This window comes from Streptococcus merionis DSM 19192, assembly GCF_000380085.1.
Classification (GTDB): domain Bacteria; phylum Bacillota; class Bacilli; order Lactobacillales; family Streptococcaceae; genus Streptococcus; species Streptococcus merionis.
In genome coordinates, this window is sequence record NZ_KB904550.1 from 1 (window position 1) to 115,343 (window position 115,343).

Sequence of the window (115,343 nt, forward strand, 5' to 3'; positions counted from 1 at the left end):
TCGGGATATTGTTGAACAAATTGTTCCAACTTTTCCAGCGGTATTTTGAATGGTTTACGCTTACGGGGTTGACATTCTAAGCTATTCAACTCTCTGAGTTGTTTTTCCCAGAGATAGAGGGTATTGGGACTAATTCCAAATAACTTACTCGTTTCCTTTTTGGTATGTCCTTCCTGAACGTAAGCAATGACGCGTTTTCTAAAATCTAATTCGTATGTCATAAAATCAGTATATCATATACTATCTAAAATCTAAAGAAGTATAAAACATCATCAGCATGATTTTCAACTACTAGGAAATTGCTTAACTCCCAATTATTGGACGAGTCTGGCTTTTTTTATGTAGTATTTAAAATTTTCCATCACTAGCTCCTCATCTATAAATCCATCATATTGATTTAATCATCAACTCATAGGAAAAATTAGTTGAATCCTATGACAATTTTTGGATTCTAGTTTACAATCTATCCATAGAGATAATCTCATCAGCCATTTCCCAAATAGTTGGATTATGGGTTGCGACAATGATAAGTCTATTTTCATTCCTCAAGGATAGGAGAATGGCCATAATAGCCTTGGCAGTTTCAGGGTCGATCGAGGCAGTGGGTTCATCTGCTAAAATAAAAGGAGGATTCTTTAAGATGACCTTGGCCAAGGCAACACGTTGGGATTCACCACCAGATAGTTCGAAGATTCTCTTGTCCAAATTCAAATAGGATAATCCAACACGATTCAAAGCTTCTTCTTCTTTTTGTTGTTGTTCACGCTTACTCAATTTTTGACCAATCAGCCCCAGCTTTAGATTTTCTTTTATGGTTTGACTTTCTATTAAACCAAAATTTTGAAAAAGGTAACCTAGTTCATGACGGAAGAACTCGCTGGATTTGAACTGATTTAAGTTTTTATTGCGGAAAAAGATATTGCCATCATAAGTTTCAAGTTTAGCCATCATATTCATGAGGGTGGTTTTTCCACTTCCACTTGAGCCGATGAGCGCATAAACCTTTCCAGCCTCAAAAGTCATCGAGAGATCTGAGAATAAGAAACGCTCGCCAAACTGTTTACTCACTTTTTCTAATCGAATCATCTTAGGCTCCTTTCAAAATAAGCGTGGACATCTTATTTTCCTTGTGCATCTGAAAATGTAACTGTAAAATCGCGTTTCCAATAAATAACAATAGTACCAAGAATGCTATCAATATATCCGTAGCTAGGAAAATACTGACAAGAAAACCAAGGAAGAAAACGAACAGTTGGGCTAAGAGATACTTTTTATGAATCTCCCAAAAACGAAGACCACTTATGCGCTTAATGAAGATATCACGTCTAAATTCCTCAAAGTAGAGTTGATTCATGGTGTTAAACATCAGTATAGAAGTCAGTGTACCTAATATAGCTCCTGCCGCCATTGTCCACATTTCTCTTTTGAGATTATCCAATAACGTTTGATGGATCTGGTAAGCCGGTTTTAGCTCTGCTACCCAATTCTCAATACCATATTTCTCGATAAGGGCTTGAGCATTCTTCAAATTTTCAAAAAAGAAAAAGTTGCTCACCGATTGCTCCCAAAAGGAGAAAGATTGCTCCCCCGTTGATTGAGGTGTTAGCACAACAATGATCGGATCTCTTAGAAGCTGCTGGTAAGAGATAGGTGTTGTATTATAGACAAATCGGTCATGACCAGATTCCAGATAAGATACAGTAGCAACCATTTCCTGACGGGTATCCTGACTAGACATACGATGGCTGATATCCTCTTCAAAAATGTTCTTATAGTGACTTTCCTCTGAGCGAAGATGCTCTGGTAGAAGAAGGACAAATTCTCCTGTAGCCAAATGAGCCACTTTTTCCTCAATCTCAGGAGCAACGGCAATTTGTTGCTGTTTCAAATATTGAGGTGTAACAATCAACACATTACCCTGTGGACTATAGTCTTGCCACTCAGTAGATGTTGAAAAATTTTTCGAAGAGCTTACTCCATTTTGCCAAGCCCTATCAGCTAGATTATGTTGAGATAATAAACCGCCCTGCTCTGAAACTGCCTGTCCAACGAGATTGAACCATACTTTCTGTTCCCTAGCAAGTTCTTCTTGACCTTGTCTACGGTCTGCCCCACCACGAGCCATAGATAGAGCAACCAAGTTACTTTCTTGGCGCCAGGCTTCTCGCCCCTGTTCTTGCTGTTGCCAAGCTTTGGAATAAATAGAGGTTCGGCTAACACCAATCGAAACGATAATGACAGCTAACAATTGACCGATTAAAATCAGACTGATGATCCCTCGAACAGGAACTTGACCTTTAATGACCTGCATTAAAGGAACTTTTTTAATCCCAATCGCAAATAGTCCAGCAAAAAATAAAGTGATGAGGAGAAGACAGAGATTATAAACAACCAATCCAGTTCCGATAGTCTGATATGTTACCAAAGGAAACGATACAAACTGTTTCAAAACAACTGCAAAGAGAAAACCTACAATCAAGCCTATCGCTGTATGGATGATATCTTGAGAGAGGGGTCTCAAAAAAATTTTCCACCGGTTTTCACCAGATATTAGACGGATACCTGCGGTTCGTAAGTTTAGGATTTGACTAATCAAACTAAGCGCTCCAAAAGTTAACAGAAAAATTAACAAAGCAAGAAATTGAAACCCGGGGGTAAATACAAGAGCTAGGATTTTGAGACTGGAAGGCTTCATCACAAATGGTTTAGTCAACCCTACACGACTAAGCTCTTCTTTTAGTCGCTCTACGCTTAATTTACCACGAAAGATAAAATAATTAGTAACTAAACTACCATTGGCAGCAGCTTCGAGTGATTTTTCAGAAAGATTTTCAGGTAATTCTCCCTGCCCAAAAACCGTATAAGAAAAAGCAGGTTTCCCCTCGGAGTCAGGATCCTGATGCTGAAGGGCAATGAGACTGTCTGTTTCCTCCGCTAATTTTGATAGACTATCTGCAACCTTGTCAAAGGTAGCTTCGGGGGAAGAACTAAATATAGAGATGTTAGGATAATAGTGTGAAACATATGTATCCTCCCAAATGGTATGTACCCATACGAAAAAGAGAGTGACCAATAAATTAGATAGAACAACAAAACTTCTCTTCATAAGTAGTCCTCTTTCTAGAAAAAGGGCAGGAGTAATCCTGCCCCCTAAAAGGTTAATGCGCTACTAAAATTGTTAGCATCACACGCAATGTAGAATACATTTTACCACCCCGCATCAAAGTTAACATGTTCTCCAAAATTTGTGTTTATGAAGGCATGTGCAGCACTACGTGCACCTGCATAAACAGTGCGTTCATTTGCTCTTCCGGTGCTTCCAACATAAGACCAGTGATAATTAGTGGCATGATAATAATTAGAGAATGCTCCCCAGTTATCTGGATCATGATGACCGCCGTAATTCCACTCACCGCCACGGTGAGAAACAGCTAAGACAGGAAGAGCTACAGAAAACATTAAAATAGTAAGAGCTGTTGCGATTACTGTTCTAATTTTTAACATGAGGTTACTCCTTATTTAAATTATAGCCTAAAGTACATTAAAACAACATTTGGTGTATCAGTCTGAATATAGTTTCCTGATTTTTCACTCCTTTCCACAGACTGATATACTTTTTTTACTTACAAAATTTTTCAAACAATCATTTTATCAATTGAAACACCCCAAAGGGGTTTATAAAATGACTGAAAACAGGCAGACTAGAATCATACAAATTAGTTTACTAAGCCTCAATTGTCATTAAACATGGCAATGTTCTATCTGCTACAATAATTATACTAAACACCAATATTATATAATTCCCCTGGATCAAAACCTAAAGGAGTTGGCGTTGGTGTCCCTGATGGCTTAGGGATTATAATCAATAAACCTACTAATAAAATAGCTATTATAAACTTTTTAGTTGCTTTCTTCATTTCTTGCAACCCCTTTCATATTTCTTGATTATATTCTATCATGCATAATATTATTTGTCAACCATTTTTATAAATATTTTATTATTTTATTATTTTATTGCAAAAAGTCATAACCACCTGTGAAAACGGGTGGCTTGTACACCGGCTGTAAGCCGTTTTCCTCCAGCGACGCCTAAAGACGCTCGCTGAACTTCGTTCAGGTTAGTGCTTTTATTACTTGACTAATGCCCGTAACAACGGGTTTTTATCGTGTTCTGAATCCGCCATCTGAAAACGGATCTTCATATTCTTTAACACTCAACCTATCGAGTGCAATGTCGTCTTTCTCCTGCTCGCGAATGTCCTTCGCAACAGTTTTTTCGTTTAATCCGACTGTACTGACGTAGTAACCCCTTGCCCAAAATTTTCGATTTCCATACTTATACTTTAGATTTGCATGTTTATCGAAAATCATCAAGGCACTTTTGCTTTTCAAATATCCCATAAAATCGGAAATCGAAAGTTTTGGTGGAATAAGAACAAGCATATGAACATGATCTGGCATCATGTGTCCCTCAATGATTTCAACGCCTTTATATTTGCATAGATGACGGAAAATTTCAATCAAGTCTTGTCTTATTTTGTAGTAGATAGATTTTCTGCGATACTTAGGGGTGAAAACTATATGATATTTGCACATCCATTTAGTATGTGATAAACTGTAACTGGTTTTAGCCATTCTTTTTCCTCCTTATCTAACCTGAACAATGAGATTATATCAGGAAAAAGAAATGGAAGCCCAAAGCCTTGTCACGCCATAATATAAAAACTCAGTAAGAACTGAGTTGTCTATAATTACTATGCTGGGAATGTTTCATTGATAAAACGCTCAAGCTCCAATGCCATCTTATCATTACGTTCAAGTTGGTAGACATGTTGTGCCGTTACAAAGTACTGTTTAACGACATCTTTATGAGCAAAATCTTCACTAACATTTCCAAGCAAACAGTAGAGATTAGCTAAACAATAAAAACTATTATTCTTGAGGCAAATATCAATTGTCTCAAGGGTTTCGCTTATAGCTGTCTCCGTTTGATGATTCAGCCATAAATAACGACAAAAGTTATACCGACATTTAATCAATATTTCAAGTTCATCAATTGTCCGAACTTTAACACTCTTAAAAAGATTAGTCATATGATTATAAACTTCTTCAAATTTTGAGCGCTCATCTGTTTGAAAATAAAAGTGTAATAAACTGTTTGAAATATTCAAGTATTCCCAGTCATATTCGCTGTATTTTGATAAAATACTTTCAAGTTTTTTGATGGCTTCACTCTGCTTATGATCGTGATTAAATAGCACAACAGCCTCGATCCATTGAAGGTACAACTGATCGGAAAGTGGAAGTTTTACAGTCTTGGCGGCTTCTAGCTCATAAATATATTTTAGTGACTTGTAGTCCCGTAAATCTAAGAATTTCTTAGACACAGCACGAAACTGAGTCAGATAGTCAGATTCAACATGAATATTCTCATCAAAAAAGTAATCCATTGTTACGTTCAACTTTTTCGCAAGGGCGTATATTAAATCTACTCCTGGACTATAGTCAGCATCACGCTCAATTTTACTAATCTGAGCTTGTTCACAAATGCCTGCTGCCAATTCGACCTGAGACAAATTCAGTTCCTTTCTCCTACTACGCATTCGGCTCGCCAATAATTTACCCATATGTTCCTTCTCTATTCTATGTAATATTTATCTTTATATTGAAAATTATAACATTCTGACTTTTGTTTTTCAATTATTTGAATTTTATCAATTCATTACAAAGACACTGGAACACGAAAAATCCCTACAACCAGTTGACAGAGTTTCTCTTTATTTTATAAATTAAGTATAAGCTGAGACAGACAGTTGTAATCACAAAAGCATGTAACCGCTGAAGACTACGTATAAGTATTAATCTCAAGTAATCTGACCTAACCTTCTTCATCTCACCGTCTCTACTTGCCAGGTTTTCCAACCGTGAAAGCGGATGGCGCCTTGTTGGTCTGTGCGGTAGGTGGTGATGTTTCTCTCATCGAATCGCGCGACTGTTTCTGGGTGCGGATGTTTGTAGCGGTTATTTTTTCCAGCAGAGAAAAGGCCAATCTGAGGCTTGATATGATCCAGAAATTCTGGATACGAAGACCCTTTACTGCCGTGGTGTCCAGCTTTGAGGACATCAACCCTGAGATTAGGATAGGCCTTAATCAAATCTAGCTCTCCATGCTCCAAGTCACCTGTAAAGAGAAATCTGGTCTGGAGCAGTTGCCCATAAAGGACTATCGAATCATTATTGCCACCATCACCAATTTCTCTAGGGTAGAGCACCTCTAGGTAGCTATCGCAGATAGGAATCTGATCGCCCACCTTGGTCACATGAACAGGAACACCAAGACTTTCTAACGTTTTGACAAAGTCTGCCTTAGTCAAGCTACCTGATGACACCCAGATTTGACCAATGTCAAAGTTTTTGGCTACCGGCAGCAAATCACCGATATGGTCCGTGTCGGTATGGGTCAGAACAAGGGTATCGATTTTGCTTACGCCGCGGCTTTTTAGATAAGGAATCAGCGTACGCTCTGCATTGCTGTCAGACTGAGCTTGCTGCCATGCTTCCTTGCCACTGAAGCTTACCTTACCGCCAACATCAATAAGCACATTGCGACCTTTCATATCTCTCAGGAAAATGCTGTCGCCTTGGCCAATGTCAACCACAGTCACTTCATTGGTCAGCGGGCACTTAGTGATGAGAAAAAGTCCGATAATCAGAACTCCAAGGCCGACTCTGGCCTTTTTATGCTGCCAAAAATCATAGAGCAGACCAAGGCTAATCAATAAGAAAACCAAAACCAGTAGACTGGGCTTGCCAAAGACGAGCGGTCGGCTAGCTAAACCTGCTACCCACCGAATAATGCCCTCCAAACCGACAAATAAACTATTGAGCTCTGCTATTTTCCATAAAGGGGAAAGCAAAAAGACCAAGCTCAGCAAAGGTAAGAAGAGGACATCAAAGAGCAGAGAAAAGGCAAAGGTTAGTAGGATTGAGAGGGGCTGGAAGGTAGCGAAGTACCAGATGAGGACGGGGAGGATAGCAAGTGAGAGGGCAAAAGCCTCAGATAGTGCGCGCTTGATGCCTGTCAGATGCTCAAAGTCCTGCATGGTCAGGATAAAGGCATAGCCAAAACTGAGAACCCCACCCGCTGTTAGTAAAAAATTAGGCATGAGGACAAAGCTGATAAGGACGGTTAAGCCAAGGTTATTAAGTCCTGAAAACCCTTGATTAGCCAAGTTTTTCTGAATCAGACTACGAATGACCGAGGCCGAAAAACCAGTCATACCAGCATAAAACAAGGAAAAAGGGAGTTGCAGCCAATCCACCGTTTCCTGAGTTAGACCCAAACGGAGCAATAGCCAGCGAAACTTATCCACAAAGAAGCCAACCTGCATGCCAGACAGGGCAAAGAGGTGAATAATGCCAAGACCGGAATAAAGATCTCCCATCTGATCAAAATCCTTATCCAAATGGCCAAAAAGCAGGCCTGACATGTAATGGCGCATGGGATTGGGAAACTGCTGATGAATATAGACTAGAGCACTGCGACGCCACTTGGAAAGAAGGTCAAAGACATTCCAAGAGTGAACTGGTACAATCTCAGAAATAGTCTTGACCTGCACCGTCTTGTAAATCCCTTGGGTTTCCAGATAGGCTTGGTAGTCAAAACCGTTGAAATTGCGCTGACTCTCAGCTTCTGACACTTCTGCTTCTACCGTCAAGCGGACTGGCTGAGATAGCTTTTGAAAGAAGGCCTGTTCTTCTTGCGTTTTGAGTTTGTAAAAAAACTGATAGGTCTGACCAGCTTCCTTAGCTCTAAACGATAGACGATCCCCATTGACAGCGATGCTGTCTGGGATCATCTGCAATTGGCTAATGCTTTCAGGCGCAGAATGATTGGCCTGAGCGGCCAGATAGCGCTGAGCAACAAAAAAGAAGCCAAAGGGAACTAAAATCATCAAGCTAGCCTGAATCACTGCTCTGCTATGTTTCCAAAAAAGCCGCCAGCATAAAAAGCCCAGCAAAAACAAGGTGATAGGACTGGGAAAGCGCAGGGTGTAGAAAAGTACAATAAGCATCAAGGCTAGTTGGATGGGTGGGAGAGCTGTCGTTCTAATCCACCGTAACATAGGCTCTCAAATTCTCCATGGTTTTGTCGCCGATACCTGAGACATTGTTGAGATCGTCAATGGTTTTGAAGCCGCCATTGGCTTCGCGGTAATCGATGATGTCCTGAGCGCGCTTGGCACCGATACCTGAGATGGTCTGGAGTTCAGCTAGGGTGGCAGTATTGATATTGACTAGGTCGTTACCAGATTGAGAAGTGCTTGAAGTTCCTGTTGCTGCTGAGCTTTGGACGACGCTGACTTCCTCGCCCTGCTTGGCTACGTAGACGACTGCTTCGTCGCTCAATTTCTGTGCCAGATTAATGGATTTACTGTCTGCCTCCTCGCTCAAACCTCCTGCTTCTGCCACAGCATCCGCTAGACGACTACCCGCTTCCAGCTTGTATAGGCCGGGCTTTTGGACTGCCCCTTTGACATCAACCATGATAGTCTTGGATTCTTCTTCCTCTTTTGATGGCAATGGTGTTTCCTCAGCAGATGAGTCGCTTGTGCTATTGACTTGGCTTGCTAAGGCAGTAACTGAGGGTACCTGCTCAGCTTGAGTTGGTTGATTAAACAAGACAAAAGCTGCTCCAATCATCAGCCCTAGACCTGCTAGAGCTGCTGTAATCTTATTTTCCTTGACAATTTCTAACATCTTATCCAACATAAAAAATCTCCTTTACTCTTAATTCGTAAAGAAGATTCATTTTTAGTCAAATTTTTGGTGTTTTGCAGGATTCCAGATAAAGCTGGAAAAGAGACTGAAAATCGCAGTAAACAAAAGCCAAACAACAGCCAGTAGAGCCGCTGGAATCCAAAGCAACCACATGAGAGGATTAGGTTTTTTATTGTCGTGAACAGGAACCATCTCCGCATCCAATGCGTCAAAGGAGGCCTGAATACGGCGGGAAACTTCTGCAATTCCCTCATCGTTCATCCGCTTAATATCGGAAATGTCAATGGGTTCACCAAAGTTCATATCCACGCGCTCACGTTTCAAAAGTCCCTTGAAGGTTGTTGGCCCAACATAGACAGCAGGCTGAATCTTGACCTTGGCCATCTTAGCAATGACAGCCACTCCACCTTTTACATCAGTCGAGTGACGACTTCCTGACGGAAACATCAACAAGGACTTGTTTGTCTTTTTGAGAGCATTGATAGGATAGCGGATGGCGTCTGTGCTGGGCTTGTCACGGTCTACAGGAAAAGCACCGCACATCCGAATCCACCAGGCAAAGATACGGTTGGTGAAGAGCTCTTTCTTGGCCATGACGACAAACTGCTTGGGCCGTACCGCATAAGCCATGAAAACCGGATCCCAAAATGTTCGATGGGGAGCGACGTAAACATAGTTCACATCATTGGGCAACAACCTTTCTTTATTATGGTAATGAATGTTGCCGTTGACAATCCAAAGTAAGAAGGACACCAAGGTCCGTAGATAAGCATAAAACACAGTTAACTCCTTTTGACCACTCGCTAGGGAGCAGCATTTGTCAGATCTTGTGTTATAATTATATCATGACAAACTCGATTTTAAAAGATGGAGAGCGGATTGATCAGCTCTTTTCGACTGATGTTAAAATTATCCAGAACAAGGCGGTGTTTAGTTACTCAGTGGACAGCGTTCTTTTGTCGCGTTTTCCCAAGTTTCCCAAGGAGGGCTTGATTGTTGATCTTTGCTCAGGTAACGGTGCTGTGGGGCTTTTTGCCTCCACAGCTACTAAGGCCAAGATCGTCGAGATAGAACTGCAAGACCGCTTGGCCGATATGGCCCAGCGCTCAATCATACTAAACAACTTAGAAGATCAGATCACCATGGTCAAGGACGATCTGGCTCACTTGCTAGACCATGTCCCGCGAGGGAAGGTAGACCTGATCCTCTGCAATCCACCCTATTTTAAAGTGACCGAAACGTCTAGGAAAAATGCCAGCGAGCACTACCTCTTGGCACGACACGAAATCGCAACGAATCTGGCGGAGATCTGTAAGGTTTCCCAGCAGGCTCTCAAATCGAATGGCCGGCTAGCCATGGTTCACAGGCCTGATCGGCTTATTGAGATTATCGAAACCATGACCCGCTTTCACCTTGCCCCTAAACGTCTGCAGCTGGTCTATCCCAAGCTAGGCAAGGAGGCTAATATGGTCTTGATTGAGGCTATTAAGGATGGCTCGACTGAAGGACTCAAGTTTTTACCGGCTCTCATTGTCCATAATGAAGATGGCAGCTATACCGAGGAGGTCTTTGAGATTTACCATGGAAGCTAAAATTGCCTATATGTATGTGCTTCGGTGTGCGGACGGATCGCTCTATACTGGCTACACGACTGATTTAGACAAGAGAGTGGCTACTCACAATGCTGGCAAAGGTGCTAAATACACGCGCACAAGATTGCCAGTCACGCTCTTTTACTGGGAAGCATTTGACAGTAAAGAGGCTGCTATGTCGGCTGAGGCTCTCTTCAAGCGTCGTTCTCGTCAGTCAAAACTTAACTACATCAACAAGCATGGTCATTGATGTTCGTTTTTATCGAACATTTTTAGGTTTTGTTCAAAAAACAGTTCCCATTTAACTCTTTTTTCTTTATAATAAGCAGTATCATTCTAAAAAAGAGGTATCAAATGACAGATAATACTGCTTCGCTTGAAAATCAGCCGCAGATGAAATACGGCATTGACGAAAAACCACCGCTCGGTGTATCGATTATTCTTGCTCTCCAACACATCTTGGCAGCTTTCGCAGGGATTATCGCTGTCCCACTTGTTGTCGGCAGCGCCCTTGACATGGGTGTGCAGGAAACTTCCTTGATGGTTGGTGCAACCATTTTCGCTTCTGGCCTAACGACTATCATCCAGTCTCGTGGGCTTGGTCCAATTGGTTCTCGCGTTTCAGGGATGATGGGGACTGACTTTACCTTTGTTAATCCATCGATTAGTGTCGGTGCTAAGTTTGGTGTGGCAGGTATTGTTGCTGCAACCATCACGGGCTCTTTCGTAGAAATCGTTCTTAGCCGCTTTATCAAGCCCCTCATGAAATTTTTCCCGCCGCTTATCACAGGTATTGTGGTTGCTTTAATTGGTATTACCTTGCTTCCCGTCAGCATTGACTGGGCTGCTGGGGGAAATGGGGCTGCTGATTACGGTTCTATCCGCAATCTAGCTGTCGCTTTTACGATCATGCTCTTCACGCTCTTTCTCAACCATTTCGGAAAGGGCATGTGGAGTACCGCTTCAGTCTTCATCGGTATGGTGTTTGGTTATCTGGTGTGCATCCCTCTCGGTATGGTTGACCTATCAGCTGTGGCAGATGCAGCTTGGATTGAAATCCCAAATGTTCTGCGTTACGGCTTTAAATTCGACTTGGCGTCAACCCTTTCTTTCGTACCAGCTTATATTGTGTCAACTATCGGTACTGTGGGTATCATGATGGCCATTGGCGAAGCCTCTAACGTCAAAGTTTCCAGCGATCGCGCTGCTGCTGGTGTCCTCGCTGACGGTGTTGGCTCGATGATTTCTGGGATTTTCGGTGCTGGTCCAAACACTGCCTTCTCGCAAAACGTTGGCCTCATCGCTCTTACCAAAGTAGCCAGTCGTCATGTGATGATTATTGCAGGTTTGATTTTGACGATCCTCGGTGTTTTTCCAAAGCTCAGCGCTTTGATTTCTGTCATGCCTCAGCCCGTGCTTGGTGGTGTTGGTGTGATTATGTTTGGCTTAGTTGCTGCTCAAGGTCTTAAAACCCTGTCTTCTGTCACTCTGGGCGATCGTGAACTACTCATTATCTCTGTGGCCTTTGCCCTTGGTATTGGTGTGACTGTCCGCCCCGAAATCCTGCAAGGTCTGCCGTCTGCTTTTCAGATGATCCTATCGTCAGGAATTTCCACGGGTACCCTTGCGGCCTTGATTTTAAATATTGTCTTAAAACCTAAAAACACGTAAAAGAGAAATAACCTTAGTAAAATTCTTGGGCTAAATATCTTTTCAATACCTAAGCTAGCTTCCCGACAAAAGCTACTGAGAACAGCAAATCACCTTTAAGATTAGCCCTTTTGCTGTAACTAATAGATTGTTAAACTGAGGCTGGGACAAAAGTAGTTCCAACCTCCTGTATTTTTAGATTTACTAACAAGACGCAGTGGTTGGGAGTAAGACTTGTTGGCCATGCCAACTTAGTCTTACCCCAGCAGCGGTTCGCTGTCTCCAATCGTTTGCTTACTAACTGAACACGGCCTAAAAAGCTAGATGTCACGGTATACTGTCTTATTACCTTATCGTCGTAGACGTCTGGTTTTTCTTCGATTTCATCTGTGAAAACCCTAGTCGTCCTGACGGGGGTGCGTCTACGTCATCATAGATGACTGACTTACCGCCATTTTTCAACGCTTTTCTTAACGGCCTTTGTATCTTGTAGTGCGCAACTCTTGGACAGCTATCGCATAGGTGGAACATCTGGTTTGTCTTCAACAAACCAGTGTTACCACCGTAACTGTGCGGAGGTGGGATAGAAATTATCCAGTGGATGATTTCTACCTGAGCCTTGAAATAAGAGAGCGAAGAAAATCGAATTTCTGCGAAATTTCCGATTTTTGTCCCACTCTCAGTTTCCGCGCTTTAGAAAAGGAGAAAAACATGAGCGCCCTCAAAGAACGCATTCTCAAGGACGGCAAAGTCTTCCCAAACAACGTCCTCAAAGTGGATTCCTTTATGAACCACCAGATTGATCCGTCCATCATTCGTGAAATTGCTCGAGAATTTTACGAGATTTTCAAGGATGCTGGTATCACTAAAATTTTCACCATTGAGGCTTCTGGTATCGCACCAGCTATTGCAACCGCAGAGCTTTTTGATGTGCCTATGCTCTTTGCCAAAAAAACGCAGCCTTCAACTCTGGCCAATCAAGAACGCTACGAGACTGATGTTCACAGTTACACCAAGAATGTGACCAGTCGGGTCATCATTTCCAAGCAGTATTTAAATGCTGACGATGTGGTTTTAATCGTTGATGATTTCTTGGCTAATGGCGAAGCTGCGCTAGGCTTGATTGATCTAGTCGAGCAGGCTGGCGCTATCGTAGCAGGTATTGGCATCTGTATCGAAAAATCCTTCCAAGATGGTCGTACCAAGCTAGATGCAAAAGGCTTCAAAGTCCATTCCGTCTGTCGCATCGCATCACTTGACAACGAAAAAGTAACTTTCTTAGAAGACTAAATAGACAAATCCGCCACAGTAACCTATGGCGGATTTTTTAGAGTCTTGTTCACTTTAACTGAAAAGCCTGTCCTACGAGAATATACTTGACTGAATCAAGAGTAGGGCAGCTTCGTTTCAGAAAGACATGCTAGATAGCACTATGATCTTGAGATAGTATTATCCTCATCTTTTTTCAAACTACTATATAACAGTCTCACTTATCAGATGATACTTCACTTTTGAAAAATCGCGTCCCACCCCATTTTGTTTACTAACTGTATCCCAAAAAAACTAACGATGAATAGCAGAAAAATAATAATTACAAACTTATACCTACAGATTGAAGAACAACCTATTTTCAATCTTTTTATATAGTTAGATATATAAGATTCTTATCTAAATACGAGTATCAGCATTCAGATTTATTCATATATGCATAAATAGTATTATCTGTATTTTTAGTGATACTATACTTAGTAAGGCATGTTGAAATTAGGACAACCAATAATATAAATGAAGGGGTGAATATATGACTATAAAACAAGACTTTCTTATTATTGCCTGATATATATTTTTGATGTAGGTAGCTGAGTGAACTTTCTGCAAAATATTCAAAAGATTATAGGCAAAATTTGATAAAAATTTTTCTCATATTAAATTCTGCATTCATACTGCAAAATCTATATTTAGGAGGACAAAATGTTTAACTTTTTCAAAAAAATAAAGCCTTTACCCAACTTGCAAGTATTAATTTAATATCAAAGATTGGAGATAAGCTTTTTTATACAGCAATGCTAACGATAGCAACTTCTCTACCAAATGGGAGCATAGCTGTTATGGTCGTATCAGCTTCGGAAACTCTTCCTATTCTAATTAGTTTATTTCTCGGTGTAATTGCTGATCGACAGGAGCAAAAACTCAGGCAACTAATTGGAAGTTCTTTTTTTAGGACAATTATGTACATTGGGATAGGGTTAGTTTTTAGATATCCTCCAACCTTGATTTTAGTTATATTTGCTTCTTTTCTTAACCTACTATCTGATATTAGTGGTAATTATTCAACGGCATTGTTCACACCTTTTACCAAAACACTAATTAGGCCTGAGGATATGGAAGAGGCACAAGGAATTGTCAGCACAGGTACACAATTAGTTACAGTTTTAGCAACTTTTGTTGGGGCATCACTTTTAACCTTCTATTCCGAAAGTTCGTTGGCAATGATAAATGCCTTTATTTTCCTCATTGTTACTCTATTTTATTGGTTAATTAAACCTTCTCTCAAAGAACAAGAAGCTAAAATAAAGATTTCCAAACAAAGCAAAACATTTTTAACCGTTAAAAATAATTTGAGTTCTTTTTTATCTGATCATATATTGCTAAACAATCTTATTCAATTAGCAATGCTTAATGGTTTTTTTGGTGGTTTAACTCCCTTATTTGCCCTGTTCATTAAAGAAAATAACGAACTCAATTTTTTAAGTAATCCTGTAAAAATTTCTCTATTATCGGGAATTATTACCATATCTATGGTTCTTGGAAATAGTTTAACGGCAAAGATTTTTAGAAAATATTCCATTTTTTATATCAATATCTGGTCTGATATAATGATTCTTTTAGTAGGAGCTGGTTTTATTTTTAATAATATTTGGATTATTTTTTTAGCTAACAGCTGTCTTGCCTTTTTATTAGGAATTGTAACTCCGAGGTTTTCAGCAGATGTGGTCAACCGTTATCCCGTAGAAAGAATTGGTGGTGTTGTCACAAGTGTTAATGCTATTTTGGTAATAGTGCCTCCATTGACAAGTCTCGTATTTCCAATGCTATCAACGATCAGTATGTCCCTTGCTTATTTCTGCTTTATTGCTTATGCCTTATTATTACTATTTATCAGCTTATTGCTATCAAAAAAGGACACTTGAATGTGAATAAAATCAAGTGTCCTTTTTATTTTGAGTTAAGTTAGCAATATTGTCTTGGAGAAATTCTGCAACATCTTCATGTCCTAGTTTTTTAATGTCCTCAATGTAATTTTCTAAATCCATAACAGTAATATTTTTTCCTTCTTGATAACTTAAAACCTTTTTTAAAAAAATAAGAACAGTCCTTGTAAACATATCCTGATAAGTTACAATACTCTCCAAATGATTTACAAAATAATGAGTATAGTAAGTATTATTTCTCTCTAATAGCTCAAATATAAGGTTTAGCAGAACCAACTGAGTTCTATGCTTATTATTTGGAATTGAAAGATAAATGGAATCTCTTTCTGTAAATGCCTTACCAAGAAATATGAGATCACTATTCGACAGTATTTGCAAAGTATTACCAAAAATATATAGTTCATACTCTGTCCACTCCTCAATACTATAAAGATACGTTGTGATAAACTCTTTATCACTATCTGAGATAATATTTTCCGAATTCAAGTCATGAATGGCGCAACTTATAACAAGTTTATTAAGTCTATTATAAATATCATAAGTTTCATGATTATCACCATATATGGTTAGAAGTGTTTTTAATTTTTCAATATCCTTGCTAGAATGATATTTAGAAATCAACTTAGCTTGCTTAAAAAAGGAGCTATCTTCGTATTGATGATAGGCATGTTCAAATTCAGCTAAACTCATATGTATAGCAGATATAGCAACTAATAATTTATCTGCAGAAAGCATTGTTTGACCGTTTTCAAATCTGGATAACTGTGCTTGGGATAATTTATCGTTAATGACATCTTTCATTTTCAATCCTCTAGCCATTCGTAATTCTCTATAAAGCTCTCCTAATTGAAATGAGTTTAATTTTGTCAAAGCAATACCCCTTTTTACGTATCTTATTTATCATTTAATCTAGCAAAAAAGATGACAAATGAAAAATAGTTATCATCTATTTATTTATTAGCTAAACCTCAGCTTTTGTCGCAAAGACACAATTTCTTTCAAAATATAACGATAATAAAAACCGGATAAATCACGAAAAGACTTGTCTGTACCCCTGATAAACTACCTAAGCCGAGGACTTTAAGGATTGGAGTAGGTAGCCACGATAGCTTCTCTCCATCCTCAAAAGCATGTAAGCGTTGAGGATTAGGCTCAAAAATCATGTTTTTGGAAAAAATAATGTTTCAGAGAGTGGGACAGACTCTCAATTCTATTCTAAGGTTGAGATACTTTTGCCCAAGCTATCCGCGTCATAACTTCCAAGCCTGTCTGGCGATATACTTGTAGAGTCCTGAGTAGCGGCCACGGTAGTCTTTCTTCCAAGGTTTATCTCGCCCGCAAAAATGCAGGAAAACGGTGTGTTCAATGACCCAGTCTAAATCCCATTCACGATTGCTATTTATGAGATAAAGGACGCTGTATCTGGCATCGTAATTAAAAATTTCCTCTGGAATCAAGACCGTCTGATGGCCATAGAGGCCATTGAGCACGTCCTGATCAGGCAGAAAAAGAACTGCCCGATGTTTGTCAATATAATCAAAGATAGCCTGTCGGCTAACCTTTTGGCGAATGGCCCTCAAGTTCATCAACAGGACGCCAGAATTAAAGTAAAACCCTGCGTCTTGATTTTTGAGACGGCGCTTATTGATAAAATCCATGACTTCATTATCCTCAACATGACTGGCAGCAGCATAAAGCTTTCCAGTCAGGTCTAGTTCATAAAGAGACATCATATCGTTAAGGCAGAGGATATCCGCATCCAGATAGAGAATTTTATCCAGATGGTCTGGCAACATCTCATGCGCCAAGAGCCGGTAATAAATGGTCTTTGGATACCGATCTGTCGTCGGCGCTTTGGCGAATAAACCATCATCCACCACGATTGGGTAATAGGACACACCCAGCTTGTGGCAAAAAGCTAAGATCTCATCGTTATTTGCAAGCAACTGGGGCTGGAGGACGTAGATATCCAAGTCCTTGCAACTGGTGTTCTGGACAATGGAATAAAGCGTGACCTTGAATTGGTCGACATAGCCATCATCAATGGAAAATAAGAGGTTTACTGGCATAGCATCTCCTAAGAATGAGTATTTTCTGGAACCATTACGCTGATAGCGCTTGGCAGCACTTCGAGACTGATCGGGAGGTATTGGCTTTTATCCCCATCCACTCGAGTACGCGCTTTTTGACTTTTTCGGTGCTTGTACTGGCTGATTTGAAGCCTCGATGTCCTAAAATGTTTAATATCCGAGTGTTTGGCAAAATCGCCTCGAACAAAGCTAGGAAGGTACCTGAGAACGCGCCAAAAACGAAAATCAGACATGAGATAGATGCTCATGAGACCATCATCAGGCTTTGCGTCTCGATCAAAATTCACCTGACCAGCAACCGAACTGGTCATCGTAATCAGCAAAAGCTTGGTCTTTACTTTTAGCTCTGTCCCCTCTGTCAGTAAAGTCAGGTAGTAATTACGATTACGGCGAATGATTTTGAAGGCATTTTTCAGAAAGGCTAGGGCGCCAAACTGACGCTTTTCCTCTTGCTTGACATCAACTGCAATATCCGCCAAAATGCCAAGTGTCAGGCTGGAAATCATGTACTCGTCATTGACTTGGGCTAGATCAATGGCTTTTGGTTTACCTTCTAGGAGATTTTTAATAGCAGCTGACCGCTCCCGCGGAATTTGCAGAGCTTTAGCAAAGTTATTAACCGTCCCAGCCGGGATGATTCCTAAAACGGCTGTCCCACCACCCTCATAAATTCCAGCAGCAATCTTGTTGATAGTACCGTCTCCACCCATGGTAACAATCAGATCCACACCAGCCTGGGTCGCGTACTTGGCCATGTCAAAAGCATGCTGAGCAGACTCTGTCCCAATCAAGGAAACCTTATCCTCCGTCAGACCCTTGCTATGCAAATAATCCTGAACTTCAGCAATTAGGCTCTGTTTATCTCCGTCACCTGACTGAGGATTGTATAAAATCGCCACGGTTTGCATACTTGGCTCCTCTCCTTCAATGGCTATCCGATTTGTTTTTGCAAGCTATCGACCTCATGATACTAAGGTGCTATGATATTGACATCTTGTAACCAATGTCAATAGATATCGGTTCCTTCTATATTTAAAAGTATAGCATACTTCCTTTGAAACAAGAGGTTTTTAGTTTTAAGCAGAAGAAAAGAGAGTGAAACAAAAGCCACGATTTCATTGAAATTGACTATCCTCACTCTTTGATTTCTAAATTCGGACTAAAATAATCCACTGGTTTATTTGACTCTCATTCCGCAAGGTTGGGAGTAAGACTTGTTGACTATGTAAACTCAGTCTTACTCTCCGCACAGGTCATTGGGCATTTTAGCCCCAATGAACTATTGCTGATTAGGAATGGTGATTCATCAGCATTGTATAGGCCAGTCAACTACTGCGTTAAACTGATTAAACTATAAAAGAAACGAGACTGGGACAAAAGCAATCTCAGATTCGCTTATTTTTCTAATTTCCTTGCAAGACGCAGTGGTTGGGAGGGAGACTTGTTGGCTATGCCAACTTAGTCTTACCCCTGCAAAGATCATTAGGTGCTTTAGCGCCAATGAGCCACTGCTGAGTGGGCTCTAATACGTTGATAAATCAACTTTTAGAGCCCTACTCAATGGTTCGCTGTTTCCAATCGTTTGCTTACAACGTGCGCAACTCTTGGACAGCTATCGCATAGGTGGAACATCTGGTTTGTCTTCAACAAGCCAGTGTTGCCACCGTAACTGTGCGGAGGTGGGATAGAAATTATCCAGTGGATGATTTCTACCTGAGCCTTGAAATAGGAAAGCGAAGCAAATCGAATTTCTACGAAATTTCCGATTTTTGTCCCACTCTCCATCATGTTTATCTTTCACCCTTGTTACGAATAACAAATCCTGTTGATTTTTCGTTTGAGGTGTTGGTCGGTTTTTTGTGGTCTTTGCGGTAACGCTTTTCTCTATCAAAACGGTTGTCTTTACCATTTTTGAAATCCCCTCGGCGGCCACCGTCACGACGATCCCTACGACCTCTGCGATCGCCACGATATCCTCCATCGCGCTGACGACCACCTTTACCACGGCCACCTTTGCCACCAAAGCCATTTCCTGACGGCTTAAATGGCAGTGGTTTTTCACGCGCAATGTCAACCTTAGGCTGGTGTTCAGGATCTTGAACCGTCAAGGTCAGGATATACATAGCTAGCTCTTCTGGTGAAAACTCTGCTGCCAACTCGCGCGCATCCTTACCGAATTTTTTAAAGTTGGCACGAATGCTATCATCCGCAAAATCACGCTCTATACGCTTGAGAGCTACCTTTTTCTTGGCCTGAAAGGCTTCTTCAGCAGTTGCTGGCTTCATTCCTGACATACGCTTTTTGGTCAAGTTCTCGATGATAGATAGGTAGCCCATTTCATTTGGTGAGACAAAGGTGAAAGACTGGCCTGACTTGCCTGCACGACCTGTGCGGCCAATACGATGCACATAGCTTTCTGGATCTTGCGGAATGTCGTAGTTGTAGACATGGGTCACGCCAGAAATATCTAGACCACGCGCGGCAACATCTGTCGCAACAAGAATATCAATGTTGCCATTTTTAAAGTCACGTAGGACACGAAGACGCTTGTTTTGATCAAGATCACCGTGAATACCTTCTGCACGGAAGCCACGGATTTTAAGACCGCGGGTTAATTCATCAACGCGACGCTTGGTACGACCAAAGACGATCGACAACTCTGGCTGATCGACATCCATAAGACGCGTCATGGTATCAAACTTCTCATCCTCACGGACACGAAGGTAATACTGATCAACCAAGTCTGTCGTCAATTCCTTAGCAGCAATTTTGACATGCTCAGGTTGCTTCATAAACTTGATCCCGATTTGCTTGATCGGCTCTGGCATGGTTGCAGAAAAGAGAAGGGTTTGGCGCTCAACAGGTGTGCGCTCAATGATGGCTTCAATATCTTCTAGAAAGCCCATGTTGAGCATTTCATCAGCCTCATCAAGGATAAGGGTTTCAACACCTTTGAGATTGAGCGCCTTACGCTTGAGAAGGTCAAGAAGACGACCAGGTGTACCGACAACCACATGTGCCCCTGATTTGAGAGCCTTGATTTGTTTGTCAATGCTAGATCCGCCGTAAACCGAACGCACCTTCACACCCTTGGCACGGCCAAAACGGAAGAGTTCTTCCTGACTTTGCACAGCCAATTCACGGGTCGGTGCGATGACAAGCGCCTGTACCAGCGGATTGTTGGTATCAATTTTGTTAAGGGTCGGCAGACCAAAGGCTGCTGTTTTACCTGTACCTGTTTGGGCTTGGCCAATCACATCTTTGCCTTCAAGAGCCAAAGGAATAGTCTGCTCTTGAATCGGTGATGGCTCTGTAAAGCCTGCTTTTTCGACTTCAGACAAAATTTCTTTTGCCAAATTTAATTCTGTAAATTTCAATGTGTTCTTCTTTCTAATATTGAAGACAAGGTCTTCTGACAAGACAGTGCGAAGCTGCCTTATAGGGCTTAATCGTATTGCAGAATTGCAACTTATCAATTATACCACAAAATCAGGTGTAATACCTGATTTTGCTCTACTCTTTTAAAAATTGAATACGTCCTAGGAACAATCATCTAAGACAGATCAATATCCCCGCTCTGACTTTGCAGCAACAAGATAGCCTTGGCATTAGGAACCATATGCTCAGCGTAATTGTCACGGACTGTCTGTATATTTTTCAGACGCTTGCCATCAATCTCTCCGAAACTGGTATTCGCTGTTAAGTTAATCTGGCTAAGTTGCTCACTTAAACCCTTACATTCGATATCACCTGATTGCGTAGTGACAGTAATCGTTCCAGCATAAGATGGATTTGACAAACTCACATCACCCGAAACAATGGTGATTTGACTAGAATTGAGACTGCCCTGAACCAAATCCACATCACCAGACGCCGTTGCCAATTGCGAGTGTTCTACCAATGTTTGCGTTAACTCAAGATCACCAGAACCTGTATTGAGCTTCGAGCGCTCCAAACGACAATTATCAAGTTCAATATCTCCCGACCCTGTATTGAAAGTTGTTTGGTGTAGCTGACATTCCTTCAAGGAAATATCCCCAGATCCAGTAGATAGCTCGCCTTGTTGAGTGACAATTTGATCTAACTCAATATCTCCTGAACCCACCTGAACATGAATCGATGTCAAAGAGATCTTATTAAGGATTAAATCCCCGCATCCTAATGAAACAGCAGCTTTCGTAAAAACAATCCCAGCAGGAACTTTGATCACTAAGGTACTCAGTGCAGTGTTACGTGAATTCCAATTTCCCCAAAGACTAATGCGATTTTCCTGATGTGTTTGATGTTCTAATGAATAAACCCTTAAACAATCATCAACCACCTCATAGCTAAAGGGAAGCGGGTGATCAGCCCTCGTTTTGAAATAGGAAATGCTGAAAGTCTCATCCAAAGATGGCACTATCAGTACATCAAGTTCGCTGAGAGCTAGATCCAACTGGTCAAAGGCAGGTAAGTTTTTTTCGACATGATTACGCTGTTTGTCCTGACTTTTTCTCTCTTTAGTCAAGGGTGTTGGCGGCGCGCTTGACGTTTTTTTCTTCGCCCCTACTGAATCTTCCAATAATTGATCGAGAATGTCTGCTGCAGCTTCCTGAGGCGAACCCAAGCTCACCATAAGCTCCGCTTCTCCATCTATTCCCGCCTCGTCAAATAACTCGGTGAAATAGGCCATAACCTCGTCAAAGTCCGTCTGAGGTAATTTGTTTAGATAAAGGGCTAATTCCTGTAAAAAATCCTGTCTGCTCATAGGTCACTCCTATTCTAAAATATCTGAGTCGTCATTCAGGGAAATATTTGAACTTTGTGTCCTAACCCTAATCTCTGCTAATGGATTGGTAGGATTGTGTGACAAGCTCTCACTCGATTCTTCTTCAGAATCCTCCCAAGCATCATCAATATAGGTATCGTTGTGTAAAATGCCACCATCTCTTGCTTTCAAATCAAGTTGGTACTGCTCCTTATCTTTAAAATCCGCAAATGTCACTGGAGCATCCACACTATCTACCGTAATTTTCCCACGGAAAGTCCCCTTAGAAAAATCAATTGACCCTCCCTGATTGGTTATTTCAAGATTTTCAACCTTGCCATCCATACCAATATAACTATCTGTCCCTGATATATTGAAATTTTTAATACTATTGTCCTTACTATCAATCTCTGAATCAGAAGCCAGCATCTCTCCAGACTCTATCTGAGTCTTCTCCATATCTAAAGACGAATCATGAATTGCCAATTGAGCCTTGTTAACCTGAAGGTTGACCAAACTGGTCAATACATCGTAGCTATCGATATTAAGATTATCTGCCTTAAGCTGGCGCATAAAAAGATGGCCATCCACGATTTTTACAGTTAAATCTTTAAGCTGAGTACCTTTAGGAATGGTGATAATGACCTTGTCTCTATTATAGTCACGCTCACTTGCCAAATAGCTAAAGAAACGAATCATATCTGTCGTTGATTGTGTCTTAGAGGCAGAATTTCTAGCATCGGTGACTTTTAAGGTCTGGGTCTTGCTGTCTTCCTCAAAGACAAAGCGTTCTTTGCCCATCTTTTGATAATAGCTGACCTCAACCTTATCCACATTTCCAGTTTGAATCTCAAAAATTGCACTTGAAAGGTCAACATCAATAGTTGACACTTCTGACATTTTCAGTTGGTACTTGTATTGTCTATCCTGTTCCTCTTGATAGATGTTTCGTGCATCCTGCACCCCGCCAGCTAACGCGCCTGCCCCCAGAAAGAGAACACCTGTGACCAGACTTCCTGCTGCCAGAATGGCAACTCTTTTCTCCCATTTACCCATTTTTCTTCACCTTTCTATACACTTTTTTAGCAATCATGACTAACCATTTGCCAAATAATTTGGTTATCATATAGGTTCCGATAAAAAGCAAGAGACCCAAGCCAAGGCTAATCAAAGTCCCACCAATGTTGAATAGCAGGATTCCGATAGTCTGAAAATGCACGATACTCTCCCACAAGAAAGCGATACAGACCGCAATCAAGCTGAATGCGACGGTATAAAGTGCAAAGAGCATGCTAAAGACAAAGATGACCGCTGTTAAAATGACCGTAAAAATCGTAATCATAAGCGGAAAGCCGATCGGTGCTGCCAGAATGGCGACTACCGCAAACCAAACCAGACTGATCTTGTCTCGAGAGCTTTCTGCTGCACCCCATTTTTTGTCCAAAAGGTCTCCTGTAATATCCGCCGCAGCCTCTCTTGGTGAACCTAAGCTCGCTATCAGCTCCGCTTCTCCGTCTGACCCTGCCTCGTCAAATAATTCAGTGAAATAGGCCATAACCTCGTCAAAGTCTGTCTTGGGCAACCGTTTGAGGTAATTAGCCAGATCCTCCAAATAAATCTCTCGTGTCATAATCGTAATCTCCCTTCAATAATGTCAGATAAAGTGTCTGTGTGCTTGGCCCACTCTTCCTTGAGATAGACCAATTGTTCGCGCCCAAGCGCGGTAACCGAATAATATTTGCGTTGTCTGCCTTGATGCTCCTGCTTATAGGTCGTCACAAAGCCCGCCTGCTCCATCTTCTTCAAAATCGGATAGAGAGTGGATTCCTTGATACTAGCTACTAGCTTAATCGTCTGGCTAATCTCATAGCCATAGGAATCCTGTTGCTCAATGATTGCTAAAACCAGAAATTCAATCAAAGTCGATGATACTGGAAAATACATCTTACCTCCTTATTAAGATATGAGGGCGTGTAAAAAGCGACTGAAAAATAGGAAATCTGACGAAGAGTGTCCTCACTCTAGGAAGATTTATCTTTTTTCCGAGCTTTTAGCCCGAATTCAATTCTAAGATACAAAGCCCGTGAAAAAATCCGTTGAAAAATGAGAAAACAGACGACAAGTCTCTGGACTTGAGGAGGTTTTCGAATTTTATCGAGGATTTTAGGCCGAATTCAGTTTATTAAGATACAAAGCCTGTATTCAAATAACTGTATTCAAATAAAATGTTCAAACTCATTACTGAGTTTTGTGAGAAGAATCAGCGTAAATAGTAAGACACCAATCACTGGAAGACTACTTGCAAATCCTGAAACATGCGCTAAGCCATACCCCGTTGACCATAACATATAACTCGTCAATCCCCAAATCACTAGATTCAAGACAGTCGAAACAATGAAAATCAGCAAAGTATGACTCAGCGCTTCCCAAACCTTTATCAGCACTAACTGTTTTTTTGATACACCTAGCACGCGTAGCTGTTCTGTATAATGCCCTTCCTGATAAGATGCTAAAATGGTCATCGCAATCACATTAGCAAAGACGATAACTAAAGGAGCACCAAGATAGATAACGATGGATACTTTCATCTCTAGATCAGCATCTTCTTGGAAAAGGACAAAAATATTTTGAGACAATATTTGAAAGCCGGTTAAGAGGGTAAGGCCTACTAACATGGAACTATTCAAAGACTTGAGATACACTTTTTCGTGTTGCAGTGTATGATTGGCAACTAAGGAGGCATAAAATCGATTCATCACCTGAGATAAGGCTCTCAGCAAAAAAAGCTGCACTCCTGGCGTCAACAGATAGCATATCCCAACCTGAACAAGTAGTAATAAAAAGACAAATTGAGCCTTGTCTAAAAGGGATTTCCCAATAACAACTCCCCAGATAGTCGCAACCCAAACTAGGATAAGAAAGCTCTTTGAAACTATGGCCCACACCTTTGATAGCCACCGTTTCCAAGCTCTTGGCTCTGTCATTTGCCGATAGCTATAGTAAAGGCCAGCCAAAAAAGCTAGACTGGTAACCAAAAGCAATGTTCCTAAAAAAGCTCTAAAGTCAGCTGTTATCTGAATTTCGGGAAGCAAATCCTTTCCAAAAAAATACTGGAGAAAATCATAATATCGACCTGTCAGAGGCACAGAAAGCAAATAACCGACCAGTGCTGAGAGACCTGCAATGAGACTCAGTTGACCTGCAATCAAGAAAGATAATTGTAAACGGCTCGTGCCAAGAACCTTCCAACGTTCAAAATCCTCTGAAAGAATTGCCATTAAAAACCGAATCAGATTGGAGACAATGAGAAACAGACTAAGCCCGCCGAAAAAGATTGGAAAAAGAAAAATTGGTGTTGGATCTAGCTTATGCTCAAAAACTAAATGATAAGTTTGAATGCTGAACACACCGTTGAGAGAAAGCCCAATAATAAGCCCAGCAACCAGAAAGACTGGAATCGTTCCTAGCCACTGCTTCTGATAATAATGATATTGGTAATAAATCAATCGTATCATGTTAGTCTCTTTCTACTATTTCAGAATTTGATAAAGCTGATCACCTGTTGGTTGTTTCAATTCAAATTGAATCTGTCCATCCTGCAAAATCAAGGCTCTATCCGTCTGAGCAGCTAACGCCATATCATGCGTCACCATTACGATACACCTTCCTTGGTCTGCTAGATCTTTGAGTTTTTCAAATATAACATTTTGGGAGGGACTATCCAAAGCACCTGTTGGCTCGTCTGCAAAGATAATAGGATTTCCTGCTAAAATTGTTCTTGCAATAGCTACTTTTTGCTGTTCACCACCAGACAAGGTAGCTATCGGCGCTGCTAAATCAGCTTTAAAGTGCATGTCATCAAGAACCATCTTAACTTCCTCTTTTCTGACTTTCTTACCAGATAATTTTAGAGGAAGAATGATATTTTCAAAAACAGGTAAGGCTGCCAGCAGGTTATAATGTTGAAAGATAAAACCAATCTGCTCACGTCGAAGCTTGGACAGGCGAGCATCAGATAGACGATAGGGGTTTTTGTCTGCTAACAAAACTGTTCCTGAACTCGGCTCTAAAAGGCTCGATAGACACTTTAGCAAAGTGGTTTTTCCAGAACCACTCCGGCCCAAAATACTAATAAACTCGCCAGTGTTGGCTGTCAAAGAAATTTCTGTTAAGACTTCAACCGTTTCTTGACCATCTAAGCAAAATTGCTTGGAAATCTTGTTTGCCTCTAAAAGTCTTACCATCTTCCTAACTCCTTTCTGTTTCAATTTCTTTGATATGTAAATATTTTATATATAAATTTTATACCTATTGAAAGGATTTGTCAAGTAAATATATAAAATTTTTACATATTATTTTAAAATCTAAAAAAAAAAAGCCAGACATTGCAGGAACCACTGAAAAAATCAAGTGTGTTCATCTGCAAATACAGGCTTCCAAAAATGAAAAAGCAAACGAACAGCCCCTTTTAAAGGTTAAGGGGATTCACTCGTTTGCTTTTTGCTATTAAGTTTTGTCAATCGTTACTTGTCCAGTGCTTAGCTTGGATAGACAAGTTCTTTAATCTTTGCACCAATTATCTCATTGGTTTGCCAATTTTCATCTTCCTACGCCATTCTGGCGCCAATCCATCATCAGCCCAATACTCATCCATAGCAATAATCAAATTATTCTCAAGATGGATAAAGCTGATCACATGAAAAGATATACTATTATCCATCGGAAACACACGACAAGCTAAAATAATAGTATTTTCGCTTTTCTCGATTCGTTCTATTTCCCCGCACCAATTTCCTGGATAGTCACAATTTGCTCTTATGTAGTCATCTAAAGTGAAAAGCTCATTCGTGCAATGCCATTTTATAACAGCACTTTTATGAAAATACGTTCTAAGCTCTTCTTCGTTTTGAGCTAAAACTGCTTTAAAAAATCGATTGATATCCATGTCATCATCACCTCAAAAGCAATTGACTGTTTGTCCAGTTATTTTCGTCTTCGTTGACGGCGTACCTTACGGCCACGTTTTTCAATAAGAAAGATGAGGAACCCAACCACTAAGATAGCTGCCAAAAGCCCTAGGAAAAGTTGGAGAAAGCTGCCACTGTTCTGCGATTCTTGTGCTTTATCTGTATCCGTTGTCTTAGCCTTGCGTCCAAAGCTGAAGAGCCCTGATTTTTTAGCAGAGACCGCTTGCTGCTCTGCGACAAGTGGGGATACCTTTGATAAGCCATTTGAAACTGTCACCTTGTTATCGGCATAGACTAACTCAGCCTTGCCACCTGCTGGTACTGTCCCGTAGATCGGCTGGTCAACAGTCACTTTTTGCCCAGACGCATCTATCTTACCTGCTGGCGCGATTTGTTCATAATCATAGTCTGCAAATCCTTTTTCCAAAAGAGCATTTAAGAAAGGATGACGGTAAAATTCGCCATTTTGGTCAGACCAATCCCCGACTCCCATCAGCACGGCAATGACTTCCTGATCACCACGTTTGGCGGTTGCTGTGATATTAAAGCCTGCACTCGGACTAGAACCAGTCTTAAGCCCCGTCACACCTTCGAGGGCGTACTTGCCATTAGGAAGAGAATAATTATAAGACTTAAAGCTTTCTTCATAAGGCGTTCCTTTTTTAATCGTAACGTAAGAATCGCCCGTGTAATTTAGAATGTTAGGGAATTTGTTGACAAAGTTATACGTCAAAATAGCCCAATCACGAACCGTTGTTTCGTTAGGAGCATAGATATCATGTCTTTGCGGTGCATAATATCCCTGAAAAGCACGCGCTACCGCTCCTGTCGCATTGTTAATCGTCGTATTTGTCATACCAAGCTCAGCTGCTTTGGCATTCATCAAATCAATAAAAGCATCTGGATCGGATTCGACTAGATTGGCCAACATCAGCGTTGCTGCATTTGATGAGGGGACGATAGTTGCAATAATCAACTCTGCAACGGTATAGTCAACACCAGCTACAATCTTGTTATTGCTGATTTCATAAAGGCGAGCAATCGCTTGATCATTAGCTGTCGCTGTCACCACTGTCTCAGGACTAAATTTCCCTTGTTCCATGGCTTCAAAAACCAAGTATAGGGCCAACATTTTAGACATGGAGGCCGGGTCACGCCGAGCATCAATATTGTCTTCCCAGAGAATATCACCTGATTTGGCATCGATGACAATAGACGCTTTTGGCTGATTACTCTCCAATGCTTCAGTATAACCAGCTGCATGGGTAATATCAATCAGCGAATTCGCCACAACTAAATTTGGTTGCAGGATAAACAGTAGGGACACTAAGAAACTAAAAATTTTTTTCTTCACAAAAACTCTCCTCAAACATCATTCCTTTCTAGTGTACCATAGAATATTAACCAATACCAGCCGAACCCTAAAAAATCCGAGAAAAATCTCGGACCATCATTTCTATTCTTGTCATGAAGCGATTGCTGCTTTGTAAAGTTCATCTATCTTATTCTCCAAAAACTTTACTTTTTGGAATACGGGAAATTTCCTAGAGGATTAACTAGATATTTCCTCAAAAAATATCGTTGTTCTGAAATACCATCGTCAAACATTACTAACAATGATTATTTTGCTGCTTTGTATAGCTCATCTACTTTGTTCCAGTTGATGATTTCAAAGAAAGCCTTGATGTAGTTCGGACGGACGTTGCGGTAGTTGAGGTAATAAGCATGTTCCCAAACATCCAAGCCCAAAATTGGTTTCAAGCCATCCATGATTGGCGTGTCCTGGTTTGGCGTTGAAATGACTTCCAGTTTCCCTTCTTTATTAACCACTAACCAAGCCCAACCTGAACCAAATCGCGTGGTTGCGGCTGCTGTGAATGTTTCTTTAAACGCGTCAAATGAGCCAAAAGTCGCATCAATATCAGCAGCTAACTCTTCGGAGATTTCAGTTTTCTCTGGCGAAAGCAATTCCCAGAAAAGAGCGTGATTGAGATGACCACCACCGTTATTGATCAATGCTTGACGGATATCTGCCGGAATGGACGCGACATCTGACAAGAGTTTTTCAAGATCTTCACCAATTTCAGGGTGTTTTTCAAGAGCTGCATTAGCATTAGCAACGTAGGCCGCATGGTGCTTGTCGTGGTGAAGGGTCATCGTTTCCGCATCAATATGTGGCTCCAAAGCGTCGTAAGCGTAAGGAAGGTCTGGTAGTATAATTGCCATAATCGTGTCCTCTTTTCATTATTATAGGTACTTTCATAGTAGCTTTTTTTGGAAACATTTTCAAATAATTTGTTCCGTTTTTCATGACGCGATTTTGAGTAAGGCAATTTCAAAAAGGTAAGCTTTGTCATTGAGGCCTGTCTTGATTTGGTAATCTGTCTCAATCAAGGTCAATAGAGCTTTTTGTAACTTAGACATCGGTAGATGACGACTGTCTCTGAGGGCGTACTTGACCTGATAAGGATTCACCTTACGCCCTAAGACATCAGACAATAACGATACCATCTGGGTTTCCGTCTTACCCTGATCTTGCAAAATCTTGACTTGCACAAACAGTCGTAACTGATTGAGCATAATAGCAATCAGCTTGATCTCATCCTCACCTTGTAATGTGAGATCCTTGACCAACTGGCGGGCCATTTCCATCTGCCCTTTTAGAGCCGTCTGGGTTAGGTCAAAAATATTATCCTGCAAGCTTTTTGGAATCACTACTTCGATATCCTCAAGCGTGATTTGTCCTGGTCCCTTGTAAGCCATCAAGAGAGCAAGGTTTTGCCCGATTTGGCTAAAATCAAAGTTAGACTTTACCAGTAGCCTCTCAAAACTAGAGGACTCCATGGTAAAGCCCATCTTCTGCAAAGCTTTATGATAATAAGCTCTTAACTCAGCTTCTTTGGGCTCTGCTGCTTCAAAAATCAAGGCATCTCGCTTGAGTAGCTTGACGATACGGCGCTTGCTATCAAGTTTCCCTGGCGCTAATACTATCAGCTTAGTCGTGTCAACTGGCGCTTCCAAATAAGCTTCCAAGCGTGCTAATTGGACATCCGAAAGAAATCGTTTCTTAGCGGTCGTCACATCCAACAACTGATCCAAAATGACGATTTTTCCATCCGCAAAGAAAGGTAAAGACTCCAAATCCATGCTAATCTCATCAAAATTAGCCTCACGGACATCAAAATAAGTCTGAGTCAAATCGCTGGGATCGTAGGCAATTTTTTGAAGGAGACAATCCTTAATCTGGGTAAATTGCCCTAAGTCATCCCCTGTCAAAACAGTCAAGGCCGGCAGATTATCGCGATTTAATGTCTCAACAGCTTCAATGGCTAACATGGATAATTCCTTTCATGGTCATTATTTTAATACGTTAGTTGTTCAAAAAAACTCTCACTTCATGCAAACTGTCTAAAGTCGCCAGCGCTTTATCCAGCGTTTCTGAACTTGGCCGTTTCATATCTGGAACACAAATCACTGGAACCCCTGCTGCGTGAGCTGCTTGAACACCAGATTCGCTATCTTCCAAAACCAGACACTCCTTAGGCTCAAAACCTAACTTTTCACAGGCTCTAATGAAAATATCTGGTGCTGGTTTTCCGTGCTCAACTTCATGCCCAAAGACCATCTGATCAAAGCAAGGGAGTAGATGATGTTGATTGAGAATTGTTAGCGCACGCTCTTTCACACTTGATGTCGCCAAACCAATAGCCACCTGACGTGATATTAAGTCCTCTAACAATTCTTTCGCACCAGATTTTAAAGCAACTCCTTGACTGATGAGCTTAGCTTCTTCTGCATAAACATTTTCCAAAGCCTGTTCAAAAGACCAGTCTAAATGATAGGTTGCAAGAAGGCGTTTGACATTTGCCTCTTCCGTGCGTCCGCTATAATGAGCCGCATATGTTTCTTTAGTGAATGAACAGCCGAACCTTGAAAGCAAGTTCTGATAAATAGCCAATGAAATAACTTCACTGTCTATCAATAGACCATCCATATCAAAAATCACTGCTTGAATCATTAAAAACTCCTCTAGATACCTACTTCCGCTCCCTCAAAATAGCAGCAATCTTAGTATTGATGAGGTCAATAGCCACGGTATTGCTAACCCCTTCAGGAATGATGATATCAGCGTAGCGCTTACTTGGCTCAATAAATTGGTGATACATAGGCTTAACCACACCGAGATACTGGTCAATCACGCTATCAAGACTTCTACCACGCTCAACCATATCCCGCTTTATCCGACGAATGATTCGCACGTCATCATCAGTGTCTACAAAAAGTTTAATGTCCATTAAATCACGCAGACGCTTGTCTTCTAGGACCAAAATCCCTTCAACGATGAAAACATCTTGTGGTTCTTGGCGATAGATCTGATTAGAGCGAGTATGAGCCGCATAATCGTAGACCGGAATATCAACAGGACGGCCTTCTAAAAGTTCCTTGATTTGCTCAATCATCAGATCCGTATCAAAAGCCAAGGGATGGTCGTAATTGGTCTTAACCCGTTCCTCAAAGGTCAGATGAGCCTGATCCTTGTAGTAAGAGTCATGCTCAATCATGGCAATTTTCTCATCTGGGAAATTAGCCAAAATAGCACGGGAAACAGATGTTTTCCCTCCACCAGATCCACCAGTTACACCGATAATAATAGGTTTTTTCATCTTAACCTCACTCTATTTTTTCACTCCTATCATTTTATCACAAAAATGGTGAATTTTGGAGAACTTTTCCCCAAATTCACATCTGACCTTGATTTAAAATCAACCGCACAGCTAGCTTTCATGGTATAATCAAGAAAGAAGATTAGCTTAAGGAGAACATATGCTTAAACTCGGTATCATTGGGACAGGAACGATTGCCCATCAATTTATCCAAGCCGCTCAATTAGCAGGCGGATACGAACTCAGCGCAGTCTACTCTCGTAAGAAAGAAACGGCTAGTCAGTTTGCTCAGCCTTATGGAGATGTCGCTCTCTACACCGACTTAGAGGCTTTTGTCAATAGCACTCTCGATGTCATCTATCTGGCGAGTCCTAATAGTCTCCACTATCAACATGCCTTGACAATCTTACAAGCCGGTAAACACCTCATTGTTGAGAAACCCGCTTTTTCTAATCCGAGAGAATTTTCCCATGTGGTTGAAGTTGCAAAAGCTAATAATGTCCTGATTTTGGAAGCAGCTAGAAACTACCACGAAGCTAATTTGGGTCTTATCGCAGATTTTTTAGCTGACAAGGTCATTTACGGGGCTAGCTTTAACTTTGCCCAGTATTCTTCCCGCATGAAAAACTTATTAGACGGCATTTATGACAATGCTTTTCAGAGCAAAATGTCTGGCGGTGCTCTAGTCGATCTCGGCATTTACGAGGTTTATGCTGCCTATAAGCTCTTTGGTCAGCCAAGCTCCGTCCGCTATACAGCAGACCTCCTACCAACAGGTGTTGATGTCTCAGGTTCTGGCCAATTGGTTTATAAGGATTTCCATGTTTCTATGATTGTTCGGAAAAATGCGCAATCTGCTCTTCCTAGTGAGATTTACACAGATCAGGGCACACTGGTTCTCAATCATATTCAGGGCCTGCAAGAAGCCAAATTCCACGGACTCGATGGCGATGTCAAAACGCTCCCTCTAAAAGCTATTCGTCACCTTATGCTTGAGGAAGCTCAGGCTTTCGCAGCTATTTTGACCAATCCTAAAGAATACAAAGAAATCTATAACCATCTCTTAACGACTGCGCAACAGGTCAATGAAACCTTGACCCTCATGCGCCAAGACGCAAACATCCGATTCGAGGCCGATTTATGAAAAATACATTCCCTCCCACTTGGCAAAATCAGCTAGACAAGCTTGGTTTTGAGCAATTCACGCCCATTCAAACCCAGGCCTTTACTCCTATACGAGATGGCAAATCTGTCTTGGGCATCAGCCCTACAGGGACTGGTAAAACTCTGGCCTATCTCTGGCCACTACTGTCTTCCCTGACTAGCCAAAAGGCCCAACAGCTCTTGATCTTAGCTCCCAACACGGAATTAGCTGGACAGATTTTTGAGGTGACCAAGACTTGGGCAGAGCTTCTAAATCTTAAGACACAAGTCCTGATTTCAGGGTCCAGCCAAAAGCGCCAGATTGAACGGCTCAAAAAAGGACCACAAATCCTGATCGGAACACCTGGTCGTATCTGGGAATTAGTCAAGCTGAAAAAAATTAAGATGATGGCTGTCGACAAGATTGTCTTGGACGAATTTGACCAGCTCTTGGGTGATAGTCAAGTTCATTTTGTGAATCATATCCTCAAGCACGCGCCACGAGATTACCAGCTCATTTACATGTCTGCCACCGATAAGTTTGACCCTAGCCAGATGGCTGACAATGTCCTGACCATTGATACGCGTAAGGAGACCGAGCTCAGCAATATTGACCATTACTATTTGGAAGTCAGCAAGCGTGACAAGACCGATTTGCTGCGCAAAATCGCTAATATCCCAGATTTTCGAGGACTTGTTTTCTTTAATAGCCTGTCAGATTTAGGTGCTAATGAAGAAAAGCTGACCTTCCGATCAGCTAATGTCGTCTCTCTAGCTAGTGACATCAACGTCAAATTCCGCAAGGTCATTCTAGAAAAATTCAAGGCTAATGAGATTAATCTCCTGCTGGCAACTGACTTAGTCGCTAGAGGCATTGACATCAACAACCTAGAATGCGTGATTAACTTTGAAGTGCCGCGAGACGCAGAAACCTACACCCATCGTGTTGGCCGTACTGGCCGCATGGGTAAAAACGGTGCAGTTATCACCTTCATTTCACACCCAGAAGAACTCAAATCCCTAAAAAAATACGCTAAAGTACAAGCTATCAGCTTGAAAAATCAGACATTCCATGTGGGAGAATAGAGCTAAAAAACGAATGATAGGCCCCTTGTATTTCAAAGAGTTGCTATCATTCGTCTTTTGTTTGTTAAACTTTGACAATTTTTCCTTTTTCAATACCGCCCTTGAATCCAGTCCCTTTGTTTTCTAATACCCATAAAGCTCATTAACGGTCACAAAGCTATACCCCTCTGCCTTGAGGTAGTCGATGACCGATTGCACTGCATCAACACTGGTCTGATGGATATCATGCATGAGTATCACAGCACCTGAATGCACCTGAGCCTTGACTTGATTGAGAATAGCTACTGGATTTCGCGACTGCCAATCTAATGTGTCTACCGTCCAATTGACAATCGGCAGACCTGCTGCTTGAGCAACGCGTGCATTTGATGCCCCATAAGGTGGTCGTAAAATTGTCGGCAGAGTTCCTGTTGCGTTCAAAATAGCTTGCTGGGTGTTTGCCACTTCAGCGTGAACCTGTTCTGGTGTTAATTTAGTCAAGTCTGGATGTGACCAGCTATGATTGGCCAATTGGTGACCTTCATCACGCAATTCACAGAGAAGAGCTTCATTCCCTGCGACTTTTTGACCCAAGATAAAAAAGGTAGCTCGGACATTGTTTTGTCGCAAAATCTTTTGAAGCTGTCGCGTGGTGTTAGGGTCAGGCCCATCATCAAAGGTTAGAGCTACCACTTTCCCTGTAGCCACAGGATTGGGCCCTCTCGCCCGAAGAGCAGCTTCATAAGCTTCCTGAGCTTCTCGCGCAGCTTTTTCAGCCACATAAGCATCATAAGCCACTCGTGCTTCTCCTGCCAAAAGGTCCGCTTGGATGCTTTCATAGATTTCAGAGAAAGCCATCTCAACCGAGGTAGACTTGGAACCTAAAGGAAGGAGTATGCTATGTGCTGTTAGAGCGATGGGAAGAGTGGCTGACTCTTTGCGAATCTGTTCTACGGAAGCCTTTATATCAGACTCTGTCCATCCAGATGCGCTCAGTTTTTCAGAGACAGCCGTTACAAAATTATCCTTGTTTGCCAAGAAATCATCTAACGTAAACCTGGTACCATCTTTTTTCAGATAGAGCTGCGCTAATGATGGCGATTCGTCATTTAACAGTTCATAACTCGTTTTCGTTTTGCGGTAATGCTTTTCTAACAGCTTGACATCCTTGACGTTTGCAAGCGACGTTTCTTGAGACTGATAAGTAAACGTGACCAGATCAACATCTTTTTCTTTTGCTAACGATTTTATACGATCGGTTTGGAGACGCTCCAGATCTGGCAGGGCTTGACCAGCCTGATCCGTCAACACAGACACAAGACCAAGTGGTGTTTCCTGATCATGAAGCGATTCTGAAGTCATCAAACCTTGAGACCGATGATATTGCGTTTGTTCATCTTTTAGTTGGAGTACAGCAGCCTTCAAAGCTTGTTTATGCGCTTCTGCTTGCTGATAGGCTCTCCAACCAAGTCCCATCAAGACACAGAAAAGAAGGCCACCCGCAAGTGACCAAGCGATTTTTTTCTGATTTTCTTTACTTTTTCTGATTAGTTCTTTTCGATCCATGCCCTCATTATATCATAAAATAGCAAGAGCTAACATTAATTTCTGAAAGGATTTAAGCTGATAAGAACTGATCTGCAATGATCCCCTTCATCTCGCTGTATGGAAATTCTAGATAGGCTAATTTATCATCATAATTAAGGCATAGCCTATCTGCACGAGGATCGAAAACATTAACATCCAAATGGTCTAGAAGCTCTGCCATTTTCCCATCGGCTTCTTCTTGCGTAAAACCTTTTTCGAGCATTTTTGCCTTCGCTAAGTCAGCAAAGGCTTTTCCGTCTGAGAAGAAATCTCCGTAAGTCAGGCGAACACCATCTTTATCAATATAGTAAGTATCTAAAGACGATGCTGGCCCTGCCTTGCTTTGGAATTGCTTATATTTATATTGGAAATAAAGTTCTGTTAAAGCAACCTTACGAACAGATGGTAACTCTGTTGGTGATACCCAGGTGGTAAAATGCACCAAATCAATATGGTTTAGTTGACCATCTTTCTTTTTCTGGCTTAATTCCTCATAACGCTCCTTAAAGACTTTACGATCCTCATCTACGATCTGATTATCACCATCTAGGCGAAATGTCTCCATATAGGAAAGCTCAGCCAACTGTATCTCATGGCTCAAAAGTATTTTACTATCATCGTACTGTTGCCTTTCTGTCTGTTCTTTAAAAAACCTCGCTAGCGCAGTCTGGCGTTCTCTTGCCTGCTGATTCTGAAATCCGTAAAAGATACCAAAACCTGCAAGAAATAAGGCAGAAAGCCCTATCAGAATATACTTGACCTTAGCATTCATAACCATCACTCTTTCTTACTTTATATATTTATTATACCATATTATTGCTCTTTTTGCAAACGCTTACTAAAACAGGAGTGGCTTTTTATCCAGTCCGCTATCACTAGAAAATCTGTGATTGAGTATCTGTATTTACAGCTCAGCACTTTCATTTAAAGTTGGTTTTGCCGTTGCTCATCATTTGTTTTTGAGAGTAGGGTAAAAATCTTCAAAATCTAACGGAAAGAAAGGACAGCTTTTGATAGCTTTTAAGTTGTACAAATGATTTTAGACGTTAGTTTTTTACCATTGTGCTGATTGTCTTGTGCTATAAAATCTTTAAAGATGATGAAAAAAATAATCCGCCCCACTTTTGTCTGGCTAGGACGACTTAAATCTGTCACGAGAATCACCGTATTAAACAGTTCTACGTTGAAATTGGCTTCGTCATCTCACTCTCGCAAGGTTGGGAATAAAACTTGTTGGTCGTGCCAACTCAGTCTTACCCCTGCACAGATCAGTAGGTGCTTTAGCGCCAATGAACCACTGCTGACTAGATTTGTAGAATGATGATTTATCAGTATTTTACAAGTCAGACAACAACAACTACTACTGCGTCAAACTATAAAGAAAAGGGATTGAGCACTGTGTCTCATTCCCTTTTCTGCTATCATTTTATCACATTATTTTAGCTCAATTCATTTTAGACCTTGTTAAGCTTGCAAAGCAACTGCTGGCAATGTTTCACCAAGAGCTTCTAGGCGGTTTGCCCACTCTTGAAGGCTCAAACCAGTTTCAGTGATGTAACGGTTTTTCTCGTGAGCACGACATTCTGCTGAACAGCCACGCACATACTTGTGCTCGTTTTCTTCTGATGTCAGCATGCGGCGATTACAGAACGGATTTCCACAGTTGACATAGCGCTCACACGGTGTGCCATCAAACCAGTCCTTACCAACAACCGTTGGATCTACATGGTTGATGTCCACAGCAATACGCTCGTCAAAGACATACATTTTACCGTCCCAAAGTTCCCCTTGAACTTCTGGATCTTTGCCGTAAGTGGCGATACCACCATGAAGTTGTCCGACATCTTTGTAGCCTTCACGAACCATCCAGCCAGAGAATTTCTCACAGCGGACACCACCAGTACAGTAGACCACCACGCGCTTGTCCATGAATTTTTCCTTGTTATCACGCACCCACTGTGGCAACTCACGGAAATTACGTATATCAGGACGGATTGCTCCTCGGAAATGACCGAGATCGTACTCATAGTCATTACGGGTATCAAGAACAACAGTGTCCTCGTCCAAAAGAGCTTCTTTAAACTCTTTTGGTGACAGGTAAGCTCCCGTTGTTTCAAGCGGGTTAATATCGCTGTCAAAATCGTTATCTTCTAAACCGAGGTGAACGATTTCTTTTTTATAACGCACATGCATTTTTTTGAAGGCATCTTGATTTTCTTCATCAATTTTGAACCAAAGGTCTGCAAAACGCTCGTCGCTATGCACCCAGTCCATGTATTTCTGTGTGGTTTCGTAATCCCCAGAAACAGTTCCATTGATCCCTTCATCTGCGATCAAAATACGACCTTTAAGCCCAATAGATTTACAGAAATCGAGATGCTCCTGAGCATAGGCTTGAGCATTTTCGATAGGAACATACTTGTAATAAAGCAATACACGAATATCTGACATGTTCGTCTCCTTTTAGCCTGTTGCAAGCAGGCTTTTGTATGAAAAACGTGTTTTCACCATCAATTATTATATCGATTTTTAAACAATTGAGAAACTATTTTGCTCATAGGTTACTAAAGAAAGTGAGAACAAATCGTCATCTCGCCAAATCGATTTTGACGTTTTCGCTTGCTTATTGCTAGCTCAGGTATCAACAGGTACTCCTCTGACTGGTAATATCGCGCAAAGCTGGTTGAAGGTGGGAAAAGTCTCTTTACTCTGCGAAAATCAAAATCTGATGGTGTTACTCCATTAGAAGAAGTGGCAAATCTATTTCTGATTTTTGCCTCATTCAGCTTTGGGATTTCATTAATCTTTGGTCAGTGTTCCTGAGCCAACACGACTCTTAGCGTAGACTGCTAAGAGAGCTGTTCCTGCTATTGCTACGGTAGCAGCATTTGCCAGACCCGCTACCAAACCTTGGACAAAAACTAATTCAGTTGGTTGTTGATAAATAATGATGTCACCAATCGGTGCCAAAATACCCCAAGCAATAATAACAGCAATCAGGCTGCTAACAATTGTCAAGGCAATGTCTTTCTTTGTGTAAATACCTGATTCAATGCGCAGTTTTTTGCCAACAAATCCAAGAATCAAACCAAAGACACCAGCAGCTAAAATCCAAGACCACCAAGGATTTCCAAAAGCTGTAACATCAATCAAAGTCGATCCCAAAAAGGCAATGAGAAAACCTGCCAATGGCCCGTAAAGCGCTGCAAAAAGAGCTAGTACTGCATACTGCAACTGAATATTAGTGTTTGGAATTCCTGTCGGTATACTAACAAAGCGACCAATCAGGAAGAAAAGGGCCGCCCCAATCCCGATAGCAACGACAGTTTTGATGGATAAATTTTTCATAACAACTCCTTATGCGCGTTTAAATTTTCTTAAATGCAATGTGCCAGTTAGCACCAACTGAAACATTGTAGGCCTTAGCAAAGGATCCTTGATTAATGGCAACCCCAACACAGTAAACCGAATTGATATAGATAATGGGTTGACCAATGCGAACATCCGCAAAAGATTTGCCATAGATGACCTGATTTTGATAAACCAGCATGTCATTATTGTAAATCGTCACTTCAAATTTATCACCAAATTCTGGATTTAGGCGATAAAAGTCGGAACGACTAATCGATGTCCAGAGCGAACCAAAACGCACATCCAAAATGTCGATCGCCCCTGCAACAGAATCCTCAGTGACAATGGTCTCAACGGTCGGCATCTCAATGATATCCTCAACCTTAAGTTCTGGTCCAACCGCTTCAAAAGCGATATGCCCACTTGCTAACTTTGCTCCAGTATAAGCGTAGACGTCTCTCCCATGGAAAGTATAGGAGTGTTCTGTATTCTTTCGGCGGTTCTCGACTTCCGAAATCTCACGAACCGCTTTGATTCCAACGTATTTTTTCAAATAGCTGAGCGTTCCATTGTCTGGTGTGACAATGTACTGGTTTTTCTCTGTTAAGGCTACTACACTTTTACGCTTAGAGCCGACACCAGGATCCACTACTGAAACAAAAGTGGTTCCCTCTGGCCAATATTCGACGGTTTGAAAGAGTCGGTAAGATGCCTCAAAAATATTGTACGGTGTAATATCATGGGTTAAATGATGGATTACTAAGCTTGGTTCTTCCTGCAAAGCAACTCCAATCATAGCAGCAACTGCCCCATCTACCAGACCAAAATCCGATTGCAAGACGAGTAAATGAGTTGACATAGTCTCTCCTTTAAGATTGTTTTTTTCATTCTACCATAAAATCTGTCCCTAGAATAATAGTTCTTGACTATAAGAGGTTATAAGAAAGATAAACAAGTGCAAAATGGTGATTACACTCAAACAATTAAGAGGTTGAAGACTCCCTCAACCTCTCCTTATTTTTTTATTACAATCGCATGGCATAGCCAACGCCACGCACTGTTTCGATGTATGACGACTGGTCTGGACGGTCAATTTTTCCACGGAGGTAGCGGATATAGACATCCACAACATTAGTCTCAGTGGCTGATTCGTATTTCCAGACTTGTTCAATCAGTTGCTCACGAGTCATTGGCTTCGCATGCCCCATTAAGGTAGCCAGTAAATCATACTCGCGCCGCGTCAGCAAAATCTGTTCGTCACCCCGATACACGGTATGATTTTCAGGATCAATCCGCAAATCTCTAAAGCTTGTCCGTGACTGTATCAGACTGCAATGGCGATCGATAAACTCACGGCCACGAAAGATACGGCCAATTTGATCAACAAGCTCTCCCATAACAAATGGTTTAGCTATTGCTGCCACAGCATATTGACGCAGGTGATTCGCATTGGCCTCAACTTCCGAACGCTCTGCCACGACAATCAAGACAGAAGCAGGTTTAAAAGTGCTGAGTTCATTGGCAAAACTGTGACTATCCATATCCGTTAGAAGATAGTCCACTAAAATCAAGTCATACTGACCATTTCTCAGCGCCTTGAGCCCTGATTGTCCATCGTCAACCAAATCCACAAGAAAGTCAGCCTTTTGCAGCTCAATAGAAGTAAAATGAGCCAAGCTCTTTTCCTTAGAAACAATGAGGATTTTTTTGGTCATAGCTTACTTTTCGTCATACCACGAATAATGGAAGACGCCTTCCTTATCTTTACGCTCATAAGTGTGGGCACCGAAGTAATCACGCTGTGCTTGGATCAAGTTCGCTGGCAAATCTGCTGCACGGTAGCTGTCAAAGTAAGAGATAGCACTTGAGAATGTTGGCACTGGCACACCTGCTTGAACAGCAATGGCAACCACGTCACGAACGGCTTGCTGATATTTAGCTGTAACATCGATAAAGTACTCATCTAGGAGCAAATTCGCTAAGTCTGCATCGCGTCCATAAGCGTCTGTAATCTTTTGCAAGAAGCGAGCACGAATGATACAGCCAGCACGCCAGATAGAAGCAATCTCGCCAAACGGCAAGTTCCAGTTATTTTCCTTAGACGCTACACGCAGCTGAGCAAAGCCTTGTGCATAAGACATGATTTTTGAGAAATAGAGGGCTTGGCGGATTTTTTCGATCAACTCAGCCTTGTCACCATCGTAGTTGTATGCAGCTGGCGCTGGAAGCACTTTGCTAGCATTGAGGCGCTCTTCTTTGTAAGTTGAAATATAACGCGCAAAGACGGATTCCGTAATCAAAGATAGTGGTACACCCAAATCGAGGGACGATTGGCTGGTCCATTTACCGGTTCCCTTGTTTCCAGCAGCATCCATAATGTAATCAACAATTGGGCCGTCTTGGCCTTCGTCATCCTTACGGGTCAAAATATCAGCTGTGATTTCAATCAGGTAACTGTCCAATTCGCCTTTATTCCACTCGGTAAAGACATCAGCCATTTCTTCCGTCGAAAGACCAAGCAAGTGTTTCATCAAATCATAGGACTCAGCAATCAATTGCATGTCACCGTACTCAATACCATTGTGAACCATCTTCACATAATGACCAGCACCATCTGGACCAATATAGGTCACACACGGAGCACCATCTTCAGGAGCTTTCGCTGAGATTTCCTCAAGGACATCAGCAACAAGCTCGTAAGCTTCTTTTTGGCCACCAGGCATGATAGAAGGGCCTTCAAGTGCTCCTTTTTCACCACCAGATACGCCCGTACCGATGAAGTTGATGCCTGAGTCAGCCAATTCCTTGGAGCGACGGATAGTATCTTCAAAGTAAGTATTCCCACCATCAATCAAGATATCACCCTTATCAAGGTAGGGCAGGAGGGATTGGATTGTCGCATCAGTCCCTTTACCAGCCTGCACCATCAGCATGATGCGACGCGGTTTTTCAATAGAGTTGACAAAACTCTCCACATCATAGCTTGGCAAAAGGTTTTTACCAGGGTTGCTAGCAACAACATCCTCGGTCTTATCGCTTGAACGGTTATAAATGGCCACTTTGTAGCCACGTGATTCCACATTAAGTGCTAGGTTACGGCCCATAACGGCCATTCCAACTACACCAAAATTTGCTTTTGTCATTAAATCATACTCCTTTATTAAGATAGGTGCCCATAAAAGTTCCATGTGAAAACGGGAAAAGCGATAACAAATCGTAAGACGCTAAGCCGAGAAGCAGGACAGTTCACTATGATAGCAGCCTGTCCTAGCCTCGCAGCAAGGCAGATTGCCTAAGCAGTTCCTTAAATCACCGATTTTTGCTGCTCACGCCATTGACTCTAGAAACTTTACGACTCTTCACTAGAAATTTAGGTCGAATTCACTTATCATTCGAAAGTTACTCTATTATACACTTTAGGGGAGGTCATTTCAAGAATCTTTAAATATTCTAAATTTTCGTCCCTATTCTTCAAATAGTCCTGCCAAGCCTGCAAACGGCGAATTAGCCTTTTTTTGCTCCGCTTGACTAGCAGCGTAGTCCTCTTCTGACAATACTTGCCAATCCTCTCCTTCTGGAAAAGCCGCTGAGGCTTCTTCTTCTGGTGTCAAGACCTTGAGAGGAATGCTGAGCAGGATATTATCCGCAACACTTTCAGACAAGTCAATCTGCTCCCCCTCAATGACCAAGACTAGCTCCTCATCAATATCTCCTGCTAAGTTTCTGAGGTCTGCCTCTTCCATAAAGATCTCTGTGACTGGATAAGATTGCTCTAACAAGACAGGCTCCATGGAGCGACTTGATGGCAAGGTCAGTTTGTAGGACAAGGAATAATCCAAGAAGTACATCTTGTTTTCATATTTGACCTGACCATTTGCCGTGACTTCCTCAATATTGAGGATCTCAGGATTGCGGGACTGTAAGTTCGCTTTAAGGTCTAGCTTTTCTGAGAAACTGAGACCTTCTGGATTTTTTTTAATATCTAATAAATGAAACATCTTTTTCCTTACATTTGACGCAGACGGGCAATGCGATCTGCAATCGGTGGATGGGTGTAAAACAATTTTTGCAGGCTACCTTTTTTCATCGGATCGTTGATGTAAAGGGCTGCGCTGGCATCATCAACAGGTTGCGACATGGGCTTGCTCTGTTCCAATTTTTGAAGGGCTCTAATCATGCCTTCTGGATTTCTGGTTAATTCTACCGATGAGGCATCAGCCAAGTATTCCCGCTGGCGAGAAATCGCAAGCTGGACTAAGGTTGCCGCCAAGGGAGCTAAAACAACAGCTAACAGAGACAATACTAGAATCATAACTTGAACGCCATCTCCACCATCTCTATCATCTCGTCTGCGGCTTCTTCCGCCACCATACCACATCATCCTCTGACTCATCGAAGCCAGCATGGTGATGGCTGAGCTGAGCGCTACTGCTATGGTTGAAATTCGGATGTCGTAATTTCGAATGTGGCTGATTTCATGCCCCATAACAGCTTCAAGCTCCTCACGATTCATGACCCGCAAAAGACCTGTCGTTGCAGCGACTGCTGCATTTTCAGGTTTGGAACCCGTTGCAAAGGCATTGAGAGCATCGTCTTCAATGATGAAAACTCTTGGTACTGGAACTTTGGCCACCAAAGCCATGTCTTCTACGATATGATAAAGTTCAGGTGCTTGATCAGCCGTAACTTCCCTAGCATTATTCATAGACATGACAACATTAGTCGACTGAAAAATCATGGCCAAAGCGTAAACCAAACCGACAACTAAAGCTAGGATTGTACCTGTGGGACCAGACTGCAGCCAGAGATAGCCCACACCGTAGCCTACCAAGGCTAGCAAGCTAAAGAAGGCCAACAAGAGGACGATGGTCCTTCGTTTATTAGCTGAAATTTGGTCAAATAACATACTAGTCTCCTAAACCGTTTGGGCCAAAGTCAACTTTTGGAACCACTTTTTCTTCCTCAGGAATCGCTAGGAAAATACTTGGTTGAAAACCAAAGAATTTCGCAAAAAGGTTGCTAGGAAACGTCTGCAATTTGGCGTTGTAATTCCCTGTAGTAGAGTTAAATAGCTGACGTGAATAGGCAATTTTGTTTTCCGTATTGGTCAATTCTTCCTGCAACTTGGTGTAGTTAGCAGAGGCTTTGAGGTCTGGATAGGCTTCAGCAACAGCCATCAAGCCTGAGACTTGACGTGTTAATTCGTCACTAGCTGCCATTTTTTCTGTAGGATTGCTAGCACTAGCAACTTGGTTACGCAATTTGATCACTTTTTCAAGTGTCTCTTGCTCATAACGTCCATATCCTTTAACCGTTTCAATCAAGTTCGGAATTAGATCGTTACGGCGTTTGAGTTGCACGTCAATCTGGCTCCAAGCCTCTTCGGTGTGCATCCGACTGCGCACCAAGCCATTGTACATGCCAATACCCCAAGCAACCAAAACAACTAAAATAATCAGACTAACGATAAATGCCATTATAACGTCTCCTTTGATGAGTTTAAATGAGCCTTGAAGTGACAAATTTAGCTACCAAAGCCTAGCTAAATTTGCTAAATCTGCTCAGTTATTATTTCTATTATATCAAATTTCCTTAAATTTATGATAAAATGGGTATAGTTTACAAGAAAAGGACGCCCCATGACACCAGAACTATTTTACAAGCTTTTAGCTGAGCAAGGGTTTGAACTGACAAGTCAGCAAAAAGTCCAGTTTGAGCGCTATTTTGAGCTGCTCGTCGAATGGAATGCCAAAATCAATCTAACAGCCATCACAGACAAAGAAGAGGTCTACCTCAAACACTTCTACGACTCGCTGGCACCTGTCTTACAAGGATTGATTTTTAATGAACCTATCCATCTTTTGGACATCGGAGCTGGGGCAGGCTTTCCTAGCCTGCCCATGAAGATACTCTGTCCTGAGCTTGATGTGACCATTATCGACTCGCTGAATAAACGCATTACCTTTCTCAACTATCTAGCTGATGAACTAGGCTTAGCCAAGGTGCATTTTCTCCATGGCCGGGCAGAAGATTTTGCCCAGCAACCTACCTTTAGAGCCCAATTTGATCTGGTTACGGCCCGAGCTGTCGCCCGTATGCAAGTCCTCAGTGAACTGACCATTCCCTTTCTCAAAATCAAGGGGCAACTCATTGCTCTAAAGGCCAGTTCTGCCGAAGAAGAAAACCTTGCTGCTAAAAATGCCCTCAATACCCTCTTCTGCCACATAGTCCTTTCTAAAGATTACCGGCTTCCTAATGGTGATCCTCGAAACATCACTTTGGTCGAAAAGAAAAAAGAGACACCCAAAAAATACCCGCGCAAGGCAGGTATTCCAAATAAAAACCCCTTATAATGATAAACAAAAGATTCGCACGAATTAAGCCTCCTGTGCGAATCTTTTTATAGTTTTTTTACTTTAAAACATGTTTGATAGTCAATGGAATCAAGAACGATATAACTTCGGTTCAGAAAAGCATACTAGATGAAGCTCTGATTTTGAGACAAGTTTGCCCTAATCTTGTTTCAATCTATTATACTAGTTTTACAGAAATTTTCGAAAGCGTGTCCTTGAGCAACTAACCAAATATTTTTTAGATTGCTTTAAAATGGACTGACGATACCTTTTGACGCTGACTATTCTGACTTGGTGGTCAATCTGACAGAGCTCTTACTAGCTTTTGCAAGAGCATCTGTTACTGTTTTGGCATAGATTTCTTGTCCTTCTCGGATACTGTCACTGTCATTTCCAAAATGAACATAATCTGTAAAATGCCAGATTTGTGGGGAGTTGATGGCAACTTTGTACCAATCAGCTACAGTCACCCAGTCGTATTTTTCAGCTAATTTTAATTCATAATCTCTCGTCAGATTCGCAAGAGATGCAGGATTTCCGGCCACTCGACCATCGTAAGGCGTCACCAAAATCAAACGATGCCCTTGAGGTACTGCTTTAATAATGTTATCTAATACTTCCTCATAGTTTGCAATCGTATTGGTTCCTGCGGCAATCACGACATCTCTAGGTAGAGTGCGATTTTTAATGCTTTCTTGCAAAAAGGCATAAGCTCCCTCAAGCGTACGACTAACTTCTCCTTCCACGACAACACCGTCAATCGCATCAGTCAGACCATCACTAGCTCGCAAAGCTACCGAATCCCCAATGACAAGCGTTCCTTCATAAACACCATAGTCAGAAGCAATTCTGCCATCAACAATCTGACGGGTCTGTGCCATTTTAGTGTCAGCTTGCTCTAGACCTTGGATCATCAAGTCTTTTTCCAAAGCACCAATACGAGGAGAAAAGAGCGATAGACCTAAAGCAAAGAGAGCAAAGACGCCTGCAACAATGGCTAGAGGTTTTTTAGCGCTGGTTAAATCAAGTTCAACCCCAGCAAACTTGACAGCTCTTCCCATCACTAAAGGCTCCAGTATGTAGAAAGACAAGCTCGCAAAGGCCACTGATAAGAGCAATGTCAGCCCAATCGCCACCCCTTTGTTGGTCATTTCAGAAAAAATGATGAAAAATGGCCAATGAAAGAGATAAACACCATAGCTGATATTTGCCAGAAAAATTAGGACACCTGGTTCAGCGATATTCGGTGTCTTCTCATGCAGGACACGAAAAGCCAAAATAAGCGCTACTGCTGCAAGGCTGGCCAGGATAAAACCAATCCAGTAAGTCCATAAGTTCTCAAAAGTCAGGACAAGTGTTAAAATTCCCAAAACCAGAAGAGCAAGCAAGATGCCACCAAATACCTTTTTCGTATCCAATTTCTGGCTCAATTGTTTAAAAGCGGCTGTCGTCTGTCCAATACCTGATAAGGTCGCTAGAATCGCTCCGATAAAAAAGGTGAAGCCATGCTTGCCAGTTGCATAGTAAATAGCTGAAAGATTATCAGCATTAAAACTGCTCCAGATAAACCTTCCAAACATCACCAAGAAGAAAAGGCTCGATAAGCCAAACAGATAGGCTCGAAACTGCTCCTTGCTCTTAGCAACACGGCTCAATCCCCAGGTTAGAGCTCCCCATAAGAGGTAAAGCTGAACTTCTATGCCCAAAGTCCACGTGTGAACGAAAAGATGGGGCACAAATTGGTTTTCATAAGAACCACCCTGTGCAATTTCAAAATAATTGGTGATAAAACCAATGGCTGCGGCTATTTGAGAGCCGATACCCGCCCTAAAGTCACTACGAATAAGAAGCGTTAAAGGCAGAACCACTCCGATCATCAAGAGAACAGGCGGCAAAATCCGATACAGACGACGTCTATAGAAGCCAACGAGATCAATAGCATCTGTCTTTCCAAATTCATCTAAAAAGATAGCTGTTGTCAGAAAACCAGAAAAAACGAGAAAAATATCTACCCCGAAAAAACCGCCTCCAAAAACACTTGGCAGAAAGTGATAGAGCAAAACCATGCTCATCCCCAAGATTCGGACGAGTGAAAACCATTTAATTCGCATCCTGATAGGCTCCCTTCTCGAACTTGCCTTCGTAGACAACACCATTTTCTGTTGTTAACTTTCCTTGGCCATGAGCGACACCATTGACAAAGTCGCCCTCATAGACCCAGCCAGACTTAGCGGTGAACTTGCCCTTGCCTTGAAAGGTTCCATTGGAAAAATTTCCTTTGTAGACATCACCGTTTGAAAAGGTCAGCTTGCCTTGTCCATTCATTTTCTGGCGGACAACTTGCCCTTCATAGACGATAGCCCCATCTTTGTAGCTAGTCTTCACCGTTTTTGGAAAACCAGACAATACCACAAATAAACCACATAGGACAACTAATCCCGCAGCAGCCATTTCTAAATTTCGCCGATGCAAATGTGGTTTTAAGCGCTCGTAATAATACTGAATCAATTCCATATGTCTCTTTTGCTCCTATATACTAACCATTATACTATATTTTAGAGCGTTTTTGAGATAAATGACAGTTTTATGTCAATTTTTTTACCCATTCTTGACATCCAGACAGGACACGTTGGTAGGTATCTTCAAAGTCACCCGTGTACCATGGATCAGGGACCGATTCTTCTGCAAATTGGACAATTTTGTTATGGTATTTAGGATCTGACATGGCTTTGAGGTTTTCAACATTTGAAGCATCCATACCGATAATTACATCAAAATACTCAAAGTCATCTGAACTCATCTTTGTCGAATCTTTTTTCACATCATAAGCAATCCCGTACTGTTTTAAAATGCCCTGAGTTCCCTCATGAATCGGATGACCATGCTCCCATCCAGAAGTTGCGCGACTCTCAATCTCTAACTCATCTGTCAAAGACTTCATGACAAACTCAGCCATAGGACTGCGACAGATGTTACCCAAGCAAACAAAACATACTTTTTTCATATAGAAACTCCTATCCTATTGTATTATTGGAAAAAGCCCTGAGACAAACATCTCAGGGCTGGGGGAAATGCTAATTGCCGGGATCGAACCGGCGACCTCATCCTTACCATGGATGCGCTCTACCGACTGAGCTAAATCAGCGTACTTGAAAAGTATATCATAGAGTCTATAGACTGTCAATAGCTTGACTCAATTTTTCACGCATGTCGCAAGAGCAATTTCTCCCAGACTGACGTCCATCTAAACCACTAGTGGAACTTACTGTAGGAAGTTACTGAATTCCCTCCTTCTTAATATTATGGCAGGTGACTCTATCGGTAGAAGAAATGAGAGGAAAATTAAAAGAGCCTAAGACAAAAAGGCTCCTTTGGACAAAATCATAAAAACTCACTATATTATTCGATTAAAATTTATACCTATTTTTAGTCAGATAAATTAGAGAGTCTTTATAACTTGGAAAAAATGGTATTTGTTATTAACAGATAAATAAAACTCAAAAATAGATATACTCAGCTTTCCGTTAATCGATCTTGATTCCAATTCTGAAATACTCGCCTATGGAGCAAGAGCATTGCGATCGAAATAATAGCCATAACAATAAGATGAATGCTAGCTATTTTCTGTTGATTGAATAAGACATCTGATATTCTTAAAGGCCATGACCATGGAATAAAAAACCATACCTTGTCACCTAGACTTGTTTCGCAAAATGCCGCAACAATCACCCCTATCATAGAAATTCCTAGTGCTACTCCTATACTACATAAATAACTAATGATATGATTTATTATATATGTCGCAAAAGCAAGAATGATATAAAATGAAATGTTCAAAAAAACAACTTGAAAATTTACTATTGCACCACTCATTATCACAAAGATGCCGAATAGAGCAAAAGAAACCAGTAATACTATACAGTAGCACATCCATAGAAATATCAATTCTATAAAAAATGGCATGTAACTCGACAGTGAATACCCAAGCAAATACTTGAATTTTCCTGCTTCTTCTTCTAAACTCTTTAACTGAATGGTTACAATACTAGAGGCAAAGGGAAGAAGTACTCCTACTATTTGGAAATAGGAAAACAATGCAATATTGTTTTGTATATCCCCACGCTGGATCCAGTAAAAGAATAGAAGTAGTGGAAATAATAATGTAGCTAAAATGTGCACTAGTAAATAAGACGTGTTTTTTATTTTTATGAAATTAGATTGTAAATAAGATTTCATTGCTATCTCACCTGCCTTTTAAAAGATATAGCAGCTAGCTCAGTTAATAAAATGAAGAAAAAGATACCTAAGCTAAGAGATATGAAAACAAGTGAATAGTCAGGAATAAAATCAGAACCAAAAGGAATACCATTTATCCTCATGCCTGTCATCGGCTCAAGAAGCTTCATTGACCAATCATAAGGAAACAAATACCATTTATCTAAGAGAGAAAAACTTGTACCAATAATTAGTGGAGATATAGTATTAATAATCATAACAAAATACAAATTAGTTTTTCTTGACAGCCATAAAGTAAGCGGAATTTGCCATAACGTAGTCAACCAAAGTAATAATATAGTCAGCAATATTCTCCCCAGACTTGTGATACTAGGTGTCGGTATAACTAAACTGACCACCACAAGCATTAAACCTAAGATTATGCTAATTGTTAAATTGATAAAAGCTATCAATATGACTCTTGTATATTCTACCTTTTTTAAATCAACGTCCCTTGATAAGAAAATCGAATACTTGTTAGAATCCTTTTCAAGTTTGTTTAACAGTCCAGAATTAACTGAAATAATAACATTAATCCAAATAATTCCCCATTGGTTCAATGTTGTTTCTGCAGTTAGACGTAAGATACTTTCACCACCTAATGCAGAAAATAACAAAGATAACATGATGCAAATGATGGGAAAAAGAAAGACCAACTTATAGATACTTGTATTTTTTATTTTCAGTAAATTAGACAGTATGATTTTCGTCATAGTCAACCTAACCTCCTCTCAGATAAAATTAGACCATTAAACAGTTGCTCAAGATTCTCAGAGCCATCATATTCTTTCTCTAGGATAATCTTTCCTTCATAGATGAAACCAATAAAATCAGCCAGATGTTCAACCTCCGAAAGAATATGACTTGAAATCATGATTGTCATTCCTTCTGATTTAAATGATTCTATAATTTCCCTCAATTCTTGAATTCCAATAGGATCCAAACCATTAGTAGGCTCGTCCAATATAAGTAAATTAGGTGAATTTATTAAAGAGATAGCTATACCTAACCGTTGCTTCATCCCAAGAGAGAATTGTTTTACTGGTCTCTTATCAATATTCCCCAGACCAACTTTCTTTAATAATGGAAGTATGGTGCTATCTGAAATACCAAGCATTGTTGTAACTACTTTCATATTATCATAGGCACTCAAATTCTTGTAAAGTGGTGGTTCTTCAATAATACTCCCAATTTTGCGCAAATCTCGACGTGACCACTCTCTGCCTTCAAACATAATAGAACCACTCGTCTTATTAATTAAACCTGTCAAAATTTTCATTATAGTTGATTTTCCAGCACCATTTGGACCAATTAAAGCATAAACTTTCCCTTTAGGAATATTCATATTGACATTATCTAATACAGTTCTCTTACCATAAGATTTTTTTAAGTTTTGTACTTTTAACATATTAATCACTCCCATTATATATACTGTTGAGCATTTAGTGTGTAGTAAGCAAAACAATATACCTTCTCTTCAAATTCTCTATCAATTCCGTTTAATCGGTTCATTGATAAATGCAAAAAACTTCCTACTAAATTAAATTTAGTATTATAAATAGTATTTGAACTACCAAATTGATTGTATTCTTCCATATAAGATGCGAGATATTTATCCATTTCCTGGAAAAAATCATATTTATCTAACGCTGAGGCTACTCCATTCAGGCTCTTCATATACTCAATAGGTAAATCAATTGGTAAATTTTTAAATTCTTTTTTATATTTTCCAGTATAATTCTCAAATAGAAAAGAAAGCCTTGTTTCTTTATCTTTAAAGAAGTAATTTAGATAGTGTAAAACCAAATAAGTGGCACAAATTAATCTTTCATTATCTGAGAATTCTATTGTATTATTCATCAATAAAATAGATTCTTTACAAAAAATTTCCTCAGCATAACTTATTAAATCAGGTCCTCCATATCTATTAACTTCTGGCTTATAGCTACTCACTTCTATATCAGAGATAATACCATTTTCTATCAGTTGGGGTAATAAATCATGAACTACTGACAAATACAAAGAAAAATTATTTTCAATTGAATTACAATTTACGCGAATTCTTACATGATCATTGATGTCATTATATCTCATGTAGAACATTTTGGTTTGATTACAATTTTCTGGTACTCTATTCGCAAAAAAATGGTTCCAGTAACTTAATAGTTCATTTTGTCGTTCTTTTGGACCATACAATTTTAAAAATAGCCAGTCACAAAATGGTAAATATGTTTTCTTAATTTCATTTTTAAAGATTACCTTAGTTTCGCGACTTACTTTTTTATTTAAGTTTTTAATGATTGGAACCACTATTTCTGCGTTGTAGTTACCCAAATATTCTTTAAAAATTGACTCCCCTTTCTCAATTTCTCTTAGTGAAACAAGTGCGTATTTCTTAATATTTTTAAATAAAATCTCTAAGTCATCATCCATAGATAAGTCTAGCCTTAATTCATTATCTGCATATTTCAAAATGCTGTCCTTGGGAACTTTGTATGTCTTTCTAAAATTATCAAATATGACTTTTTTATCAGTAAATTTATTTTGAGTTAGTAGCTGTTCTCTCATCACTGATAAATTCCATTGTGCAGTAGCTATCGTAATTCCCTCAAATGAAATTTCAGGAATATAGACTCTTTCCTGAGCCAAAATATCCCACGGAAATAAAGACCAATGTGATAAACCATACTCAAACTCTGATATATCAACCAACAATCTCAGTACCTTACTTTGGCTATCAGAATTCAACATATTATTCATAGTAAATTTTAACTCATTCTCCCCATCTCTTGTTGTAAAATGAAACTTACCTTCACTATACCTTATATAAATGTCTTCTAATCTAATCTCATTTGTTGAATCCCATGATGTTGTAAAAAATGAGGTATTAAAGGATTCGTCACTATAATTTTGCATTACATTCGCTATTCTTATCTGCTTCGGAACGAATGATAACTCTACGTTCATACAATTTTGCTGATTTAACTTTTTAATTGTTGTTCTTAATCGTTCGCTTAATGTGTAGAATCTACCGAAACTTCTACCAGCCTGACCAGAACCAATGTTGGCACCTAAATATAACTTGACATCATTATTTAGCTTTTTGATATTAAAATTTAACTCAAATGATTCTAAACTATTATTTTGATCTATTTCAAAATCATCTAAATCTCTTGAGCTAAATTCAATACCACTACCATTTAAAAGAGCATCCTCATATTTCTTTTCAAACATTTGCATTATTGGGTCACTTAACTCTATTTCTTCTCCTGATTCATCTTTGTAATATTCCGGAAATCCTATGCCAATATCTTTATTTATTACTTCTACAAATGGAATTGCACAATTTTCTCCATATTTTCCAATAAATTTCAATTGATACTCTTCAAACGAATTTTTCCGACCTCCTCTTCTCTTTACGCTAGCATTCAACTTTACAAACATTCCTGCAAACTGCTTTATAGTTTCAGAAGATTTTTCTGACAATATATCAAAATCACCATCAAACTTTGCTAAGGAATCTACCTTTAGATAATTACCACCATTATCATATTTATGAATATTTTTCATAACATCAAAGATTCGAAGAAGTAAATTACTACCTTCACCGATTTTTAAATCATTATAATCTTCAATCATATTTTTTAAATTATGTAAATCATTTATTAGTTTTCCTTTTTCTAATTTTGACAATAAATAATCTAGGGAATTAATATTACAAATTGGTGGCCTCAAATCTGAAATTAAAAAATCATTTTCAACTAAATTGTAGATAAATGATGTTAGTACTTCTAAAGCTACCTCTGGATAGCTATTTTTAAGTATGTTTATCAATGCTTCATAGCTTACATAGTCTTTTTGACATTTTTCAATCAATATCTGAACTGGCTTCAAAAGGCTTATATTTCTATCCTCCTCAAACTCATTCACTGTAAATGGTAATACATATCTATCTCCTTGGATAAACGCTGCTGTATTTATCTTAAAGTCAAGCTTTTCAATATTCTTTATTTCATAAGATTTCACTAAAGAATATACCCAAAGATAATCTGGTGCTGCTTTTTTAGCAAAGCTAATTTTTTGCACATTAGAGTTATTTTCATTCGTTAGGTCAACTACATTTATTGCAGTAAAAATTCCAAACGGAGTTGTCCGAAATGCTGCTCTTTTTGCGTAACTCTTTAATGATACTTTTACATTTTGTTTTTTCTTTTCATTACATTTATCAATATTTATTACACTATTATAGAGACTAGGACTAGCAACTAGAAGTTGCTCCATAAAAACTTTATCATTTATCAGTTCCTCATATCCTTTATTATAAAATTCTTGTTTTTGCAAAGGAATGCGGATCATACCTCTTGGAAATATATTATACATCTTGTTCTCCTCTTTTAATTAAATAAACATTCTTTCCCACAACAATTCCTCATCACTATAAGGATTTAATAAAAATAAGACTATGCCTGACACCCCCTGTAATATACCAACTGACTCCAGTTCAACTTCTACTTCCCCTAATTTTTCTCTATCAGTATATCCAAATATTTTCTGCTCTGAGAATTGCATTATTATTTCTTGGCGTAGGTAATCTGCAAAATTTGCTAATTCCACATTTGAATAGCTTCTACCAATCAAATCATATATAAAGGCAACACCTGATAATCCATGACACATTGACGGTGAATAAATATTTTTTTCTGTACTGTTCATCTGAGCAACCAAACTTTCGACAATATTATCAGTATAGTTTAAATCCATCAATTGACATATTTTAAATAAAGCGAGTGCTGTTCCAGGAGTACCATAGCACCACGCCATCCTAGTAGGAAGATTTTTAAAATCAAAATTCAAAATATTATCAGAATATATTTTTCCAGGCCACAGTTTATCTTCTCTTCTACATAAGAACACTAGCTTAATAGCTTTATTCAATATCTCTACATCTTCTTTTAAGATTCTTTCTGATTTTAATTTTGCTAATGTTAACATTGGGCCAACAATTCCATGAGCAATACCCAAATCTAATTCATTTTTTGTGTCTACAGAACAATTTGTTACTTTATACAAAATTGTCTCAACGTACTTCAAAAGATAAGTCCCTATTTGTTTTAATTCTTCAAAAAAATATTCTCTCTCAAGTATTAAGTAATTAACTATTCCACTAAAACCGTTAACCATATCATAGTCAAATGGCTCAATAATCCTCTTATCAATATTTGATAAACTTATAATCAATTTTTCTTGAGTTTGTTCTTTCAACAGGCAATGTAAAGAGCTCAACAGCTTTGTATAATATTTTCCTGATATACTAGCTTCTCTAATAGCTAATGAAATACCAGCAGTTCCCGCATAAAGAGATGGGGATTCTATGCCATCTTTGGAGATGATTTCAACTAATTTCTCAATGTGTATGTTAGACAACGCTATATATTTCTCTTGTTTTGTTACTTTATATAGTGAACTATACATTAAGATTAATGATGGTATACCGTGACTTAAAGATTTCTCAAAAAAAGTATTTTGGTATTTAGGTTCTATGTTAATTAGCGCTTTATTTGCACTTTCTGCTACTACCCGTTCATAGTTCGTGAAACTACCAGCAACATAACCTAAAATTTGTTCAATTTGAGGTGTCATATACAATTCCAATCTCCTTATCTAACAAATTTTTGAATTTCATACCTTTAGTGTTTAAATCATTGAAATTTCCTATCTCGACTACGCCACCATCCTCCAAGTACAAAATTTCATCTACAAATTGAGTAATGCTTGGCTTATGTGTAATGAAAATACCAATTTTATTTTGTGATAATTCAAAAAATGTTTTAAAAATTTTTGTTTCAGATTCTGGATCTAAAGCAGAACTAGGCTCATCCAAAAAATAACAATCAGCTTCTTTAAGATAAACTCTTGATAATGCAATTTTTTGCCACTGCCCACCAGAAAGCTGTCTCCCATCCTCGAACCAATTTCCTAATTGCTGTTCTAAGTCTAGCTGATTAGTTTTTTCCTGCTTAGCATAAAATATTGAATCAATTCCCGTACGCTTTAATGTGCTTATTAAATCCTCATCGCTATACAACTTTGATAGCTCACCTAATCCAACATTTTCACGAAGTGTCAACTCATATTTCAAGAAATCTTGGAATAACGCTGATATCCTCTTATAATATGATTTTTTCTGTATTGAACGAAGATTTATACCATTTATATAAATATTTCCTTCATAATTATCATAAAGTCCGCAGACTAATTTAAAAATAGTACTTTTCCCAGAACCATTTTCACCAACAATTGCTAGTTTTTCTCCTGAAGTAATTGAAAAACTTATGTCATTTATCACATTTTCCTTACCATTATATGAAAAAGAAACATGTTCAAACTCAATAGACTGAATATCCTCAACTATATTTTCTGTTAGATTATTGTATCCTATCTCATCATGAGTAAAATCATACAGTAACTCCATGTACAGTGAGCCATTGTATAAAGAATAAATATTGTTCACTATATTTTGTGTACTTGTTTGCATTGTAGATAAAGATCTTATAAAAGTCGTTACATTTCCAATTAAAAGTATTCCTAAAAATGCTTCTCTAACCGCAAGGAACATTATAATTGATTCTACAGTAATCTCCAAAATTCCCAATAATATACCATATTTCATTTTAGACTTATTTATACTATTTTCCTGACTAATAAATAATTGATTATTTTTGTCAAATTTTTTTAAAAAATAGTTTTCTAATATGCCTAACCTTAATTCCTTAACAGCAAAATCATGTGTTAAAATATGACTAATATACCAATTTGCCCTTTCATCACTACTCCGTCTATATAACATTTCAAATTCGTTTTTACCTATTCTTAAGTATATATAAATTGAAATTATAGGAAGAACAATCAAAAGTGGAAAAATTGATATCTTCCAATTCAACAGAATGATAAAGGAAGAAATAAATAATACTAATGAAGATAGTACAGAAATAATAGATTTATATATTTGAAACGGTTTATAGGATATTTGATTCTGTATACGTGTAATGTCATCATATATCTCTGGTGTTTCAAATTCAGCTAATGTTAACTTTACAGTTTTCTGCATGACCAAATGATTCATCTTATAATGCAAAAGTATCTGTAATTTAGTATCAATATACCCATCGACTTCTCCAACTATAATAGTCAATAATGTTAAAATAACATAAAGGGTAAAAGAAATCATCAATGTGTGAAAACGATCAATATTGCTTGCAATAATATTTAACATATTTTGCACTAATAGCATACTAAAAATTGGTAAGATCCCTTGAAACAGACTAATACCAATTGAGAACATTAACAATGAAAATCCTGCTTCTTTTACAAGATTGATTGTCTTCATTAAGTTCTTCAGTTGAGCTTTAATCATATATAACTTCCTTATCTACTAATAAAGGAGCAAACTAAAAACAGTCTACTCCTCTAAACTTATAAATATATCGGATTATTTGAAACTACAGTAATAATAGTAATTGAATTATTTAATAGTTGTTGTAAAGCAAACTAATTTCCAACATGAACCAGGTGTGCAAAGATAGCGACTACCAACAAGTGGTTCAGCAGAGTTATTTTTGGTTGTTTTTAAATCTAGGTCGAAATCTTTAATTGTGTTCTTCATTTTCCACTTCCTCGCTTTCATTTAAGTAACCGATATATTTACACTATCATTATGTCATTTCAAGTTCAGAATTTGTTCAGAAAAAAAGTATTTTAAGCAGATAATCAAAAAATTCTTTATGATTTCTGCTTAAAATACTTCAAATTCCATCATAGTTTCTGGAGGTTCTTTTTAATGGATAAAATTGCACTCGCTCCTCCTCTAGCTGGATTAAACAATCGGAGGCTTCCACCATGCTTAGTAGCAACTCCGTTGACAAAAGCTAATCCAATCCCATAATGCTGGCTTCCTCTGCTATAATCTTCCGTATAAAATAACTTATTCCCATTTTTCAGAGTGTTTTCACTAAAGGGCTGACCATTGTTCCATATTTCAAAATAAATTTGATTGCTTGACTCAGACAATGTGACCTCTATTTTCTTATTTGATACTGGCGTAAATCTAATTGCATTAACTAAAAGATTAGAAAGTGCCCTCATCAAATGGCTCCCATCTCCATAAAAAGAAGTGCTTGTAAGTCGATTACAAAGGGAATATGTAACCTTGTTCATATTCAAAAGGTCGTTGACCTCAAAATGCAACTCATTTAATAGCTTCTCAATGATAATCAGTTTCGCTGGTCTCTCTTCTGAGAGCATTCGTGTATAGGAAATTAAAGAATTGAAATATCCTTCAAGAACCGAAATACTGTTATTCATAGAAAGTGTATAATCTTGTTGACTGGTAGATAAGACAGTTAATTCTAGTAACTCTAAATTTCCTTTTAGAACAGTCAACGGTGTCTTAATATCATGAGAAAGCGCAGCAATTTGGAAGGATAAATCTTGCTTTTCTAATTTTTCTCTATCAATCAAATTTTTCAAGTTATCTCCTTTTGCATGTAAGGTTCTCAGGATATCGTCAAATTCGATTATTTTAGAATAACTTTCTTGTTCAGATATGCTATCTCTCCCCATTTTATTGGCTGCTCTCTTAATTTTCTTGAAATTTAAAGAAATTTCTTTTACAAACCGTGTTAAAGCAACTATGATACTAATACTCATTCCAAAACCTAGAAAATAAAAAGTAAGCATATTATACGAAATATTTCTAAAGTAGTGGTTAGAGAATTCTGGTATCTCATTATATCTGATAACAACATAATAATTATTGTTTGTATACAAATCATAATGCACCGAGTTTAAAGTTAAATTGCTTTTTTCTTCGACAACTTTTTTAAACAAAGAAATTTCTTTAGACAGGTACTTCCCTTCCATAATCTTATTTGTTTCTTTATCAAAAATGACATAATCTAATCCCAATGATTTCATATAGTTTGTCAGTTGTTTGACTGTCTTTTTATCTTCAGTACGATACCTTTCTCCAACATTATGAGATGTCACTATATTTAGTTTTAAGAAAGAAAGTGACATAATTACAACCATTAAAATTGTAACAAAAGTTCCAAGGGCAATTTCAAAAACTGTACGCCAAACACGATTTCTTATTGAATATTTTTTAAACATCCCATTTATAACCAACTCCACGAATTGTTTTTATTGGATTAATTCCAAAACTTGAAAATTTTATTCTAATTTGATAAATATACTCTGAAATAGAATGAAATAAAGCCGAAGATTCCTCATTATATACTTGTTCATATATTTCTTCTTTCGAGAAAACTTTATACGGATGACGTGAAAGTAACTCTAGAATATCGTACTCTCGATATGTCAGTGGCAAAGGTTCCTTCTCAATATACAGCATGCGTTCCTCTAGATAAATTTCTATCGGTGGGAAGCTACGCTTCTCTCTCGCGTTTTTTTCACTCTTTGATTTTGTCCTCTCCTCCCTCTTCAAATGAGAGTTAACCTTAGCTGTAAATTGTTTAAGGCTAAATGGTTTTACGATAAAGTCGTCTCCTCCTATGTTTAGAGCCTGAATAATTTCCTTATCAGTATCTAAGGCACTGACAAAAATAATTGGAGAATACACTTTTTCACGGATTTTCTGACAGAATTCAATACCGCTAATAGTAGGCATCATGATATCTAGGAGAATTAAATCATAACCCTTGAAATCATCAACATTTATTGGTAATTGTATTTCCTGGTAAATTGTTACGTGATAATTTTCAATCTCCAAAGCTGTCTTCATGAGCTTTAAAATTTCTTTATCATCATCAATGGCTAAAATCTTATACATCATTACCTCTTTGGAACAATCAATCGTCCACTAACCAAATGTAAGTAGTAAAGCATGAACCGTTTCCCAAATAAAATTATTAACTGAATAACAATAACCTTTCAACATTTAATACAAAAGGTATCAATTTATATTATACCATAATTACTTCCTTCATATTTCATCTAGATAATTCAATTAGAATTTTTTATTGAGCAACTTCCTAAAGTAAGTTATGAGTTTTTCATTTTTCAGGCTCTAACTTGAAATCGCTTCAATTTTCCACTAGAATAGATATATGAGAAAGAAAGGGGAATCGTATGCTAATTGGTATTCCTAAAGAAATTAAAAACAATGAAAATCGTGTGGCATTGACACCTGCCGGTGTTTACGCCCTTGTTCAAGCTGGACATCAGGTTTTGATTGAAACTCAAGCTGGGCTTGGATCTGGCTTTGCAGACGCAGATTATGTCGCTCAAGGCGCTCAGATTGCTCCAAGTGCTGCTGAGACGTGGGCCGCAGAACTCGTTGTCAAGGTCAAAGAGCCGCTTAAATCTGAATATCCTTATCTCCGTGAAGATTTAATTCTCTTCACCTACCTTCACATGGCAGCTGCGCCAGACTTAGCTGAAGCCATGCTCCTCAGCAAGGTCAATAGCGTTGCTTATGAAACTGTAACGAATGCCCAAGGCCAGCTCCCCCTTCTCACACCTATGAGCGAAGTTGCTGGACGCATGGCGGTGCAAATCGGGTCCCACTTCTTGACTAGGCAAGAGGGCGGTTCTGGTGTGCTTCTTAGCGGTGTTCCAGGCGTTCCTAAAGGCAAGGTAGCCATCATCGGTGGTGGCGTTGTAGGAACTCATGCTGCACGTATCGCCTTAGGTCTCGGCGCTCAAGTGACCATTTTGGACATCTCTGCTAAACGCTTATCTGAATTGGAAGAAGTCTTCGGCAGCCAAATCCAGACTCTCATGTCTAACCCGCTCAATATCGCGGAAGTCGTGAAAGAGTCCGACTTAGTTATCGGTGCAGTCTTAATTCCAGGGGCTAAAGCACCTAAACTTGTAACAGAAGATATGGTCAAAACGATGCGTCCTGGTTCTGTGATTGTGGATGTGGCAGTTGACCAAGGCGGTGTCATCGAAACTGCAGATCAGACAACAACGCATGATGAGCCTGTCTACGTCAAGCACGGCGTCCTTCACTACGCTGTTGCTAATATCCCTGGCGCTGTTCCTCGCACATCTACCATTGCGCTAACTAATGTGACCCTTCCTTATATCCTTGACTTAGCTAATCTCGGATTTATCGATGCTCTCAATGGCAATGATGGCCTGAGAGCAGGTGCTACAACTTTCCAAGGCAAACTTGTCAGCCAACCCGTCGCTCGTGATTTAGGCCTTAACTATGTTCCTATTGAAGAATTAATTTAATACTCTTTGAAAATCGTTAACTCGTCTGAGTAAATTTCAGTTCTATCTGCAAGTTCATATTCTTAATATAAAAAGACAAAAAATCGGATCTGTTTAATTAAGCAGGTCCGATTTTTGAGTAGGAACTTTTAAATAATCATAGTTTAGCTTGCCACTTGTCCGCCCAGACCAAATCATTTGGTACACCTACGAAGTCTGATTTGCCTTCTAACTTATCAATCAGAGATTCAATGGTGTTAGGATTGTGGTGATAAGCGTTGATAGCAGTCTTAACCATAGTTGCATCGTGCAGGTGCGTCGTGTAATTGAGGGAAACAAAGATTGTCGGCACCTCATGGACATACCAAGGCACTTCATTAGACATGGCCATCTTCCATTGGATACGGTAGTTGTTTTGCGCACCATAACCTACAACATTAGCCACGGTCAAAGCTAGATCTACTTCCTCGCGATACTTGAGGGTGCTGCCTTTAATGCGGGTATTTCCGTCATTGATGGTCACCTCATAGCCACGACGTTCAAGCGCAGCTTTCAAGTTATCTACAACCTCATTGCTAGCTTCCATAATCCCACCTTTTTCCCCTTCAAGGTAATAAAGGCGGATGCGCTTATGAGTTTCAGGGCTGATTGGCAGATTTTTCTGCGTGTCTTTGAGCAGAGTAATTGCCTTATCAGCAGCTTCTCTCTGCCAAGCCAAATGTTCCTCACAGCCAATGATAGACAGCTCCTCAGCAGATTTCAGAAGCGTCCCTTCTGCCTTTTTGACATGCAAGTTGAGCTTAGCCTTGAGTCCCAAGATACGGCGAACAGCATCATTCAAGCGCTCTTCAGTGATAATCCCTTTTCGGTAACCATTGAGCATAAAGTTGAAATCCTCCTCCATATCGTTAAAGAAGAGAAACATGTCACAGCCCGCAGCAATAGCTTGAGGCACATAGTCTTCACGGCGCATGGCTGCTGTCATGCCTAACATGTGAGAAGCATCTGTGATGACCAGACCGTTGAACTCTAAATCAGTCTTCAAAAGGCCGTTGATCAACTCTGGCGCCAAGGTCGCTGGCAAAATGTCCTCGTCTTTCAGGTCTGGATTGAGCTGCTTTTGATAGTGTGGCAAGGCAATATGACCAGCCATAATCATCTCAACACCGCGTTTTATGTGGTTACGATACACTTCTCCAAAGGAATCCTCCCACTCAGTAGGCGATAGTTCATTCACACCTAACACCAAGTGCTGGTCGCGCTCTTCGGTGCCATCACCTGGGAAGTGCTTGATGCACTGGATAACCTCTCTTTCAGCCGTCAACCCATCTAAATAAGCATTGGTATAGGTGATCACATCTTTTGCTGTTGTACCGTAAGCACGGGTATTGACAATCGTATTGCGCCAGTTTTCTAGAATATCCACACAAGGGTCAAAATTGACATTAACACCGAGAGCTGTCTCCTCACGAGCAGAAACAAGACCGGCTAGATAAGGCACACGCGTGTCTCGACTGGCCTCTGACTGGGCGCCAGAGGAAATGTAGGTTCCGCCTTTAACAGCGCCGTCACCACCCGAATCACAATTAGCCGCAACTAGAAGCGGCACTTTGGAATGCTCTTGCAATTCGTTAATCAGTCCTTGTACTTGCTCAGGCGTCCCATTCATATAACGAGCACCACCGATGTGGTATTTCTTGAGAATTTCTTGATTGCTCAAGTTATTGCCACTAAACATATCTCCGCCAAAGAAGAAGAGATTGACAAAGAGTTGGCCGATCTTTTCCTCATCGCTCAAATCAGCCAGAGTGTCTTCCACCCAAGCGATTTGCGATGGACTAAGATTGTAAGGTTTTTGGGTTAAATCAACTATTTTTGACATGGTAATTCCTTTCTCAGTGGCTTCGCCAAATGTGAGTATCGATCAAGCCACAGTAAGCATCAACAGGATCAATTCCTTTAAAAGAAGACTCTCCCATCAGCTTCTTAGTCAATTCTTCTAGGGTCTCCCGATTGCCATCATAGGCATTGATATAAGTTCCAACCTGTGGAACATCTGCCAGATGATAAGGCGATTGAACAGAAACAAAAATGGTTGGCACCTCATGCACATAAAACGGAATGTCTGGTGTTCCTTTTGAAGCTGGCCAAACGATGCGCTGTACTGTTGCACCTGTATTGACATCTGCAAGGTTGATAATCAGGTCATAATTTTCAGTTAGGCTGGCAATCGATTGTTTCTGAGCGTAGACATTGCGAATCGCTGCAAACTGCTCCTCTGGTGGCAGTTTTTTGATCTTATCCTCAACGGCTTCCCAGATGCTCACTTCAAAACCTTTTTCTTCAAGAATTTCTTTCAACAAATCCACAGATTTCGGCTTGCCATGATTGATCATAGCTCCAAAACCACCTTCGATCCCCTTGATAGGAACTAAGAGAACTCTCTTATAACGCTCAGGTGTTACAGGGAATAGGTCTTTTTGCTTGTCTTTGACTAAAGTAATCGCCTGATCTGCTACCTCACGGAAAATGGCCTTATTTTCTGGCAAACCAATCTTAGCTAAGGCTTCTTCCTTAGGTGGCAAAATAGCCGTTTTAGCTTTCTTATGCAGGCCTAACTTAGCCTTCAATCCTAAAGCACGGCGAAGGGCATCATGCAAGCGATCGTCTGAGAGAATCCCCTTTTGATAACCTTCAAGCATGTAGGCAATGTCCTCGTCTGGATCGTTATAGAAGAGGAATAGATCACAACCCGCTTCAATCGCTGTCGGAACAGCTTCACGGCGTGACATGATAGAAGTCATTCCCAACATATGAGACGCATCTGTCACCACAAGCCCGTTAAAGCCGAGCTTGCCACGTAATAACCCGTCTAAAAGCGGTTTTGACAAAGTCGCAGGCAGGATGTCATTATCTGTCACCGTTGGATCAAGCTCTTTTTCGTAAGATGGCAGATGAATGTGTCCTGCCATGATAGACGGCAAACCAGCATCAATCAATCCCTTATAAACCTTACCAAAAGACGCGTCCCACTCTTTTGTGGAATAAGAGTTTACCGAAAATGACAAATGCTGATCGCGCTCGTCCACGCCATCACCTGGGAAATGCTTGGCCGCAGGAAGAATACCAGACTCCTGAATCCCCTCCATGTAGGCCAGACTCATCTCCAGCACACGATCTGCATCATCAGACCACGAACGGCTGGAAATAATAGGATTGCGCCAGTTACGATTGAGGTCCACAATCGGTGCAAAGGACCAGTTACAGCCAATGGCTGCGGCTTCAACGCCAGACACACGCCCCATCTCGTAGGCGTAACGGCGATTATCAGTTGCACCAATCTTGACTTCCTTACCGACTTCAGTACCGTCTGTACAAGCACCGTTTCCTCCAGCTTCTGTATTGGCTGCAATCAGTAAAGGAACCTTGCTTTTGGTTTGTAAAATCCAGTTTTGGTCGTAGACCTCTTCTGATGTGCCAGGATTATAGCGAACAGCTCCAATATGGTACTTGTCAACCATCTCGGTCAGGTATTCCTCAGTTCGGCTAGCCCCCATATTGACAAAAAGCTGGCCAATTTTTTCTTCCAGACTCATTGAGGCTAGGGTTTCTTCTACCCAGTTAATTGCCTCATCATCTAGATTATAAGGCATTTTTTTCAAATCAACTAAATGTGTCATGTCTTCTCCTTTATTAAGATATAGGTGTTAACAGTCAAAGTCTGCTGTCCTTGACTCAGCTTGATGATGTTTTTGAAAGAATGAGAATAGAAATCAAATTCCCCTAGACTCTTATCACCAAGCTTAACCTATAACTACACTTGCGTCGTCATGGCTGTCTATCCCACTCTCAACGATCTAAATTTTGCCAGAAGAGCTGCTTGTACTGGTCTTGGTTATAGTTACCAGCGACAAAAGCATCTGCCTCAACTGCCATTAATTGCTGCCATGAGTGCCCCTCATCTCCAACGATAATCGGATAAAACTGGACCTGATTGAGCTCAGCAGCCTGACAATCTCCTGGCGAATCACCAATCATGAGCAACTGATCTGGACTGTCCACCAGACTGAGCAATTCAGCCAAGACATCCTCTTTTTTGCCACGGTCTTGACAGTAAAGGTCGGTCACAAAAGGCACGAGACCCTGGTCTTCCCATTCTTCTGCTACTGCTTCGCGATTGGCTGAGCTGACCACATAAACCGATCCTAGCTGGCTGAGTTTTTCAAGCCCCTCGCGCACATTTGGAAAGGCCAGAGCATCTCCTTGGTAATGCTTGATATGATGATTGACATCATTTGACCACGCTAGAGCTTTTTCTAAATCCTCTGAAGGATTGTCACGCAAGGCCTGCTCAAGCGAAGCATTAGACAGGGAAGTAGTTGACTCTGCCCAATTTACTAAGTGCTCAATATTGGGAACCTTAGCTGCTTGCAAGGCCATCATCAAGCCTGTAAAGCGGTTGACGCCACGCGTGCGAGAATAGAGGTTTAACGTTTCCCAATCTGTCTGAAAACCTTCCGGATCATCAATCGGAAAATACTTGGCAATCAGCGGGCCAAAAAAGAGTTTGTGTTTATAAGTCATGGTATCCATGGCACAGCCATCGGAGTCCACGCAAAAGAGAAATGGTTTCATATTATTCCTTATCTAATATCTAACATCTGTCAAATGTTACGTTTTTAATCATTGATAATGTCGTTAACCCAGTGAAAACTCCCTAGAGTCAATGACGTGATTTTTATTTTCGTTTTGAGCTAATGAATCGCTTAGAATGCAATCAGAAAAATTTCGTTTTTAAGTTCGGACAGAAAAGCTCCATAATCGTTTGAGAATGGCAAACAAGCTCGTTCTCAATTAATCGCAGTTGGAGCTAAAACTGGCCAAGCAATGTCACATAGAGGCTGGACAAGACAACCATGATGGCTTTGCCCTCACCCTCAAAGCATGTAACCGTTGAAGATTACGTATAAAAAGTTCAATCTCACCTCTCATCGTTTGCGTAAACATCTCAGCGCAGGGGGTGGGAGTAAGACTTGTTGGCTATGCCAACTTAGTCTTACCCCTGCACAGGTCATTAGGCGCTTTAGCGCCAATGAACCACTGCTGATTAGGCTCTAATACATGGATAATCCACTTTAGAACCCTACTCAGCGGTTCGCTGTCTCCAATCGTTTGCTTACTAACTGAACACGGCCTAAAATGCTCGGTAAAATGCGTGAGTTTCCTTGAGTCTTCAGACTCATCAGTCACTCCCTTATTTTCCATCGCATTTTTAAACGGCCTTTGTATCTTAAAGCTGAACACGGCCTAAAAAGCTAGATGTCAGGGTATACTGTCTTATTACCTAGTCGTCCTGACGGGGTGCGTCGATGAGATTGAGACAAAGCACATAGTCTCGTTTCATTTGTAGTTTGAACAGTAGTTCTCTGGTTTGTAAAATGCTGATAACTCACCATAGAACTGCTAACTTTGATTATCATAGATTTATAAAACAAGAAAAGCTATCGTCAAAGGTGGCAGAGTGATCTCTCCTTCAGAGATAGTCTCTGCTGACAGATCAGGGAGCTGATTCTCTGCAGTTAGGGTCAGAAGTTGGCCATTTAGCTGCATCTCCCTTGCCCTGATGTCCTCGGCAGACAGCTGATAGAGCGCTGCTGATTTCGGGAGAGTGATGACCGTTTCCTCTGTTTTTGAGTTGTTGATAACCAGATAGACAACACCATCTTTGCCATCTTTACGAGAATGAGCAAAGACATGCGCACCTTCTCGAATGCTCTCACCAGTATCATAAACCTGGTTGCCCATGAGCTGGTTCCAAAGCAAAACAGCAAAATAATTTGGTCTAGGATCAAAAACTTCGCGGGCAAGGAAACCATAGTCAGATGCTGCTAAGGTATTGTGGAAAACAACACCATCTGTCAGTGTCGCAAAGGTTCCAAGCTCATTTAGCGTGCGGAAAACATCCATAAAAGTTGATGCCCAAGTATTACCCCCGCCACCAGCATCTCCTGATTCTGTCACCCACATCTCTGCCCCAGGGACATATTGGTCTCTAAGCGAAAGGTAAGTTTGGCAGAATTTTGCTGCAACCTCTAAATACTCCTCTGACAAAGCCTCGTCAGCTGGCCAGTGGCCATTTGGCAAAACAGAAGCTAAGCGTTCTGATACACCATTATAATAGTGGTAACTAAACACATCTAAAGGAACCTGCGTTCCATCTAACAAATCTGAACAGTTAGCGACTTCTCCAACGAGCTGTTCAACGCCACCTGTTCCGTTTTCCGTTGGCTTTCCAAAGACGATATTGTCCCCACCTGTGGTGCTTGGTCCTACTTTCAGACAGTCTGGATAATGCTCATCCAACCATGTGAAAAACAGATCCTGATCACGACGGTAGTGTTCAGCCGTATAACCTTTTGGAAAACCAGTCTCTTCCATCATGTTAGGCTCATTTGTGAACTCTGCTGCTGCAATCGGAACACCGTAGGAAGCACTCAGACCAAAGAGTTTTTCAGCTTCTGCTGGGTGCCAAGGTTCTTCTACACTGTGCAAGCCTGGGCAGTTTGCCAACGATACCATCAATTTTCCATTAACGGCTTTGACAAAATCCAAAACGCCGAGCCATTGTTCCTTAGTTAAAACGTTCAAATAGCCTTCTGGAGCTTGACCATCTGTTTTTCCATCAAAGTCATAATAGGTTTTGGTTGCCCAAGTTCCTGACACACGAATCCAAGCTGACCCCAGTGATTTGGCAAGGTAGCGCAATTTAGGATTCGTAAGGTCAATCGGGGCATATTCCTGCATCAAATCCTTATACATGGCAGTAATGCCTTCTGAGGTTGGTTCTACGTAGAATTCCTCTGTTCCATCAATTTGCTCTGGTGTATAGGCTTTCCAGAAAGTACCGCCTGTCACTTCTGCAAATTCGATATTGTAAGACATCAACCGAGGATTAACCTGACGAAGAAGTTGTAATCCACTAGGATTAAGTGTTAAGTGTTGAACCATTTTGTCTCCTTTACTAAGATATAAGACTGAGGAAAACGTTGAAACGTCTTAAGGCATTAAGCTTAGTTGCTCCTCAAAGCAGCTAACCAAACGACAATAACTGCTAAGGTATTCACTGGTACGTTAGCGGATAAACCTGTTAATACGCGATCAGAGAAAACCTTAGGTATAGTTTATTTGGGTTAGTGACTATCACACCCCAGAATAGGCTGAGAAGCCACCGTCGATCGGAAGCACGACACCATTGACAAAGCTAGCTGACTGTTCATCTGCGAGGAAGAAGAGACCGCCAATCAGTTCTTCAGCTTCGCCAAAGCGTCCCATAGGTGTGTTAGTCAAAATTTTGTTGGCCCGAGCAGTCGGCTTACCTTCTTCATCAAAGAGAAGGCCGCGGTTTTGGTTCGTTACCAAGAATCCTGGCGCAATGGCATTGCAACGAATGCCAACTTTGGAGAAATGCACCGCTAACCACTGGGTAAAGTTAGAAATGGCTGCCTTAGCACCTGAGTATGCTGGAATCTTTGTCAACGGTGTGAAAGCGTTCATCGATGAGATATTGATAATGTTTGCCCCTTCACGACCGGCCATATCCTGCGCAAAAACTTGTGTCGGCAGGAGCGTACCTAGGTAGTTGAGATTAAAGACAAACTCAATCCCTGCTTGATCAAGGTCAAAGAAAGTCTTTGTCCCTTCTGGTAGGTCAAACTCATGAAATTCATTATCAGTCGTAGCCTTAGGATTGTTCCCACCAGCACCATTGACAAGAATGTCCACAGGCCCAAAGTCAGTCAATACTGCTTCATGGACTGCCTCTAGATTAGCTTTATCTAAGACATTTGCCTTATAGGCCTTAGCTTTACCACCTTCTGAGGCAATCTCGTCTGCAAAGACTTGAGCAGCTTCTTGGTTAAGGTCAAGAAGGGCTACTTGAGCACCAGCCTTCGCAAATTCTTTGGCCATATAACCACAGAGTACACCCCCTGCTCCTGTTACCACAACGGTTTTACCTTCAAATGAAATCGTTCTTGCCATTCTGTTCTTCCTCTCTTCTTACTTGTTGCCAACCGTTTTGGCACTGATACCAAAATCTGGTCTTTTACCTGCAGCCCTCATATTAGCTTCATAAAGGCCATTGAAATAAGTCGCTCCTAAAGCGCGATCGTACAATCCGTAACCCGGTGTCTTCGTTTGATCTCCCCAGATACGGCGCCCATGGTCTGGGCGAAGAGCACCTTTCCAATCATAATCCACCAAGAGCTTGATGACAGCGTTCATGTCAATGTCTCCAGCTTCTGAGAGATGCGCTGTCTCTTGGAAGCCCCAATCACCTGCTGTTACATTGCGTGTATGCATGAAATTGATTCGATTTCGCTTCAGCGCATACTCCTGAATAGCTAAAACATCGTTGGCTGGATCAGAAGCGTAAGACCCCACACACATGGTAATTCCATTGTACTCTGAATCATAGAGATCTAGAAAACGCTCTACAGACTTAAGTCCTGTAATGATTCGCGGCAAGCCAAAAATACCATAAGGTGGGTCATCTGGGTGAATAGCCATTTTAACCCCAGCAGCTTCTGCTGTTGGCATAATGGCTTTGATAAAGTAGGCTAAATTTTCCCAGAGGTCTTCTTCGCTGATATTTTCCCGATAGTTTTCGATGATAGCCTTCATCTCTTCTTTAGAATAGGACGAATCCCAGCCTGGCAGATTGAGGTCATCAGCCACTGGATCAACACCAACCAAGTCATCTTTCAAAAAAGCCAGAGAAGTCGTTCCATCAGGCAAGGGATGCTTAAGGTCTGAACGCGTCCAGTCAAAGACCGGCATAAAGTTATAGCAGACCACTGGAATACCAGCTTTCCCAACATTTTCAATTGACGTCTTGTAGTTTTCAATCAAAGCATCGCGATTGGGTTTCCCCTGCTTGATGTCTTCATGCACTGGAATAGACTCAATGACAGTGATTTCTAAACCAGCATCTTCCACAAGCTGCTTCAACTCTAAAATCTTTTCCAAAGGCCAAGCCTGACCAACAGGCACATCGTAGACCGCAGTCACAATCCCTTGCATGCCTGGGATAGCCTTGATTTCTTCTAAACTAACAGGATCCTTTTTCCCGTACCAACGAAAGGACATTTTCATAATTTCTCTCCTCATACAGCCACTCTCAGCGAGTGTTTATCTAATCGTCTGATAAACGATATACAGTTACACCTTTACTTTCTAATTGTTTTTTTAAGGAAGCATAGCGAAATTTCAACTCTCCTAGTAGAACCTGACCAAAGCCTCGGCAGTCTACCAGAACCGTATAGCCATTGTCTAGTAGCCACTGCTCCCAATCTTCATAAGATTTCTCATAGGCATGCCCCGTTAAAAGCCAGACCTTTTCACCTTCTAATTGCGACCTATGCCTTTCAATCCAGTCAATAATCTGATCTTGATCATAACTTTTTTCAGCTTGCTTGACATATTCATAAAAACCATAAGCCATGGTCACATTAGGATCTTGACTAAAATAAATATTATCCACAACAATTCTCCCTTATTTTAAGATACAAAGCCCGTTAAGAAAAGCGTTGAAAAATGAAAAAATTGACGAAGAGTGCAAACACTCTAGGAAATTTTTGAATTTTATCGAGCTTTTTAGGGCGTGTTCAATTTTAAGATATAAGGCCGTTTAAACATCCGATGAAAAATGAGAAAACAGACGACAAGTCCCAAGACTTGAGGAAGTTTTCGAATTTTATCGAGGATTTTAGCCCGTGTTCAGTTGATTAAGATATGAGGCCGTGTAAAAAGCGACTGAAAAACAGGAAATCTGACAAAGAGTGTCCCCACTCTAGGAAGATTTATCTTTTTTCCGAGCTTTTAGGCCGAATTCAATTCTAAGATACAAGCCCGTTTCCGTCTAATCATATCTAGTTTTTTAGACCAAATTTACCAAAGCACTTGTTCAGAGGCGCTACTTCATTTAGATGTGACAAAGTGCATCATTTATTCTGATTTGAAAAATGCTTTAGCATTGTTATAAGCAATATCTTCCATCAACGGTTTCAACAGCTCATCATCATCTGGAATTTCCTCATCTGTCACCCATTGGCCGATGTAAGACGCTAGAATGCGGCGGAAATAATCGTGCCGCTGGAAAGACATGAAACTGCGTGAATCCGTCAACATACCGATGAAGTTGGCCAGAATCCCTTGATCCGCATAATGATTCATCTGATCTTGCATGCCTAGCTTGGTGTCATTGAACCACCAACCAGCTCCAAATTGCAATTGACCTTTAATCCCAGCAGTGTTTGCCTGGAAATTGGCTACCGTATTAGCCACAACAGCGTTGTAAACGGGGTTGAGTGGGTACCAAACCATCTTAGGCAGGCTGTCTGATTGAGCTAAAGCATCCAAAAAATGGTTAAGGTGGTCTGCCAAATCAATCTGGTCGCCCATAGAATCAAAACCAGCATCAGCACCGAGTTGTTTAAAGAGGCGGCTATGACTATTGCGCACCGCGCCAAAGTGAACTTGGGTTACAAGCTGGTACTTGTGGTAGAGCTTGCAGAGGGCTAGAAAAATGCCAGATTGCCAAGCGGAAGCCTCGTCATCGGTCAACGTAGCGCCAGCTAAAGCCGTGGTTAAAATCGCATCCAACTCCTCTTCGGTCGTATCTTGGTACTGCACGGCTCCAAAACTAATGTCAGACGCCTGACAACCGTGAGCGACAAAGTACTGAATTCGAATCTCCATAGCAGATACAAAATCCGAAAAACTACGGATACTAAGTCCTGTCTTCTCAGCTAATTTCCCTGTAAAGTTGGCAAAGTTCACATGGGAAACAAAAGCCTCATCTGGACGGAAAGTTGGTGCCACCACCACATCAATCGTATCATCCGCTGCGATCTTCTCATGCCATGTCAGGTCGTCCAAAGGGTGATCTGTCGTTCCCACAAAGCGCACATCTGAATGCTTAAGAAGAGAGCGTGGCGAAATCTTGCGCTCTGCCAAAATAGCATTGAGCCTATCATAAAGACTTTCCCAGTTTTCCGGTTTGATAACCTCATCAATGCCGAAAACATCGCGTAACTCCAGATGGCTCCAGTGGTAAAGGGGATTTCCAAAGGCACGACTCACTGTTTCAATCCAAACACGAAAGCGTTCCTTCTTCTCGCCACTGGTAATCAGATTTTCTGGAACACCATTAGCTCGCATGAGACGCCACTTGTAATGATCGCCATCGAGCCAGAGATCTACGATATTTTCATAAGGCTTGTCCTCATAAATCGCCTGTGGATCCAAATGGCAGTGAAAATCGTAGATGGGCATGCTCTTGGCAAAACCATAGAGTTTTTTTGCCGCATCGCTCGTTAACATAAAATTGTCGTCATTAAAAGCCATCTTATCCCTCCAAGGCTGCCATAAAGGCTCTAGCAAACTCTGTCACACTTTCATAACCGTCTGTCGCAACTTTAGCGCTCAAAGCTGAGCCAACACCTACTGCGCAGGCGCCAGCAGCTTTCCAACTCGCAACATTATCAATGGAAACTCCACCAGATGGCATGACATTAACTTCTGGAATCGGACCATGAATATCCTTGATAAATCCAGGTCCTAAACTACCGCCTGGGAAAAGCTTGATAATAGGGCAACCTGCTTCCATAGCACGAACCACTTCCGTCACGGTCGCACACCCCGGGAAGTAGAGATTGCCCTCTGCTTTTGCAATGGCTTGAATATCCGCTGAGAAGTGTGGACTAACCAAAAATTGAGCGCCTGCCACAATCGCCTCGCGCGCCAAATCAGTCGTCATCACTGTTCCTGCACCAATCACGACAGAATTATCAGACGAAAACTCCTCAATCAGCTTTGCGATCACCGCTGTTGCATCAGGTGTGCTAAAGGTAATCTCGATATTCTTGATACCTCCTGCGATGGCATGGCGCGAGATCTCTAGAGCATCCTCAGCCGATTTACCACGAATCACCGCAAAGGCATAGTTTTTCTTCAATTGTTCTAACATAATTCCTCCTTCTGTTATAAATGTAACAAACACATTCCCATAAATCAACTAAGGGAGTGGGACAAAAATCGGTAAGCCGAAAGCTTCGATTTTGTCATCCCACTCCACATAGTTACAGTGGCAACACTGGTTTGTTTTCAACAAACCAAATGTTACATCTATGCGATAGCTGTCTAAGAATTGCATATTACAAGATACAATGACCGTTAAAAAGCGTAGAAAATGACGGTAAGTCAAGGAGTGAGACAGACACCCATGATGGTCTGCCTCATAGCAAATTTCCTTACGCCTGATCCATTTGTTCTGCTTTGATCCGAGCAATCTCGCCTTGAATTTCTTCCATTTTCTCTTTAGTCAATGGATAATACTTCATAGCTATGACATTGCAGATATAACCTAAGATCATAAAGCCAAACATACAAAGCAAGCCAATAAATTTCAAGTTTTCACTAAAAGGAGTATCAACGGTTGGCAACTGCTCTTTAAAGCCAATAGACGCACAGAGAATACCAATGATAGCTGTAGCAAATGAAGAGACAATCTTGTCTACTGAGCTAAAGAGCGTTCCCATCAAACCAGGGACATATTTCCCTGAACGGTAAACTTCATAATCTGCACAGTCAGCAGTCATCGGAATGATCATTGTACCAGCTAAGCTATTAAAACCATTGCCCAAAACCCACAAGACGATAAAAGCTACGGTAAAGAAAGTCCAACCAGTAAAGCCTTCCAAACCTGGAAAACTCATCGTTTTAGGATTTCCGATATAAAAGAGGAGGAACAAAGCAGCATTCGTAATGATACCACCCCAAGAACCAAGCAAGAGCGCTTTACGTTGCCCTAGACGAGAAGCCACAAAACGAACTCCTAGAATCATAATCAAAATGGTTGGAATAGTCGTATAACCAGCAACCGCCCCTTGCAAACCATAGTTACCACAGATAATCGCGTAAATAATAACTAAAATAGTCGCATTGCCCTTGATCGTTTGACCAAGTTTATCCGTTGAGGCTGCAAATACCAACATTTGAATACCGCGATTATGCTTTAAAACTTCCCAGTAATCTTTGAAAGTGACTTTGACAGGTTTACCTGTTCCGAAGAATTCATGCCTATCTTTTGACGCAATGGCAAGCACAGCCAACCATGTGAAGACGACTGTAATTGGTGCAACATAATACCATAGTTCATGGAAAAGTCCCAGATTAAAGTCTTGATGTTTTGGAATCAAAACATTGGAAACAACAACAGGCATGATGGCGAACAACAAAGCATTGTACATCCCATCATAGATACCAAAGGTTGGACGTTGCGCTGGGTCATTTGTCAAACAAGTCTGAGCTGACTTGGTAACTACTGTCTGGCAAGTGTAGCCGATGATATAGAGGGCATAAATAACGATGAAATAAGGGAATCGTAAACCTTCTGGAAAATGGTGTGTTGTGAAAACTAATAAGAAAGTTGTTAACACTAAGATGATATTCCCAATGACCATGAAGGGTCTATTTTTACCAAATTTCCCATCTGTCTTATCGACAATAAATCCTACGATGGGATCTGTAACGGCATCCCATAGACGCATCCCCATGATAATAGTGGAAGCTAAAACAACACCTACGCCAACATAACCGGTCATATAATAGGCAATAAAGTTCATATAAAACAACCAAATATTGGTAGATGTATTATTTAAGGCGAAAAGTGCAATTTGCCAAGCTTTGGCCTTATGAGTTCCAAGTTTTTCCATTTAATGCTCCTTTTAAATTATTCAACTCAACATTATTTTAACTATCTGCAACATTGCCTTTTAACTCGAATTGACCACTTGGCAAACAAGCTTTGTTCCCATGGTTGCTCCTCCTCTTTAAGAATCTGTATTCACAGCTTGACACCTTCATTCAAGATTAGTTTTCTACTACTTTATCTTTATCGATTTTTCAAAGCTACTCCATATTTCTTCGAAAAACGATCTCCTGAATAAAGCATCTTACTGATATATACAAGTTCTAAGATCTTTCTATTTTTAGTAAACGTTTTCTATATTTCTTATTATAACATTCATCAGATGTATTTTCAAGAGATATTGCTAAAAAAATCAAAAATAATTAAAAATAACCTAAAAAAGGCATTTATTCATCAGACTTATTTTGAGGCTTCAAATATAAAATGAAACAACCTGACTCCTTTGGAATTCAGGAATCAGGTTGCTTAGTATTGTTTTATTATTTAACTGTCTACTTAACAGGAAACCGTTCACTTACCTGTAGAAAACGATGCTTTGTCCATGCATTTGTCCTACGTCATTACTAGACTGAACGATGACTGGAAGATTTTTCCAAGGAACAAAGGGTTATCTGGTACACTTTTCTGAACCGAAACCATCTTACTCTTGATTCATTCAAGCCTACAAATAAACTTTTAACTATGCTTTTAAAAATTTCAAGCGGGTTATTTCTTTAAGTGTTTTTGGTGCAAATAAAATCAGAATAGGGTAAATCTCCAAACGCCCCGCTAGCATTGAAAAAGTCAATACCAGAGTGTTCCAATTTGAATAGCCTGAAAAATTAGATGTCGGACCTACCTCACCTAATCCTGGACCAATATTATTAAAGGTTGCGGCGACAGCTGTAAAAGCTGTCGTGAAATCTTTAGACTCTATTGCTACACTAAATAAAATTAAGATAAACACTAAAATATAAACAAGTAAGTAGTGACTCAGATTAACCTGCGTCGATTTTTCAACAACTTTTTTGTTAAATCTCGGAGAAACAACACGTCTCGGCTGACCCACACGACGTAATTCTGCAAAAGCCATTTTTGCATAAATGACAATCCTAGATACCTTAAGACCACCAGCCGTTGATCCAGCGCTTCCACCTATAAACATCAGGAGGATAAGAATCATCTGCGTCACTAAGTTCCATTGATTAAAATCGGCTGTTGAATAACCAGTCGTCGTAATGATTGATGATACATTAAAAAATGCTGTCCGTAAGGCATCTGGTATATTTCCATAACTGGCAAAGATACCGAATGTCACCGCAAGCGTTGCAACAACAACTATCCCAAGATATGTTCTAAACTCTTCATCTTTAAAGGCTTCAACACCATACCCGATTAATAGATAATAATACAAGTTGAAATTAACGCCAAAAAGCATCATCCCGACACCGATAATCCACTCCACAAGCTGGGGATTGGAGTAAATAGCCAGCCCAGCGTTATCAATCCCAAAACCACCTGTCCCAGCAGTACCAAAGGATAAGAGTAAACTGTCAAATAGTGGAACACCTACTAGGCATAAAACAACTACTAAAACAGCCGTCATGGAGATATACATCATATACAGAATCCGAGCAGTTTGGCTAAGTTTTGAAACAATTTTACCAAAAACAGGGCCAGGGACTTCTGCTCGCATCAGCTGTACAGTGTCTGAGCCAGAATTTGGAAGGATAGCAAGCGTAAACACAAGGATTCCCATCCCTCCAATAAGATGGGTAAAGCTACGCCAAAACAGGGTTGACTTGGCAAGAATAGATAGATCTGATAGCACGCTTGAACCCGTCGTTGTAAAACCACTGGCTATCTCAAAAAAAGCATTGAAAATATTTGGAATTTCACCTGAAATAACTAAGGGAAGAGCTCCAAAAATGGAAAGACAAATCCAAGACAAGGCTACGGTAAAAATCCCCTCACGTGCAGTCAGTCGTGCGGAAGAGGGCTTCTTATAGGATAAGAGCCCCCCTAAAGCGAGCAAGCCTACGATAACGCTAGCATAGGCAAATTTTTGACGATTTGTTTCTTGATAGATAAAACTAACTAAAAGTGGAAAACTTAATAGTAACGCCTCAACCTGTAATAATTTGCCAATAAAATAACTGATAAGTGAGCGTTTCATATTAAGCCTCCAAAATATCGTTGATATCTGTCAGCTGTTTATCCGTCGTCACCAGTATCACCCGATCGTGTGGTTGGAGGATTGTCGTACCATTAGGAAATACTAGCTCCTGATCCCGCACAATGTTCACAATAAGCAAATCTTTTCGAAGGTTGAGCTCTTGTAGTGGAATACCGCAAACATGTGAATCCCTATGGACACGAAACTGCAACGCTTCAACCTGATTATCAGCCAAGCGATATAAGGCTTCTACATTTGATCCTTGAGCATTAGCACGTGAACGGACAAACCTCACAATATCGTTGGCAATCAGTTGTTTAGGGGTTATGATTGACTTAATTTTCACATCGTCTAAAATCTTTAAGATCTTCGTTCGATTCATCTTAGTAATGACTTTTTTGACTCCTGCATGCTTAGCATAAACAGATGTGATTAGATTTTCTTCATCAATTCCTGTTAACGAAACAAAAGCATCATAATCTGTCATTCCTTCATCATCTAAAAGCGTCGGATCTGTCCCATCTCCATGGACGATTGTCGCATTAGGCCATGCCGCACTTAAAAACTCACAGCGCTCCATATCAACCTCGATTACCTTGGTATCAACGCGATCTTTAGAAAGCAATTTTAAAAGGTAATGGGTGATGCGTCCGCCGCCTACAATCATAACGCTCTTATTCTGGCGCTCTTGATCCAGCAAACACTGTCGAAACTTAGCCATATCCTTAATGAGGCCTATAACATGCACACGATCGCCGACCTGCAAGCGACTATTAGCCTGAGGAATCATAATGTCATCACCACGATGAATAATACAAACACGAACGCTACCAAATTTTGCCTTATAATCCCTTAACGGAAGCCCCACCAAAGATGAGCGAGGAGAAATCTCGAACTCTACTAAATTAATACGACCTCCCATAAAGGTTTCCACGCTGAGAGAGGATGGGTATTTAATAATGGCCGCAATATCGCGTGCAGCAGAAAAATCAGGATTGATAAACAGATCAATACCCAGACTATCTCGAACAAAGTCAAACTGCGTAGCATACTCAGGATTGCGAACCCGAGCCGCTGTGTATTGTGCACCAATTTTTCTTGCTATGATAGCAGAAATGATATTAATCTCATCTGTCTCGCTTGTTGCGATAAAGACATCCGCATCTTCGACTCCAGCTTCTAGTTGAATCTCGTAAGATGCAGCATTTCCTGCTAGACCCGTGATGTCATAATTATTAATCATGTATTCTAAAACATTCGGATCTTTTTCAATTAAAACAATATCATTATGATGGTTACCAAGTTCTGAACAGAGTAGCTCGCCAACCTTGCCGCCACCGGCAATGACTATTTTCAAAATGTCGCCTCCATGCGATGATAAATAATAGACTTATTATAGCACAACCCCTCGATTATAACCAATCTAACCCTCATCCGGCAGGCTAAACGCATGAAGAAAGCTTCTTCTACTGTTCCGAAATGATCGAAAATATTCTAAACTAATAAAAACCAGTCATGAAATTTAAAGAAAAGGATGATTTTTTAATAACGTTTTCTTTTTTAGTCATTTTGCACTGATTTTCTATCGAAATATGAGACAGGTTCTAAGCTTACTGCATCTCCATTGGCATAAAGTGACCGACGATTTTTCCAATAATTCTAGGATCTTCATCATAAGGCGCAAACTTGTCGGCATATTTTTTATTGAGAGATACCAGACGCAATCCTTCCTCTTCGCGGTAAACTTTCTTAATATAGGTCTGACCGTCCCACTCAAGGGCATAAATAGCGCCGTCATAGTCAAAAGAACCTTGACGAATCAGGGCTACTTCACCATTTAGAAACTGTGGCATCATAGAATCTCCAAAAACATAGGAGGCAAAATCGTGGGCAATTTCCTCATCATGATACACCGTATCGTAATTGCCATCACCAAAGTAACTAAAACCAGTACCGGCAGACATTTTTTCATAAACCTTGTAGGCGTAGCGTGGCTTCGGCGCTTCTACAATCGATACAACCTTAGTTGTCGCTTTCTGATCAGCTAATAAATCACTGGCATAAGTTATCGTTTTTTCCTGATTGACAGGTGTCAATTGGGCATAAATTTCAGTAATTGCGGCATCATAGAAAAAATAAGTTTCTGGCACATCTAAAACCTCACTCAGATGCTTGAGATTTGCCTGATTAGGCCTTGTCTTACCAGATTCCCAATTAAAATAAGACGCCCGACTAAGACCAAGCTGCTTTGCAATGTCAGCCTGTTTTAATTGTCGTTCTTCGCGTAATCGCTTTAACCTTTCTGCTTGAAACATAGCATCTCCTTTGTCAGTTTTTTAGCTAACACTAATTTACTACAAATATCTCATTTTGTCAACTATTAAACTAACGATTTGTTAAAAAGTAGCTTTTAAGACAAGAACATCGAGACAACCAAAACCAACCACAAAAAAACGAATGATAGCAATTTTTTCAAGTCTAAAAGATGTCTATCATTCATATTTTCTGTGATTTCTGTTGTTAAAGTAATATTAGCTACCTTGTCTTTCGTAGAATAGACTTTCAGTAGGCTCCCTGAGACGACTATTTTTGCTATAGCTACTTAAACTTCATAGCCCATCAAGAGACCACCTTCTTCGGCATAGAAAGAACAAAGTCCAGAGGTTGGGTAATCTTGGATATCAGCTCCAGCAAACTTGGCGCGGACTAATTCTGAAAACTGCTCGACAAACTTATCATTGTTACGGTGAGCGATAATGATTCGGCCACCTGTATAACCAGCCTTTAATAATTCGTTGAAGGCAGTGGTGACAGATTTTTTATGACCACGCGCTTTTTGTAGCATTTCAAGCTTACCTTCTGGGCTAGCTTCACCAACCAGACGAATATTGAGCAAGCCGACCACTGCACCAATTACCTTGCTAAGACGACCATTTTTCACGAGATTGTCTACTTTAGATAAAACAAAAAGCAGCTTCGTTCTCGCTTGGTAATGGTCCATTCCTTTGGCAACTTCCTCAAAAGAAAGTCCTTGACTGATTAGGCGCTGTGCTTCTAAGACAAGGAGGTCCACTTCTCCTCCAGCTGATTTTGAATCGACTAGATGAATCTGTGCTTCTGGATGTTCTTCCTTGTACATCTCAGCAGCTACACGAGCTGCATTAAAACTACCAGACAAGGACCCTGTAATGGTAATGACAACCAACTTATCTGCCCCGGCAAATGAACGCAAATAATCCTCTGTATTGGGACAAGCCGAGCTGGCTGCGCTGGATGAAGCATACATGGTTTCCATCATGTGGTCAATGTCCAAATCGGCATCGTCAACAAAAGTCTTACCATCAATAGAGATTGTCAGCGGTACACGCTCATATAACACCTCAGCCGACAGCTGTCCTAACGTTTTAAACTCACTGGATGAATCGGCAATAATCTTCCAAGTCATAGAATTCCTCTTCCATTTATGATTTTGATTTGACATTTAGAGTGTTTATCATTAAAATTATATCATGTAATCGCTATTTCTAATAATGAAAATACCCTGTGGTGTCACAAAAGAAAAGGAAGTGTCATGCCTAATACCAAAAAAACGAAAAAGTCGACAGAGCACCTCCAAGAACATAATCAAGAAGCCAATCAGATTACCCGAGAATCCCTTGAGACTGCTCTGCTATTTCTCATGGAAAAAAAGGAATTAACCAAGATTTCCATCTCCGAACTCGTTGAAAAAGCAGGCGTTTCACGCAACGCTTTCTACCGTAACTATCAGTCTAAAGATCAAATGCTGGAAGGAATGCTAGAAAAAGTCATTCGACGGATGTTTAAGGAATTCAAAACCAACAGCAAAAAAAAGACGCAACAAGCCTCATGGTTAAGCCTTTTTCAGGAAGCTAAAAAAGAGGCTCATCTCCTGCGAATCGCCTTTCAGCATGATTTAGAAAAGAAAATCAGCGATATGGTTTCGGAATTTCTCAGTAAGTCTGATGATGAAATGGCTACCAAAGAAGATAACGAGACCAACTCCTACCTCAACTCTTTCTGGAGTTCAGCCATTGTCTCAACTTTAGCTAAGTGGGCGTCAGATGGAATGAAAGTCTCCGAAGAAAAGATGGCCAATCTAGGTCTCCCTCTTTTTAACCGTACCAAAAACAACTCCTCTGATTAAAAATCACAGGAGTTGCTTTTTTATTTATTGGTCACATAAGAACCTGTTTTCACAAATGAATAACTTTCGTTTTTCGAGCATTAAATCAAGTTTTTTAAGCACACTAGCCTTGAGTGAAAGTGTTGAGCAGTAAAAACAAGTTCTAATACTCTGTAGAAATCCAGATCAGATCATACCTAAGTGTCTTGCGTTACATCTTCTCTTCCAGCTCAACTTCTGGGTACTTATCTGCAAACCAGCGCAGGGCAAAGTCGTTTTCAAAGAGAAAGACTGGCTGATCAAAGCGGTCTTTTGCTAGGATATTCCGACTAGAGCTCATGCGCTCGTCTAGACCCTCCGGTTTTATCCAACGAACAGTCTTCTTGCCCATCGGTGTCATGACGACTTCGGCATTATACTCGCCCTCCATGCGGTGTTTAAAGACCTCAAACTGGAGCTGACCGACTGCACCCAACATGTACTCTCCCGTCTGGTAATTCTTGTAAAGTTGGATTGCTCCTTCTTGCACTAACTGCTCGATACCCTTGTGGAAAGATTTTTGTTTCATGACATTCTTAGCCGAAACTTTCATGAAAATCTCTGGGGTAAAGGTTGGCAAAGGTTCAAATTCAAATTTGTTCTTACCGACAGTCAAAGTGTCTCCAACCTGATAAGTTCCTGTATCATAAACCCCGATGATATCACCAGCGACAGCATTTTCGACATTTTCACGACTTTCAGCCATAAATTGGGTCACGTTAGATAGCTTAGCTGACTTACCTGTACGAGGCAAATTAACCGTCATCCCACGTTCAAATTGACCTGAGACTACACGTACAAAGGCAATCCGATCGCGATGGCGCGGATCCATATTAGCCTGAATCTTGAAAACAAAACCTGAAAAATCAGGATTAAGCGGGTCGATAACTTGCTCATCTGTCGTCTTATGGCCATGTGGCTCTGGAGCAAACTTGAGGAAGGTCTCTAGGAAGGTCTGCACACCAAAATTAGTCAAGGCAGAACCAAAGAAAACAGGGGTCAATTTGCCATCCAAAATAGCTTCTTCTGAAAATTCATTTCCCGCTTCGGACAGGAGTTCAATGTCTTCTAAAACCTGTGCATAAAAAGGGTTACTGCCAAAAAGTTGCTCACCATCATTGAAACTCGCAAAACGCTCCTCACCCTTGTAAAGCTCCAGACGTTCATTGTGCAAGTCGTAGAGGCCTTCAAAGGATTTTCCCATACCGATCGGCCAGTTCATCGGGTAGCTGGCAATGCCCAGCACTTCTTCTAATTCTTCAAGGAGATCCAGAGGCTCGCGACCATCGCGGTCTAACTTGTTAATAAAGGTAAAGACTGGGATATGGCGATGTTTGACAACCTCAAAAAGTTTTTTGGTTTGCGCTTCAATACCCTTGGCTGAGTCTACAATCATGACTGCTGCATCCACTGCCATCAAAGTCCGATAAGTATCCTCTGAAAAGTCCTCGTGACCTGGGGTATCAAGGATGTTGACACGCTTACCATCATAATCAAACTGCATCACAGAAGAGGTCACTGAGATTCCCCGCTGCTTTTCAATATCCATCCAGTCGGACTTGGCAAAGTTCCCTGTCTTTTTCCCCTTGACGGTACCAGCCTCACGGATTTCACCGCCAAAATAGAGTAACTGCTCGGTCATAGTCGTCTTCCCTGCGTCCGGGTGGGAAATAATGGCAAAGGTACGGCGTTTTTTGATTTCGTCTTGTATGTTCATCTTCGTTCTTTCTATTTTTTACTCTCTTCATTTAGGCAATTAAATCATGATACTATACTACATTGGACTTCTCCATTTTTACAATTTATCTTTACCATTATAGCTAAAAAACACCTCTATTGCAACGCTGTTAAACAGCTTTTGAGTTTCACAAATAAAAAACTTAGCCAGAAAAGCTAAGTCCTTTGCACATTTGCCACATAAACTTTCTTAAAGAATAATTCTAGAGCTAGTATGGCCAGAACCAAAACACTAGTCACCACAATAAAATTGAACCAGATGTTGCTTCCGTTAATAAAGGGCGGATTTCTTAGCAAGCCATAATCACCTCCAGTTAGATGATTGACCATCAGCAAGAATAGATTAATCCCTCCAGTATAGAGAATAATCTTTTGAAACGACAGTCTGTCAGAATCATAATCATTCAGCAAATAGAGCAGACAATTGACAAACAAAGCATAATGTCCTAGGAAAAAGGAAAAGAAGGTGAGATGAGGAAAGGCATAGGTGTCTAAAACTGGATGGACAAAAGCCATCACTGCCCCAGAAAGCCCAACAAGAGCAAAATATTGTTTTAAACGCCAATCTTTTGGCAATAATAAAAGAGCAAACATAGCCATCCGACAATGGTAAAGAGGGAGGCTAATGGATAAGGGAAGTCGAAACAGCACATACCAACCGTATAAACCGACTAATTGAAGGATTTGTAAACCAATAAAAAAGCGATGATAACGGTGATTGTTGCGTTGCTGAATCGTCAGTCGCACAAGAAATATCAAGGAAACAATCAAGGCAAAACACCAAGCTGGCTCAATCACCGGAGGTAGAGCTTCTTGAGTTGTAAAAAATGCTGGAATAATCATAACTATAATCTTTTGAATCAATAGGAAGACAGAAAATCTCGAGAAAAGCCGTTTAATCTAGCCAGAATTTCCTGAAATTCAGATGTCGCGCCTTTGCTTCAATCAAGTCTACTTTCTAAACGTTTTTTCCAGCATAGCATATTTAGATGAGTTTGAAAAGAAAAAATAGAAAACTTCCCCAGATTTTTTCTGAGGAAGCTAAAGGCATAAGTATAGAATATCCTCCTTATCTAGCTTAGGAGAACATTTGGGAGATACATTAGTCAGTTAATATTCTACCATTGGTTCGAATGACTTCTTTGTACCAATGGAATGACTTCTTTTTATAACGCTTAAAGCTACCGCTACCATCATCATTTCGATCAACATAAATTAAACCATATCTTTTAGAAAGTTGTGCTGTAGACATTGAGACACAATCTATACATCCCCAAGCAGTATAACCTATAATTTCAACACCATCTTTAATCGCCTCTGAGACTTGCAAAAGATGTTCTTGCATATATTTAATCCGATAATCATCATGAACAGTCAAAGTGCCAGACTCCTCTCTAACTAATTGATCTTTCGCTCCCAACCCATTCTCGACAATAAATAAAGGAATTTGATAGCGATCATAATAACGATTTAAAACCAATCGGATCAATCTGCCACCCCCAATCAGAAGCTTCTAAATAGGGATTTACTAAACCACCTAAAATATTTCCTTGGCCAGAAGAATACTGCATAGGATTTGCTGACTGAGTTGTACTCATATAATAACTGAAAGAAAGGAAATCCACTGTATAATCTTTTAATAGTTGCTCATCTCCTTCAGCAAAATCGATGGTTATTCCCTGCTCTTCAAAATATCTTTTAGCATAATTAGGATAACACCCCCTCACATGCACATCAGAAAATAAATAGTTCAAATTTTCGTAATCATGCGCTGCCCAAACATCTTCTGGATTTGGAGTCATTGGATATGCGGGCATGGCCAAAACCATACATCCAACTTTACAATTCGGATTTATTTCGTGAGCAATTTTAGTAACAAGGCTTGAGGCAACCAATTCATAATGGATAGCTTGATACAAATCTTGTTTAGATAGTTTTTCCTTCGGTATATCAATCCCACCACTTGTAAAAGGTAATTCTAAAACGGAGTTTACCTCATTAAAAGTCAACCAATACTTAACTTTATCTTTGTATCGTTCAAAGACTACCCGAGCAAATTTTTCAAAAAACTAATCATTTTTCTATCAACCCAGCTATGATATTTTTGAGCTAGATATAGCGGAGTTTCATAATGAGAAAGAGTTACTAGGGGCTCTATCCTATATTTAAGAAGTTCATCGAATAAATCATCATAGAATTGTAAACCTTCTTCGTTTGGGAAATCTTCATCACCATTCGGAAATATCCTACTCCAAGCTATTGAAGTTCTAAATACTTTAAACCCCATTTCAGCGAACAGTGCTATATCCTCTTTATATCTATGATAAAAATCAATTGCTGATAATTTCAGATTATCTTCTGTCGGCTCATATGTGGGCTTGCCTAAGCCACCGTTTGGTAGAACATCTTGTACCGATAAACCTTTGCCGCCTTCATTATATGCACCTTCTACCTGATTTGCAGCTACTGCTCCTCCCCATAAAAAATTATCTGGAAAAATTGACATATATCCTCCGAACTATAAGATTGCTAACAACTCAACAGAGTGAGATATTTCCTCACTTTTTGGAATCAAAAGGACATCTAGGTAATCCTGTGTATTTGTAACAACTATAGGAGTCACAATCTCATATCCTTCTGCTACAATTGTTTCTAAATCAGCCTCAAGCATCAACTGACCTTTTGCAACCTTAGCGCCAGCTGAAATATGACTTGTAAAGCCTTTACCTTTTAATTCAACTGTTTCCAAACCAATATGTATTAATAACTCTACTCCCTCATCACTTGTTAATCCAATTGCATGTTTCGTCGGAAAAATACTTGTTACGGTTCCGTTAAATGGCGCATATACTTTTCCATCTTTAGGAATAATCGCAATCCCTTCTCCTAACAGTCTACCTGAAAAAGTTGTATCGTTAACATTTTCTAACGGTAGAATCTTTCCAGAAAGCGGAGAAAATACATTTTTTCTATTTGATATACCAGCTTCAACATTATCCAAATTGACAGTTGAATTATCTTCATCAATACCTAAAATGCAGGCTAAAACAAATGTTACAAGAATTGAAATAGAAGCGGCAATCAAGGCATTGGTTATGTTAGATGGGACTTCAGAATAAATAAACTGTGGTAAAGCAATTAAGGAAGGAACTGCAAAAAGATAAGCTTTAACTCCTGTCAAACCAACAAACAAGCCAGCCAGCCCACCACCAATCATTGCTGCATACAATGGTTTCTTATACTTTAGTGTTATCCCATATAAAGCAGGTTCAGTAATACCTGCAAACAAAGCTGAGAAGCCTGCAGCAAATGCTATTTGTTTTGTATTATTATTTTTACTTTTCAACGCCACTGCCATAGAAGCTGCACCCTGTGCTAAATTAGAACCTAGCATAGCTGGCAAGATAAGTACATCAGGTGTCGCAACAGATGCTGCTAGGAATATTGGTGCAAATGCCCAGTGCATACCAGTCATAACGATAAAAGGCATGATTGCTCCTAAGATTGCGAGAGTAAACCAACCAGCCACACCATACATTTGTTCAACCAGATTTGACACCCCTTCACCGATAATAACCCCAAGAGGCCCAACAAGGACTAACGCTATAAATCCTGAAAAAAGTAGCACTAATGTTGGTTGCAAAAAACTTTTAGTCACAGCGGGCGTCACTTTGTTAAAGACTTTTTCAATATATCTCATCAACCAAACCATAATAAGGATTGGAATCACTGACGAACCATAATTAGCTGGTGTAACTGGTGCTCCAAATAAGCTCAGAGGATTACCAGTGGCTACCATCTGAACAAAATTAGGATGTAGCAAAATACCTGCAATGGACATCGCTAAGGTAGGAGTGACGTTAAGTTTTTGTGAAGCTGAGTATGCCAAAAATATTGGCATAAAATAATATGGTGCGTCACCAAAAAATGTCAAAAACGAAATAGTCTGAGAATCAGATTTCAAAATTCCGAGCATCGGTAAAACAATTACTAGAACTTTTAACATCCCACCACCAAGCATAGCTGGAATGAGTGGGGTCATAGATCCAGCAATATATTCTATAATTTGCTCTAAAATATTTCCTTTCTCACCTTGAAGGATATCGTCTGATTCAAATTTTCCTAATTTAATAAATTCTCTGTAATAATTAGCCACATCATTTCCAAGTATGATTTGGTACTGACCATTTTTCCTTAAAATACCTATTACACCAGTAATTGATTTTATAATCTCATCTGAAACTATAGCATTATCCTTTAGTTCCAACCGTAATCTAGTCACACAATGTGTTGCACGAAGAACATTCTTTTCTCCTCCAACTGCTTTCAAAATAGCTTGTGCAGTATCCTTATATGCCATAATAAACTCCTCTTTATGATAAATTTTTTGTTAAACGTCGAATGTGAGCAATTAAATAAACTAACTCACTTGAACTGAGCAAATAGTCATACTCAACTTGAATGAAATCTGCTACGTGTACTCCGCACTTATATTCTCTAGGATATTTCTTTTGCATCAATTCCAGAATATCTGCATCATCTTCATCATGATAATCATTTCTTTCTACCAAGCGATGAGCAAATAGTTTAACGTGCGTAATAAATCGATAATAATCAATAGAATCTTGATTGAACTCTGTGGAATAATAATCTTGAATAATTTTCTCAATCCTCATGGTAATTTCAGTAATGCGATATGATTCTTGAAAAGTATTTTCTAAATTCGCATTAACAAAGTGCAAGGCAATAAAGGCTGCTTCATCAATAGGAAGTTCAATATGTAAATCTTTTTTTATTATTGATAGTGCTTTCCTTCCTAATTCGAATTCTTCCTTATAATATCTTGCAATTTCCCATCTGAGAGGATTTGTTACAACAATTCCTTCCTCATTCCGTTCAATGCTTGTATTGATATGGTCAGTCAAATTGATATAAATAATCTCATCAAAATGATTCCCAAGCGTTATTTTACCCAGATTTATAATTTTCTCACAAACATAAACCAATTCAATTGGAACATCAATAAATATTTCCGTAAAGCGATTCATATTATCGCTATTTTTAAGTAAAAAACTCTTTTCAATACTCGAAGGTAAGATTCTATCTCCAACTTTTTTTCCGAATGCAATTCCTCGACCAAATAAAAGAATGTCTATATCCTTCTTATTTTTCGCTATGACTGCATTATGATTTAATATCCGTTTTATGATCATAAACTTCTCTTTTCAAAATAAAAGAACCTACCTAAAAGACATCGATAAATAGACTACCGACTCATTTAAATAGGTTCCTGCTCACTTTAAAGTGATAACATCCTTTTATTTCAATTATTTATTGGTACATCAAGCTCAAAATTTCAATAACTCTGTAACCACTTTCAATTCTAAAATAATTTAATAACTTTGTCAAGAAATTCTTAAAAAAAATAATAACTCTTGCTACTTACTAATAAAGCTATTTAGCAAATTGGCTGTAGTAAAGGTCATGGTAGAAGCCTGCATCCGCTAGAAGACTGTCATGAGTCCCTTGCTCGATAATCTGGCCATCTTTAAGAACCAAGATTTTATCTGCCTCTTGAATGGTTGATAGACGGTGAGCAATGACAAAGCTAGTCCGTCCTTCCATCAAACGCTTCATGGCTTTCTGGATAAGGAGTTCCAGACGTGTGTCAACAGAAGATGTTGCTTCATCTAAAATCAGGATTTTAGGGTCAGACAAGAGTGCTCGCGCAATGGTCAAAAGCTGCTTTTGTCCCAGTGAAATATTGCTGGACTCTTGGTTCATCTCCATATTGTAGCCACCCGGAAGTGTCCGAATAAAATGATCAACATTGGCTGCTTTCGCTGCTGCCACGATTTCCTCATCTGTAGCATTAAGGTTTCCAAAGCGCAGATTTTCCTTAATCGTTCCTTCATAAAGCCAGGCATCCTGCAAGACCATACCGAAATTCTTGCGGTATTCTTGACGGGAGAGATTGCGAATGTCGTGACCATCTACTGTGATAGCTCCTGAAGTCACATCGTAGAAACGCATGAGAAGGTTAATCAAAGTCGTCTTACCAGCACCTGTAGGCCCTACAATAGCCACCATTTCACCAGGCTTCACTTCCAAATTGAAATCTCGGATTAGTGGCTTGTCTGGTAAGTATTGGAAATCAACTTGGTCAAAGCGAACCTGACCAGTCAGTGGCGCTGCCAAGCTTTCTGTGACTTCATTTAACTCATCAGGCTCGTCTAAGACTGCAAAAATCCGCTCTAATGAAGATTGAGCTGACTGCAAAGCACCTGCTAGCTGGGTTATGGTCTGGATGGGCTGGTTAACCTGCCAGACATATTGAACCATAGCCTGCAAGTTACCAACTGTCAGGGTTCCCGCAAGAACCTGCAATCCACCTAAGAGGGCGACAGCCAGATAAGCTAAGTTAGAAATCGTCGAAAGCACTGGCATCATGATTCCTGAGACGAAGCTAGCTTTAAAGCCCGTCTCTTGCAGGTCATCGATGATCTGCCCAAATTCCGCTTCTGAGTTATCTTCGCGGCCGTAGAGTTTGATAACATTAAAGCCTGTCAAATTTTCCTGGACAAAGCCATTCATATCCCCCAGAATCTTAGCCTGACGTTTGAAATAAGGCTGGGATTTCCCCATGATAAAGCGGGCTGAGAAATAAGTCAAAGGAATGCTAAAAATAACGATAAGAGACAAGGCTGGATTGATGTAAACCGCCATAGAAATGGCTAGAATGACCGTCAAGAAGGCATTAACAATCTGCAAGAAGGATTGCTGTAAGGCGTTTGATACAGTCTCCACATCTGATGTGAAACGTCCCAGCATATCCCCGAACTGGTGACTGTCAAAATAAGAGGTTGACATGCTATTAATCTTGCGGCTCATCTCGTTACGCAGATCGCGAATGGTGGATTGTACAGCCTTAGTGATAAAGACATTGGCATACCAAGAGCCTAGTGAATAGAGGGTTCCACGGATATAGTAAATCACCAAAATCATGATGATATAGCGGTAGTTAATGCCAGCTCCTGCGACTCCTGCTAACATATCACGCACATTGGCTGTAATCTCTGTGATAATAAGTCCAAAAATCAAAGGCTCCAGGGCATTCATAGCGGCACTCAAGACCTTGAAAAAGACAGATAAGAAAAGAGAGCCGCGGTAATTTTTCAAATACTGCCAGAGACGTTTGTAGACATTTTCTGTTTTTAACATGGCTAGTCTCCTTCCGTTAAACTTTGGTTATTGAGCTGGCTGTCCGCAATTTCACGGTAAATGTCATTGGTAGCCAGCAGTTCCTCATGAGTACCACGACCAACGATCTCGCCTTCATTTAGAACGATAATTTGATCCGCATTCATGATAGTACCGACGCGTTGTGCCACAATGAGGACGGTCGCATCACCTGTGACTTCTTTCAGGCGACGTCGCAATTCTGCATCAGTCTTATAGTCCAAAGCCGAGAAACTATCATCGAAAATATAAATATCTGGCTTTTTGACCACAGCACGCGCAATAGACAAGCGCTGTTTTTGACCACCGGATAGGTTACTGCCACCTTCAGCTAAGTGATGCTCGTAACCCTTCTCGGTTGACTGAATAAAGCTACCTACCTGAGAAACATCAACGGCCTGATCCAATTCAGATAACGTAGCATCTTCTTTACCGTAACGCAAGTTTTCCCCGATAGTTCCTGTAAAGAGCAAAGCCTTTTGAGGGATAAACCCAATTTTTTGGCGCAGAGCTCTGAGATTATAGTCACGAACATCAACCCCATCAACCAAGATCCGCCCGAGAGTAATATCATAAAAGCGCGGAATAAGCTGCACCAGTGACGATTTCCCTGAACCGGTTGATCCGATAAAAGCAATGGTCTCACCGGGCTTAGTCTTAAAACTAATATTATGAAGAACAGGACTTTCCGTCTCACCTGGATAGGCAAAGGTCACATTGTCAAACTCCAGATAGCCCCGCGTTTCTGTCTCTGTGACACCATTTTCATTAGGATCAATGGAGATTGGCATGGCCATGATTTCTTGAAGTCGCTTAGCGGAGACAGCCATCCGTGGATACATGGTAAAGAGATTAGCAAACATGAGGAAAGAAAAGAGGGCATGAAAAGCATACTCAATAAAGGCAACCAAGTTACCAACCTGCAAACTACCTCTGCTAATTGACGGCAGGGCAAACCAGACAATCGCCACAATCATGACAATGATGATTTGGACAAAGATAGGCTCTGTCAGACCAGTCAAACGAAAGAGCTTACCGGACGTTTCTTTATAGGATTCGTTGGCCTTGCTGAAACGCTCTTCCTGGAATTCTTCACGCGCAAAGGCACGGACAACCCGCAATCCTGTCAAATTCTCACGGACAAACTGGTTAATCTTATCCAAAGTCCGCTGTTGTTTCTCAGAAAGAGGGCCGGTTTTGATAGCGACATACCAAACGGTAAGAATCAAGAAAGGTACACAAACTGCAACCACCCAACCAAGAGACGGACTAGACAAAACAATCATGACCATGGAGAAGGTCATCATAAGTGGTGTAATCATCCCCATCCGCAAGGCTTGCTCAGCAAACATCATCAGGACATAAGCGTCACTTGTAATCCGTGTCACTAGAGATGAGACCCCAATCTGCTCATACTCATGGTGAGAATAGGTCTGAAGTTTCTCATAAAGGTCCGAGCGCATATCACGAATCATAGTCGTGGTCATCTTACTAGATGCGTACGTTAGAACGACACGTCCTATACCACCAAAAACAATGATGACCAGCATTATCCAAGTCCAAAAATAAAGCTTGTCTGGCTGATTATCAATCAAGCCTTCATCAATCATGCGAGCCAAAATCGTTGGCAAGCCCAAATTGACCAAGACAAACATAAAAGCACCGAAAATATCCAAGGCTAAAAGCTTGGGATGTCTTTTCAAATAAGACCAAATATATCTCATCTTTTCCTCCTGTAGATTAGACATGCACTTGTCAGCGTGACAAAGATAGGGGAGCAGGCCTGTTACCTTAGATAGCAACATTCCTAGCTCCCTGATTCCTTTTATACTATCGACTTAGTGCACGAGTTAGTACTAGTTTACACGATTTTTGGATGAAAGGCAAGTTCTGAAAAATAAAAAAATTTGTAAACGTTTCAAAAACCGCCTTTCCTAGCCAAAATGCATAGGCAGGTGATTTTAGACTATCAAGCAGCGTTTTACTGACACCACTCTATAAAATGACATTGAAAACAATCTAAATACTCTTTAAAATTCAAAAGAATACATCGTCAACTCGGCTTGATGGAACTTCAGCTCTATCTGCAACTTCGTTTTCTTGTCTGCTTTTGATTTTCTTTGAGCCCTCTAAAAAAGCTTAGTAAAAATTCTAAAAGCAGTAAAACTGCACGAAATCTTCTTTAGACACTGATTTCATGCAGTTTTTAATCGTTTAGTGAGACAAAATGGTTTAGTACGATGACTTTTTACACAGTTTGACTTCCATTTTTTAATTAACATTCACAACTATCTCATCCTTAGTTGTTCTCATGGTTTTGTTGAGTAGAGGTTCTCTTCTGTCTCTACATCAAAGAGATGAATTTTATACAGTTTAAAAGCTATTCCTACTACTTGACCAACATCATAAATGTCTTTAGACGACACTTTGACAACTAGTGGTTCTGTAAGTTGCTCAACACCAACATACACCAAAGAATCATCGCCGAGCATTTCATAAGCTTCTATTTTACCAATAAATATATTTTCAGCGCTAGTAGGATCGGTTAGTAAAATGTCATTTGCTCGAATACCTAGAACTGCTCTTTGATGGCCTTTAAAGTGGAAAAAGTAATCCGAAAAATCAATGCTTGCTCGGTCAAATAAAAGCAAGGTTTGTCCCCTTGTTCCTGAAATGTTAACAGGGATAAAATTCATCGGTGGTGAACCGATAAAACTGGCAACAAACATATTACATGGAAGATGGAAGAGATTATAAGGCGTATCAATTTGTTGGATAACACCGTCTTTTAAAACTACGATTCTGGTTCCTAGTGTCATAGCCTCAGTTTGATCATGAGTCACATAGATAAATGTAGCATCAAGCTCTTGATATAAAGTCGCAATTTCAACACGCATTTGGCCACGAAGTTTGGCGTCAAGATTTGACAAAGGTTCATCCATCAAAAATACTTTAGGGTTTCGAACCATAGCTCGTCCCATTGCGACTCGTTGTTTCTGACCCCCAGATAGTTGTTCAGGTTTGCAGTCTAGATAGGGCTCCAATCCGAGAATCGTTGCAACTTTATAGACTGTCTTTGCAATTTCTTCTTTAGGGAATCCCTTGATTTTAAGACTATAGCCAATATTATCTCGAACAGTCATATGAGGGTAGAGCGCGTAGTTTTGAAACACCATGGCAATATCCCGCTCTGCTGGACTCAGATGATTAACGACCCTATCTTCGATCATCAGTTCTCCATCAGTGATTTCTTCCAAGCCTGCAATCATGCGCAGCAGGGTTGACTTGCCACAGCCAGACGGACCAACAAAGATAACAAACTCTTTTTCAGTGATGTCAAGATTGAAATCCTTAATTACTAATTGATGATCATAAGCTTTCGAAATGTTATGAAATTGAATCTTCGACATGCTTAACTCCTCTTACCCACCTCTTGTGCACCAGAAAGTCTTCCAGCTCTGATAAAGAACTTAACACATTAGGTGTATATCTCTTTAAATCCTCTTTAAGTGATACACCACTCAGTACCCCAACAGGAATGGCATTCCCATTAAGGGCGAATTTCATATCGTTTGGAGAATCTCCGATCATCATAATTTCTTGTGGCAAACATTGCCATTGCTCTGCAACTATGTCAATAATTCGACGATCCGGTTTAACAGGAAAGCCATTGTCCGATGTCGCTAAAAAGCTAATTTTATCTATAATCTCAAGAGTTCGTAAACACTCTAGAGTTGACTCCAATGTATCTGTTGTTACAACACCAACCTCTATCCCTTTCCTCTTAAGTTTTCTCAAAAGCTCAACCATATCTGTAAAGACTGGATAATAACCTTGTGTTTCTTTGGTAAAATAACGCACTAATTTTGTTTTAAGGGTGTCATCATCAATCCTTTCTTGGTAAATATCCTCAATAGCCTGATTTAAATCTTCTGCAATCTTATCAAAAGGTTTCCATGCAAAGCTACTTTCTGGATCAATTATTCCTTTAACAATGCCAAGCCTTTCTTCCAACTCAATCAAAGTCTGCTCAGAAAAAGATAACTGACTCTCAGATAAAATTCTCTTCAATACTGGTCTAACAGCAGGAATCCAAACCTTAAAGAAGTCAATAATTGTCCCGTCTTTGTCTAATAAAATACCTTTAATCATAACTCTCCCTCCAATGTACGACGTACTTCACCAAATGTCCGTAGTTCAGGGTTTCGATGACCTTTTGTAATTGGATTAGCATAGAATCTAAAATCACCTTCTGAAGTAGTTGCACCGAAACGAATCCACTGATATTCATCTGAATTTAAGTCTATTGTTCCATTAACACGATAAAGACCCAGATGAATTTGTTCAGTAGCTAATATCACTTTTTCAGTATTTATGATATAGAAAACTAAAGGATCGTGATCCATTCTAAACAATAGTTCAAATGTGATATTAGTACAGGTATCATCAATACAATCACCATAAAAAAGTGGTCCAAGATCTTTTCCAGCCATATCTTTTTGGTGGAAGATCGTTTCTACCTGACAAAAACGGGTTACCTGACTGCGACATTGTTTTAAGGCCTTTTTAAAATTTGCTGGAGTCAATGAATCCATATAAAGCCATGTAGCCGGATCCCCTGGACTTGAAGGTAAGTCAGAATTAGGATACGACTCCGTTTGAAGCATATGGGAATCGCTGCCCCCGACAGCACAAATCCGATACCCTTGGGACCAGAGTAAGTCAGACAGAGCCACAGCCATCTCATTAGCCTTCCTTCCATCAGCATCGGGATCGGTTTCATAGGTCGGATCGTTAATGATTTCCAAACAGCTCAGATTCTCTAAAGCAATGTCATCATAAAGCCATTTCCAAAGATAGAGAAAGGGATGATTGATAGAGAAAAGCCAATCATTCTCATGACATTCTTGGAGAAGTGCTTCAATACTGCGAGTAATTTCTTCTTGACTATGAGCCATGATAATCTCATTTAAGGTCATTGGACGCTTAGTCAGACCAAAGATATTGGCATGACCTCTGCCAGTTGTTACTTCTATACCGGGCAATACCATCAAGGAGGTATCTGCCCACCCTGTATGAAGGAGATTATGTTCAGTCGCGACATAGAATTCAAGACCATCAGCAATAGCACGATCACTAACAGATTGAGGTAACTCCTTACCATCTGATAATTGTGTATGGGTATGAAGATCCCCCTTATACCACTTTCCTCCATGTTGATATACCTTATTTTGATCCAGTAAGCTGTAATTGAATTGTTGATCTACCCAGACTGGACCTTGTATAGCTTCAGGAACAGCAGAGCTTTCAAAATCCACACGAATGGTAAAATCAATGACCTTACCGTCTTCTAGATACTTACCATACTCGTGATTAAAAATGACTGTTAGCTTCCAATTACCTGCATTTATCTGACCAGGTATACCACCAATCGTCGTTAATTGGCTTGTTTCTCCTATCGAAATAATTGATTGACTATGTCCTAGCTGTTTTTGAAACCTGAGACATCCCTCAGGATCTTCTAGCATCACCAAAACAAGCATAGTTAAAGGAGTAGTCAAGCTATAAGCCAGACTGAGCCCACTAGTTCCTTCAGGAACTAAAATAGTAGCCGTTTCCTTAATTGTTTTGTCTTTTATCAGCTGAAAACTGTAAACATTTTGCATAGAATTTTCCTCGGTTTCCATTTATTACTTGTTGTTCTAGTTAATTTTTTTAATACCTATTTTTAACCAACGAGTCATAATTTCTATAAATTTATAGCAACAATTAACCAGAGCCTTTATTTTTTTAAAGCCTTATCCAGAGCCTCTTGAGCTACCTTTTGAGCTTCATCAAGCGCTTTTTCTGCTGGTACATTTTCAAGTTCTACTTTATCTGCTGCGATTGTCAGCGCATCATAGATCGCTCCGCCAGTCGGATCAAGTGGCAAAATAGAGCCGTGTTTGACTTGGCTGAATGGCACCAATGCTTGCGGGTTTTCGGCAACATATGCTTTATAGTCTTTGTCTTCTAAAATATTCTTATTAACCGCTACATAACCAACTTCTTTGGTCCATTTGATCTGACTTTGAACACTGGTGAAGTATTTTATGAATTCAAAAGCACCTTCTTTTTCTTCCTCGGAAGAATTCTTCATAACAGTTAGCAAAAGAGCACTCGCCACAGGTGCAGAGCTTGTCTTGTCGCTCCAAGCTGGTTGTTCCATGGCTTGAACGATTGAAAAATCAAGATCTGCCTGATCTCCAGATGATCCTATATAACCACCCGCTGTGTTGTCCAGAACATCATCAATTGTCTTGTACCAATATTCCCAGCCTTGACCACCAGAATGTACGGTCATGATTTGATCATCGTGAATCCATTTTCTAAAGCTTTCCCAAACCTCAATCCATTCCTTAGAATTAATTTGAACAGTTTTACCATCTTCACTAATCAATTGAGCACCGTTACTCAAAGAAGCATCAATCAGGTTACTACTACCCCACATTGGTTCCCAGCCATACATAAATTTACCAGTATCCTTGATAGCTTTGGCTGCTTCTCCTAGATCCTGCCAGGTTTTGATAGATTCTGGGTTAATATTAGCTTCTTTGAAAGCAGAGATATTGTAGTACAGGACTTGCGTCGTACCATAAGCTGGAAGTCCAAATCGTTCGCCATCTTCGGATACTCCCTGCTCTGCGAACACTTCAAGGTAGTTATCCGCCTTAACATTGTCAGATGTCATCTGAGCATTTAAATCCTCAGCCAGACCATTTTCATTAAGATTACGAGCATCATCAACCCCCAAAAGCGCAAAGTCTGGAGCCTGATTACCTGCTATACCGGCTTGCAAACGGGTATAAGTTTCAGAATAATCAGCCTGTGTTACAGCCTTAATTTCAAAATCGTCTTGGCTAGCATTGTACTCATCAATGATATCTTGGACAACATTGACAGCCGTTTTTCCACCAGCGTACCAAAATTCCACCTCTACTGGGCTATCTTGAGATTGATTTTTCGTTTCTTGTACAGACTGATCACTTTGACACCCAAGAAGAATGCCCATGCTAAGTAGAGAAACAAAAGATAATGATGCTATTTTTTTCATGATAAATTTTCCTTTTTTATTGTTTATAAAAATATTAACCTTTTAAGCCAGTTTCCCCACCTACTCCGTTTAAAATCCATCTTTGTGTAAAGGCGAAAACGATTAAGAGGGGGAAAACAATGACGGTACTGGCTGCCATGACTTTGTCCCATTCTGTGCCATAGGCACCGCCTTCAATAAAGTAATTTCGTAATCCTTGTGAGACAAGGTATTTGGTCTTGTCATTAGTGATTAAAGAAGGCCACATATAACTGTTATAGGTTGAAATAAAGCTCAAGAGGCCAAATGTGATAAAACCAGACTTGGTTAGCGGTGCAATAATCTCTCGTAAAATCCTGAAATGACCAGCTCCATCAACCTTCGCTGCTTCTACTAAACCTCTTAGAATCTGCATAAAGAATTGTCTCAGCAAAAAGAAACCAAAGATATTTACTGTGCTGGAAAGGATGAGACCTGTCAGTGTGTTCAGGAGACCTAATCTAGACAAGATTATATAACTCGGAATATAGGTTGCTGCTGAAGGAACAGTATAGGTTCCCATGATAGTTGCAAAAAGGATCCCTTTTCCTTTGAATTTTAAAAAGACCAAAGCATAAGCCAGTAAAGCTCCAGATAGCAGTTGCAAACCAACGATGATTAAGGACGTCCACAGTGTATTCCAGATGTACAAAGGAATGGGAGAATTGGTCAAAACTTCAATGAAATTTCCCCATTGAAATTCCCTTGGAAATAGCGATCTAACAGCTATAATTTCATTCTTAGACTTAAGAGAACTCACAATCATCCAAAAGAAAGGAAAGACTGTGACAATACTGATAAAAACTAGCAAAAGGAATCGGAGCCACTGCCTAAAGAATGGTTTTCTAGTATTCATAAATCCTCCTTCTATGAATAGTGCAACCAGCGCTTAGAGCCCTTAAATTGAAAATAGGACAAAAGACCTGAGATCAAAATAATAACTATGATGATAACAATGGCTGGACCAGATTTGTATTCTTCAAAGCCGAGTTGATAATACATATAAAGTAAGGTGCGTGTACTTCCACTCGGTCCTCCTTGAGTCAAAACCTGAATTTGATCATAAGCTTGCAGAGAATTGATAGTAGTGATAATGATCAAGAAAAATGTGGTTGGGGAAATCAACGGCAGTGTTACGTCCCTGAACCGCTGCCACTGATTTGCACCATCCAAGGCATTGGCTTCGTACAATTCTTTGGGTACTTTTTCAAGAGCTGAAAGATAGAGAATCATAGCGTAACCCAAACTTTTCCATACCGTTACAAGAATGACAGCCAACATCGCCGTGTCTGAACTTCTAATCCACTCTAGCGTTGCAAGTCGAAGAGCAGCGAGCACCAGATTGGCTAGACCGTCCTTAGGTTCAAAAATCCATACCCAGACAATCGAAATGGCTACTGTCGGTGTAATCCATGGTGAAAACAAAGCGAACTTGAAAAAGTTTTTACCCATCACTTCTTTATGTAGTAATAGCGCCAAGCCCAGCCCACCAATTAATGTCGGAATAATCGTTCCCAAAGTGAAAACGATTGTATTCCATAAAGCACCGTAAAACCGACTATCCGCTAAAATGGATAGATAATTTTCAAAAAAGACAAAATCATATGTCGGACTGATAAAATTCCAATTTGTAAAACTCAACCAAATGGAATTCAAGATAGGGTATATCCAAAAAATGAGCAATGGAATCAAAGAAGGTAAGAGAAAACCAAGGACTCTTAAACGAGAGACTAATGCTGATTGTCGTGATGTCATGTCTTTGCTCCTATATTGACTAAGATGCAACCAATTAATACGCATAGAATCCCCATAAAACTCATTAAGGATAAGTTATCGCGGAAATCAAACCAGTAACGATAATACCAATACCACACCAAAGGAGGCCGGGCAAGACCACCATGATGGCTTCGCCCTCACCCCCAAAACATGTAATCTTTGAAGATTACGTATAAAAAGGTCGACTTCACCTCTCATCGTTTGCGTAAACATCTCAGCGCAGTGGTTGGGAGTAAGACTTGTTGGCCATGCCAACTTAGTCTGACCCCTGCACAGGTCATTAGGCGCTTTAGCGCCAATGAACCACTGCTGATTGGCAGATTTGTTCGTGTTTTACACTCCAAATCCGGCCTAATCAACTGTGTGGGGGTGGGAAATGAACACTATTTTGATTGCTCGAGTTCTTTCCCACTCCCCAAATTCATCTTCAGTACAACTTTTGAGAAAAAATAATGCGAGAATGCATAAAATAAAATGACAAACAAAGACGGTTTTAACACGGTAAACTCTTGTGTCATTTTCGGCGAAGTTGTCGCTACAATTTCAAAAATAATCACAAGAAACATATAAAATTCTGTCAAACGAAATTTCCTCCCGAAAGTTATAATTTTGAGCTGAAACACTATAAGAATTTGTATTCATAACTCAATACCTCCATTCAGGGCTGCTTTTCTGCTACTCATCATTCGTTTTTTCAAAATATGGTATTTCATCAAAAAACGATCTCCAGCACAGCATCTCTTTTATGAATACAGTCTAAACAAGCTAAACCAAAGGACTATGGAATCAGTATACCAATCCTAAGCCACCCCTTCTATCACTAACGGGTAAATTATAAGTTAAGTTTAGGTGAAGCCTTAAGCTTTTTTGAAAAATAAATTTTACAAAAAGAATCCCAGATCAATCTAAGATCTGAGATTCTTGAAGAAGTTGTTTGATTTCTGGACTGTGCACTCGTCTGGCAACGACGATGGAATTAGGATTTTCATATTCTTTCTCGAGGTAGTCAAAATAGGTCCCCGGAGCAATAATTCCTGCCATTCGTATCAGGTCAAGCCCTGCTGTTCCGATAAGTTCATCGGCCAACAAGACACAATTGGTCCCCAAAACAAAATAAGTTTTGAAACGACTGCTAGTAAATTTGTAAAAATGTGCCCCATGGATAGCCTGTAACTGCCCCATGTAGCTGGCTTTTTGCGTTTCAGAAGTTGGCTGCCACGGCACAGTTAGAGACTTGATTTCCACTAGCTTGGACTCAAAGGCCTTCTTCTGGGTTTCGGTCAAGACCAATTGGTATTCAAAGAGGGTCTTATCCGCCGCAGTCAAGCAATAATCGATATAGGCTGCTTCCTCAGTCTCAACAAAGACACCGTCACCAACAGTGCCAAAGAGTCGCTCTGAGTCCACATCGTAATTGCCAAAAGCATAAACTGTGCCCTGATAGCTGATGTCGCAGTGCCCAACTGTATTAAACCCCGTCTTGGCTGTATGAATGAAAACTTTGAGAACTGGCTGACCTTGGTAAGATTTTTGAGCTTCCAAGGCACGACTCTGTTCCAACTCCTCTGTCAAATCCAGCTCTTCCATGATAAAAGCGTTAATTTTGGTCATCACACTATGAGGTAAGAACATGGTAAAAATAACAGGAACACTAATACGAATATGGCGCTTGACATTATCCTCACGCTCCTCGGAAATTAAAATGCGACGACCATCCATAATTGATGTCAAGCCAACCAAAATGAGGTAAAATCCTAGTCGCATCAAAGTCTCACGCATGTCTCCTGTGTTAAAGAGACTAAAGAAGCCAAAAATGAGATTATAAAGAGCGATGACTAACTGGTTAAAACGCTTGGGAACACGGTCATTGCGCAGAAGGATATAGTTAATCAAGGTCGCAAAACCAAGTAACAACTGATAAATACCAACAATTCTAGCAAGCCAGATAGCAGACAAATCTTTAACGAGCAAAATAAGTAAAGCGACTGCAATGTGGACTAAGCCATCTAACCAATGGACTAGTTTATGGCGTAACTTGGGATATTTCCCCCAAGAAAAAAGGGCTTCTGGAAACTTAAAAAGGCCTAAAAGCAAAATACTAACACCAACCACGTAGGTCAATTGACTGACAAATACCTCTCTGAAAACAAGCAGTCCTAAACCAATTCCGACCCAAAGAAGCCCCCACAAAATATAGGAAATATCTTTTTTTCTCACTGACACTCCTCCCCATATTATTTATAATCAAATGCCTTACGAGCCAGATAGTCGCCAATTCTAGGAAAAAGCGTATAGAGACGATGAGCTACTTTTAAGACAAAAGGTAGCGTGATGTCTCGCTTATTGCGACCGAGGTTCTCTACGATGCGTTCCGCCACCTGATCAGGATTGAGAGCATAGCGGTCAACTCGCTTAAGATAATCGCCAGACGGATCCGCAACATCAAAAAAACCTGTCCGGATCGGCCCTGGATTGACTGTCGTCACATAGACACCGTGTTCAGCCAGCTCCAGTCGCAGGCTATTTGAGAAGCCTGTCACGGCAAACTTGGCTGCTGCATAAACTGTTGCTTTACTGGTTGCCATCAACCCCAAAACGCTGGAAACATTGACAATGTGCCCTCGACCACTCTCTTTCATTTGGTACCCCACCAAGCGAGACAAGGTCATTAGCGCAAAAACATCAATGTCAAACATAGCCCTCATTTCGCTATCACTGACATGATCAAATGGCTTGAAATCTCCAAAGCCAGCGTTATTAATCAGGATATCTACCCGACCAAACTCGGCGTAGGTCGCTGCTACAAATTCTTCAAGCTCTTGACTGCTAGTCAAATCCAGCTGGACCAGCTTGGTCCGCGGTCTATCGCGATAAAGAGCTGCTAGTTTTTCTAGACTTCTACCAGTTAAAATCAGCTGATCATCTGGCAGCAGACGCACGATTTCCTGAGCGAGGCCACCAGTAGCACCTGTGATGATGATAGTTCTCATAGGTCAAACTCCTCCAAATCGTTCACTACATAGACATTAGGAAAAATGGTGCTCGCATCATAGCGCAATTGCTTGATGTCACGAGAAAGGAAGCGAGCTGAAACGTGGTTGAGAAACAGACGCTTGGCACCTGCTTCTCTGGCCACTTCTGCTGCCTGCATATTGGTAGCGTGTCCATGTTTTTTGGCAATACGGTCATCCCCCTTGCCGTAGGTTGATTCGTGAACAAGGACATCCGCATTGACAGCAAGACGCACACTTGCATCAGTCTTTCGGGTATCTCCAAGAATCGTGATGACCTTACCTGGACGAGGAGGCGACAAGTAGTCGCTAGCAATAATTTCACGGCCATCTGGTAGGGTTACATTGTGACCGTTCTTGACCTGACCAAAGAGCGGGCCAAATGGCACACCTGCTGCTCTGAGAGCCTCGGCGTCCAAGGTTCCTTCCAAGTCTTTTTGAATCACTCGATAACCAATACAGAAAATCGTATGGTCCAACTTATCAGCATAAACCTTGAACTTATCGGTTTCCATCACTAAGCCTAGACCATCAGGTTTCAATTCGTGAAATGTAATTTTATATGGCAAACGACTACCAGACACCTTGAGACTGGTCAGGACAAAAGCTTTGATCCCAACAGGACCGTAGATAGCCAGATCCGTCTGCTCTTCATTAGCCTGAAAAGCACGACTAGACAGAAAACCAGGCAGCCCAAAAATATGGTCGCCGTGGAGGTGGGTGATAAAGATTTTGGAAATTTTACGCGGTCGGATAGAAGTCTCCAAAATGCGATTCTGCGTGCCTTCTCCACAATCAAAAAGCCAGACCTCGTTGATCTCATCTAGCAATTTGAGCGCTAGACTTGAGACATTACGCATCTTGGACGGTTGCCCCGCCGATGTTCCTAAAAATTGAATTTGCATGTGTCACTTTCTAATGAATAATATAGAGGGCCAATTGCCTCTCTTCAAAATGATAATAACGTTGACCTGGATAGCGTTCAGCCAGCTCTGCCAGCTCCTCAACATTGTAACCTCGCAGCTTAACTAGTCCCTCTGAGAGATAGATTTCCGTCAGAAGCGTGCTAGCTTGTTCATCACACGTGAGGTCTTTTATTTTTTGAGAAAATGGCTGCAGCCAAACTTTCCCAGACTTTTCAAACACTTGGTAGTGCGGAAAAAGCTGAGCCAGCTGAAAGAGTAAATCAATCGTCACTGGCTGCGCTTGCTCCGCAAAAACTAGGGCCGTCTCTGTTTCATCTACATAGGCAAAACCATAAGATTGACCAGCTAGATTCAACCGAACAAAGGGATAAACTTCTGCAAAAGACGGCTGGTCTGACAGTAATTCTAAGCTTTTGGACAAGTCAAAATAGTAGGCTGTCGCTTCTTCAGGTCCTCTCTTGTCATAGATTTCGGCAAAATAAGCATTTAGGACGCTAGGTGGCGGTGTCAAAAACCGCAACTTCTCTTCATGGGTCATCAAGCCTAGCAAACCTTCCAGATAGACCTTGTCCAGACTTGTAAAGCCACCGTAAGTCATAGCTAAGGCCAGATAATCAGTCATAAAAGACCTCCAAGCGCCAGAGATTACTAGGCATGATAACTCCAGATAAATGCTCCCCATCCTCAGTGACCTTACGGTCAAAAATCAGGGCATACCGAGACAAGTCATGGGTGAGATAGGATTTAGCAAAGGGAATAGTCACGTTAAAAGGCTCTGCCAATTCTCCAACCTTAGTCACAATGGCATTCTGCAAGATTTCCTTGACATTTGATGACTTAGCCGATAGGAAAACATAAGGTGACAAAGTCGGTAGGAAATGTTCTGCCATGTCAGCCTTGTTATAAATGGTCAAACGTGGAATATCTAGCATCTCCAAGTCTTTTAAAATACTGAGAACCACTTCTTCTTGAGCCGCATGTTCAGCGTCTGACGCATCAATGACGTGAAGCAAGAGATCCACATGACGGCTCTCTTCCAAGGTTGATTTAAAACTGGATACCAGCTCTGTCGGTAAATCCTGAATAAAACCGACCGTATCGGTTAACGTCACCTGAAAATGATCTTGAAGCTTGATTTGCTTAGTCGTTGCATCTAAAGTCGCAAAAAGTTCATCTGCTTCATACTGGTCTTTCTGGCTTAATACATTCATAATAGTAGACTTGCCAGCATTGGTATAGCCGATTAGGCCTATCTTGAAAACGCCTGATTCAACCCGTTTTTCACGCACTATGGACCGCGTCTTCTCAACTAGTTTCAGTTGGCGCTCGATGTCATGTATCTGATTTCGAATGGAGCGGCGATTGAGCTCAAGCTGGCTTTCGCCAGGTCCACGACTTCCGATACCACCTGCCTGACGGCTAAGCATAACCCCTTGACCCACAAGCCTTGGCAGCATGTATTTAAGCTGAGCCAAATGGACCTGAAGTTTCCCCTCATGGCTACGCGCCCGCATGGCAAAGATATCTAAAATCAGTTGCATACGGTCAATCACCTTAACGCCAAGAATGCCTTCCAGATTGCTGTTTTGCCTTGGAGTTAGGCGATTATTGACGATGACCGTGTCAATCTCGTCAGCCTCCACCAGCTGGGCAATTTCGTCTAGCTTGCCTGATCCGATAAAGGTCTTACTATCGTAACGATCCCGCTTTTGCACATAGGATCCACAAACCTCAGCCCCTGCAGTCTTGGCTAGATTCTCCAACTCCTGCATGGACATCTCAAAATGATGACTATCTGGCAGAGCCACCCCTACCAGAACGACTCGTTCTGTTTTTACTGCTGTTTCAATCATATTATTCTTTCTAGAGGTGGGACAACCCATGATGTCAATCTCTTCACCTCACAAATGATCCCTATTTTCATCTATATTCACAAGTTAAGGAACGAACACTTACTATGTTTAAAAAATGAACACTGAGCCTTGAATGACCGTGGTCAGCTGTGAATCAGGCTCTTCGTCAATACTCTTCAAAAATCAAATTCAAACGTCGTCAGCGTTGCCTTGGGAGTGAGAAAGAACTCGAGCAATCAAAAATAAGAAAGTTCCAAAAACTCTCGCACAGCCTGAACAATTTCCTCCTTGTAATCAGGCTCCGACACCTGATAAAAAGAGACCTCCATACGATTACGAAACCAAGTCAGCTGTCGCTTAGCAAAGCGGCGACTATTCTGCTTGACTTGCTCTAAACAGGTTGTCAGATCCATTTCCCCTGAAAAATAAGGGAACAGTTCCTTGTAACCAATTCCGCGTGTCGCTTGGCAATCTGGATAATTGTCATAAAGCCACTTGGCCTCTTCTACAAGACCCTGTTCTACCATACGATCCACGCGCTGATTAATCCGCTCATAAAGTCTCTCGCGCGCATCGCTAAGACCAATTAAAAGATAATCATAAGGCTTCTCACTATTGGTCAAATCCTGACCAAACTTAGCCAATTCCAAAGCTCGAATAGCTCTGCGACGAGTGAATTGTTCCAGTCTGATATTGGCTTTTTCAAGGCATTGTCCCAGCTCCTCATCAGAATAGGTTTCCAAAACAGCTCGATAGGCCAAAACCTGCTCCTGATCTAGATTGCCACCTAAATGATAGCCTTCCAAGAGGCTTTGCAGATAAAGTCCTGTCCCACCAACAATGATCGGAATCTTACCGCGGCTAAAGATGTCTTCAATGGCAGCCTTAGCTTCCACCACAAAATCGTAGACCGAATAAGGCTCAGTCACCCCGCGAACATCAATCAGATGATGCGGAGCTGCTTTTTGCTCTTCTGGACTAGCCTTGGCTGTCCCAATATCCAACTTTTGGTAAACCTGCTGACTGTCCCCAGAGACGATTTCGCCATCAAAGAGCTGAGCCAGTTCAATCCCCAAAGCTGTTTTACCGACAGCCGTCGGTCCTAAGACCGTTATTACTTTTTTTTTCATCTTTTTCCTTGAAAATTCCTGAGTTTTTCGCTATTATTTATTATAACACAAGATGAGGGACAAACAAAAAGTCAGTCACCAGTAAGCTCTGGCCTCTGAGATTTCTCATCAAAGAAAAGGAGACTATTATGGCTAAAAATAATTTTGTTAAAGGAATTGCTGCAGGTGTTGCAGGAACAATCGCTGCTTTAGCAGGTGCAGTTTACACTTTCAATAAGAAAGTCATCCAACCCGAAGAAGAAAAAGAAGCTTTTGTTGAAGAAAATCGTAAAAAAGCTGCGCGTCGTCGCGTTTCCCGTTAAAATAAACAGAAAAAGAGCTCTTTCGAGGTCTTTTTTCTTATGCTTTCTTCTCACAAATTGAAACAAGATTAGGGCAAAGTTGTCTCCAAATCAAAGTATTATCTAACATGCCTTTATGAAGCAAAGTTGTATCATTCTTGATTCAACCAGTTACAGACGAATTGAACACAGTCTGCGAGCTATGTGAAAAAGAGAGGGCGGAGTTTCTCCACGATTTATTATTTCCAAGGACGAAACCATCATGGTTGTCTCCCCCAGCCTTTCTACAAGCCACTGCGAATTATTTTCTCACGAATCAAAAATAGGAAATTGAGCTCTTTACCCAAGCTCTTTTAAAAATCCAATTCTTCTGCTTCATGGGCAAATTTTTGGACATTTTCTTCAATTTCTAACTCAAACGGATCTAGACTGTAAGCCGCATCCGAAATCTCATCGGTATTACAGAAAAATTCGATGTGATTTTTGAGATTACGAAGCTCAATGGGAGCATCACCACCGTATTCACCATCCAAATTTATCATCATGGGGCGTTTCCCTAACGGCTTTTGTTGTTCAATCTTAATGTAACTGGTCTTAAGATACTCAACCTGACGGTGCTCAATATGTTTACCGCCCTGTAAAACCAAACGAATCAGGTGCAAAATCTCAAAAAGATTACTCGTCTTGACCATAATAAGGGTGAAATTCCCATCATCCAGCATAGCATCCGGTGCGATTTTTTCAAAACCACCAATCGAATTAGTTAGAGCCGCAAAAATCATGGAAACCTTGCCTTCAAAAACACCATTGTCATGCGTCACTTTGACTGGAGTCAGCTGAATTTGAGGCAAGAGCTCAGCCCCCTTAGCCACATAGGCCAGATAACCAAAAATTGTTTTGAGCTGACTAGGCACACTATAAGTCAGTTCGGTCAAGGTTCCAGCTGCTGCAATATTGATAAAATAATCTGCATCTCTCGCTCGACCAATATCCATCTTGATGGTCTGGTTTTTGCCAATGATCCGAGCAGCTGCCACAGGATTTGCTCGAGGAACTTTCAAAGCTCTAGCATAGTCATTGGTTGTTCCTGTCGGAATAATAGCCATTTTAGGCCGACTTTGAAGCGGCGCAATCCCGTTGACCACCTCATTTATCGTTCCGTCACCTCCAGCTGCAATGACCAAGTCAAAACCAGCAAGACCAGCACGTGTTGCCTCTTTTTTAGCGGATTCAGGCTCGGCCGTTGTCTGAAAAGCGGATGTTTCATAACCAAAACCTTCCAAAACATCTAGGACTTCTGCCACATTTTTTTTCATAATTTCTTGACCCGAGGTTGGATTATAAATCAACCGAGCCCTAAGTTGTTTTTCTTGCATAATCTTTTTCTAGAGACTTTCTAACCAAGCCTCATCCTGTATTTCAATGCCTAATTCTTGGGCCTTAGACAGCTTGCTACCAGCATCTGAACCAGCGACAACGATGGAAGTTTTCTTAGATACAGAACCCGCCACATTGGCACCCAATGCTTCTAGTTTTGCCTTAGCTTCACTACGTGTCAATCTCTCTAGTTTACCAGTCAAGACGACTGTCTGTCCTGACAACAAGGCGTCTGCTTTCGCTACAAAGCCTTTATAGGCCAAATTTACCCCTAAAACTTTAAATTCTGCTAGGAGCGTCTGAGCCCCCTCAGTTTCAAAATAAGTCTTGACACTCCGAGCAACCACGCTTCCCAAACCATCAATAGCTGCAATGTCAGCCTCTGTTGCTACTGCTAAGGCATCAATAGAGCCAAACCTTTCCAAGAGCAACTTGGCTGCCTTGCTACCAATGTGACGAACACCCAGTCCAAAGAACAGGCGATCAGCTGAATTGTCTTTAGACTGCTCAATCGCTGCCAAGAGTTTTGTTGCCGACTTTTCCTTGATATTTGGTAAGGTCAGCAAATCCTCCATAGACAGTCGATAGAGATCAGCCACATCGTGGACTAAATTGGCTACAAAGAATTTATCTACAATTGATGGGCCCAAGCCTGAGATATTCATAGCTTCACGACTGGCAAAATGAGCCAAGCGCACCTTAATTTGCTCTGGACAAAGTGGATTGACACAGCGCAGAGCAACTTCGTCATCATACCGTTGCAATGTTTCCTTGCAGGACGGACAACGTTTCGGAATAGACATGACTTCCTGACTATCTCTATCACGCAGAACCACATGAAGCACCGCAGGAATAATATCACCGGCCTTGTAGACAACGACCGTATCACCAATGCGGATGTCCTTGTCAGCGATATAGTCCACATTGTGAAGAGTAGCGCGACTCACCGTTGTTCCTGCCAGCTGGACTGGCGTTAAATTGGCAGTAGGTGTCACCACTCCTGTCCTCCCCACAGTCCAATCTACAGATAAAAGTGTCGCTTCCTTCTCCTCTGCTGGAAATTTATAGGCTACAGCCCAGCGAGGTGCCTTGACCGTGAAGCCCAACTCCTCCTGCATTGCTAACGAATTTACCTTGATAACAATGCCATCAATCTCGTAGGGCAGACTATGACGCTGCTCTTCCACACGAACAATGAAATCCCATACCTCATCCATATCAGCTGCTAAAAGATGAAGAGGATTGGTTACAAACCCTAGATCAGCTAGTTTTTCCAGAGTTTCAGACTGACTACTTGATGTTGTTGGACTGGCTTCTTGATAAAGAAAAGTTGCTAGACCGCGTTGAGCAACAATGTTGGTGTCAAATTGACGGAGCGTACCTGCTGCTGCATTTCGAGGATTAGCAAAAGTTGCTTCTCCTGCTTCTTGGCGCTGTTGATTAATTTTTTCAAAAGAGGCTCTAGGCATATAACACTCGCCACGAACTGTGATGGAGATTGGCTCTGGCAAGCGTAAAGGAATATCAGCCACACGCTTGAGATTCTCCGTGATGTTCTCACCGACAGTCCCGTCCCCCCGCGTTGCACCAACCGTCAAAACGCCGTCTACGTAAGTTAGAGAAATAGATAAGCCGTCAATTTTGAGTTCGCAGAGATAAGTCGCTTGAGGAAACTTCTTTTTAACTCTCTGATCAAAGGCGTCCAGCTCTGACCGAGAAAAAGCATCCTGCAAACTAAAAAGCGGATACTCATGGGAATATTTCTCAAATCCTTCTAAAATTTTGCCGCCAACTCGATGGGTCGGACTATCTGGCAGTACAGATTCAGGATATTGTTTTTCCAAGTCGACCAATTCTCGATAAAGACGATCATACTCGCTATCAGACACCAAAGGCTGATCCTCAGTGTAGTAAGCTTGTGCGTATCGATTAAGCACAGCGACTAATTCAACGATTCTTTCCATAGTCTTATTTTATCACATATCTTAATATTTCAAGATTTCAAAACTCAGTAATAGAAAAAAGATGATAACGAAACAGAACTTTGTACAGACCTCCCCTAATCCACTACTCATCCTATCAACTCTATATTCATAAGAAATCACAGTGAACATTTCCGAGTATCAAAACAGCTTTTTGATGAAAGCTATGATGGCCCCGCTCTCCCCAAAAAGCATATGACCGTTGAAAAGAATGTCTAATTTCCGTGGGAGATGCGATGCTTCAATAGAGAGCCGTTTGACACGGACTTTTAAGCTTTATTTCACCATATCAGGGTCAAATTCGTAAAAACCAGTATCAAGACCACGACCAGTTGGATGGAGTTGGCGAATTTGCTCATCCAAGACAAAAGCTTGATCCTGCGTAAACGTACCTGCCTCAATAGCAGCTCTAGCTTGGACAAAAAGTCGCGTAATCTCCACAAAATTTTCCCCAGGACAATAGATACCATCCAGCTTCCAATGGTCAAAACCACATTCTACAAGCTCTAACAACTTGGTCATCATATCAATGTCATTATCGGTAAAGATATGCGTTCCGTGATTGTCCTCATAAATCGAATAATGAGTCTCAGGTTTATTCGGTTCTGATAAAAATAGGCCACGCTCCTTATCCTTCTTATCCTCTATCTGGGTAAAATTATAATAATTTTGCAAAAGAGGGCGCTTAGAATGATGGATAACAGAAGCACCATAAACTAAAATCTCTGCTGGAATTTCAACATTCTCTGCTATTTTAAAAAGCTCTGCAGACGGGATTTCACGCGCTAAAACAGCTTCTGTCGCACCATGTTGCCCCCAAAAATTAAGCTGCCGACTGCTAGTCGCCATAACCGATGTGTCATAGATTGCCTTAAAGGGATAACCATCACGCTTGAGCACATAGAAAACACCCGTATCGCCAACCGTGATATAATCAGTACCGATTTCTCGCAAAAAATCCAGATAAGGTTTGATCTGATCCATCATATCCTGATGCATGAGGGCATTAACTGCTACAGTAAGGCTTTTACCTGCATGATGCGCTAACTGTGCAACTTGCTTTAATTCATCATAAGAAAAAGGCTTGGGCAACCTTAAGCCAAACTGACTCTCACCAACATAGATGCGGTCTACTCCTAAATCAAGCAGAGCCTTTGCTTGTTCAATACTTTCAGCTGTTGCTGTAATCGTAATCTTTTCCATAAAATAATTATAGCGATTTTTCAAAGAAAATACCAGTTTTTCCTGAAAAATTCATTCTTTACATTTTGTTACAAAAATGTAATATAAATTTAACGATTTTATGATACTATAGTAGTTGAATCCAAGGAGAGAGATATGGCACTAAGAGATTATAAATTTGATGATGATAAGGTCGTTCAACTGCGCCCTAAAGCCAGTTACGACGCCTACCAAGAACCTGAAGAAGAACAGCAATCTGTCGAAGATATTCTATTTTTTGCAAACATTGCAATCTTTGCAATAGCAAGTGTTTTAAGTATTTTCATTTTTTCAGCATTAAGGGTAAATACACTGCTATCATTCTTACTTGGTATTGGTTGCGGTGTCCTTGCTTTACAAACTTGCCGTTTCGTTTTAAAAAAATATCAGCATAAAACAAAATCAGATTGACAATATCATATCAATCTGATTTCTTTCTGTTCAGCGTAGATTAGTCGAAAGCTTAGTTTTAAGAACCCTTATTTCCAAATAGATTCGATTGAAGCAAGAATGAAATAACTTCATTTCAGAAAGCATTTTCCTCTTGAGAAATCGTGTCCTAGTCATCATTCATTTCAGTAGAACAAACTAAACCTGCATGTTCCTTATCAAAGCAAAGGATCGTGCAGGTTTTTTATTGTAACTTAGAATGATGTCTAACTCAAAAATTAGACAAGATCATCTGACTTCTCGATTTCTTCTAACACTTCTGACTCAGACGCCACAACATCATCAGCCAAAAGATCCGTTTCATTTAAATCAATGGTAATTTCTTCAGAAATCGATTCACCGCTGTAATCATCTACAAGGTCATCTTCTGCACCACTAGCAGTATCTGTGAAGTCCGCTTTGGCCTTTGATACTTGATCCTTCAAGTTTGCAAAAAAGTCTTCTTGAGTGACACGATCCTTTAACTCAGTAGCCTTATCCTTAACAGTCATCACAATGTCATCAGCTGTCAACTCACCTGTTTCAAACTTATGACGAACATCATTATAGGTTTCAAAGGCTTGGTTTTTCAAATCGGTTGCTTTGTCTACCCATTCTGTATGTTTAGACTCAGGATCGTCCTGATAATCTTTCATAAAATGAAGCACTTTTTCCTTAACAACTTTTCCTGACTTACTTGCCAAGAATACTGCCGCTGCAGCACCACCTGCTGCACCTAATAAAATAGTTGTGAAAAATTTATTGGACTTTGACATAAAAATCCCTCCTTTATTAAGATACAAAGGGCGTGTGAAAAGCGACTGAAAAATAGGAAATCTGACGAAGAGTGTCCTCACTCTAGGAAGATTTATCTTTTTTCCGAGCTTTTAGCCCGTGTTCAATTATTTAAGATATGAGGCCGTGAAAAAATCCGATGAAAAATGAAAAAATTTTATCTAGGATTTTAGCGCAAGTTCCGTTATTTTTTTAAAATCTTTGAAACAAGATTAACTGCTGAGAGCGCCTTACCGGTCTTAACTGTTGGACCAGCTGCTTTTCCTGCCTTAGATGTTAAGTTTCGAGCAGAATGATTCAAATCAGAAACAGACTCCGAAAGGTCCGAGACTGCTTGAAAAAGCGGATTAATAGTTACCATTTTACCATTCACATCATCAACCAAAACGTTAGCTTTAGCTAAGATTTCGTTTGTTTGGTAAAGTGTGACATTAACATCACTGGTCAAGACTTTAAGCGTTGTCTGAGCCTCATCAACCACTTTTGATACCTTGTTTAAGAGAATAATTAAGAAAACTACCAACGCCACAAACGCAATTGCAATAATAATCAGTGCAATATCACCCATAAAAACTCCTATCCCAGCCCTCAATAAAGCGGCTGCTTTTTATTTTTTCGACAATAAGCAATGAGGCCTAACCCCAAAACGATAATAAACAAGGACACCCATTGAGAGACACGAAGACTCCCAAGCATCAGGCTATCCGTCCTCATTCCTTCAATCACCAGACGACCAGCACCATACCAGATAAGGTAAAAAGCTGTCGGCTCGCCTCTTTTTAGCCAACCACGATGACGAATACTCATAATAATAACAAATCCCAAGAGATTCCACAGCGACTCATACAAAAAGGTCGGTTGCCGATAACTACCATCAATGAACATTTGATTGCGAATAAAATTGGGCAAGTAAGGAAGACTATCTACTGCTCGCCCGTAGGCTTCTTGGTTAAAAAAGTTTCCCCATCGTCCAATAGACTGCGCAATCATAACCCCTGGTGCCGCAATATCTAGAAAATCAAGTGGGTGAATAAAGTGATACCTTGAAAAGAAATACAAGACTAGTGCACCCGCTATCAAACCACCATAGATGGCAATCCCACCATTCCATATCGCGAAAATTTCTCCTAGATTATCCTTGTACTGATCCCAAGAAAAAATCACGTAGTAAATTCTGGCTCCAACGATAGCTACTGGAAATGCCCAGAGAATGAAGTCCACCACCTGATCAGGATCGATTTTCTTCCGTGGCGCTTCACGCATAGCTAGGTAAACAGCTAAAAGCAAGCCCGCTACGATACAAAGAGCGTACCAGCGGATTTGAAGCGCTCCAAATTCAATCGCTATTGGATCAATCATTCTATCACCCCATTCTGGTTGATGAGATTGGTCAAGCGATCCTCAAATGTCTTCGTCGCGTCAAATCCCATTTCCCTTGAACGATGATTCATAGCTGCTGCTTCAATCACAACTGAGATGTTCCGACCAGTCTTAACTGGAATTCGAATGCGTGGAATCCGCACATTCGCAATTTCAATCTCTTCATTGCCATTACCAAGGCGGTCGAAAACCTTATCTTTTTCAAAGTTTTCAAGGTAAATGGCAAGCTGAACCTGAGAGGAATCCTTAACCGCAGAAGCACCGTACAAGCTCATAATATCAATGATACCGACCCCACGAATCTCAAGGAGATGTCGAAGAATCTCAGCAGGCTCTCCCCAGAGGGTCACATCGTCCTTGGCATAGACATCAACACGGTCATCAGCAACTAAGCGATGCCCACGCTTAACCAACTCCAAACCTGTCTCCGACTTACCAATACCAGAATCCCCTTGAATAAGAACGCCCATCCCATAAATATCCATGAGCACACCGTGAACACTGGTTCGCTCAGCAAGTTTCGAATCGAGAAAGCTTGAAATCTCACCCGATAATCGACTTGTCGGAATCTTACTTTGTAAAATAGCAATGCCTTCATTTTGAGCAGCCTCAAGCATCTCTTCAGGAATATCTAAATTACGTGACACAATAAAGGCTGGTGTCTCAGGTTTAATCATAGTACTAAAAACCTGAAGGCGGTTATGGCCTGTCATCTTTGCCAGATAAGACCACTCTTTCATGCCGATAAGTTGAATCCGCTCAGGCGCATAATAATCAAAGTATCCCGTCATTTCTAATCCTGGACGTGAGATATCTGAGGTAGTAATCTCTTTACTCAGCAGCTCATCTGTACCATAAACAACCTTTAAACGGACTTTTTCTACTAATTCTTTTACTGTAACCCCCATAAATCCCCTTCCTATGTACTAATACCATTATAGCATTTAATTAATATTTTGACTTATGAGACCCACTTAAAATTTCTTTTTAGTTTGAAAAAAGGCCCTTACGGGCCTTCTTTTAGGGGAGGAGCAACTTACCAGAACCAGTTTCCATCAGGCTTAATTTTTTCAGCTTCCTTAATCCGACGAGGACCTTGACCGTACTGTTTACGATCCTGATCTTCTTTATAAGTCAAGAGCTGACTTGCCAGAACATAAATCAAAATCCCAATGACTGGATTAAATATTGAAAAAATAAGGAAAAGGAGACGAAGATACTGGAGATTCCAACCAAACTTATGGGCGACTCCTGCAAGTACACCGGAAATCATTCTATTTTTTTGGAGCTTATAAAGTCTAACTTGCATCATTCCTGCCTCACTTTCCTTACTGGTTGACTTTATTATAAAACAAACAGTTCTCCTTTTAAATCCGTCCAAGGACTGATTTGCAATTCAACTATCCCCAAAAATCCAGAAAAAGCCTTATAAATAAAGCTTTTTATACCTCAATTTAGGCTGCAAGTCAAAAAAATCAGTCCTAAGACCGATTTTTTATGCTTGATTCATTAAGAATTCTAGGCTTCAGAATTAATTGAGTTGAAAGAATAGGGTATTCAAAGACCCTATTATTGAACAGCTTTCTTGAGGGCCCCTACCTTATCTAGACGTTCCCATGGCAAATCAATATCCGTACGTCCCATGTGACCGTATGCCGCAGTCTGACGATAGATTGGGCGCTTGAGATCAAGCATTTGGATAATCCCTGCTGGTCGAAGGTCAAAAAGCTCACGTACTGCTAGTTCAAGCTTGCTCTCTGCAACTGTACTTGTCCCAAAAGTGTCGATACGAACAGAAACTGGTCGAGCCACTCCGATAGCATAGGCCAGTTGTACTTCTGCCTTCTTGGCTAAGCCTGCTGCCACAATATTTTTGGCAATATAACGCGCTGCATAAGAGGCCGAGCGGTCCACCTTAGTCGCATCCTTGCCAGAGAATGCACCACCACCATGACGTGCGTACCCACCATAAGTGTCTACGATAATCTTACGACCAGTCAAACCAGAGTCCCCTTGAGGGCCCCCGATCACAAAACGTCCCGTCGGGTTAATAAAGAACTTCGTTTCATCGTCCAAATACTGAGCAGGAATCACTGCTTTAATGACCTGTTCGATAACATCCTGACGAATTTGCTCATTGCTTGCTTCTGGATCATGCTGAGTAGAGATAACCACTGTATCCACACGGATCGGCTGGTCATTCTCATCGTATTCAACAGTGACTTGAGATTTGGCATCTGGTCGCAAATAAGAAATCTGGCCAGATTTTCT

102 protein-coding genes, 1 tRNA gene and 1 pseudogene (1 of these 104 running past the window's edge) are annotated in these 115,343 nt (G+C 40.5%); 12 read left to right on the forward strand and 92 right to left on the reverse strand.

Annotated features, from left to right (window positions below):
• The 10 genes from A3I5_RS11710 to A3I5_RS0106115 all read right to left on the reverse strand — a co-directional run.
• A partial coding sequence (locus tag A3I5_RS11710) for a helix-turn-helix domain-containing protein (protein WP_018373718.1) occupies positions 1–221 on the reverse strand: 221 nt, incomplete at its 3' end.
• 235 nt (positions 222–456) lie between these two features.
• On the reverse strand, positions 457–1,086 hold the full coding sequence (locus A3I5_RS0106075; protein WP_018373719.1) for a putative bacteriocin export ABC transporter: 630 nt from the start codon (positions 1,084–1,086) through the stop codon (positions 457–459).
• Position 1,087: 1 nt separating this feature from the next.
• Entirely contained in the window at positions 1,088–3,106 is a 2,019-nt protein-coding gene (locus A3I5_RS0106080) for a bacteriocin-associated integral membrane family protein (protein WP_018373720.1), read from the reverse strand.
• 101 nt (positions 3,107–3,207) lie between these two features.
• Positions 3,208–3,504, reverse strand: coding sequence for a lactococcin 972 family bacteriocin (locus A3I5_RS0106085; RefSeq protein ID WP_018373721.1), 297 nt, complete (start codon positions 3,502–3,504; stop codon positions 3,208–3,210).
• A gap of 275 nt (positions 3,505–3,779) precedes the next feature.
• Positions 3,780–3,917 carry a hypothetical protein gene (locus tag A3I5_RS12610; RefSeq protein ID WP_018373722.1) on the reverse strand — a complete coding sequence of 46 codons (138 nt, stop codon included), beginning with the start codon at positions 3,915–3,917 and terminating at the stop codon, positions 3,780–3,782.
• A 244-nt stretch (positions 3,918–4,161) separates the two neighbouring features.
• Positions 4,162–4,635 (reverse strand): IS200/IS605 family transposase, encoded by a 474-nt coding sequence (tnpA, locus tag A3I5_RS0106095; protein ID WP_018373723.1) that lies wholly within the window; start codon positions 4,633–4,635, stop codon positions 4,162–4,164.
• 119 nt (positions 4,636–4,754) lie between these two features.
• Positions 4,755–5,627 carry a helix-turn-helix domain-containing protein gene (locus tag A3I5_RS0106100; RefSeq protein WP_026216957.1) on the reverse strand — a complete coding sequence of 291 codons (873 nt, stop codon included), beginning with the start codon at positions 5,625–5,627 and terminating at the stop codon, positions 4,755–4,757.
• 261 nt (positions 5,628–5,888) lie between these two features.
• Entirely contained in the window at positions 5,889–8,126 is a 2,238-nt protein-coding gene (locus A3I5_RS0106105) for a DNA internalization-related competence protein ComEC/Rec2 (protein WP_018373725.1), read from the reverse strand.
• On the reverse strand, positions 8,110–8,772 hold the full coding sequence (locus tag A3I5_RS0106110; protein WP_018373726.1) for a helix-hairpin-helix domain-containing protein: 663 nt from the start codon (positions 8,770–8,772) through the stop codon (positions 8,110–8,112). The genes A3I5_RS0106105 and A3I5_RS0106110 overlap by 17 nt, the downstream gene beginning before the upstream one ends.
• Before the next feature lie 42 nt (positions 8,773–8,814).
• The gene (locus tag A3I5_RS0106115; RefSeq protein WP_018373727.1) at positions 8,815–9,561 is read right to left on the reverse strand and encodes a lysophospholipid acyltransferase family protein; all 747 of its coding nucleotides are present in this window, start codon (positions 9,559–9,561) and stop codon (positions 8,815–8,817) included.
• Between the two features lie 65 nt (positions 9,562–9,626).
• Here A3I5_RS0106115 and A3I5_RS0106120 point away from each other — a divergent pair, with 65 nt between their 5' ends.
• The 5 genes from A3I5_RS0106120 (at position 9,627) to A3I5_RS11715 (ending at position 15,214) form a co-directional block, all read left to right on the forward strand.
• Positions 9,627–10,373: a tRNA1(Val) (adenine(37)-N6)-methyltransferase gene (locus A3I5_RS0106120; RefSeq protein WP_018373728.1), complete on the forward strand. Its 747-nt coding sequence runs from the start codon at positions 9,627–9,629 to the stop codon at positions 10,371–10,373.
• Positions 10,363–10,623 carry a GIY-YIG nuclease family protein gene (locus A3I5_RS0106125; RefSeq protein WP_018373729.1) on the forward strand — a complete coding sequence of 87 codons (261 nt, stop codon included), beginning with the start codon at positions 10,363–10,365 and terminating at the stop codon, positions 10,621–10,623. Before A3I5_RS0106120 ends, A3I5_RS0106125 begins: the two co-directional genes overlap by 11 nt.
• A 104-nt stretch (positions 10,624–10,727) precedes the next feature.
• Positions 10,728–12,044, forward strand: coding sequence for a nucleobase:cation symporter-2 family protein (locus A3I5_RS0106130; RefSeq protein WP_018373730.1), 1,317 nt, complete (start codon positions 10,728–10,730; stop codon positions 12,042–12,044).
• 690 nt (positions 12,045–12,734) lie between these two features.
• Entirely contained in the window at positions 12,735–13,313 is a 579-nt protein-coding gene (locus A3I5_RS0106135; RefSeq protein ID WP_018373731.1) for a xanthine phosphoribosyltransferase, read from the forward strand.
• A 728-nt stretch (positions 13,314–14,041) separates the two neighbouring features.
• On the forward strand, positions 14,042–15,214 hold the full coding sequence (locus A3I5_RS11715; protein ID WP_051071092.1) for an MFS transporter: 1,173 nt from the start codon (positions 14,042–14,044) through the stop codon (positions 15,212–15,214).
• 12 nt (positions 15,215–15,226) lie between these two features.
• Here the strand turns inward: A3I5_RS11715 and A3I5_RS0106145 are convergent, their stop codons facing one another.
• The 16 genes from A3I5_RS0106145 to udk all read right to left on the reverse strand — a co-directional run bounded on the left by A3I5_RS0106145 (position 15,227) and on the right by udk (position 31,703).
• Positions 15,227–16,105 (reverse strand): Rgg/GadR/MutR family transcriptional regulator, encoded by an 879-nt coding sequence (locus tag A3I5_RS0106145; protein WP_026216958.1) that lies wholly within the window; start codon positions 16,103–16,105, stop codon positions 15,227–15,229.
• A gap of 380 nt (positions 16,106–16,485) precedes the next feature.
• Positions 16,486–17,304: a glycosyltransferase family 8 protein gene (locus tag A3I5_RS0106150; RefSeq protein WP_018373734.1), complete on the reverse strand. Its 819-nt coding sequence runs from the start codon at positions 17,302–17,304 to the stop codon at positions 16,486–16,488.
• An 8-nt stretch (positions 17,305–17,312) separates the two neighbouring features.
• Complete coding sequence (locus A3I5_RS0106155; protein ID WP_018373735.1) at positions 17,313–18,233, reverse strand: diacylglycerol/lipid kinase family protein; 921 nt, start codon at positions 18,231–18,233, stop codon at positions 17,313–17,315.
• A gap of 882 nt (positions 18,234–19,115) precedes the next feature.
• Positions 19,116–20,702, reverse strand: coding sequence for a degradosome RNA helicase CshA (cshA, locus tag A3I5_RS0106160; RefSeq protein WP_018373736.1), 1,587 nt, complete (start codon positions 20,700–20,702; stop codon positions 19,116–19,118).
• A 176-nt stretch (positions 20,703–20,878) separates the two neighbouring features.
• Positions 20,879–22,072: a DUF4097 family beta strand repeat-containing protein gene (locus A3I5_RS12320; protein ID WP_018373737.1), complete on the reverse strand. Its 1,194-nt coding sequence runs from the start codon at positions 22,070–22,072 to the stop codon at positions 20,879–20,881.
• A gap of 9 nt (positions 22,073–22,081) precedes the next feature.
• Positions 22,082–23,128 carry a DUF4097 family beta strand repeat-containing protein gene (locus A3I5_RS0106170; protein ID WP_018373738.1) on the reverse strand — a complete coding sequence of 349 codons (1,047 nt, stop codon included), beginning with the start codon at positions 23,126–23,128 and terminating at the stop codon, positions 22,082–22,084.
• Positions 23,121–23,702: a DUF1700 domain-containing protein gene (locus A3I5_RS0106175; protein WP_018373739.1), complete on the reverse strand. Its 582-nt coding sequence runs from the start codon at positions 23,700–23,702 to the stop codon at positions 23,121–23,123. The genes A3I5_RS0106170 and A3I5_RS0106175 overlap by 8 nt, the downstream gene beginning before the upstream one ends.
• Positions 23,699–24,016: a PadR family transcriptional regulator gene (locus A3I5_RS0106180; protein WP_018373740.1), complete on the reverse strand. Its 318-nt coding sequence runs from the start codon at positions 24,014–24,016 to the stop codon at positions 23,699–23,701. The genes A3I5_RS0106175 and A3I5_RS0106180 overlap by 4 nt, the downstream gene beginning before the upstream one ends.
• Before the next feature lie 272 nt (positions 24,017–24,288).
• On the reverse strand, positions 24,289–25,587 hold the full coding sequence (locus A3I5_RS0106185; protein WP_018373741.1) for an FtsX-like permease family protein: 1,299 nt from the start codon (positions 25,585–25,587) through the stop codon (positions 24,289–24,291).
• Between the two features lie 15 nt (positions 25,588–25,602).
• On the reverse strand, positions 25,603–26,316 hold the full coding sequence (locus tag A3I5_RS0106190; protein ID WP_018373742.1) for an ABC transporter ATP-binding protein: 714 nt from the start codon (positions 26,314–26,316) through the stop codon (positions 25,603–25,605).
• Positions 26,317–26,648: 332 nt separating this feature from the next.
• Complete coding sequence (locus A3I5_RS0106195) at positions 26,649–27,017, reverse strand: hypothetical protein (protein WP_018373743.1); 369 nt, start codon at positions 27,015–27,017, stop codon at positions 26,649–26,651.
• A 38-nt stretch (positions 27,018–27,055) separates the two neighbouring features.
• Entirely contained in the window at positions 27,056–28,393 is a 1,338-nt protein-coding gene (locus A3I5_RS0106200) for a D-alanyl-D-alanine carboxypeptidase family protein (RefSeq protein WP_018373744.1), read from the reverse strand.
• A gap of 266 nt (positions 28,394–28,659) precedes the next feature.
• The gene (gene sodA, locus A3I5_RS0106205; protein WP_018373745.1) at positions 28,660–29,265 is read right to left on the reverse strand and encodes a superoxide dismutase SodA; all 606 of its coding nucleotides are present in this window, start codon (positions 29,263–29,265) and stop codon (positions 28,660–28,662) included.
• 81 nt (positions 29,266–29,346) lie between these two features.
• Entirely contained in the window at positions 29,347–30,375 is a 1,029-nt protein-coding gene (gene holA / locus A3I5_RS0106210) for a DNA polymerase III subunit delta (RefSeq protein ID WP_018373746.1), read from the reverse strand.
• A 34-nt stretch (positions 30,376–30,409) separates the two neighbouring features.
• The gene (locus A3I5_RS0106215; protein ID WP_040834702.1) at positions 30,410–31,054 is read right to left on the reverse strand and encodes an HAD family hydrolase; all 645 of its coding nucleotides are present in this window, start codon (positions 31,052–31,054) and stop codon (positions 30,410–30,412) included.
• A 22-nt stretch (positions 31,055–31,076) separates the two neighbouring features.
• A complete protein-coding gene (gene udk, locus A3I5_RS0106220) occupies positions 31,077–31,703 on the reverse strand; it encodes a uridine kinase (protein ID WP_018373748.1) in 627 nt (208 codons plus the stop codon).
• 160 nt (positions 31,704–31,863) lie between these two features.
• On the opposite strand from udk, the gene A3I5_RS0106225 reads away from it, so the two are divergent.
• Together A3I5_RS0106225 and A3I5_RS0106230 are read left to right on the forward strand one after the other, a co-directional pair.
• On the forward strand, positions 31,864–32,847 hold the full coding sequence (locus A3I5_RS0106225) for a Gfo/Idh/MocA family protein (protein ID WP_018373749.1): 984 nt from the start codon (positions 31,864–31,866) through the stop codon (positions 32,845–32,847).
• Complete coding sequence (locus A3I5_RS0106230; protein ID WP_018373750.1) at positions 32,844–33,932, forward strand: DEAD/DEAH box helicase; 1,089 nt, start codon at positions 32,844–32,846, stop codon at positions 33,930–33,932. Before A3I5_RS0106225 ends, A3I5_RS0106230 begins: the two co-directional genes overlap by 4 nt.
• 123 nt (positions 33,933–34,055) lie before the next feature.
• Here A3I5_RS0106230 and A3I5_RS12095 read toward each other — a convergent pair whose 3' ends face one another.
• The 10 genes from A3I5_RS12095 to A3I5_RS0106280 all read right to left on the reverse strand — a co-directional run bounded on the left by A3I5_RS12095 (position 34,056) and on the right by A3I5_RS0106280 (position 44,326).
• Positions 34,056–35,477, reverse strand: a complete 1,422-nt coding sequence (locus A3I5_RS12095; protein WP_018373751.1) for a polysaccharide deacetylase family protein — start codon at positions 35,475–35,477, stop codon at positions 34,056–34,058.
• A gap of 52 nt (positions 35,478–35,529) precedes the next feature.
• On the reverse strand, positions 35,530–36,276 hold the full coding sequence (locus tag A3I5_RS0106240) for a hypothetical protein (RefSeq protein WP_145955172.1): 747 nt from the start codon (positions 36,274–36,276) through the stop codon (positions 35,530–35,532).
• A 686-nt stretch (positions 36,277–36,962) separates the two neighbouring features.
• A complete protein-coding gene (trhO, locus tag A3I5_RS0106245) occupies positions 36,963–37,949 on the reverse strand; it encodes an oxygen-dependent tRNA uridine(34) hydroxylase TrhO (RefSeq protein ID WP_018373753.1) in 987 nt (328 codons plus the stop codon).
• Positions 37,950–38,297: 348 nt separating this feature from the next.
• Positions 38,298–38,846, reverse strand: a complete 549-nt coding sequence (locus tag A3I5_RS0106250) for an ECF-type riboflavin transporter substrate-binding protein (protein WP_018373754.1) — start codon at positions 38,844–38,846, stop codon at positions 38,298–38,300.
• A gap of 19 nt (positions 38,847–38,865) precedes the next feature.
• Entirely contained in the window at positions 38,866–39,708 is an 843-nt protein-coding gene (locus tag A3I5_RS0106255; RefSeq protein ID WP_018373755.1) for an SAM hydrolase/SAM-dependent halogenase family protein, read from the reverse strand.
• Between the two features lie 166 nt (positions 39,709–39,874).
• A complete protein-coding gene (locus A3I5_RS0106260) occupies positions 39,875–40,564 on the reverse strand; it encodes a response regulator transcription factor (RefSeq protein WP_018373756.1) in 690 nt (229 codons plus the stop codon).
• Positions 40,565–40,567: 3 nt separating this feature from the next.
• Positions 40,568–41,992 carry an NADP-dependent phosphogluconate dehydrogenase gene (gene gndA / locus A3I5_RS0106265; protein WP_018373757.1) on the reverse strand — a complete coding sequence of 475 codons (1,425 nt, stop codon included), beginning with the start codon at positions 41,990–41,992 and terminating at the stop codon, positions 40,568–40,570.
• 321 nt (positions 41,993–42,313) lie between these two features.
• Positions 42,314–42,847: a YceD family protein gene (locus A3I5_RS0106270; protein ID WP_018373758.1), complete on the reverse strand. Its 534-nt coding sequence runs from the start codon at positions 42,845–42,847 to the stop codon at positions 42,314–42,316.
• A gap of 8 nt (positions 42,848–42,855) precedes the next feature.
• Positions 42,856–43,755: a zinc metalloprotease HtpX gene (gene htpX / locus A3I5_RS0106275; RefSeq protein ID WP_018373759.1), complete on the reverse strand. Its 900-nt coding sequence runs from the start codon at positions 43,753–43,755 to the stop codon at positions 42,856–42,858.
• A 1-nt stretch (position 43,756) separates the two neighbouring features.
• Complete coding sequence (locus A3I5_RS0106280; RefSeq protein ID WP_018373760.1) at positions 43,757–44,326, reverse strand: LemA family protein; 570 nt, start codon at positions 44,324–44,326, stop codon at positions 43,757–43,759.
• A gap of 162 nt (positions 44,327–44,488) precedes the next feature.
• Here A3I5_RS0106280 and rsmG point away from each other — a divergent pair, with 162 nt between their 5' ends.
• Positions 44,489–45,202, forward strand: a complete 714-nt coding sequence (gene rsmG, locus A3I5_RS0106285; protein ID WP_018373761.1) for a 16S rRNA (guanine(527)-N(7))-methyltransferase RsmG — start codon at positions 44,489–44,491, stop codon at positions 45,200–45,202.
• Between the two features lie 281 nt (positions 45,203–45,483).
• Here rsmG and A3I5_RS0106290 read toward each other — a convergent pair whose 3' ends face one another.
• The 13 genes from A3I5_RS0106290 to A3I5_RS0106345 all read right to left on the reverse strand — a co-directional run bounded on the left by A3I5_RS0106290 (position 45,484) and on the right by A3I5_RS0106345 (position 59,324).
• Positions 45,484–47,313 carry an acyltransferase family protein gene (locus A3I5_RS0106290; RefSeq protein ID WP_018373762.1) on the reverse strand — a complete coding sequence of 610 codons (1,830 nt, stop codon included), beginning with the start codon at positions 47,311–47,313 and terminating at the stop codon, positions 45,484–45,486.
• A complete protein-coding gene (locus A3I5_RS0106295; protein ID WP_018373763.1) occupies positions 47,303–47,716 on the reverse strand; it encodes an MORN repeat-containing protein in 414 nt (137 codons plus the stop codon). Before A3I5_RS0106295 ends, A3I5_RS0106290 begins: the two co-directional genes overlap by 11 nt.
• A gap of 70 nt (positions 47,717–47,786) precedes the next feature.
• Positions 47,787–48,206 (reverse strand): low molecular weight protein-tyrosine-phosphatase, encoded by a 420-nt coding sequence (locus A3I5_RS0106300; RefSeq protein ID WP_018373764.1) that lies wholly within the window; start codon positions 48,204–48,206, stop codon positions 47,787–47,789.
• Between the two features lie 68 nt (positions 48,207–48,274).
• Positions 48,275–48,347 (reverse strand) — tRNA-Thr (locus tag A3I5_RS0106305).
• Positions 48,348–48,715: 368 nt separating this feature from the next.
• Positions 48,716–49,438, reverse strand: coding sequence for a lantibiotic immunity ABC transporter MutG family permease subunit (locus A3I5_RS0106310; RefSeq protein WP_018373765.1), 723 nt, complete (start codon positions 49,436–49,438; stop codon positions 48,716–48,718).
• Between the two features lie 2 nt (positions 49,439–49,440).
• A complete protein-coding gene (locus A3I5_RS0106315; RefSeq protein ID WP_026216959.1) occupies positions 49,441–50,190 on the reverse strand; it encodes a lantibiotic immunity ABC transporter MutE/EpiE family permease subunit in 750 nt (249 codons plus the stop codon).
• 2 nt (positions 50,191–50,192) lie between these two features.
• Positions 50,193–50,885 carry a lantibiotic protection ABC transporter ATP-binding protein gene (locus A3I5_RS0106320; RefSeq protein ID WP_018373767.1) on the reverse strand — a complete coding sequence of 231 codons (693 nt, stop codon included), beginning with the start codon at positions 50,883–50,885 and terminating at the stop codon, positions 50,193–50,195.
• 14 nt (positions 50,886–50,899) lie between these two features.
• Complete coding sequence (locus A3I5_RS0106325) at positions 50,900–53,857, reverse strand: lantibiotic dehydratase (RefSeq protein ID WP_018373768.1); 2,958 nt, start codon at positions 53,855–53,857, stop codon at positions 50,900–50,902.
• A gap of 18 nt (positions 53,858–53,875) precedes the next feature.
• On the reverse strand, positions 53,876–55,117 hold the full coding sequence (locus A3I5_RS0106330) for a lanthionine synthetase C family protein (protein ID WP_018373769.1): 1,242 nt from the start codon (positions 55,115–55,117) through the stop codon (positions 53,876–53,878).
• Positions 55,101–56,891, reverse strand: coding sequence for an ABC transporter ATP-binding protein (locus A3I5_RS0106335; RefSeq protein ID WP_018373770.1), 1,791 nt, complete (start codon positions 56,889–56,891; stop codon positions 55,101–55,103). Before A3I5_RS0106335 ends, A3I5_RS0106330 begins: the two co-directional genes overlap by 17 nt.
• Positions 56,892–56,999: 108 nt before the next feature.
• Positions 57,000–57,140 carry a lantibiotic streptin gene (locus tag A3I5_RS12325; RefSeq protein WP_083903311.1) on the reverse strand — a complete coding sequence of 47 codons (141 nt, stop codon included), beginning with the start codon at positions 57,138–57,140 and terminating at the stop codon, positions 57,000–57,002.
• A gap of 149 nt (positions 57,141–57,289) precedes the next feature.
• The gene (locus tag A3I5_RS0106340) at positions 57,290–58,645 is read right to left on the reverse strand and encodes a sensor histidine kinase (RefSeq protein WP_018373771.1); all 1,356 of its coding nucleotides are present in this window, start codon (positions 58,643–58,645) and stop codon (positions 57,290–57,292) included.
• On the reverse strand, positions 58,638–59,324 hold the full coding sequence (locus A3I5_RS0106345) for a response regulator transcription factor (protein ID WP_018373772.1): 687 nt from the start codon (positions 59,322–59,324) through the stop codon (positions 58,638–58,640). Before A3I5_RS0106345 ends, A3I5_RS0106340 begins: the two co-directional genes overlap by 8 nt.
• 299 nt (positions 59,325–59,623) lie before the next feature.
• On the opposite strand from A3I5_RS0106345, the gene ald reads away from it, so the two are divergent.
• Complete coding sequence (ald, locus tag A3I5_RS0106350; protein ID WP_018373773.1) at positions 59,624–60,736, forward strand: alanine dehydrogenase; 1,113 nt, start codon at positions 59,624–59,626, stop codon at positions 60,734–60,736.
• Positions 60,737–60,872: 136 nt separating this feature from the next.
• On the opposite strand, the gene A3I5_RS0106355 is transcribed toward ald, so the two are convergent.
• The 14 genes from A3I5_RS0106355 to A3I5_RS0106425 form a co-directional block, all read right to left on the reverse strand.
• On the reverse strand, positions 60,873–62,597 hold the full coding sequence (locus tag A3I5_RS0106355; RefSeq protein WP_018373774.1) for a glycoside hydrolase family 3 protein: 1,725 nt from the start codon (positions 62,595–62,597) through the stop codon (positions 60,873–60,875).
• 13 nt (positions 62,598–62,610) lie between these two features.
• Positions 62,611–64,395, reverse strand: a complete 1,785-nt coding sequence (locus tag A3I5_RS0106360) for a glycoside hydrolase family 3 protein (RefSeq protein WP_018373775.1) — start codon at positions 64,393–64,395, stop codon at positions 62,611–62,613.
• A gap of 169 nt (positions 64,396–64,564) precedes the next feature.
• Positions 64,565–65,350, reverse strand: a complete 786-nt coding sequence (locus tag A3I5_RS0106365) for an HAD family hydrolase (RefSeq protein ID WP_018373776.1) — start codon at positions 65,348–65,350, stop codon at positions 64,565–64,567.
• Positions 65,351–66,199: 849 nt separating this feature from the next.
• Entirely contained in the window at positions 66,200–67,723 is a 1,524-nt protein-coding gene (locus A3I5_RS0106375) for a glycosyl hydrolase family 79 N-terminal domain-containing protein (protein ID WP_018373778.1), read from the reverse strand.
• A 192-nt stretch (positions 67,724–67,915) separates the two neighbouring features.
• Positions 67,916–68,755, reverse strand: a complete 840-nt coding sequence (locus A3I5_RS0106380; protein ID WP_018373779.1) for an SDR family oxidoreductase — start codon at positions 68,753–68,755, stop codon at positions 67,916–67,918.
• An 18-nt stretch (positions 68,756–68,773) separates the two neighbouring features.
• Positions 68,774–69,868 carry a mannonate dehydratase gene (locus tag A3I5_RS0106385; protein WP_018373780.1) on the reverse strand — a complete coding sequence of 365 codons (1,095 nt, stop codon included), beginning with the start codon at positions 69,866–69,868 and terminating at the stop codon, positions 68,774–68,776.
• Between the two features lie 40 nt (positions 69,869–69,908).
• A complete protein-coding gene (locus A3I5_RS0106390; protein ID WP_018373781.1) occupies positions 69,909–70,256 on the reverse strand; it encodes a hypothetical protein in 348 nt (115 codons plus the stop codon).
• A gap of 464 nt (positions 70,257–70,720) precedes the next feature.
• Positions 70,721–72,121: a glucuronate isomerase gene (gene uxaC / locus A3I5_RS0106395; protein WP_018373782.1), complete on the reverse strand. Its 1,401-nt coding sequence runs from the start codon at positions 72,119–72,121 to the stop codon at positions 70,721–70,723.
• Between the two features lies 1 nt (position 72,122).
• Positions 72,123–72,743: a bifunctional 2-keto-4-hydroxyglutarate aldolase/2-keto-3-deoxy-6-phosphogluconate aldolase gene (locus A3I5_RS0106400; protein ID WP_018373783.1), complete on the reverse strand. Its 621-nt coding sequence runs from the start codon at positions 72,741–72,743 to the stop codon at positions 72,123–72,125.
• A 283-nt stretch (positions 72,744–73,026) separates the two neighbouring features.
• Entirely contained in the window at positions 73,027–74,490 is a 1,464-nt protein-coding gene (locus A3I5_RS0106405; RefSeq protein ID WP_018373784.1) for an MFS transporter, read from the reverse strand.
• Positions 74,491–75,165: 675 nt separating this feature from the next.
• Entirely contained in the window at positions 75,166–76,641 is a 1,476-nt protein-coding gene (locus A3I5_RS0106410) for a TrkH family potassium uptake protein (RefSeq protein WP_018373785.1), read from the reverse strand.
• 1 nt (position 76,642) lies between these two features.
• Complete coding sequence (gene trkA / locus A3I5_RS0106415) at positions 76,643–77,998, reverse strand: Trk system potassium transporter TrkA (RefSeq protein ID WP_018373786.1); 1,356 nt, start codon at positions 77,996–77,998, stop codon at positions 76,643–76,645.
• Positions 77,999–78,251: 253 nt separating this feature from the next.
• A complete protein-coding gene (locus tag A3I5_RS0106420; RefSeq protein WP_018373787.1) occupies positions 78,252–78,956 on the reverse strand; it encodes an XRE family transcriptional regulator in 705 nt (234 codons plus the stop codon).
• Positions 78,957–79,243: 287 nt separating this feature from the next.
• A complete protein-coding gene (locus A3I5_RS0106425; protein WP_018373788.1) occupies positions 79,244–80,086 on the reverse strand; it encodes a DegV family protein in 843 nt (280 codons plus the stop codon).
• Between the two features lie 126 nt (positions 80,087–80,212).
• Here A3I5_RS0106425 and A3I5_RS0106430 point away from each other — a divergent pair, with 126 nt between their 5' ends.
• Positions 80,213–80,806, forward strand: a complete 594-nt coding sequence (locus A3I5_RS0106430) for a TetR/AcrR family transcriptional regulator (RefSeq protein WP_018373789.1) — start codon at positions 80,213–80,215, stop codon at positions 80,804–80,806.
• A 190-nt stretch (positions 80,807–80,996) separates the two neighbouring features.
• Here A3I5_RS0106430 and A3I5_RS0106435 read toward each other — a convergent pair whose 3' ends face one another.
• From A3I5_RS0106435 to miaA, 20 genes and pseudogenes are all read right to left on the reverse strand, one after another.
• Positions 80,997–82,541 carry a peptide chain release factor 3 gene (locus A3I5_RS0106435; protein ID WP_018373790.1) on the reverse strand — a complete coding sequence of 515 codons (1,545 nt, stop codon included), beginning with the start codon at positions 82,539–82,541 and terminating at the stop codon, positions 80,997–80,999.
• A gap of 176 nt (positions 82,542–82,717) precedes the next feature.
• Positions 82,718–83,404 (reverse strand): YwaF family protein, encoded by a 687-nt coding sequence (locus A3I5_RS0106440; protein ID WP_018373791.1) that lies wholly within the window; start codon positions 83,402–83,404, stop codon positions 82,718–82,720.
• Between the two features lie 259 nt (positions 83,405–83,663).
• A pseudogene (locus tag A3I5_RS11730) lies at positions 83,664–85,067 on the reverse strand (glycoside hydrolase family 1 protein).
• Positions 85,068–85,079: 12 nt separating this feature from the next.
• The gene (locus A3I5_RS0106460; protein WP_018373792.1) at positions 85,080–86,921 is read right to left on the reverse strand and encodes a beta-glucoside-specific PTS transporter subunit IIABC; all 1,842 of its coding nucleotides are present in this window, start codon (positions 86,919–86,921) and stop codon (positions 85,080–85,082) included.
• A gap of 13 nt (positions 86,922–86,934) precedes the next feature.
• Positions 86,935–87,774, reverse strand: a complete 840-nt coding sequence (gene licT, locus A3I5_RS0106465; RefSeq protein ID WP_018373793.1) for a BglG family transcription antiterminator LicT — start codon at positions 87,772–87,774, stop codon at positions 86,935–86,937.
• Between the two features lie 241 nt (positions 87,775–88,015).
• Positions 88,016–89,782, reverse strand: a complete 1,767-nt coding sequence (locus tag A3I5_RS0106470) for an ABC transporter ATP-binding protein (protein ID WP_018373794.1) — start codon at positions 89,780–89,782, stop codon at positions 88,016–88,018.
• A gap of 2 nt (positions 89,783–89,784) precedes the next feature.
• On the reverse strand, positions 89,785–91,524 hold the full coding sequence (locus tag A3I5_RS0106475; protein ID WP_018373795.1) for an ABC transporter ATP-binding protein: 1,740 nt from the start codon (positions 91,522–91,524) through the stop codon (positions 89,785–89,787).
• A gap of 585 nt (positions 91,525–92,109) precedes the next feature.
• Entirely contained in the window at positions 92,110–93,210 is a 1,101-nt protein-coding gene (locus A3I5_RS0106480; protein ID WP_018373796.1) for an ABC transporter ATP-binding protein, read from the reverse strand.
• Positions 93,188–93,952, reverse strand: coding sequence for an HAD family hydrolase (locus A3I5_RS11735; protein WP_018373797.1), 765 nt, complete (start codon positions 93,950–93,952; stop codon positions 93,188–93,190). Before A3I5_RS11735 ends, A3I5_RS0106480 begins: the two co-directional genes overlap by 23 nt.
• Positions 93,949–95,466: a CehA/McbA family metallohydrolase gene (locus tag A3I5_RS0106490; protein ID WP_018373798.1), complete on the reverse strand. Its 1,518-nt coding sequence runs from the start codon at positions 95,464–95,466 to the stop codon at positions 93,949–93,951. The genes A3I5_RS11735 and A3I5_RS0106490 overlap by 4 nt, the downstream gene beginning before the upstream one ends.
• 116 nt (positions 95,467–95,582) lie before the next feature.
• Complete coding sequence (locus A3I5_RS0106495; RefSeq protein ID WP_018373799.1) at positions 95,583–96,893, reverse strand: ABC transporter substrate-binding protein; 1,311 nt, start codon at positions 96,891–96,893, stop codon at positions 95,583–95,585.
• 34 nt (positions 96,894–96,927) lie between these two features.
• Positions 96,928–97,767: a carbohydrate ABC transporter permease gene (locus A3I5_RS0106500; RefSeq protein ID WP_018373800.1), complete on the reverse strand. Its 840-nt coding sequence runs from the start codon at positions 97,765–97,767 to the stop codon at positions 96,928–96,930.
• Positions 97,768–97,778: 11 nt separating this feature from the next.
• A complete protein-coding gene (locus A3I5_RS0106505) occupies positions 97,779–98,666 on the reverse strand; it encodes a carbohydrate ABC transporter permease (protein WP_018373801.1) in 888 nt (295 codons plus the stop codon).
• A 404-nt stretch (positions 98,667–99,070) separates the two neighbouring features.
• Positions 99,071–99,253 (reverse strand): SMR family transporter, encoded by a 183-nt coding sequence (locus A3I5_RS13070; protein ID WP_408640776.1) that lies wholly within the window; start codon positions 99,251–99,253, stop codon positions 99,071–99,073.
• 334 nt (positions 99,254–99,587) lie between these two features.
• Positions 99,588–100,904, reverse strand: coding sequence for an HdeD family acid-resistance protein (locus A3I5_RS11745; RefSeq protein ID WP_018373803.1), 1,317 nt, complete (start codon positions 100,902–100,904; stop codon positions 99,588–99,590).
• 17 nt (positions 100,905–100,921) lie between these two features.
• Positions 100,922–101,677, reverse strand: coding sequence for an SDR family NAD(P)-dependent oxidoreductase (locus A3I5_RS0106520; protein WP_018373804.1), 756 nt, complete (start codon positions 101,675–101,677; stop codon positions 100,922–100,924).
• The gene (gene rnz / locus A3I5_RS0106525) at positions 101,674–102,603 is read right to left on the reverse strand and encodes a ribonuclease Z (RefSeq protein WP_018373805.1); all 930 of its coding nucleotides are present in this window, start codon (positions 102,601–102,603) and stop codon (positions 101,674–101,676) included. Before rnz ends, A3I5_RS0106520 begins: the two co-directional genes overlap by 4 nt.
• A gap of 10 nt (positions 102,604–102,613) precedes the next feature.
• Positions 102,614–103,246: a hypothetical protein gene (locus A3I5_RS0106530; RefSeq protein WP_018373806.1), complete on the reverse strand. Its 633-nt coding sequence runs from the start codon at positions 103,244–103,246 to the stop codon at positions 102,614–102,616.
• Positions 103,239–104,477, reverse strand: coding sequence for a GTPase HflX (gene hflX / locus A3I5_RS0106535; protein WP_018373807.1), 1,239 nt, complete (start codon positions 104,475–104,477; stop codon positions 103,239–103,241). The genes A3I5_RS0106530 and hflX overlap by 8 nt, the downstream gene beginning before the upstream one ends.
• A gap of 236 nt (positions 104,478–104,713) precedes the next feature.
• Positions 104,714–105,607: a tRNA (adenosine(37)-N6)-dimethylallyltransferase MiaA gene (gene miaA, locus A3I5_RS0106540; RefSeq protein WP_018373808.1), complete on the reverse strand. Its 894-nt coding sequence runs from the start codon at positions 105,605–105,607 to the stop codon at positions 104,714–104,716.
• 128 nt (positions 105,608–105,735) lie between these two features.
• Here miaA and A3I5_RS12330 point away from each other — a divergent pair, with 128 nt between their 5' ends.
• Positions 105,736–105,909 (forward strand): DUF3042 family protein, encoded by a 174-nt coding sequence (locus A3I5_RS12330; RefSeq protein ID WP_018373809.1) that lies wholly within the window; start codon positions 105,736–105,738, stop codon positions 105,907–105,909.
• Between the two features lie 332 nt (positions 105,910–106,241).
• Here the strand turns inward: A3I5_RS12330 and A3I5_RS0106550 are convergent, their stop codons facing one another.
• The 3 genes from A3I5_RS0106550 to A3I5_RS0106560 all read right to left on the reverse strand — a co-directional run bounded on the left by A3I5_RS0106550 (position 106,242) and on the right by A3I5_RS0106560 (position 110,450).
• Positions 106,242–107,264, reverse strand: a complete 1,023-nt coding sequence (locus A3I5_RS0106550; protein ID WP_018373810.1) for a diacylglycerol kinase family lipid kinase — start codon at positions 107,262–107,264, stop codon at positions 106,242–106,244.
• 9 nt (positions 107,265–107,273) lie between these two features.
• Positions 107,274–109,229, reverse strand: a complete 1,956-nt coding sequence (gene ligA, locus A3I5_RS0106555) for an NAD-dependent DNA ligase LigA (RefSeq protein ID WP_018373811.1) — start codon at positions 109,227–109,229, stop codon at positions 107,274–107,276.
• A 294-nt stretch (positions 109,230–109,523) separates the two neighbouring features.
• Positions 109,524–110,450: a peptidase U32 family protein gene (locus tag A3I5_RS0106560; protein WP_026216967.1), complete on the reverse strand. Its 927-nt coding sequence runs from the start codon at positions 110,448–110,450 to the stop codon at positions 109,524–109,526.
• Positions 110,451–110,585: 135 nt separating this feature from the next.
• On the opposite strand from A3I5_RS0106560, the gene A3I5_RS11750 reads away from it, so the two are divergent.
• Positions 110,586–110,879, forward strand: a complete 294-nt coding sequence (locus A3I5_RS11750) for a DUF3270 family protein (protein ID WP_018373813.1) — start codon at positions 110,586–110,588, stop codon at positions 110,877–110,879.
• A gap of 257 nt (positions 110,880–111,136) precedes the next feature.
• Here A3I5_RS11750 and A3I5_RS0106570 read toward each other — a convergent pair whose 3' ends face one another.
• The 6 genes from A3I5_RS0106570 to metK form a co-directional block, all read right to left on the reverse strand.
• Positions 111,137–111,673, reverse strand: a complete 537-nt coding sequence (locus A3I5_RS0106570; RefSeq protein ID WP_018373814.1) for a YtxH domain-containing protein — start codon at positions 111,671–111,673, stop codon at positions 111,137–111,139.
• Positions 111,674–111,876: 203 nt separating this feature from the next.
• Complete coding sequence (locus A3I5_RS0106575; RefSeq protein ID WP_018373815.1) at positions 111,877–112,260, reverse strand: DUF948 domain-containing protein; 384 nt, start codon at positions 112,258–112,260, stop codon at positions 111,877–111,879.
• Positions 112,261–112,280: 20 nt separating this feature from the next.
• Positions 112,281–113,051, reverse strand: a complete 771-nt coding sequence (lgt, locus tag A3I5_RS0106580; protein WP_018373816.1) for a prolipoprotein diacylglyceryl transferase — start codon at positions 113,049–113,051, stop codon at positions 112,281–112,283.
• Positions 113,048–113,980, reverse strand: a complete 933-nt coding sequence (gene hprK / locus A3I5_RS0106585) for an HPr(Ser) kinase/phosphatase (RefSeq protein ID WP_018373817.1) — start codon at positions 113,978–113,980, stop codon at positions 113,048–113,050. Before hprK ends, lgt begins: the two co-directional genes overlap by 4 nt.
• A gap of 128 nt (positions 113,981–114,108) precedes the next feature.
• Positions 114,109–114,384: a PspC domain-containing protein gene (locus A3I5_RS0106590; RefSeq protein WP_018373818.1), complete on the reverse strand. Its 276-nt coding sequence runs from the start codon at positions 114,382–114,384 to the stop codon at positions 114,109–114,111.
• A 257-nt stretch (positions 114,385–114,641) separates the two neighbouring features.
• A protein-coding gene (metK, locus tag A3I5_RS0106595) for a methionine adenosyltransferase (protein ID WP_018373819.1) crosses the window boundary here: on the reverse strand, positions 114,642–115,343 show its 3' portion. The gene runs 489 nt beyond the window's last position; 702 of the gene's 1,191 nt are visible here — the last part of the coding sequence; the start codon falls outside the window, past its right edge; it ends in the stop codon at positions 114,642–114,644.

What these genes read in the sequence shown, in the direction of transcription:
- A3I5_RS0106375 (WP_018373778.1), bottom strand. Translation starts at nt 67,723, where the DNA reads ATGGTTCAACACTTAACACTTAATCCTAGTGGATTACAACTTCTTCGT.
- htpX (WP_018373759.1), bottom strand. Translation starts at nt 43,755, where the DNA reads ATGTTATTTGACCAAATTTCAGCTAATAAACGAAGGACCATCGTCCTC.
- A3I5_RS0106575 (WP_018373815.1), bottom strand. Translation starts at nt 112,260, where the DNA reads ATGGGTGATATTGCACTGATTATTATTGCAATTGCGTTTGTGGCGTTG.
- A3I5_RS0106175 (WP_018373739.1), bottom strand. Translation starts at nt 23,702, where the DNA reads ATGACACGAGAGATTTATTTGGAGGATCTGGCTAATTACCTCAAACGG.
- A3I5_RS0106360 (WP_018373775.1), bottom strand. Translation starts at nt 64,395, where the DNA reads ATGACACATTTAGTTGATTTGAAAAAAATGCCTTATAATCTAGATGAT.
- miaA (WP_018373808.1), bottom strand. Translation starts at nt 105,607, where the DNA reads ATGAAAAAAAAAGTAATAACGGTCTTAGGACCGACGGCTGTCGGTAAA.
- A3I5_RS0106380 (WP_018373779.1), bottom strand. Translation starts at nt 68,755, where the DNA reads ATGGCAAGAACGATTTCATTTGAAGGTAAAACCGTTGTGGTAACAGGA.
- A3I5_RS0106125 (WP_018373729.1), top strand. Translation starts at nt 10,363, where the DNA reads ATGGAAGCTAAAATTGCCTATATGTATGTGCTTCGGTGTGCGGACGGA.
- A3I5_RS0106430 (WP_018373789.1), top strand. Translation starts at nt 80,213, where the DNA reads ATGCCTAATACCAAAAAAACGAAAAAGTCGACAGAGCACCTCCAAGAA.
- A3I5_RS0106225 (WP_018373749.1), top strand. Translation starts at nt 31,864, where the DNA reads ATGCTTAAACTCGGTATCATTGGGACAGGAACGATTGCCCATCAATTT.
- A3I5_RS0106500 (WP_018373800.1), bottom strand. Translation starts at nt 97,767, where the DNA reads ATGAATACTAGAAAACCATTCTTTAGGCAGTGGCTCCGATTCCTTTTG.
- A3I5_RS0106260 (WP_018373756.1), bottom strand. Translation starts at nt 40,564, where the DNA reads ATGACCAAAAAAATCCTCATTGTTTCTAAGGAAAAGAGCTTGGCTCAT.
- A3I5_RS0106435 (WP_018373790.1), bottom strand. Translation starts at nt 82,541, where the DNA reads ATGAACATACAAGACGAAATCAAAAAACGCCGTACCTTTGCCATTATT.
- A3I5_RS0106440 (WP_018373791.1), bottom strand. Translation starts at nt 83,404, where the DNA reads ATGATTATTCCAGCATTTTTTACAACTCAAGAAGCTCTACCTCCGGTG.
- licT (WP_018373793.1), bottom strand. Translation starts at nt 87,774, where the DNA reads ATGATCATAAAACGGATATTAAATCATAATGCAGTCATAGCGAAAAAT.
- A3I5_RS0106105 (WP_018373725.1), bottom strand. Translation starts at nt 8,126, where the DNA reads ATGTTACGGTGGATTAGAACGACAGCTCTCCCACCCATCCAACTAGCC.
- A3I5_RS0106335 (WP_018373770.1), bottom strand. Translation starts at nt 56,891, where the DNA reads ATGATTAAAGCTCAACTGAAGAACTTAATGAAGACAATCAATCTTGTA.
- A3I5_RS0106315 (WP_026216959.1), bottom strand. Translation starts at nt 50,190, where the DNA reads ATGACGAAAATCATACTGTCTAATTTACTGAAAATAAAAAATACAAGT.
- A3I5_RS0106195 (WP_018373743.1), bottom strand. Translation starts at nt 27,017, where the DNA reads ATGGATATCAATCGATTTTTTAAAGCAGTTTTAGCTCAAAACGAAGAA.
- uxaC (WP_018373782.1), bottom strand. Translation starts at nt 72,121, where the DNA reads ATGGCTTTTAATGACGACAATTTTATGTTAACGAGCGATGCGGCAAAA.
- A3I5_RS0106410 (WP_018373785.1), bottom strand. Translation starts at nt 76,641, where the DNA reads ATGAAACGCTCACTTATCAGTTATTTTATTGGCAAATTATTACAGGTT.
- A3I5_RS12325 (WP_083903311.1), bottom strand. Translation starts at nt 57,140, where the DNA reads ATGAAGAACACAATTAAAGATTTCGACCTAGATTTAAAAACAACCAAA.
- A3I5_RS0106130 (WP_018373730.1), top strand. Translation starts at nt 10,728, where the DNA reads ATGACAGATAATACTGCTTCGCTTGAAAATCAGCCGCAGATGAAATAC.
- A3I5_RS0106300 (WP_018373764.1), bottom strand. Translation starts at nt 48,206, where the DNA reads ATGAAAAAAGTATGTTTTGTTTGCTTGGGTAACATCTGTCGCAGTCCT.
- A3I5_RS0106280 (WP_018373760.1), bottom strand. Translation starts at nt 44,326, where the DNA reads ATGGCATTTATCGTTAGTCTGATTATTTTAGTTGTTTTGGTTGCTTGG.
- A3I5_RS11750 (WP_018373813.1), top strand. Translation starts at nt 110,586, where the DNA reads ATGGCACTAAGAGATTATAAATTTGATGATGATAAGGTCGTTCAACTG.
- A3I5_RS0106330 (WP_018373769.1), bottom strand. Translation starts at nt 55,117, where the DNA reads ATGACACCTCAAATTGAACAAATTTTAGGTTATGTTGCTGGTAGTTTC.
- A3I5_RS0106170 (WP_018373738.1), bottom strand. Translation starts at nt 23,128, where the DNA reads ATGGGTAAATGGGAGAAAAGAGTTGCCATTCTGGCAGCAGGAAGTCTG.
- A3I5_RS0106230 (WP_018373750.1), top strand. Translation starts at nt 32,844, where the DNA reads ATGAAAAATACATTCCCTCCCACTTGGCAAAATCAGCTAGACAAGCTT.
- A3I5_RS12330 (WP_018373809.1), top strand. Translation starts at nt 105,736, where the DNA reads ATGGCTAAAAATAATTTTGTTAAAGGAATTGCTGCAGGTGTTGCAGGA.
- A3I5_RS0106405 (WP_018373784.1), bottom strand. Translation starts at nt 74,490, where the DNA reads ATGGAAAAACTTGGAACTCATAAGGCCAAAGCTTGGCAAATTGCACTT.
- A3I5_RS0106505 (WP_018373801.1), bottom strand. Translation starts at nt 98,666, where the DNA reads ATGACATCACGACAATCAGCATTAGTCTCTCGTTTAAGAGTCCTTGGT.
- ald (WP_018373773.1), top strand. Translation starts at nt 59,624, where the DNA reads ATGCTAATTGGTATTCCTAAAGAAATTAAAAACAATGAAAATCGTGTG.
- A3I5_RS0106185 (WP_018373741.1), bottom strand. Translation starts at nt 25,587, where the DNA reads ATGATACGATTGATTTATTACCAATATCATTATTATCAGAAGCAGTGG.
- A3I5_RS0106530 (WP_018373806.1), bottom strand. Translation starts at nt 103,246, where the DNA reads ATGACTGATTATCTGGCCTTAGCTATGACTTACGGTGGCTTTACAAGT.
- trhO (WP_018373753.1), bottom strand. Translation starts at nt 37,949, where the DNA reads ATGTCAGATATTCGTGTATTGCTTTATTACAAGTATGTTCCTATCGAA.
- A3I5_RS0106155 (WP_018373735.1), bottom strand. Translation starts at nt 18,233, where the DNA reads ATGCAAACCGTGGCGATTTTATACAATCCTCAGTCAGGTGACGGAGAT.
- A3I5_RS12095 (WP_018373751.1), bottom strand. Translation starts at nt 35,477, where the DNA reads ATGGATCGAAAAGAACTAATCAGAAAAAGTAAAGAAAATCAGAAAAAA.
- A3I5_RS12320 (WP_018373737.1), bottom strand. Translation starts at nt 22,072, where the DNA reads ATGAGCAGACAGGATTTTTTACAGGAATTAGCCCTTTATCTAAACAAA.
- A3I5_RS0106425 (WP_018373788.1), bottom strand. Translation starts at nt 80,086, where the DNA reads ATGACTTGGAAGATTATTGCCGATTCATCCAGTGAGTTTAAAACGTTA.
- hflX (WP_018373807.1), bottom strand. Translation starts at nt 104,477, where the DNA reads ATGATTGAAACAGCAGTAAAAACAGAACGAGTCGTTCTGGTAGGGGTG.
- A3I5_RS0106250 (WP_018373754.1), bottom strand. Translation starts at nt 38,846, where the DNA reads ATGAAAAATTTATCCATCAAAACTGTCGTTGCTATCGGGATTGGGGCG.
- lgt (WP_018373816.1), bottom strand. Translation starts at nt 113,051, where the DNA reads ATGATTGATCCAATAGCGATTGAATTTGGAGCGCTTCAAATCCGCTGG.
- A3I5_RS0106345 (WP_018373772.1), bottom strand. Translation starts at nt 59,324, where the DNA reads ATGTATAAGATTTTAGCCATTGATGATGATAAAGAAATTTTAAAGCTC.
- A3I5_RS0106340 (WP_018373771.1), bottom strand. Translation starts at nt 58,645, where the DNA reads ATGTTTAAAAAATATTCAATAAGAAATCGTGTTTGGCGTACAGTTTTT.
- A3I5_RS0106365 (WP_018373776.1), bottom strand. Translation starts at nt 65,350, where the DNA reads ATGAAACCATTTCTCTTTTGCGTGGACTCCGATGGCTGTGCCATGGAT.
- A3I5_RS0106460 (WP_018373792.1), bottom strand. Translation starts at nt 86,921, where the DNA reads ATGGCATATAAGGATACTGCACAAGCTATTTTGAAAGCAGTTGGAGGA.
- A3I5_RS0106150 (WP_018373734.1), bottom strand. Translation starts at nt 17,304, where the DNA reads ATGCCAGTAAACCTCTTATTTTCCATTGATGATGGCTATGTCGACCAA.
- A3I5_RS0106355 (WP_018373774.1), bottom strand. Translation starts at nt 62,597, where the DNA reads ATGTCAAAAATAGTTGATTTAACCCAAAAACCTTACAATCTTAGTCCA.
- A3I5_RS0106490 (WP_018373798.1), bottom strand. Translation starts at nt 95,466, where the DNA reads ATGCAAAATGTTTACAGTTTTCAGCTGATAAAAGACAAAACAATTAAG.
- A3I5_RS0106470 (WP_018373794.1), bottom strand. Translation starts at nt 89,782, where the DNA reads ATGTTAAAAACAGAAAATGTCTACAAACGTCTCTGGCAGTATTTGAAA.
- A3I5_RS0106570 (WP_018373814.1), bottom strand. Translation starts at nt 111,673, where the DNA reads ATGTCAAAGTCCAATAAATTTTTCACAACTATTTTATTAGGTGCAGCA.
- udk (WP_018373748.1), bottom strand. Translation starts at nt 31,703, where the DNA reads ATGAAAAAACCTATTATTATCGGTGTAACTGGTGGATCTGGTGGAGGG.
- A3I5_RS0106480 (WP_018373796.1), bottom strand. Translation starts at nt 93,210, where the DNA reads ATGTCGAAGATTCAATTTCATAACATTTCGAAAGCTTATGATCATCAA.
- A3I5_RS0106385 (WP_018373780.1), bottom strand. Translation starts at nt 69,868, where the DNA reads ATGAAAATGTCCTTTCGTTGGTACGGGAAAAAGGATCCTGTTAGTTTA.
- A3I5_RS0106295 (WP_018373763.1), bottom strand. Translation starts at nt 47,716, where the DNA reads ATGGAATTGATTCAGTATTATTACGAGCGCTTAAAACCACATTTGCAT.
- A3I5_RS0106080 (WP_018373720.1), bottom strand. Translation starts at nt 3,106, where the DNA reads ATGAAGAGAAGTTTTGTTGTTCTATCTAATTTATTGGTCACTCTCTTT.
- A3I5_RS0106120 (WP_018373728.1), top strand. Translation starts at nt 9,627, where the DNA reads ATGACAAACTCGATTTTAAAAGATGGAGAGCGGATTGATCAGCTCTTT.
- A3I5_RS0106190 (WP_018373742.1), bottom strand. Translation starts at nt 26,316, where the DNA reads ATGGTAAGACTTTTAGAGGCAAACAAGATTTCCAAGCAATTTTGCTTA.
- A3I5_RS0106075 (WP_018373719.1), bottom strand. Translation starts at nt 1,086, where the DNA reads ATGATTCGATTAGAAAAAGTGAGTAAACAGTTTGGCGAGCGTTTCTTA.
- A3I5_RS0106240 (WP_145955172.1), bottom strand. Translation starts at nt 36,276, where the DNA reads ATGGTTATGAATGCTAAGGTCAAGTATATTCTGATAGGGCTTTCTGCC.
- A3I5_RS0106310 (WP_018373765.1), bottom strand. Translation starts at nt 49,438, where the DNA reads ATGAAATCTTATTTACAATCTAATTTCATAAAAATAAAAAACACGTCT.
- A3I5_RS0106520 (WP_018373804.1), bottom strand. Translation starts at nt 101,677, where the DNA reads ATGAGAACTATCATCATCACAGGTGCTACTGGTGGCCTCGCTCAGGAA.
- A3I5_RS0106420 (WP_018373787.1), bottom strand. Translation starts at nt 78,956, where the DNA reads ATGTTTCAAGCAGAAAGGTTAAAGCGATTACGCGAAGAACGACAATTA.
- A3I5_RS0106495 (WP_018373799.1), bottom strand. Translation starts at nt 96,893, where the DNA reads ATGAAAAAAATAGCATCATTATCTTTTGTTTCTCTACTTAGCATGGGC.
- ligA (WP_018373811.1), bottom strand. Translation starts at nt 109,229, where the DNA reads ATGGAAAGAATCGTTGAATTAGTCGCTGTGCTTAATCGATACGCACAA.
- A3I5_RS0106560 (WP_026216967.1), bottom strand. Translation starts at nt 110,450, where the DNA reads ATGGAAAAGATTACGATTACAGCAACAGCTGAAAGTATTGAACAAGCA.
- A3I5_RS0106100 (WP_026216957.1), bottom strand. Translation starts at nt 5,627, where the DNA reads ATGGGTAAATTATTGGCGAGCCGAATGCGTAGTAGGAGAAAGGAACTG.
- A3I5_RS12610 (WP_018373722.1), bottom strand. Translation starts at nt 3,917, where the DNA reads ATGAAGAAAGCAACTAAAAAGTTTATAATAGCTATTTTATTAGTAGGT.
- gndA (WP_018373757.1), bottom strand. Translation starts at nt 41,992, where the DNA reads ATGACAAAAGCAAATTTTGGTGTAGTTGGAATGGCCGTTATGGGCCGT.
- A3I5_RS0106475 (WP_018373795.1), bottom strand. Translation starts at nt 91,524, where the DNA reads ATGAGATATATTTGGTCTTATTTGAAAAGACATCCCAAGCTTTTAGCC.
- rsmG (WP_018373761.1), top strand. Translation starts at nt 44,489, where the DNA reads ATGACACCAGAACTATTTTACAAGCTTTTAGCTGAGCAAGGGTTTGAA.
- A3I5_RS0106085 (WP_018373721.1), bottom strand. Translation starts at nt 3,504, where the DNA reads ATGTTAAAAATTAGAACAGTAATCGCAACAGCTCTTACTATTTTAATG.
- A3I5_RS0106550 (WP_018373810.1), bottom strand. Translation starts at nt 107,264, where the DNA reads ATGCAAGAAAAACAACTTAGGGCTCGGTTGATTTATAATCCAACCTCG.
- A3I5_RS0106320 (WP_018373767.1), bottom strand. Translation starts at nt 50,885, where the DNA reads ATGTTAAAAGTACAAAACTTAAAAAAATCTTATGGTAAGAGAACTGTA.
- sodA (WP_018373745.1), bottom strand. Translation starts at nt 29,265, where the DNA reads ATGGCAATTATACTACCAGACCTTCCTTACGCTTACGACGCTTTGGAG.
- A3I5_RS0106110 (WP_018373726.1), bottom strand. Translation starts at nt 8,772, where the DNA reads ATGTTGGATAAGATGTTAGAAATTGTCAAGGAAAATAAGATTACAGCA.
- A3I5_RS0106290 (WP_018373762.1), bottom strand. Translation starts at nt 47,313, where the DNA reads ATGCGAATTAAATGGTTTTCACTCGTCCGAATCTTGGGGATGAGCATG.
- A3I5_RS0106590 (WP_018373818.1), bottom strand. Translation starts at nt 114,384, where the DNA reads ATGATGCAAGTTAGACTTTATAAGCTCCAAAAAAATAGAATGATTTCC.
- tnpA (WP_018373723.1), bottom strand. Translation starts at nt 4,635, where the DNA reads ATGGCTAAAACCAGTTACAGTTTATCACATACTAAATGGATGTGCAAA.
- A3I5_RS11735 (WP_018373797.1), bottom strand. Translation starts at nt 93,952, where the DNA reads ATGATTAAAGGTATTTTATTAGACAAAGACGGGACAATTATTGACTTC.
- holA (WP_018373746.1), bottom strand. Translation starts at nt 30,375, where the DNA reads ATGTTAGCCATTGAAGCTGTTGAGACATTAAATCGCGATAATCTGCCG.
- A3I5_RS0106325 (WP_018373768.1), bottom strand. Translation starts at nt 53,857, where the DNA reads ATGTATAATATATTTCCAAGAGGTATGATCCGCATTCCTTTGCAAAAA.
- rnz (WP_018373805.1), bottom strand. Translation starts at nt 102,603, where the DNA reads ATGCAAATTCAATTTTTAGGAACATCGGCGGGGCAACCGTCCAAGATG.
- A3I5_RS0106180 (WP_018373740.1), bottom strand. Translation starts at nt 24,016, where the DNA reads ATGTATTTTCCAGTATCATCGACTTTGATTGAATTTCTGGTTTTAGCA.
- A3I5_RS0106135 (WP_018373731.1), top strand. Translation starts at nt 12,735, where the DNA reads ATGAGCGCCCTCAAAGAACGCATTCTCAAGGACGGCAAAGTCTTCCCA.
- A3I5_RS13070 (WP_408640776.1), bottom strand. Translation starts at nt 99,253, where the DNA reads ATGTTTCTTGTGATTATTTTTGAAATTGTAGCGACAACTTCGCCGAAA.
- A3I5_RS0106400 (WP_018373783.1), bottom strand. Translation starts at nt 72,743, where the DNA reads ATGTTAGAACAATTGAAGAAAAACTATGCCTTTGCGGTGATTCGTGGT.
- A3I5_RS0106255 (WP_018373755.1), bottom strand. Translation starts at nt 39,708, where the DNA reads ATGTCAACTCATTTACTCGTCTTGCAATCGGATTTTGGTCTGGTAGAT.
- A3I5_RS0106270 (WP_018373758.1), bottom strand. Translation starts at nt 42,847, where the DNA reads ATGTTTCATTTATTAGATATTAAAAAAAATCCAGAAGGTCTCAGTTTC.
- hprK (WP_018373817.1), bottom strand. Translation starts at nt 113,980, where the DNA reads ATGGGGGTTACAGTAAAAGAATTAGTAGAAAAAGTCCGTTTAAAGGTT.